The sequence below is a fragment of the Agarivorans sp. DSG3-1 genome (assembly GCF_046774965.1).
In the GTDB taxonomy this organism is placed as follows: Bacteria; Pseudomonadota; Gammaproteobacteria; order Enterobacterales; family Celerinatantimonadaceae; genus Agarivorans.
On sequence record NZ_CP177241.1, the window covers coordinates 918,701 to 1,034,043 of the forward strand.

108 protein-coding genes, 1 tRNA gene and 3 rRNA genes (1 of these 112 cut by a window edge) are annotated in these 115,343 nt (G+C 45.7%); 51 read left to right on the forward strand and 61 right to left on the reverse strand.

What is annotated here, in order from left to right:
• Positions 1-8: 8 nt before the first annotated feature.
• From ureE to menE, 5 genes are all read left to right on the forward strand, one after another.
• Positions 9-455, forward strand: coding sequence for an urease accessory protein UreE (gene ureE, locus ACLD71_RS04290; RefSeq protein ID WP_303554224.1), 447 nt, complete (start codon positions 9-11; stop codon positions 453-455).
• Positions 456-463: 8 nt separating this feature from the next.
• Positions 464-1,123: an urease accessory protein UreF gene (locus ACLD71_RS04295; RefSeq protein ID WP_411993185.1), complete on the forward strand. Its 660-nt coding sequence runs from the start codon at positions 464-466 to the stop codon at positions 1,121-1,123.
• Between the two features lie 27 nt (positions 1,124-1,150).
• Positions 1,151-1,786: an urease accessory protein UreG gene (gene ureG, locus ACLD71_RS04300; RefSeq protein ID WP_411993187.1), complete on the forward strand. Its 636-nt coding sequence runs from the start codon at positions 1,151-1,153 to the stop codon at positions 1,784-1,786.
• 23 nt (positions 1,787-1,809) lie between these two features.
• Positions 1,810-2,373, forward strand: coding sequence for a HupE/UreJ family protein (locus ACLD71_RS04305; RefSeq protein WP_411993189.1), 564 nt, complete (start codon positions 1,810-1,812; stop codon positions 2,371-2,373).
• Between the two features lie 75 nt (positions 2,374-2,448).
• Positions 2,449-3,855 (forward strand): o-succinylbenzoate--CoA ligase, encoded by a 1,407-nt coding sequence (menE, locus tag ACLD71_RS04310; RefSeq protein ID WP_411993191.1) that lies wholly within the window; start codon positions 2,449-2,451, stop codon positions 3,853-3,855.
• Here the strand turns inward: menE and ACLD71_RS04315 are convergent.
• Complete coding sequence (locus tag ACLD71_RS04315; RefSeq protein ID WP_137674154.1) at positions 3,825-4,034, reverse strand: hypothetical protein; 210 nt, start codon at positions 4,032-4,034, stop codon at positions 3,825-3,827. The two genes, menE and ACLD71_RS04315, sit on opposite strands and share 31 nt — an antisense overlap.
• Positions 4,035-4,276: 242 nt before the next feature.
• Between ACLD71_RS04315 and ACLD71_RS04320 the strand changes: the two genes are divergently transcribed.
• From ACLD71_RS04320 to ACLD71_RS04365, 10 genes are all read left to right on the forward strand, one after another.
• Positions 4,277-4,660, forward strand: a complete 384-nt coding sequence (locus ACLD71_RS04320; RefSeq protein WP_411993193.1) for a hypothetical protein — start codon at positions 4,277-4,279, stop codon at positions 4,658-4,660.
• A gap of 62 nt (positions 4,661-4,722) precedes the next feature.
• Positions 4,723-5,574 carry a LysR substrate-binding domain-containing protein gene (locus tag ACLD71_RS04325; RefSeq protein WP_411993195.1) on the forward strand — a complete coding sequence of 284 codons (852 nt, stop codon included), beginning with the start codon at positions 4,723-4,725 and terminating at the stop codon, positions 5,572-5,574.
• The gene (locus tag ACLD71_RS04330) at positions 5,564-6,355 is read left to right on the forward strand and encodes a LysR family transcriptional regulator (protein ID WP_411993196.1); all 792 of its coding nucleotides are present in this window, start codon (positions 5,564-5,566) and stop codon (positions 6,353-6,355) included. The genes ACLD71_RS04325 and ACLD71_RS04330 overlap by 11 nt, the downstream gene beginning before the upstream one ends.
• Before the next feature lie 54 nt (positions 6,356-6,409).
• Complete coding sequence (locus ACLD71_RS04335) at positions 6,410-7,033, forward strand: tRNA-uridine aminocarboxypropyltransferase (RefSeq protein WP_411993198.1); 624 nt, start codon at positions 6,410-6,412, stop codon at positions 7,031-7,033.
• 116 nt (positions 7,034-7,149) lie between these two features.
• Positions 7,150-7,320, forward strand: coding sequence for a trimethylamine N-oxide reductase system protein TorE (gene torE / locus ACLD71_RS04340; protein WP_137674159.1), 171 nt, complete (start codon positions 7,150-7,152; stop codon positions 7,318-7,320).
• Positions 7,321-7,378: 58 nt separating this feature from the next.
• On the forward strand, positions 7,379-8,560 hold the full coding sequence (gene torC, locus ACLD71_RS04345; RefSeq protein WP_137674160.1) for a pentaheme c-type cytochrome TorC: 1,182 nt from the start codon (positions 7,379-7,381) through the stop codon (positions 8,558-8,560).
• Between the two features lie 14 nt (positions 8,561-8,574).
• Positions 8,575-11,043: a trimethylamine-N-oxide reductase TorA gene (gene torA, locus ACLD71_RS04350; protein WP_411993201.1), complete on the forward strand. Its 2,469-nt coding sequence runs from the start codon at positions 8,575-8,577 to the stop codon at positions 11,041-11,043.
• Positions 11,044-11,664 (forward strand): molecular chaperone TorD, encoded by a 621-nt coding sequence (gene torD / locus ACLD71_RS04355; protein WP_137674162.1) that lies wholly within the window; start codon positions 11,044-11,046, stop codon positions 11,662-11,664. It begins immediately after the preceding gene.
• 398 nt (positions 11,665-12,062) lie between these two features.
• The gene (locus ACLD71_RS04360; protein WP_137674163.1) at positions 12,063-13,751 is read left to right on the forward strand and encodes an NAD-dependent malic enzyme; all 1,689 of its coding nucleotides are present in this window, start codon (positions 12,063-12,065) and stop codon (positions 13,749-13,751) included.
• 131 nt (positions 13,752-13,882) lie between these two features.
• A complete protein-coding gene (locus ACLD71_RS04365; protein ID WP_303511322.1) occupies positions 13,883-15,796 on the forward strand; it encodes a methyl-accepting chemotaxis protein in 1,914 nt (637 codons plus the stop codon).
• Positions 15,797-15,884: 88 nt separating this feature from the next.
• Here the strand turns inward: ACLD71_RS04365 and ACLD71_RS04370 are convergent, their stop codons facing one another.
• The 3 genes from ACLD71_RS04370 to ACLD71_RS04380 form a co-directional block, all read right to left on the reverse strand.
• Positions 15,885-17,177: a TRAP transporter large permease gene (locus ACLD71_RS04370; RefSeq protein WP_411993203.1), complete on the reverse strand. Its 1,293-nt coding sequence runs from the start codon at positions 17,175-17,177 to the stop codon at positions 15,885-15,887.
• Positions 17,178-17,203: 26 nt separating this feature from the next.
• Positions 17,204-17,704 (reverse strand): TRAP transporter small permease subunit, encoded by a 501-nt coding sequence (locus ACLD71_RS04375; RefSeq protein WP_303511320.1) that lies wholly within the window; start codon positions 17,702-17,704, stop codon positions 17,204-17,206.
• A gap of 79 nt (positions 17,705-17,783) precedes the next feature.
• A complete protein-coding gene (locus ACLD71_RS04380; protein WP_137674167.1) occupies positions 17,784-18,857 on the reverse strand; it encodes a TRAP transporter substrate-binding protein in 1,074 nt (357 codons plus the stop codon).
• Between the two features lie 247 nt (positions 18,858-19,104).
• Here ACLD71_RS04380 and ACLD71_RS04385 point away from each other — a divergent pair, with 247 nt between their 5' ends.
• The 3 genes from ACLD71_RS04385 to ACLD71_RS04395 are packed head-to-tail and all read left to right on the forward strand — an operon-like array spanning position 19,105 to position 21,349.
• The gene (locus tag ACLD71_RS04385) at positions 19,105-20,535 is read left to right on the forward strand and encodes a cache domain-containing protein (protein WP_303511317.1); all 1,431 of its coding nucleotides are present in this window, start codon (positions 19,105-19,107) and stop codon (positions 20,533-20,535) included.
• On the forward strand, positions 20,532-21,155 hold the full coding sequence (locus tag ACLD71_RS04390) for a response regulator (RefSeq protein WP_303554202.1): 624 nt from the start codon (positions 20,532-20,534) through the stop codon (positions 21,153-21,155). Before ACLD71_RS04385 ends, ACLD71_RS04390 begins: the two co-directional genes overlap by 4 nt.
• 20 nt (positions 21,156-21,175) lie before the next feature.
• Complete coding sequence (locus ACLD71_RS04395; RefSeq protein WP_411993206.1) at positions 21,176-21,349, forward strand: hypothetical protein; 174 nt, start codon at positions 21,176-21,178, stop codon at positions 21,347-21,349.
• A gap of 2 nt (positions 21,350-21,351) precedes the next feature.
• Here the strand turns inward: ACLD71_RS04395 and ACLD71_RS04400 are convergent, their stop codons facing one another.
• The 11 genes from ACLD71_RS04400 to ACLD71_RS04450 form a co-directional block, all read right to left on the reverse strand.
• Positions 21,352-21,570, reverse strand: a complete 219-nt coding sequence (locus ACLD71_RS04400; RefSeq protein ID WP_235836237.1) for a DUF2789 family protein — start codon at positions 21,568-21,570, stop codon at positions 21,352-21,354.
• Positions 21,571-21,647: 77 nt separating this feature from the next.
• Positions 21,648-22,625 carry a D-cysteine desulfhydrase family protein gene (locus tag ACLD71_RS04405; RefSeq protein ID WP_411993208.1) on the reverse strand — a complete coding sequence of 326 codons (978 nt, stop codon included), beginning with the start codon at positions 22,623-22,625 and terminating at the stop codon, positions 21,648-21,650.
• 47 nt (positions 22,626-22,672) lie between these two features.
• Positions 22,673-24,352, reverse strand: a complete 1,680-nt coding sequence (locus ACLD71_RS04410) for a DUF342 domain-containing protein (RefSeq protein ID WP_411993210.1) — start codon at positions 24,350-24,352, stop codon at positions 22,673-22,675.
• 297 nt (positions 24,353-24,649) lie between these two features.
• Complete coding sequence (locus ACLD71_RS04415) at positions 24,650-27,199, reverse strand: S8 family peptidase (RefSeq protein ID WP_411993212.1); 2,550 nt, start codon at positions 27,197-27,199, stop codon at positions 24,650-24,652.
• A gap of 182 nt (positions 27,200-27,381) precedes the next feature.
• Positions 27,382-28,038 carry a hypothetical protein gene (locus tag ACLD71_RS04420; protein ID WP_137674174.1) on the reverse strand — a complete coding sequence of 219 codons (657 nt, stop codon included), beginning with the start codon at positions 28,036-28,038 and terminating at the stop codon, positions 27,382-27,384.
• 19 nt (positions 28,039-28,057) lie between these two features.
• Complete coding sequence (locus ACLD71_RS04425) at positions 28,058-29,269, reverse strand: flagellar assembly protein T N-terminal domain-containing protein (RefSeq protein ID WP_235836238.1); 1,212 nt, start codon at positions 29,267-29,269, stop codon at positions 28,058-28,060.
• Between the two features lie 9 nt (positions 29,270-29,278).
• Positions 29,279-30,037 (reverse strand): flagellar basal body L-ring protein FlgH, encoded by a 759-nt coding sequence (locus tag ACLD71_RS04430; protein ID WP_137674175.1) that lies wholly within the window; start codon positions 30,035-30,037, stop codon positions 29,279-29,281.
• A 929-nt stretch (positions 30,038-30,966) separates the two neighbouring features.
• A 5S ribosomal RNA gene (gene rrf, locus ACLD71_RS04435) occupies positions 30,967-31,082 on the reverse strand.
• A gap of 117 nt (positions 31,083-31,199) precedes the next feature.
• A 23S ribosomal RNA gene (locus ACLD71_RS04440) occupies positions 31,200-34,090 on the reverse strand.
• 242 nt (positions 34,091-34,332) lie between these two features.
• Positions 34,333-34,408: transfer RNA gene (locus ACLD71_RS04445), tRNA-Glu, on the reverse strand.
• Between the two features lie 107 nt (positions 34,409-34,515).
• A 16S ribosomal RNA gene (locus ACLD71_RS04450) occupies positions 34,516-36,058 on the reverse strand.
• Together the 16S, 23S and 5S rRNA genes with 1 tRNA gene alongside form the textbook arrangement of a ribosomal RNA operon.
• Positions 36,059-36,688: 630 nt before the next feature.
• Here ACLD71_RS04450 and ACLD71_RS04455 point away from each other — a divergent pair.
• Complete coding sequence (locus ACLD71_RS04455) at positions 36,689-37,225, forward strand: gamma carbonic anhydrase family protein (protein ID WP_411993215.1); 537 nt, start codon at positions 36,689-36,691, stop codon at positions 37,223-37,225.
• On the opposite strand, the gene ACLD71_RS04460 is transcribed toward ACLD71_RS04455, so the two are convergent.
• Positions 37,222-37,482, reverse strand: coding sequence for a DUF1488 domain-containing protein (locus tag ACLD71_RS04460; protein WP_137674496.1), 261 nt, complete (start codon positions 37,480-37,482; stop codon positions 37,222-37,224). The genes ACLD71_RS04455 and ACLD71_RS04460 overlap by 4 nt on opposite strands.
• Positions 37,483-37,584: 102 nt before the next feature.
• On the opposite strand from ACLD71_RS04460, the gene ACLD71_RS04465 reads away from it, so the two are divergent.
• Positions 37,585-38,028: a GNAT family N-acetyltransferase gene (locus ACLD71_RS04465; protein WP_373681413.1), complete on the forward strand. Its 444-nt coding sequence runs from the start codon at positions 37,585-37,587 to the stop codon at positions 38,026-38,028.
• Here ACLD71_RS04465 and aroE read toward each other — a convergent pair.
• The 6 genes from aroE to znuC form a co-directional block, all read right to left on the reverse strand.
• Positions 38,018-38,836: a shikimate dehydrogenase gene (aroE, locus tag ACLD71_RS04470; RefSeq protein ID WP_411993217.1), complete on the reverse strand. Its 819-nt coding sequence runs from the start codon at positions 38,834-38,836 to the stop codon at positions 38,018-38,020. The genes ACLD71_RS04465 and aroE overlap by 11 nt on opposite strands.
• 99 nt (positions 38,837-38,935) lie before the next feature.
• Positions 38,936-39,316: a DUF413 domain-containing protein gene (maoP, locus tag ACLD71_RS04475; protein WP_411993219.1), complete on the reverse strand. Its 381-nt coding sequence runs from the start codon at positions 39,314-39,316 to the stop codon at positions 38,936-38,938.
• A 118-nt stretch (positions 39,317-39,434) separates the two neighbouring features.
• Entirely contained in the window at positions 39,435-40,373 is a 939-nt protein-coding gene (hemF, locus tag ACLD71_RS04480; protein WP_303513599.1) for an oxygen-dependent coproporphyrinogen oxidase, read from the reverse strand.
• A gap of 28 nt (positions 40,374-40,401) precedes the next feature.
• A complete protein-coding gene (locus tag ACLD71_RS04485; protein ID WP_411993221.1) occupies positions 40,402-40,977 on the reverse strand; it encodes a Sua5/YciO/YrdC/YwlC family protein in 576 nt (191 codons plus the stop codon).
• Entirely contained in the window at positions 40,977-41,765 is a 789-nt protein-coding gene (gene znuB, locus ACLD71_RS04490; RefSeq protein ID WP_137674490.1) for a zinc ABC transporter permease subunit ZnuB, read from the reverse strand. The genes ACLD71_RS04485 and znuB overlap by 1 nt, the downstream gene beginning before the upstream one ends.
• Positions 41,766-41,767: 2 nt before the next feature.
• Positions 41,768-42,526, reverse strand: coding sequence for a zinc ABC transporter ATP-binding protein ZnuC (gene znuC / locus ACLD71_RS04495; protein WP_137674489.1), 759 nt, complete (start codon positions 42,524-42,526; stop codon positions 41,768-41,770).
• Positions 42,527-42,647: 121 nt separating this feature from the next.
• Between znuC and znuA the strand changes: the two genes are divergently transcribed.
• Positions 42,648-43,529: a zinc ABC transporter substrate-binding protein ZnuA gene (gene znuA / locus ACLD71_RS04500; protein WP_411993223.1), complete on the forward strand. Its 882-nt coding sequence runs from the start codon at positions 42,648-42,650 to the stop codon at positions 43,527-43,529.
• A 27-nt stretch (positions 43,530-43,556) separates the two neighbouring features.
• Here the strand turns inward: znuA and hemN are convergent, their stop codons facing one another.
• The 5 genes from hemN to ACLD71_RS04525 form a co-directional block, all read right to left on the reverse strand.
• Entirely contained in the window at positions 43,557-44,930 is a 1,374-nt protein-coding gene (gene hemN, locus ACLD71_RS04505) for an oxygen-independent coproporphyrinogen III oxidase (protein ID WP_411993225.1), read from the reverse strand.
• A gap of 12 nt (positions 44,931-44,942) precedes the next feature.
• Positions 44,943-45,389 (reverse strand): DUF2489 domain-containing protein, encoded by a 447-nt coding sequence (locus ACLD71_RS04510; protein WP_137674486.1) that lies wholly within the window; start codon positions 45,387-45,389, stop codon positions 44,943-44,945.
• Positions 45,390-45,394: 5 nt separating this feature from the next.
• Positions 45,395-45,919: a Der GTPase-activating protein YihI gene (yihI, locus tag ACLD71_RS04515; RefSeq protein WP_137674485.1), complete on the reverse strand. Its 525-nt coding sequence runs from the start codon at positions 45,917-45,919 to the stop codon at positions 45,395-45,397.
• 10 nt (positions 45,920-45,929) lie between these two features.
• Positions 45,930-46,562 (reverse strand): methyltransferase domain-containing protein, encoded by a 633-nt coding sequence (locus tag ACLD71_RS04520; RefSeq protein ID WP_411993227.1) that lies wholly within the window; start codon positions 46,560-46,562, stop codon positions 45,930-45,932.
• A 108-nt stretch (positions 46,563-46,670) separates the two neighbouring features.
• A complete protein-coding gene (locus tag ACLD71_RS04525; protein ID WP_411993229.1) occupies positions 46,671-47,288 on the reverse strand; it encodes a c-type cytochrome in 618 nt (205 codons plus the stop codon).
• Between the two features lie 137 nt (positions 47,289-47,425).
• Here ACLD71_RS04525 and yihA point away from each other — a divergent pair, with 137 nt between their 5' ends.
• Together yihA and ACLD71_RS04535 are read left to right on the forward strand one after the other, a co-directional pair.
• The gene (yihA, locus tag ACLD71_RS04530) at positions 47,426-48,061 is read left to right on the forward strand and encodes a ribosome biogenesis GTP-binding protein YihA/YsxC (RefSeq protein ID WP_373681412.1); all 636 of its coding nucleotides are present in this window, start codon (positions 47,426-47,428) and stop codon (positions 48,059-48,061) included.
• A gap of 283 nt (positions 48,062-48,344) precedes the next feature.
• Positions 48,345-49,415, forward strand: a complete 1,071-nt coding sequence (locus tag ACLD71_RS04535; RefSeq protein WP_411993231.1) for a glycoside hydrolase family 43 protein — start codon at positions 48,345-48,347, stop codon at positions 49,413-49,415.
• A 744-nt stretch (positions 49,416-50,159) separates the two neighbouring features.
• Here ACLD71_RS04535 and polA read toward each other — a convergent pair.
• From polA to recQ, 4 genes are all read right to left on the reverse strand, one after another.
• Positions 50,160-52,916: a DNA polymerase I gene (gene polA, locus ACLD71_RS04540; protein ID WP_411993232.1), complete on the reverse strand. Its 2,757-nt coding sequence runs from the start codon at positions 52,914-52,916 to the stop codon at positions 50,160-50,162.
• A gap of 388 nt (positions 52,917-53,304) precedes the next feature.
• Entirely contained in the window at positions 53,305-53,613 is a 309-nt protein-coding gene (locus tag ACLD71_RS04545) for a hypothetical protein (RefSeq protein ID WP_411993234.1), read from the reverse strand.
• On the reverse strand, positions 53,601-55,022 hold the full coding sequence (locus tag ACLD71_RS04550; RefSeq protein WP_411993236.1) for a protein adenylyltransferase SelO: 1,422 nt from the start codon (positions 55,020-55,022) through the stop codon (positions 53,601-53,603). The genes ACLD71_RS04545 and ACLD71_RS04550 overlap by 13 nt, the downstream gene beginning before the upstream one ends.
• A gap of 32 nt (positions 55,023-55,054) precedes the next feature.
• Positions 55,055-56,842, reverse strand: a complete 1,788-nt coding sequence (gene recQ / locus ACLD71_RS04555) for a DNA helicase RecQ (protein ID WP_411993238.1) — start codon at positions 56,840-56,842, stop codon at positions 55,055-55,057.
• Positions 56,843-56,985: 143 nt separating this feature from the next.
• Between recQ and ACLD71_RS04560 the strand changes: the two genes are divergently transcribed.
• The 3 genes from ACLD71_RS04560 (at position 56,986) to rarD (ending at position 59,165) form a co-directional block, all read left to right on the forward strand.
• Positions 56,986-57,450, forward strand: coding sequence for a thioesterase family protein (locus tag ACLD71_RS04560; RefSeq protein ID WP_411993240.1), 465 nt, complete (start codon positions 56,986-56,988; stop codon positions 57,448-57,450).
• Between the two features lie 113 nt (positions 57,451-57,563).
• Positions 57,564-58,160, forward strand: a complete 597-nt coding sequence (locus ACLD71_RS04565) for a hypothetical protein (RefSeq protein ID WP_411993242.1) — start codon at positions 57,564-57,566, stop codon at positions 58,158-58,160.
• A gap of 96 nt (positions 58,161-58,256) precedes the next feature.
• Complete coding sequence (rarD, locus tag ACLD71_RS04570) at positions 58,257-59,165, forward strand: EamA family transporter RarD (RefSeq protein WP_411993244.1); 909 nt, start codon at positions 58,257-58,259, stop codon at positions 59,163-59,165.
• Positions 59,166-59,194: 29 nt separating this feature from the next.
• On the opposite strand, the gene uvrD is transcribed toward rarD, so the two are convergent.
• Genes uvrD through lptM form a run of 7 tightly spaced genes read right to left on the reverse strand, consistent with a single transcriptional unit; the run spans position 59,195 to position 65,972 of the window.
• On the reverse strand, positions 59,195-61,369 hold the full coding sequence (uvrD, locus tag ACLD71_RS04575; RefSeq protein WP_411993246.1) for a DNA helicase II: 2,175 nt from the start codon (positions 61,367-61,369) through the stop codon (positions 59,195-59,197).
• A gap of 33 nt (positions 61,370-61,402) precedes the next feature.
• Positions 61,403-62,110 carry an HAD-IA family hydrolase gene (locus ACLD71_RS04580; protein ID WP_411993247.1) on the reverse strand — a complete coding sequence of 236 codons (708 nt, stop codon included), beginning with the start codon at positions 62,108-62,110 and terminating at the stop codon, positions 61,403-61,405.
• Positions 62,111-62,122: 12 nt separating this feature from the next.
• Positions 62,123-63,016 carry a tyrosine recombinase XerC gene (xerC, locus tag ACLD71_RS04585; protein ID WP_411993249.1) on the reverse strand — a complete coding sequence of 298 codons (894 nt, stop codon included), beginning with the start codon at positions 63,014-63,016 and terminating at the stop codon, positions 62,123-62,125.
• 9 nt (positions 63,017-63,025) lie between these two features.
• Positions 63,026-63,730: a DUF484 family protein gene (locus ACLD71_RS04590; protein WP_137674471.1), complete on the reverse strand. Its 705-nt coding sequence runs from the start codon at positions 63,728-63,730 to the stop codon at positions 63,026-63,028.
• Positions 63,727-64,557, reverse strand: coding sequence for a diaminopimelate epimerase (gene dapF / locus ACLD71_RS04595; RefSeq protein WP_411993251.1), 831 nt, complete (start codon positions 64,555-64,557; stop codon positions 63,727-63,729). The genes ACLD71_RS04590 and dapF overlap by 4 nt, the downstream gene beginning before the upstream one ends.
• Positions 64,558-64,561: 4 nt before the next feature.
• The gene (gene lysA, locus ACLD71_RS04600) at positions 64,562-65,815 is read right to left on the reverse strand and encodes a diaminopimelate decarboxylase (RefSeq protein WP_411993253.1); all 1,254 of its coding nucleotides are present in this window, start codon (positions 65,813-65,815) and stop codon (positions 64,562-64,564) included.
• A 28-nt stretch (positions 65,816-65,843) separates the two neighbouring features.
• Positions 65,844-65,972 carry an LPS translocon maturation chaperone LptM gene (lptM, locus tag ACLD71_RS04605; RefSeq protein ID WP_411993255.1) on the reverse strand — a complete coding sequence of 43 codons (129 nt, stop codon included), beginning with the start codon at positions 65,970-65,972 and terminating at the stop codon, positions 65,844-65,846.
• Between the two features lie 80 nt (positions 65,973-66,052).
• Between lptM and cyaY the strand changes: the two genes are divergently transcribed.
• Positions 66,053-66,373: an iron donor protein CyaY gene (gene cyaY / locus ACLD71_RS04610; RefSeq protein WP_303552474.1), complete on the forward strand. Its 321-nt coding sequence runs from the start codon at positions 66,053-66,055 to the stop codon at positions 66,371-66,373.
• Positions 66,374-66,376: 3 nt separating this feature from the next.
• On the opposite strand, the gene ACLD71_RS04615 is transcribed toward cyaY, so the two are convergent.
• Complete coding sequence (locus tag ACLD71_RS04615) at positions 66,377-68,851, reverse strand: class I adenylate cyclase (protein WP_411993257.1); 2,475 nt, start codon at positions 68,849-68,851, stop codon at positions 66,377-66,379.
• 249 nt (positions 68,852-69,100) lie between these two features.
• On the opposite strand from ACLD71_RS04615, the gene hemC reads away from it, so the two are divergent.
• The 4 genes from hemC to ACLD71_RS04635 are packed head-to-tail and all read left to right on the forward strand — an operon-like array spanning position 69,101 to position 73,143.
• Positions 69,101-70,033, forward strand: a complete 933-nt coding sequence (gene hemC, locus ACLD71_RS04620) for a hydroxymethylbilane synthase (RefSeq protein ID WP_411993259.1) — start codon at positions 69,101-69,103, stop codon at positions 70,031-70,033.
• Between the two features lie 11 nt (positions 70,034-70,044).
• A complete protein-coding gene (locus ACLD71_RS04625; RefSeq protein WP_411993261.1) occupies positions 70,045-70,812 on the forward strand; it encodes a uroporphyrinogen-III synthase in 768 nt (255 codons plus the stop codon).
• Entirely contained in the window at positions 70,799-71,974 is a 1,176-nt protein-coding gene (locus ACLD71_RS04630) for a uroporphyrinogen-III C-methyltransferase (protein ID WP_411993263.1), read from the forward strand. Before ACLD71_RS04625 ends, ACLD71_RS04630 begins: the two co-directional genes overlap by 14 nt.
• On the forward strand, positions 71,974-73,143 hold the full coding sequence (locus ACLD71_RS04635; protein WP_411993265.1) for a heme biosynthesis HemY N-terminal domain-containing protein: 1,170 nt from the start codon (positions 71,974-71,976) through the stop codon (positions 73,141-73,143). The genes ACLD71_RS04630 and ACLD71_RS04635 overlap by 1 nt, the downstream gene beginning before the upstream one ends.
• Positions 73,144-73,216: 73 nt before the next feature.
• Here ACLD71_RS04635 and fre read toward each other — a convergent pair whose 3' ends face one another.
• The 6 genes from fre to trxA form a co-directional block, all read right to left on the reverse strand.
• Positions 73,217-73,912 (reverse strand): NAD(P)H-flavin reductase, encoded by a 696-nt coding sequence (gene fre / locus ACLD71_RS04640; RefSeq protein ID WP_137674461.1) that lies wholly within the window; start codon positions 73,910-73,912, stop codon positions 73,217-73,219.
• 4 nt (positions 73,913-73,916) lie between these two features.
• Positions 73,917-74,189 carry a 2Fe-2S iron-sulfur cluster-binding protein gene (locus ACLD71_RS04645; RefSeq protein ID WP_201798760.1) on the reverse strand — a complete coding sequence of 91 codons (273 nt, stop codon included), beginning with the start codon at positions 74,187-74,189 and terminating at the stop codon, positions 73,917-73,919.
• Entirely contained in the window at positions 74,189-75,655 is a 1,467-nt protein-coding gene (gene ubiD / locus ACLD71_RS04650) for a 4-hydroxy-3-polyprenylbenzoate decarboxylase (RefSeq protein WP_303513530.1), read from the reverse strand. The genes ACLD71_RS04645 and ubiD overlap by 1 nt, the downstream gene beginning before the upstream one ends.
• 30 nt (positions 75,656-75,685) lie before the next feature.
• A complete protein-coding gene (locus ACLD71_RS04655) occupies positions 75,686-76,588 on the reverse strand; it encodes a hypothetical protein (protein WP_303513528.1) in 903 nt (300 codons plus the stop codon).
• A gap of 39 nt (positions 76,589-76,627) precedes the next feature.
• Positions 76,628-77,893, reverse strand: a complete 1,266-nt coding sequence (gene rho / locus ACLD71_RS04660) for a transcription termination factor Rho (protein ID WP_137674458.1) — start codon at positions 77,891-77,893, stop codon at positions 76,628-76,630.
• A 203-nt stretch (positions 77,894-78,096) separates the two neighbouring features.
• A complete protein-coding gene (gene trxA, locus ACLD71_RS04665; protein ID WP_137674457.1) occupies positions 78,097-78,423 on the reverse strand; it encodes a thioredoxin TrxA in 327 nt (108 codons plus the stop codon).
• 194 nt (positions 78,424-78,617) lie between these two features.
• Between trxA and rhlB the strand changes: the two genes are divergently transcribed.
• Both rhlB and gppA read left to right on the forward strand, forming a co-directional pair.
• Complete coding sequence (gene rhlB / locus ACLD71_RS04670) at positions 78,618-79,907, forward strand: ATP-dependent RNA helicase RhlB (RefSeq protein ID WP_137674456.1); 1,290 nt, start codon at positions 78,618-78,620, stop codon at positions 79,905-79,907.
• Positions 79,908-79,928: 21 nt separating this feature from the next.
• On the forward strand, positions 79,929-81,416 hold the full coding sequence (gene gppA / locus ACLD71_RS04675) for a guanosine-5'-triphosphate,3'-diphosphate diphosphatase (RefSeq protein ID WP_411993268.1): 1,488 nt from the start codon (positions 79,929-79,931) through the stop codon (positions 81,414-81,416).
• 4 nt (positions 81,417-81,420) lie between these two features.
• Here gppA and ACLD71_RS04680 read toward each other — a convergent pair whose 3' ends face one another.
• On the reverse strand, positions 81,421-82,215 hold the full coding sequence (locus ACLD71_RS04680) for a hypothetical protein (RefSeq protein ID WP_137674454.1): 795 nt from the start codon (positions 82,213-82,215) through the stop codon (positions 81,421-81,423).
• A 308-nt stretch (positions 82,216-82,523) separates the two neighbouring features.
• Here ACLD71_RS04680 and purE point away from each other — a divergent pair, with 308 nt between their 5' ends.
• The 4 genes from purE to ACLD71_RS04700 all read left to right on the forward strand — a co-directional run bounded on the left by purE (position 82,524) and on the right by ACLD71_RS04700 (position 86,280).
• A complete protein-coding gene (purE, locus tag ACLD71_RS04685; RefSeq protein ID WP_137674453.1) occupies positions 82,524-83,021 on the forward strand; it encodes a 5-(carboxyamino)imidazole ribonucleotide mutase in 498 nt (165 codons plus the stop codon).
• 14 nt (positions 83,022-83,035) lie between these two features.
• Positions 83,036-84,112, forward strand: coding sequence for a 5-(carboxyamino)imidazole ribonucleotide synthase (gene purK, locus ACLD71_RS04690; protein WP_411993271.1), 1,077 nt, complete (start codon positions 83,036-83,038; stop codon positions 84,110-84,112).
• Between the two features lie 202 nt (positions 84,113-84,314).
• Complete coding sequence (locus ACLD71_RS04695) at positions 84,315-85,331, forward strand: GGDEF domain-containing protein (protein WP_411993273.1); 1,017 nt, start codon at positions 84,315-84,317, stop codon at positions 85,329-85,331.
• A gap of 49 nt (positions 85,332-85,380) precedes the next feature.
• Positions 85,381-86,280 carry a DMT family transporter gene (locus tag ACLD71_RS04700; RefSeq protein ID WP_137674450.1) on the forward strand — a complete coding sequence of 300 codons (900 nt, stop codon included), beginning with the start codon at positions 85,381-85,383 and terminating at the stop codon, positions 86,278-86,280.
• A gap of 36 nt (positions 86,281-86,316) precedes the next feature.
• On the opposite strand, the gene ACLD71_RS04705 is transcribed toward ACLD71_RS04700, so the two are convergent.
• Positions 86,317-87,609: a hypothetical protein gene (locus ACLD71_RS04705; protein WP_411993275.1), complete on the reverse strand. Its 1,293-nt coding sequence runs from the start codon at positions 87,607-87,609 to the stop codon at positions 86,317-86,319.
• A gap of 40 nt (positions 87,610-87,649) precedes the next feature.
• Entirely contained in the window at positions 87,650-88,657 is a 1,008-nt protein-coding gene (gene hemB, locus ACLD71_RS04710) for a porphobilinogen synthase (protein ID WP_411993277.1), read from the reverse strand.
• Positions 88,658-88,965: 308 nt separating this feature from the next.
• On the opposite strand from hemB, the gene ACLD71_RS04715 reads away from it, so the two are divergent.
• Positions 88,966-89,982 (forward strand): substrate-binding domain-containing protein, encoded by a 1,017-nt coding sequence (locus tag ACLD71_RS04715; RefSeq protein WP_137674448.1) that lies wholly within the window; start codon positions 88,966-88,968, stop codon positions 89,980-89,982.
• Positions 89,983-90,068: 86 nt separating this feature from the next.
• Here ACLD71_RS04715 and ACLD71_RS04720 read toward each other — a convergent pair whose 3' ends face one another.
• A complete protein-coding gene (locus ACLD71_RS04720; RefSeq protein WP_411993279.1) occupies positions 90,069-91,346 on the reverse strand; it encodes an NAD(P)/FAD-dependent oxidoreductase in 1,278 nt (425 codons plus the stop codon).
• 20 nt (positions 91,347-91,366) lie between these two features.
• Positions 91,367-92,110, reverse strand: a complete 744-nt coding sequence (locus tag ACLD71_RS04725) for a gamma-glutamyl-gamma-aminobutyrate hydrolase family protein (protein ID WP_411993281.1) — start codon at positions 92,108-92,110, stop codon at positions 91,367-91,369.
• A 329-nt stretch (positions 92,111-92,439) separates the two neighbouring features.
• On the opposite strand from ACLD71_RS04725, the gene ACLD71_RS04730 reads away from it, so the two are divergent.
• Both ACLD71_RS04730 and ACLD71_RS04735 read left to right on the forward strand, forming a co-directional pair.
• Positions 92,440-93,399, forward strand: a complete 960-nt coding sequence (locus ACLD71_RS04730; protein ID WP_411993283.1) for a DUF2914 domain-containing protein — start codon at positions 92,440-92,442, stop codon at positions 93,397-93,399.
• A gap of 71 nt (positions 93,400-93,470) precedes the next feature.
• Positions 93,471-93,716, forward strand: a complete 246-nt coding sequence (locus tag ACLD71_RS04735; protein ID WP_137674444.1) for a DUF6868 family protein — start codon at positions 93,471-93,473, stop codon at positions 93,714-93,716.
• Here the strand turns inward: ACLD71_RS04735 and ACLD71_RS04740 are convergent.
• The 9 genes from ACLD71_RS04740 to ACLD71_RS04780 all read right to left on the reverse strand — a co-directional run bounded on the left by ACLD71_RS04740 (position 93,713) and on the right by ACLD71_RS04780 (position 100,836).
• Positions 93,713-94,192, reverse strand: coding sequence for a DUF3299 domain-containing protein (locus ACLD71_RS04740; protein WP_137674443.1), 480 nt, complete (start codon positions 94,190-94,192; stop codon positions 93,713-93,715). The two genes, ACLD71_RS04735 and ACLD71_RS04740, sit on opposite strands and share 4 nt — an antisense overlap.
• Before the next feature lie 12 nt (positions 94,193-94,204).
• Positions 94,205-95,431, reverse strand: a complete 1,227-nt coding sequence (locus tag ACLD71_RS04745; protein ID WP_411993285.1) for an ABC transporter permease — start codon at positions 95,429-95,431, stop codon at positions 94,205-94,207.
• The gene (locus ACLD71_RS04750; protein ID WP_303513436.1) at positions 95,418-96,134 is read right to left on the reverse strand and encodes an ABC transporter ATP-binding protein; all 717 of its coding nucleotides are present in this window, start codon (positions 96,132-96,134) and stop codon (positions 95,418-95,420) included. The genes ACLD71_RS04745 and ACLD71_RS04750 overlap by 14 nt, the downstream gene beginning before the upstream one ends.
• 1 nt (position 96,135) lies before the next feature.
• Positions 96,136-96,927, reverse strand: a complete 792-nt coding sequence (locus tag ACLD71_RS04755; RefSeq protein ID WP_411993287.1) for a ZrgA family zinc uptake protein — start codon at positions 96,925-96,927, stop codon at positions 96,136-96,138.
• A gap of 45 nt (positions 96,928-96,972) precedes the next feature.
• Complete coding sequence (locus ACLD71_RS04760) at positions 96,973-97,257, reverse strand: hypothetical protein (protein ID WP_137674439.1); 285 nt, start codon at positions 97,255-97,257, stop codon at positions 96,973-96,975.
• 42 nt (positions 97,258-97,299) lie between these two features.
• The gene (locus tag ACLD71_RS04765) at positions 97,300-98,118 is read right to left on the reverse strand and encodes a DUF2797 domain-containing protein (protein ID WP_137674438.1); all 819 of its coding nucleotides are present in this window, start codon (positions 98,116-98,118) and stop codon (positions 97,300-97,302) included.
• 84 nt (positions 98,119-98,202) lie between these two features.
• Positions 98,203-98,919, reverse strand: coding sequence for a substrate-binding periplasmic protein (locus ACLD71_RS04770; RefSeq protein WP_411993290.1), 717 nt, complete (start codon positions 98,917-98,919; stop codon positions 98,203-98,205).
• 62 nt (positions 98,920-98,981) lie between these two features.
• Positions 98,982-99,926 carry a chemotaxis protein gene (locus tag ACLD71_RS04775; protein ID WP_137674436.1) on the reverse strand — a complete coding sequence of 315 codons (945 nt, stop codon included), beginning with the start codon at positions 99,924-99,926 and terminating at the stop codon, positions 98,982-98,984.
• 28 nt (positions 99,927-99,954) lie between these two features.
• On the reverse strand, positions 99,955-100,836 hold the full coding sequence (locus tag ACLD71_RS04780; RefSeq protein WP_411993292.1) for a LysR substrate-binding domain-containing protein: 882 nt from the start codon (positions 100,834-100,836) through the stop codon (positions 99,955-99,957).
• Between the two features lie 106 nt (positions 100,837-100,942).
• Between ACLD71_RS04780 and ACLD71_RS04785 the strand changes: the two genes are divergently transcribed.
• Positions 100,943-101,560: a glutathione S-transferase family protein gene (locus ACLD71_RS04785; protein ID WP_411993294.1), complete on the forward strand. Its 618-nt coding sequence runs from the start codon at positions 100,943-100,945 to the stop codon at positions 101,558-101,560.
• Positions 101,561-101,615: 55 nt separating this feature from the next.
• Here ACLD71_RS04785 and ACLD71_RS04790 read toward each other — a convergent pair whose 3' ends face one another.
• A complete protein-coding gene (locus ACLD71_RS04790) occupies positions 101,616-102,611 on the reverse strand; it encodes an NADP-dependent oxidoreductase (protein WP_411993296.1) in 996 nt (331 codons plus the stop codon).
• Positions 102,612-102,737: 126 nt separating this feature from the next.
• Between ACLD71_RS04790 and ACLD71_RS04795 the strand changes: the two genes are divergently transcribed.
• The 10 genes from ACLD71_RS04795 to ACLD71_RS04840 all read left to right on the forward strand — a co-directional run bounded on the left by ACLD71_RS04795 (position 102,738) and on the right by ACLD71_RS04840 (position 114,247).
• Complete coding sequence (locus tag ACLD71_RS04795; RefSeq protein ID WP_411993298.1) at positions 102,738-103,637, forward strand: LysR substrate-binding domain-containing protein; 900 nt, start codon at positions 102,738-102,740, stop codon at positions 103,635-103,637.
• A 207-nt stretch (positions 103,638-103,844) separates the two neighbouring features.
• Entirely contained in the window at positions 103,845-104,954 is a 1,110-nt protein-coding gene (locus ACLD71_RS04800; protein WP_137674431.1) for an ABC transporter ATP-binding protein, read from the forward strand.
• 18 nt (positions 104,955-104,972) lie between these two features.
• Positions 104,973-106,019, forward strand: coding sequence for an ABC transporter substrate-binding protein (locus ACLD71_RS04805; protein ID WP_137674430.1), 1,047 nt, complete (start codon positions 104,973-104,975; stop codon positions 106,017-106,019).
• A 49-nt stretch (positions 106,020-106,068) separates the two neighbouring features.
• Positions 106,069-107,310, forward strand: coding sequence for an ABC transporter permease (locus ACLD71_RS04810; RefSeq protein ID WP_411993301.1), 1,242 nt, complete (start codon positions 106,069-106,071; stop codon positions 107,308-107,310).
• A 2-nt stretch (positions 107,311-107,312) separates the two neighbouring features.
• Positions 107,313-108,170, forward strand: coding sequence for an ABC transporter permease (locus tag ACLD71_RS04815; protein WP_137674428.1), 858 nt, complete (start codon positions 107,313-107,315; stop codon positions 108,168-108,170).
• Between the two features lie 267 nt (positions 108,171-108,437).
• Positions 108,438-109,166 (forward strand): glutathione peroxidase, encoded by a 729-nt coding sequence (locus ACLD71_RS04820; protein ID WP_411993303.1) that lies wholly within the window; start codon positions 108,438-108,440, stop codon positions 109,164-109,166.
• A 74-nt stretch (positions 109,167-109,240) separates the two neighbouring features.
• A complete protein-coding gene (locus tag ACLD71_RS04825; protein ID WP_411993305.1) occupies positions 109,241-110,713 on the forward strand; it encodes a dihydrolipoyl dehydrogenase in 1,473 nt (490 codons plus the stop codon).
• Between the two features lie 188 nt (positions 110,714-110,901).
• Positions 110,902-112,545: a diguanylate cyclase domain-containing protein gene (locus ACLD71_RS04830; RefSeq protein WP_411993307.1), complete on the forward strand. Its 1,644-nt coding sequence runs from the start codon at positions 110,902-110,904 to the stop codon at positions 112,543-112,545.
• A 101-nt stretch (positions 112,546-112,646) separates the two neighbouring features.
• The gene (fabV, locus tag ACLD71_RS04835; protein ID WP_411993309.1) at positions 112,647-113,840 is read left to right on the forward strand and encodes an enoyl-ACP reductase FabV; all 1,194 of its coding nucleotides are present in this window, start codon (positions 112,647-112,649) and stop codon (positions 113,838-113,840) included.
• Complete coding sequence (locus ACLD71_RS04840; protein ID WP_137674423.1) at positions 113,837-114,247, forward strand: GNAT family N-acetyltransferase; 411 nt, start codon at positions 113,837-113,839, stop codon at positions 114,245-114,247. The genes fabV and ACLD71_RS04840 overlap by 4 nt, the downstream gene beginning before the upstream one ends.
• A gap of 672 nt (positions 114,248-114,919) precedes the next feature.
• Here ACLD71_RS04840 and ACLD71_RS04845 read toward each other — a convergent pair.
• Positions 114,920-115,343, reverse strand: the 3' portion of a protein-coding gene (locus tag ACLD71_RS04845; protein WP_411994827.1) for a class I SAM-dependent methyltransferase. 269 nt of this gene lie beyond the right edge of the window; 424 of the gene's 693 nt are visible here — the last part of the coding sequence; its start codon lies off the right edge, out of view; the stop codon is at positions 114,920-114,922.

Here is a 115,343-nt window from a genome sequence, read left to right on the forward strand (position 1 = left end):
GAGAATGAATGTTAAAGGTGTATCAAACCCTCCATCACTACCACGGCCCGGTGCATCATCAGGTGGTATTGAGTTACGAGCTGCGTAAAAAAGCCCGCATCAAGGCACAAACCGAGGATAAGCAAGACATAGGCTTTTTCTTGGAGCGTGGCCAAGTGCTACAAAATGGACAGTTTCTAGAAGCCGAAAATGGCGAAGTGGTGGAGATTAAAAGTGCCGACGAACTGGTGACTACCGCCTACAGCGACAACCCATTAATGTTTGCCAAGGTCTGTTACCACTTAGGCAACCGCCATACGCCGCTACAAGTAGGCGAAGGTTGGGTGCGCTTTCAACCCGATCACGTATTGCAAGACTTGGTTGAACTATATGGTTTGCGCGTGGAGCAGCATCAAGGCCCCTTTGACCCAGAAACGGGCGCTTACCATAGCCACTTGCCGGCGCACAGCCACTAATGTCTAGCATGGCGCAACTGCAACTCATGCGTTTGGTTAGCCCAAGCTTGCCAGTGGGGGGCTTTGCCTATTCGCAAGGTTTGGAATACGCCATAGAAAACGGCTGGGTGAATAACCCAGAGCAACTGGCAGCGTGGATAAGTGGTTGTTTAAACGCGGGCTTGGCTTGTTTAGACATCCCTATGTTAGCGGCGCTGTATAAAGCGTGCGCAGACAAAGATTTTGCCCAATTTGAAAGCGTAAACCTAGAGCTAATCGCCAGTCGCGAAACGCTTGAGCTGGAGCTAGAAGATGTGCAAATGGGCAACGCATTGCGCACCTTATTAAGCCAACTCGATGAGAGCATCACTGCGCATTTAAGCGATGAACCCATGAGCTGGACCAGTATGTTTGCCTTGGCCGGTGTTCATTGGCAAGTTGAGCTAGATGAACTGGCCGACGGCTATCTATGGACCTGGCTAGAAAACCAACTGGCCGTGGCAGGTAAAACGCTGCCCTTGGGACAAACCGCCTGCCAAAAGCTATTGAGCGAATTACTGCCCTTACTGCCACCAGCACGAGAAGCAGGGCTAGCCTTACCTTTTAACCAAATTAGCGGGTCGCTGCCAGCATTAAGCTTGGCCAGCGCCTTACACGAAACCCAGTATTGTCGGCTGTTCCGCTCTTAAGCGCTGCCACAAATAAGAGGAATAACAATGAGTATTAAACAAACCTTACGCGTAGGTGTTGGCGGCCCAGTAGGCTCTGGCAAAACAGCATTACTCACCGCTTTATGTCGTGAACTAAAAGATCGTTTCAACTTAGCGGTAGTGACTAACGATATCTACACCAAAGAAGACGCCCAGTTTTTGTTACGTAACGATGCCCTAGCAGAAGATCGTATTTTGGGTGTAGAAACTGGCGGCTGCCCACATACTGCTATTCGCGAAGACGCTTCAATGAACTTAGCAGCAATTGCCGAGCTTAACCGTCGCCACAAAGGCCTCGATTTGGTCTTAGTAGAAAGCGGCGGCGACAACCTAAGTGCCACTTTTAGTCCTGAGTTAAGTGACCTCACCCTATACGTGATTGATGTAAGCGCTGGTGACAAAATTCCCCGCAAAGGCGGCCCAGGCATCACTAAGTCAGACTTATTAATCATCAATAAAACTGACTTAGCACCGCATGTAGGTGCCTCGCTTGAAGTGATGGATCGCGATGCGAAAAAGATGCGCGGCGAGCGCCCGTTTGTATTCAGTAACCTAAAAACCAATAAAGGTTTACAAGACATCATCAACTTTATTATTGAGCAAGGCATGCTAGAAGAAACCAGCCCGGCCGCTGCTAACTAAACTATTTTATAAGGATATCAAACATGAAAAAGCTACTTACTTTAGCCGCAGGCTTACTCTTTTCGTTACCGAGTTTTGCTCACGAAGGTCACCACCACGGTTTGTCAGAAGGTTTATTACACCCCCTAACAGGCCTTGACCACCTTATCGCCTTAAGCCTAATTGGTTTACTGGCTAGCCAAACCGGTAAACTAAAACTTAGCCTTGCTCAAAGCGTATTTGCTTTAATATTAGCGGCAGTAGTGGCAAGCATGGGTTTTGTACCACCATTGCTAGAAACAGGCTTAGCCATTTCCTTGCTAGTAATGGCAGTGTTAGTGGCTAAAGTGCTACCACGCTCAACCGGTGTTGTAGGTTTAGTGGTATGTTTAGTGGCGGCTCTACACGGCGCAGCTCACGGTAACGAAGTACCCGCTGGCGCAGACATGAAATTGTTCTTCGCTGGTTTCATTGCCAGTTCAGTAGCGCTAATTTGTGCCGGATTCGCACTAGGTAAGGCAGCTCAACAATCTCAATATACGCAAAAAATCACTCGCACCATTGCAGGCCTAGCAGGTGCGTTTGGCATTAGTGCCTTAGTCGCTTAATTCTTACGTAATGATACGCCGCTGGCGCATAGCAACAGCGGCGACAAACTTCAAAGTTTGCGGCATAATGCCGCTATGAGCATCAATTCTTTGTCAACCCAGCCCCTGCAACAGCAAAGCCAGCTTAGGCCCAAGCACATTGCTCTAAGCATTGGTGAGCAGCATATTAGTTATCAGCAGCTTTATGCCATGGTAAGTGCTACCGCTGAGCAATTGCGCATGCAAGGAATCGGCAAAGGTTCGCGAGTATGTTGTTTTGGCGAAGACCCACTGCGCATGCTGTTATTACAACTCGCCAGTTTGCAGCTAGCTTATGTTTTTTGCCCGCTCAATCACCATCACCCGCTCAGCCAATTACAAGCCTTAAGCGAAACCGTAGATAGTCAGTTTTATTGGAGCGATTTAGATCTCTGTTTAACAACACCCAAGCGCGTAGAGTTTAACCCCCATCAAGCACAAAGCTTTAACGCCGAAGCAGAACTCGATAGCGAGTTACCGCAAAGCATGGTATTTACCTCTGGCAGCAGCGGCCCACCAAAAGCAGTGGTGCATTGTTGGCGTAATCACTTCTTTAGCGCACAAGGCTCACAAGCCGTTGTTCCATTAGATGAAAACGGCCAATGGTTGCTGTCTTTACCGCTGTATCATATTGGCGGCCAAGCCATTGTATGGCGCTGTATTTTAGCCGGTGCACGGATTGTAGTGGCACAAAACAAAGGTCGCGTTTTCCCCGACTTGCTAGCAAGCCAAACCACCCATGTATCGCTGGTGCCCACTCAACTGTACCGTTTGCTCACACAAGCCAAATTTTGGGCAAGCGCGCTTAGCCTAAAACACATTTTGATTGGCGGCGCAGCGTGTAACGATAGCTTATTAGAAGAAGCCATTAGTCGCGGTTTTCAGGTTTATAGTTCCTATGGCAGTAGCGAAATGAGCTCACAAATTGCTACTCGCCACCACCGCCTAGGGCAAGCAACTTACCAATTACTGCCGCACAGGCGCGCTAAGATTCATCAGGGTGAAATCTATTTACGCGGAAAAACCTTATTTTTAGGCTACTGGAAAAATGGCGACATAATACGCGCTTGCGACCCCGATGGTTGGTTTAACAGCGGTGATTTAGGCCGTATTGAAGGCGCGCAGCTGTTTACCTTAGGCCGCAGCAACAACATGTTTATTTGCGCAGGCGAAAACATTCAGCCAGAAGAAATTGAATTGGCCTTGTTACAGCACCCACAGATCAACCAAGCGATAGTTGTACCGCAGCAAAACAGCGAATATGGTCAACGACCGGTGGCGTTTATTAGTAGCGAACAGGACGTTAACCCACAGCAGTTAAATAAGTTTTTACGCCAGCAGCTAGCGGCAATCAAACTGCCGATTGCCTATTTTGATTTACCCGAGCAAAACTCACTAAAGCCATCGCGAAGTGAGCTAAGCACAGTAGCTAATCACAAATCGAGCTGTTGCGACCAATGTTGAAATTCAGAAATGTTAATCCAAGACTGTTGATAGGCGTGTTGTAAGGCACAATGTTGCTGCTCTTTTAAGTTTTGGTGGGAATCAGGAACAAAGCAGCATGCCCCTTTAAAGAATTGTTCTCTTTCTGCCAAGTAACGGCCTAGCAAACCGGTTTTTGCAAAATCTTGTTCTCTTCTCATAAGCACTCCTTACGACTATTAATAGCTAGCGCTCAAGGGTGGCAAGCCAAACAAAATGCCACCACTTACCTTACATTTAGCACGCATTTTCGCCCTCAACAAGTACTATTTATCTACAAATATCCAAACAAGCTAGGCTGTCACGATAAATGCGCAGTGGTGCCGATAAAAGCAGCAGCGGTTTTGTTTACCTTGTTGATAAGGCTCTTTAAAATGCCCAGCAAATAATAAATGAGGTGACTATGAAAATTGCAGTAATTGGCGTGAGCCTACTGAGTGTGTTGGCGTTATCTAGCCAAGCAAACCCTGAAGTGGGTGTAATGGTAGGTAGCGACAATGGCTTAAGTGCCCAATTTGATGACATTCGCGTAAATCTAGGGTTTAGCGAATTTTCGCTAAGTGGCGACAAAATCATTGGCTTTCCCGACCAAGAACACTTTTATTATGGTTTTGGCGGTAAGTGGAGTGACCACCATCATAACAAGCTGGGTGCTCGAGCAGTATTTGGCGCGCATACTGTGGTTGAGCAATTTCGCTTTTTTGCCGAAATTCAGCCGATTGTGTACGTGATTGACGACTTAGAAGTAAAACTTGAGGCTAGCGCAGGGGTTCGTTACCTGTTCTAAAACCGCTCGCTTCGCCATTATCTGCTAGCCTTATAGAAGAACAGCAATCATGGCGAAGGCGAATGCAAGAACCGGATATTGATTTGCTCAACCGGTTTGTTAATGCCTACGAGCAACGTCACCATTACCCAGAAACGAGTAGCCCCAGCAGCCGTAAAAAAGTGTTTGCCGCCCTTGAGCAATCGCTAAGCTGCAAACTATTTGATGGTGATTACTCAAACCTTAACTCACAAGGTCAGCTGCTCTACCAACGCACTAAACAACTGCAACTGCAGTTAGATAATTTCTTGCAAAGCCCATTAGAAAAACCTCAGCCACAGCAAATCATTATTGGTTTAGATGAGTTTGTACCAAGCCAAAGCTTACTGCATTACTACCCACGCTTTATTAGCGAACTGCCACTGCAACAACTCAAGTTAGTGCAACTCAGTAGCGCTCAATTACAGCAACAACTCTGTGCCGGTGAAATAGACATCGCCTTGCGTGTTGCTCAGCAACAAAAGCCGCCAAAAACCCACTCGCGCCGTTACTGTAACCTTAATCTGGCTTTGGCGTGTGCTGCGCGCCATAGCCTGAGTAAACATCAGCAACTCTGCGCCGAACAACTGCAGCGCCATCGTCAGCTTTGTTTAAATCACCTTCCTGTCGAGCTACAGCTTAATCGGGTAAATTGCTGGCAACTGGCCCACCGAGAAATGCTGCATGATTTATTAGTTTTGGGTATGGGATGGGCTTTTGCGCCACGCCATTGGCTGGAGTCCAGCTTTAGAAACGGGAGCTTGATAGAGCTGCACTTAAGCAATTACTTTTCCCCCACAAAATTAGAAATAGAAATACTGTGGCTAAATAGCCAGCACGATAGCCAAGTCGCCCAATGCTTAAATTTATTAGGTTTGAGTGCTTATGATGGATGAGAATACTAAGCAACAAGCACTTGCCGCTTTTGTATGCCTGGCCAAACATGCCGACTTAGCCAGATGCGCTGCGCAGCAACAATGCTCGCCTCAGCAAATACTGACACGGATAGATGCACTTCAGCAGCAGCTAAATTGCACACTGTTTAGCCAGCATAATCCGGCCTATCAACTGAGTAGTGCTGGCCTCGCGTTGGTGGAGCAGGCAGAGCTTATTGTAAGCCGCTATCAGGAACTACAACGGCACTGCCGTCATCTTCAACTCGGCAAAAGCTTAAGCTTAAGTATTAGCTTTCAAGCCTGGTTTCCTAGCCCATGGCTCACGTTGTTGGCCAACCAACTACAACGCTTTGATCCTTTGCTAGAGTTGCACTTTAGCTGTACTTCTCAGCAGCCGGTTCACTTTAGTTTCTCTGCCAGCTCGTCAAAGCAGCAGGTAGACACGCTTAAGTGGAAACCCGCGAGCTTAATCAAGGTGGCTCATCCTAAGTTGGTAAACCATCAGCAACGGTTCGACGGGCATCTCAAGCTATTTGACGTGCGTGAAGCCGAACAGAACAACCTGTTTAATGGTGAGACTTTACTGCTAGATGCCCTAGAAGCGGGCTTAGGCTGGGCAATCCTGCCACAAATTAGTGTTGAGTCTCGCCTAGCTGAAGGAATACTTAAAGCCTGGCCAGAGCCTAGTGGTGAGTTACCTACCTATTTACACCTCGCTCAGCGGTGCCCTGACGATATCAGCGCTTGGCTCAAGCAACAGCAGGCTGAGTTTTGTGACTAGGCTATTTAGGCAGGTTATACTCGGCGTTCATTATTGCCACTGACAAATCGTTAAATGAGTCGAGCCCGCTGTCAACGTTGTTTGCGCCCGCAAACTCACTGCTTATGTAAGCACATTAATCCATGTGAGCATCACCACTCGGTGATTATTTTGCAGCACCCTAGTGAGCAAAAACACGCCAAAGGCACCGCTCAACTGGCTTGTTTGGCACTGAATAAAGCGCAGATTATGGTGGGAGAAACGCCACTTGATTTTGCCATGCTTAAACAGCAAGTGTTAGCCCACCCAGAGCGATTTTATTTGATTTACCCCAGTTCACAAAGCCGAGCTATTGAAGAGGTGTTTTCCTCAATAAAAACTCAAGAGGCGCCCCTCAACGATCCACCATGCCCACCTAGCCTCATTTTTTTAGATGGCACTTGGCGAAAAGCTAAGCGGCTTTGGCACCTCAATCCATGGTTACACAATTTAGATCAATTTCACTTTACCAGCGCACCAAGTGGGCAATATAAAATACGGAAAACATCGGTAGATAAAGGACTTTCAACTATTGAAGCTATCGGATATTCACTTGAGCAGATAGAAATGTTTGACCCTACTCCCTTAGTGGGTATACTACGCGCCCTTGCTAACCAGCAACTTTCCGCAATGCCTGAAAAAGTGAAACATCGCTATTGATGTGTTGTTGATCCTTGCCACAGGTTAGCTCAAAGATCTAAGCACAAACTGGTCAAAATTAAGTAACAAGACTAAGTTAAATTGTATGCATAACATAAATGTAGGAGTGCATTTGCATGTCTAGTAACAATGTCGTGGATGACAAACCCAGTAAGTCTGACGAGTGGAAAGTATTCCTGTTTATCGCAGTTATTCTGTTTCCTATTTTGGCCGTAGCTTTTGTCGGTGGTTATGGCTTTATCGTTTGGATGCTGCAAATACTTACCGGTCCCCCAGGACACGGCTAATCGCCCTAAGAATACACTTTAGAAAACGAACTAATTCGCAGTAATGTGAGATACCACGATGAAAAATATGCTGAAGAAATTTTGGTTAATAGTGAGCAAACCAAGCGTCCATTTAAGCTTTGGTTTTTTGACTATTGGCGGCTTTGTTGCCGGTATTATTTTCTGGGGCGGTTTTAACACCGCTTTAGAGGCAACCAATACCGAAGAATTTTGCATTGGCTGTCATGAAATGGCCGACAATGTTTATGTAGAACTTCAAGACACCGTACACTGGAAAAACAACTCTGGGGTACGCGCCACCTGTCCAGATTGTCACGTACCACATAATTGGACTGACAAAATTGCCCGTAAAATGCAGGCTTCAAAAGAAGTGTACGGCAAGATTTTTGGCACCATTAGTACCCGTGAAAAATTCTTAGAAAAACGCGGCGAGCTGGCTCAACATGAGTGGGACAGGTTCACAGCTAATAACTCTTTAGAATGTAAGAATTGTCACGACTACAACAGCATGGACTTCGATTCAATGTCGGAACGTGCCCAAGTACAAATGAAAATGGCTGCCGAGCGCGACCAAAGCTGTATTGATTGCCATAAAGGCATTGCCCACCACCTGCCTGACAATATGAACTCTGGTGAGGGCACCTTAGCTAAACTAGAAGAAATGGCCACCTCAGGGTACAAAAAGGGCGAAAGCTACTTTAGCGTGCGCCAATTGCCCTTGTTCACTAATTCTGAGTTAAACGAAGAAGCCGGCCAGTTAAACGCTGCCACTGAAGTGAAGATTCTAGAAGTTAAAGGTGATGCAATTAAAGTTGAGATTGATGCTTGGCGTAAAACTAAAGGTTTTGGCCGGGTATTGTTTGAAGACTTTGCCATGAACATTAACGATGGTTACCTGACCAAAGAAGTCGCGCAAGCCGAAGGCAGCATGACAAAGGGGGAAACCAAAGAAGACGATTTAACCGGTTTACCTTGGCAAAAAGTGTCAGTGGAATTGTGGATGCGTAACGGCTCCTTAACCGATTCTCGCGATACCTTATGGACCTTCGCCAAAACCACTTACGATAGCGCCTGTAGTGTTTGTCATACTCAACCCGCCGAAAACCACTTCGACACCAATACCTGGCCAGGTATGTTCAACGGCATGTTGTCGTTTGTGAATTTAGACGGCGATACTCAAGCGCTGGTATTAAAATACCTTCAAAAACATTCTTCAGATTTTTCTGACGCTGGCCACTAATTAAGGAGATTAACATGGCAATTACTCGTCGCGGTTTTCTCAAAGGCATCTTAGCCACCAGCGCTAGTACTTTGATCGGCCCAAGTTTATTGGCAGTAGCTAACGATGCAGCCGCCGCTGAAACAGCTGGTACTTGGAAAGTATCAGGCTCTCACTGGGGCGCATTTAGAGCTCGAGTGTATGGCGGTAAAGTGCAAGAGATTAAAGCATTTGAAGCTGATAAATACCCTACCGATATGCTTAACGGCATTAAGGGAATCATCTATAGCCCATCACGTATTCGTTACCCAATGGTGCGCTACGACTGGTACCTAAAACGTAATAAAAGTGACACCTCTCAGCGTGGTGACAATCGCTTTATTCGAGTCACCTGGGATGAAGCATTAGATCTGTTTTATCAAGAACTCGAGCGTGTGCAAAAAGATTACGGGCCGTGGGCACTGCATGCTGGCCAAACCGGCTGGCGCCAAACGGGACAAGTACACTCCTGTGGTAACCACATGCAGCGCGCGGTATCCATGCACGGCTTCTCGGTAAACAAAGTGGGTGACTACTCGACCGGTGCAGGGCAAACCATTATGCCTTACGTACTAGGAACCACCGAAGTTTACGCACAGGGTACCTCATGGCCACTGATCCTCGATAACAGTAAAACCATCATATTGTGGGCCACCGATTTGGTGAAAAACCTACAAGTAGGTTGGGCATGCGAAACCCACGAGTCTTTCGAATACCTTGAACAGTTGAAAGACAAAGTCGCCAGCAAACAAATTAGAGTAATTAGTGTTGACCCAGTGCGCACTAAAACTCAAAAGTATTTAGACTGTGAGCAACAATATGTGAACCCGCAGGCCGACGTGCCGTTCATGCTGGCGATTGCGCATACCTTGTACAACGAAGAGCTTTACGACAAAAAATTCCTCAGTACCTATGCCTTAGGGTTTGAAGAGTTTATTCCTTATGTCACCGGTGAGAGCAAAGACAAGGTAGAGAAAACACCAGAATGGGCCGAAGCTATTTGTGGCGTACCTGCCGAAGACATTCGCGAGTTTGCTCGCTTGCTGGCTAGCGACCGCACTCAGCTAATTTTTGGCTGGTGTATTCAACGCCAACAACACGGCGAACAACCTTATTGGATGGGCGCGGTAATAGCGGCAATGTTAGGCCAAATTGGCTTACCGGGTGGCGGCGTGTCTTACGCTCACCATTACAGCTCAATTGGTGTACCCTCTACTGGTGCAGCCAGCCCAGGTGCCTTCCCGCGTAATCCAGACAAGCCTAATGAACGGGTTCATATGAACCAAGATTTCAAAGGTTATAGCAGCACCATTCCGGTAGCACGCTGGATTGATGCGATTCTGGAGCCGGGCAAAGTGATTAATGCTAACGGCGCTAAAATAACCTTACCCGATATAAAAATGATGGTGTTCTCAGGATGTAACCCTTGGCATCACCACCAAGATCGCAACCGTATGAAGAAGGCTTTCCATAAGCTAGAAACCGTGGTGTCGATAGACTTTACTTGGACAGCCAGCTGTCGCTTCTCAGACATCGTATTGCCTGCATGTACCCAATGGGAACGTAACGATATTGATTTATACGGCTCGTACAGTAACCGCGGCATTATTGCCATGCATAAGCTGGTAGACCCGCTGTACCAATCTAAAACTGACTTTGAAATTTTCACCTTACTGACTCAACGTTTTGGCAAAAGCAAAGAATATACCCAAGGTAAGAGTGAAATGGACTGGGTTAAACAACTCTATGATGAGTGTGCCGCAGCCAACAAAGGCAAGTTTGATATGCCAGATTTCATGACCTTCTGGAAAGAAGGCTGGGTAGACTTTGGCAAAGGACCTAACTGGACACGCCAAGCAGCATTCCGCGAAGACCCAGAGATTAATGCCTTAGGTACACCATCAGGCTTTATTGAAATATTCAGCCGTAAGATTGATCGTTACGGTTATGACGACTGCCAAGGCCACCCAATGTGGTTTGAAAAAGCCGAACGCTCTCATGGCGGCCCTGGCTCAGAAGAGTTTCCTATTTGGCTGCAGTCTTGTCACCCCGACAAACGCTTGCACTCACAAATGTGTGACTCTGAGGAATTCCGTGCAACTTATGCTGTTCAAGGCAGAGAGCCACTGTACATCAATCCAGAAGATGCCAAGAAACGTGGCATTAACGATGGCGACTTAGTGCGTGTATTTAACAAACGCGGTCAGCTATTAGCTGGAGCGGTGGTATCAGAGGATTACGCCAAAGGTGTAGCCCGCTTGCAAGAAGGTGCGTGGTACGGCCCAGTAGATGAGAGCATTGGTGCACTCGATACCTATGGCGATCCAAATACCTTAACCATGGACATCGGTAGCTCACAATTAGCTCAAGCCACCAGCGCCAATACCTGCTTAGTGCAATACGAGAAGTTTGAAGGTAAAGCGCCTGCTGTAAGCTCTTTTGGTGGCCCTAAGGAGATGGCGTAAATGATAGAAACGCCAAATATTAGCGAAGAAAACGAAACCCGTGCCAGCATCTACTGGTGGTTTGCTACGGTGTTCACTAAAGAGCTAGATAAGCAACAATTAGCTGCCTACACCACTGGTGAAGGCGCGCAGTTATTGAAACAATTAGCCGACACCGCTGAGCTAAGCCCTGCGGTGAAGTTGGTTAACAACAGTCTTGCTAAATGTATGGCGCTGCAACACCCAGAGCTGGAATTAGCGGCAGATTTTTGCCAGCAGTTTCTGAGTGACAGCAAAGTTGGTGCACCACCTTACGCGTCTATTTATTTATCTAGCAGTAAGTTGATGTATCAAGAGCCGCACGAGCAAATGCTCGCATTGCTGGTTGCACAAGGTCTGCGAGTAGATCCTGAATTTAACGAACCCGCAGATCATCTTGCCATTCAGTTAGATTATCTAGGTAATCTCATCATGCGCGAAGATGATAACCCGCAACAACAAGCCGAGTTTATTCAACAACACTTGTTATCGTGGCTACCACAATGGTTAGAGGTGCTAAGTAAAGTCAGTAAGGGTGGATTTTACCAAGGCTTTGCAGAGCTACTGGTTGCTTATCTTCGCTTAGAGCTGCAACATCTTTAACATTTAAGCTAATCGCCATTATGCTCTGCGTAATGGCGATTAGAGCCCACGATAGTGCATCAATCTCTCTAATACTCCGCTGAATTTAACATTTTTTCGCTGTAGCTTAATTCAATCACTTAGCCACAAAATAAACATTTAGTTAACATTATTTAAACATAACACTGGCGTTTTTCACCTGCTGTTTTATAGTTATATTAAGTCGGTTGTCGCTTCTAGATGCCCGGGCGGTAATACCTCATCTGTTAGGCGTTACGCCCCTCCTATCTGTTAGCGGTGCCGGCTGGCCTATTTCTGGGCCACCTAGATTCAACATTTCCCCAACATTTCAGCATGACCTAACACCAAATTTGTGAAAAAATACCTCTCTTGTTTGCCCTAGTTAAAGATCTAATCACATGGATGATAAAAAACGCCCGCTCTACATTCCTTATGCTGGTCCTGCTTTACTTGAAACTCCACTGTTAAATAAAGGCAGCGCCTTTAATCAAGAAGAGCGTATTTTCTTTAACTTAGAAGGGCTACTGCCAGAAAACATCGAAAGTATTGATGAGCAAACAGAGCGCGCTTATTTACAATATCAAAGCTTCACTAACGATTTAGATCGCCATATTTACCTTAGGAACATTCAAGACACTAACGAGACCTTGTTTTATCGCTTAGTTGAAGATCATATTAGCGAAATGATGCCGATTATTTATACCCCTACTGTGGGTGCAGCCTGTGAGCAATTCTCTAATATTTACCGCCGCTCACGGGGCTTATTTATTTCTTATCCAAACCGTCACCGTATCGATGAACTGCTAAACAACGCCACCCGTCATAATGTGAAGATCATTGTTGTTACCGATGGTGAACGTATTCTTGGTTTGGGCGACCAAGGCATTGGTGGTATGGGCATTCCCATTGGTAAGCTCTCTTTATATACAGCCTGTGGCGGTATTAGCCCAGCTTATACGCTACCAATAGTGCTAGATGTAGGCACCGACAACCAACAGTTGCTTAACGACCCAATGTACATGGGCTGGCGTCATGAGCGAATTAGTGGCACCGAATACGATGAGTTTGTAGAGCTATTTATGCAAGCGGTAAAAGTGCGCTGGCCTGATGCGCTTATTCAGTTTGAAGACTTTGCTCAGAAGAATGCTATGCCCTTGCTACAACGCTATAAAGATCAATTTTGTTGCTTTAACGATGATATCCAAGGCACGGCGGCAGTTACCGTGGGTTCACTATTAGCGGCTTGTAAAGCTGCTGGCTCTAGCCTTGCTGAACAACGTGTCACCTTTGTAGGTTCGGGATCAGCGGGCTGTGGTATTGCCGAAGCCATTATTAGAGCAATGGTCGAGGAAGGCATTAGCGAAGCTCAAGCTCGTAGCCAAATTTTCATGGTAGATCGCTGGGGCTTATTACAAAACAACATGCCCAATTTGCTAGATTTTCAGCAAGCCTTGGCACAACCAGCCCAACTTCAGCAGCAATGGGGCTTAAACTCAGACAGCTTGTCATTACTCGACGTCGTTGAAAATGGCAAACCCACGGTGCTTATTGGTGTGTCGGGTGCACCAGGAGTGTTTACCCAACAAGTTATTGAAAGCATGCATCAGCATTGTTCTAAACCTATAGTTATGCCGCTTTCTAACCCCACCAGCCGCGTGGAAGCGCTGCCTGAAGATATACTCCGCTGGACCAATGACCAAGCCTTAGTCGCCACTGGCAGTCCATTCCCACCGGTAAAACTGGGCGAGCAAACCTTTCCTATTGCCCAATGTAACAACAGTTATATCTTTCCAGGTATTGGCTTAGGTGTACTGGCTTGCCAAGCCACCCGCGTGAGCGATGAAATGCTGATAGCCAGTAGCCGAGCGTTGGCCGAATGCTCGCCACTAGCGAACGACGGCGAAGGAGCGTTATTGCCGCCATTAGAAGAAATTCAGCTTGTCAGTAAACACATTGCCTACGCTGTAGCTACCACTGCGATGCAACAACAACTAGCGGTAAAAACCAGCGATGAAGTGCTGATGCAAGCCATTGAAGCGAGCTTTTGGAAGCCTGAGTATCGTCACTACAAACGTACTTCTTTTTAACTACACTTATTAAGTTACTCATTGTAATAATTCGAATTTAGATGTTTAGCTGACCTAATAATTAGGCCAGCTTTTCATCGTTTCTCAATAGCTGTGCTAGCTGCTGCCTTTTGGCGATCCTAGGAGGGATAATGTTCTTTAACCAACTTACCATTCGTAAGAAACTCACCATCACCATCGTATTAGCCGTGCTTGCGTCTACCAGTATTATTGGCCTGGTTAGCCAGCGCCAAGCGCAAACCATTATCGAAAACAGAATGGTAAACAACGAGCTACCAGCCTTACTTAAACAAATCCGTAATAGAATCGACAAAGAAGTGACCGTGCTGCTGCAATCAGCCGAGCAACTAGCAAACAATGTTTTTGTTGAAGAGCGCACCCTAAAATCAACCAAGCCAAACTCAGAGACTCAGTTGATTGAAATGCTGGGGCGTTTAAAAGAACAATATGGCCTGGCTGATGCCTCGGTCTCTAACCGAAAAACCGCCAATTACTGGAATCAAAAAGGATTTTTACGCCAATTGAACCCTGATCGAGACAGCTGGTTTTTTGCCTTTCGTGACTCAGGCAAAGAAACCATGGTCAGCGTTTATTCCTCCACCACAGAAGAAACCAAATTGTTTTTAAACTACCAACAGGTGAATGGCCACACCATGTCTGGTGTATCTAAACCTATGGATGAAATGATCGCCTTTCTCGACAGTTTTAAAATCGAAGAAAGTGGCTTTGTTTTCCTTAGTGACGGCGAGGGTATGATTCGTTTACATCGTAATAAAGAGCTCGTAGGAAAGGTGTCACTCGCCCAAGAGTTTGGCGACGCCACCAGTTCGCTGTTTAATAAACAAGGCTTTAGTTTGGTTGAAGTGAACCACCAAGGTAAACAGCTATTTCTAGGCTCAAGTTATATTGAATCCATGGACTGGTACTTGATTGCACAGGTACCTAAAGACGAGGTATTTGAAGAGCTGTATCAATCTCGTTATTACATGATAGTGACCACTCTCATTGTTATTGGCATTTTCTTGCTGGTCGCAGTGTGGCTAGCAGGTACCATTACTCGCCCCATCGCTAAACTCGCCGACGTTTTTCAAGATTTAGGTGAAGGTGAAGGCGATTTACGCCAGCGTTTAGATGCCGACAACAAAGATGAAATGGCAAAACTGGCGATGGGCTTTAATAGCTTTATTGAGAAAATTCACCGTTCGGTAAGCTCTGTAGCTGAAACTGGCGACCACCTCGGTGAAGCTTCTCGCTCTGTGGCAAGCCAATCTCAGCGGACTTTAGAGAACACCCAGCACCAGCAAGATCGAGTAACCCAGGTGGCTACCGCCATCAATCAAATGGGCTCTACGGTAAATGAAATTGCCAACAACGCCTCGCAAGCGGCGGATGCAGCGCAAGATGCAGAGAAAGAATCAGATAAAGGCCAACAGGTAGTACTTAAAGCGCGTGACAACATCATGCACTTGGCCGAAGAGATGCAACAAGTAGCCACCGTTGTCGCGTCACTCGCCGAAAGTAGCCAATCTATTGGCAGTATCTTAGACGTTATTCGAGGTATTTCTGACCAAACTAACTTGTTAGCACTAAACGCCGCTATTGAAGCAGCCAGAGCTGGAGAGCAAGGGCGAGGATTTGCGGTTGTTGCCGATGAAGTGCGTAGCTTAGCAGGGCGAACTGCCGAGTCTACAGACGAGATTCAGCAGATGATTAACAACCTGCAAGAACAAGCGGCCCGAGCAGTAAACGCCATTGAACAGAGCAGTGGAATGAGTACCCAAGGCGCTGAAGAAGCCGGTCACGCTTATTCCGCCTTGCAAGAAATTTCTAATCGAGTCACCTTGATTTCGGATATGAATATTCAAGTGGCCACCGCCACCGAGGAGCAGTCATCGGTCGTTAGTGAGCTAAATGGTAACGTAGAAGAAATTAACCTTAGCACTCAGGAAGCTACCGACACTGCAGCTGAGTTGTCGGAAGCCAGTAAGTCACTCAAGCAACTGGCTGATAAGCTGGCTGAGTTAGTCGGCAGCTTCAAACTGTAAGGCTAGCCACTAGATACAAAAAAGAGGCCTATTTGGCCTCTTTTTTTATCACTCTACAAAGGTTTACCCAATGGTTTATTTTATGGCTCTACATACCAAAGCCATAAAACTCAGGGAATACCAATATCGACGCTAACACCATTATTTGTAAGATAATAAAGGGAACCACTCCCTTATAGATGTCGGTGGTTTGAACCTCGGGCGGCGCCACCCCTTTTAGGTAAAATAAGCTAAACCCAAAGGGCGGCGTAAGGAACGAGGTTTGTAAGTTCATCGCAATCAAAATAGCAAACCACGTTAAATCGATACCAAGTAACCCAGCCACTGGGTACAACATTGGTACCACAATAAATGAGATTTCTACGAAGTCGATAAAAAAGCCTAGAATCAAAATCACAATCATGGTTAAGATTAAGAAGCCCCATTTCTCACCCGGAAGGCTGGTCATCACTTCTTCAATCACTTCTTCGCCGCCGGTATAAGAAAACACCATCGAGAAGGCCGTTGCACCAATAAAGATAGCAAATACCATTGAGGTGACTTTTACTGTCTCAATTGATGCTTCGTAAACAATTTTCCAAGAAAACTGACGGTAAATAATCGATAGAATAATCGCGCCAATGCCACCAATTGCTGATGACTCCGTTGGCGTAGCTATACCGTAGAAAATAGACCCTAATACTGCAATCATTAGCGCTAATGGCGGAGCGATAGCTTTAAAGGCATTCCAACATGGTTGCACACCATGACCAGCAGCTTCGTCTTTAGGTAAGGCAGGGGCTGATTCTGGTTTAAAGTAAGAAACCCCTAGTACATAAAGTATGAACGCGCCCACCAGCACTGCGCCTGGCAATAGCGCAGCTTTAAACAAATCGCCAACCGGCACCCCCATTACATCACCCAAAATAATCAAGATGATAGAAGGAGGAATAATTTGTCCAAGCGTGCCCGAAGCACAAATGACCCCAGAGGCTAAACGCTTGTCATATTTATATTTAAGCATCACTGGCAACGAGATTACGCCCATGGCGACAACCGACGCACCCACCACCCCAGTAGAGGCAGCCAGCAAGGCGCCCACTAAAATGGTAGATACCGCCAAACCACCACGAACCCGGCCAAACAGTTGGCCCATCGCTTCTAGTAGTTGCTCAGCCAAACGGGTTTTCTGCAATACAATGCCCATGAAGATGAACAACGGTACCGCCATTAACACCGAGTTTTGCATAATGCTCATTATGCGGTAAGGCATAAAAGCAAACAGGTCTATGCCTTCTGCAAATACACCAAAAACCAGCGCGACACCACCAAAGATAAAGGCTACCGGAAAACCAGTAAGCAGCATTAGCAAGGCCACGAAAAACATGACTATCCCAATCATGACAACTTCCTTTTTGTTATTACGAGCTAGGCGGTATTTCGCAGCTGAATAAGATTTTTAAGCAACATGCCAAAGCCACTTACAGCTAAACATATCGCGGAGATGGGAATCATTGATTTGATGATCCAACGATAGGGCAAGCCACCTGGGTCACCACTGGTTTCACCCAAATTGTAAGATTCCAAGGCAAAGTCGTAGCCATACCAAGCAATTAATCCACAAAAGGGAAACAGAAAAAATACTACACCCAAGCTGTCTATCCAGGCGCGTTTGCGACTCGACAACTTGTCATAAATAATGTCTACACGAACATGCCCCTCGGCCTGCAAAGTAGAAGCAATACCTAATAAAAACATTGCTGCAAATAAATGCCACTCTAGCTCTTGCATACCAATTGAGCTGGAGCGAAAAAAGTAACGCATGATCACGTCATAAAAGATGTTTACCAACATTAACAGCATCAGTACCGCTGTTAGACCTGCTATGGCCTTGGAGAATCCATCTACTGCTCGTTGCAAACGCAACATCCCTAGCCTCCCAAGCAATCCACTTGCTTATTCTGGTTTAGCTGATGGAGCCGCAATACTCTGCGGCTCCAACTATGCTCTACAAACCTTCGGTACTGTTTAAGTAACCTTGTTCTGAAATCGCGGTATAAGCGCGAACTTGTTGCATGTACTGTTGTTGAGACTCAATGATTTTAGCGGCCATTGGGTCAGCTGCTGCTTTCTCTTTTAACAAATCATCGTTAGCCGTTTTAAGCGCTTTGATGACTTCTGGTGGGAAAGTTTTCACCTGAATATCAGGGAACTCTTGCAACATGGTTTGCCAGTTTTTAGCGCTTTCTGCATAAGAGTGTATGTACATGTCGTAGGCAGCTTTACGCATCGCTACAGCCAAAATAGCTTGTAAGTCTGCTGGCATTTTTTCTAACTTTTTCTTGTTAGCAATAAACATCAGCTCGGTGGCTGGCTCGTGCCACCCCATGTAGTAGTAAGGGGCAATTTTATGAAAGCCCATGCGCAAATCTAACGAAGGGCCTACCCATTCCAACGCATCAATGGTGTTGCGCTCAAGTGCGGTGTAGAGCTCACCCGGCGGAATATTCACTGGCGTAGCACCTAGCTTAGCCAATACTTCGCCGGCGAAACCCGGGATACGCATTTTCAGGTTTTCTAAATCACCCACCGAGTTGATTTCTTTACGGAACCAACCACCCATTTGCACCCCTGTGTTACCACCAGGGAACGGCACTAAGTTGTGGTCAGCATAAACTTGGTTCATCAAATCTTGACCACCACCATATTGCAACCAAGCGTGTTGCTCTGGTGCATTCATACCAAACGGCATGGTAGTGAAGTAAAGGGTATTAGGCACTTTACCTTTGTAGTAGTAAGACGCTGTATGGCCTAGGTCATACTGTCCGCTTTTTACTAGATCAAAAACACCGAATGGTGCTTTATGTTTGTTTGAAGAGTCAACACGGATCTTTAAACGACCATTCGACATTTCGTCGGCCATTTTCACCATGTTTTTCACCGCATCACCAAAAACGGGGAAGTTAGGGCCCCAAGTTTCAGCCAGTTTTAGTTTGTACACTTTATCGGCTGAAACAGCTGCCGAACTAAACGCGATAATAGCAGAAGCCAGCAGAGTTTTACTGCAGAGGGACTTAAGCATGTTGTTCTCCCTTTCGTTGTTATTTTCCATTGTTGGTTAAATGTTCTAGATGTAAACCAACTGCTTAATGGTCACCTTTAATGTTAGCGACTTGTTACAATAAAACCTATCCGCTAAAGCACGGTTTTTTTCTACGTAAGATCACGTACACGCTAGACTTTGGTAGGAGTGAGAGCTAGATCACTATTTTTAGGAAATAGCATAGATTAACATATAGTTAACATTCTCTTTGTTAGGCCGTCACGAGATGTGGTCCCTCAAGTTTAAAATTATCTTGCTATCAATTGTTCCTCTAGTTTGTGTTACTGCGCTAATTGCCACTCTGGTTTTTAAACAATCTTCGATTCTTACCGACCAACAGCTGGCGCTGATCAAAGAAAACATTATGCGTAGTAAAACCCTAGAGCTGCAAAACCATATCGACCAAGCTTTTGCCAGCATTCGAGATATATACGAACCTGCAGCCGCCGATGACGAGCACGCTAAACATCAAGTACGGGAACTACTAAATCGCCTGCGTTTTGCCGAAGACGGCTACTTTTTTGCCTACACCTTAAAAGGGGTGAATTTAGTTCATCCAATCCAACCCGAGTTAGTCGGTCAGAATCTCTGGGATTTTGAAGACTCTGAGGGCACTCATCTAATCCAAGACTTAATTGCCCAAGCCAAGGCTGGCGGCGGCTTTAGTAATTACTTATGGGAAAAACCCAGCACTGGAAAACGCGTTCAAAAGCTTGGTTACGTTGTGATGCTAGACAAATGGCAATGGATGTTTGGTACTGGCGTATATTTAGATGATGTGGATGTAGAGCTCGCCAAGCTGGAAATGCAAACTCAAGAGAACATTAATAGAACCTTTATCTGGTTATTTATAATTACCACCATTTCGGGGATTTTAATCGCTTTTTTAGGGGCATCTTTAAACATTTCGGAGCATAAGCTAGCAGACAAAAAGCTAAAGGAACTTACCCAGCGGATTATTGATTCGCAAGAACAAGAACGCCAGCGTGTATCACGCGAGCTTCACGATGGCATTAACCAACTACTGGTCTCTATTAAGTATCGCCTAGAAAGCGCCACCGAATGTAACAATACACCAGCTTCGGTAGCCGCCAGCCTTAATCAAGGCCTAGGTACCATTAATGAAGCCATTGGCGAAATTCGTCGTATCTCTAAAGATTTACGCCCCAGCGTGTTAGATGACCTGGGTTTAGCGGCCGCATTAGGCGGTTTTTGCCAAGAGTTTGAACACCGTACAGGAATAGATGTGTTTTTAGAGTGCGACATTGATAACCTAAATATACCGTCTACGGTTGAAACCACCTTTTATCGCATCACCCAAGAAGCACTGCAGAACGTGGAAAAGCATGCACAAGCCGACACCGTGGACATAGTGTTAAACCAACATGCAAAAACCTTAGTGATGAAGATCAGAGACAATGGTATTGGTTTTGAGATGGGTAAAAGAGTACGCCGCCATTCAATTAAAGAGCTCACTCGACGACCAGAACTGGCCAGCAGCGGCCTTGGCTTACGCAATATTTTTGAACGCATTGCCCATATCGACGGCCACGTAGACGTAGACAGTCAATTAGGAGAAGGGACTCTGATAACGATTAAAGTACCACTGCTAGAAGTTGAAACAGCTGTTAAGGCTATTCAAGAGCAAACTGCATGACCAGTATTCTATTGGTAGACGATCACCCCTTAGTTCAAGATGGACTAAAAATGCGACTAGAAGCCAACCCCGGCTTTAATGTTGTAGGCACTGCGGCAGATGGGGAGCAAGCCTTAAGTATGGCGCAGCAACTTTGCCCAGACATTGTGCTTACCGATATAAACATGCCTAAGTTAAATGGTATTCAGCTGCTAGAAGCGTTGGCAGAACAATGCCCAAACAGCAAAGTGGTGATGCTTAGCATGCACGACAATAAAGAGTATGTGCAAAACGCAATGCGTAATGGAGCCAAAGGATATTTACTGAAAGATATTGCCTCTAGCGAGCTGATCAGCGCGTTGGAAGCGATAGCCAATGGTGGCCGCTACATCAGTGCCGGTGTATCCAACATGCTGTTTGATAATGAGAGCAGCTCCAGCACAGTAAGTTTAACCAAACGTGAGCAGCAAGTACTGCGCCTGCTAGCCACTGGTTGCGGTAACAAAAAAATCGCTGATAGTTTATCGATTAGTATTAGAACCGTGGAAACTCACACTTTAAAAATCCGTCGTAAATTGGACTTAGACAGCAGCGTTGCAATGATTAAATACGCCATTGAACACTATGGCAGCGAAAAATAAGCAAACGCTAAGGATAGCCTTTGAATCAATCTGTAAAAATTAAGCCTCAGTGCTGCAAACAAACATCACAACAAGTCCGCTTTGTAAGTGGTGTTTGCCAAGCTAAAGACCATAATGCCCAGCAGTTTAACTTTAGCACGACCTTAGAACAGGCATTAAACGCGATTGAGAACGTGCGGCAACCAAAAAGCTAAGTCTAGCGCAGCATATTATCCAGCTGATCAACTAACTCAGCCCAATCGGCGTCTTGCTCAACTGCTTCAGCCAAAAAGCTCGCCTGGGTGGGAGTCCAAAAACTGGCTTTATGTAATACCACTCCGGCAGCAATTGGCCCCTTGTCGGTAACAAATTGAGCAATCCCATTAATTGAAGGATCTAAGCCTAGTTGTTCAAACAAATCACTCAGTGTGTGCATTCCTGATTCCATAATACGCCCTCAAAAATATGTTCTACTTACGAATACTATAAACCCACTACGCTTAATACGTCAGTTTAACTTAGTAACTGCTTAGCGTAGGCAAACAATGCGGGGGTTCCGCCAGTATGCCAAAACAGCACTTTTTGCTGTGAGGAGTATTTCCCTTGCCGTACTCGAGCAATTAGCCCCGCCATCGCTTTGGCGGTATAAACCGGATCTAACAGTACCCCTTCGGTTTCGGCCAGCAACATAATGGCCTCTCGCTCAGCATCGCCCAATACTGCATAGCCTTCTCCAAGGTATTCATCATCTAAACAAACGTCTCTGGCGCTAAATCGAGAATCAAGGCTAAATTGTTCACTCGCGGTATTAGCCAAATCAGCAATGGTTTGGCTGAAATGTTGAGTGCGATGATTGGCCTTATCGATATTAATCCCGCGCAACTGGATCGATGAGTTTAAGTAAGCTTTAGCTAACATTAAGCCAGCTTGGGTCGCGCCAGAACTTGAAGCAAATACAATCTCTTCAATGTCGCTTTGTTGTTTCAATAACTCTTCTAAAGCAGCAGCAAAACCTAAACAGCCAACAGCATCAGAGCCACCATAAGGCACCACATAAGGTCTTAAGCCTTTGCTTTTAAGCTGAGCCTCAAGTGCAGCTATACCTTCGCCCTTTCTTTGTTCACCAGTCCAAACAATAGTGGCACCAAACAATTTATCGAGCAATACATTACCTTGGGCATGCTCGGGGGCTTTGCCGCCTAATAGTAAATAACAGGGTAAATTGAGCTTAGCGGCTGCGGCAGCAGTTTGTCGGCAATGATTAGATTGAGCGGCGCCAGCACTGATGATGCAATCAGCTTTTTGTTGTAGCGCTTCACCTAGCAAAAACTCTAACTTGCGTACTTTATTACCACCTAGGGCTAATCCACTTAAGTCATCACGCTTAATATAGATTTGCGGACCGGCTAGGTGCGCCGACAAGCTCGGTAAGCTATGCATTGGGGTAGGGAAAAAGCCTAAAGGCTGTCGCGCGATAGATTGCCAGTTCATTATTAATCCCTCATTTATAACACACTATATGGAGGGAAGATTGATGGCTATTTTTTCCCTGGCATTAACGGAACAAAACTAATTTTTCCGTTTTCATATTGAGTTTCGGTGGGTCCATACTCTCGATTAGTAAACAGCTTTTGGCCAACAATGTCGAGACGCACATTGGGGTGCAGCTCTTTCTTAACGGTAAGTCGAGCGTTAGCAAAAAACTCGTCTTCCATTTGCTGATTGTAGTCCAAGGCAAAATCAATCTGTACAAGCTCTTGGCGAGTATGGTGCATAGTAGCAGACAGTTTTTCTGCCGTACCCTCTTCGCGGTCTTCTTGCTTGGTAGAACTTAGCCTCATTTGTGCATCAAGCACCTTGCTAAGCTTTTGGTGTAGATTATGTTTGATATTATTAAGGTTTCGACGCTCGTCTTGAATACCTTCAAACTCACCAGATATACGCAACTGCGTGGCGGTACCGGCTGTTGCTCCCAACACTACTGCGCTAATCTCTCCGCCAGCATCAATTGAGCCGCCAACTAGGGTTCCGCGCAAACCGCCGGCATCACTCACCGTAACTTTACCATCGGTTTCAATTTTACTATGGAGCATTTGGCTGGTAATGGTAACGTCCTTTACGGTTTCGATATGTGAATATTGCACAAAGGTAGCGTGCAGCTCGCCTTTTGCATTGACCTTACAAGAGAAGTTTTCGTCACCTTCCATTAGGCGATGACCAATAATACCTTTGCCCACCACCACATCACCGCCGGCGGTAATATTTGCCGACTCTACAAAGCCATTGATATGTACGTCACCAGTAGCTTTAACCTTCATGCCTTCACCAACATTGCCGGTGATTAAAACACTGCCAGCGAAATCTACATGACCATAACTTACGTCTACGCTTTTAATGGATAATACATCGTCAACCTTCATACCATTTTCAATTTCTAGTGGTAATCCGGTTCTATCAGCAAGCAATAAGTTAGCGTCATTAGGGGCAATTTTAGTACCTTCACCCACAGTGAACGGCTGCTCATGGCCTTGCTTAAATGGAAGCTCTTCACCGCAAACATTTTTACCCGCTTGACCAACGGTATGTGGATGACGGCGCATCAATTCAACGCCAGGTTCAACCGTTTCGAGATTGCCTAAGTCACGCATATCAACACGACCATCTTCGGTTTCTTTAGGTTTAAGTAGTCGCTCTTTTGGGGTGGCAACAAAGCGTTCGAAGCGGCTATCTTCTCCATCGACTGAAGGACGGCCTAAAGCCACCACTTTTTTAGTTTTTACGCCTGGGTCGGCTTGTTTAGCAGTAGCGAGTAAGTTTAACGCTCGTTGTTTTTGTAAACCAAATACCACACCCGCTTCTTGCATAGCACTTACCAACTCCCCTTGAGAAATTGGGTTTCCGGCATAGGCCGCAGTGATCATGGCACGTGCCACCATTTTGTCTTCAGACACATCAATGGTGATTTCTGCGTTTCTAATATTGGCTAACTTAACAAAGGTTTCACCCCATTGCTCAATCAGCTCAGGCGACTCACGTAGCTCGGCAAACTTGGCTACAGCATCGTCAATCGCTTCAGGATCGACAAAGTAATCACCAAAGTTTGAACGAAGAATTAATGCTTTAACATCGGTGACACTAACATGTGTCTCCTGTGGAGTTATTTCAATTAATGCCGCAAGTTTATCTTGAGATAAACGTAAACAACTTAATTCGAGCATCAAATCCCCTTTCTACTAATAACTCAGCCTGACTACATAGCTGTGTTTACCAACGCTTATTCAATGTAATTATGCCCTGTCGCATCTTGGGAACCAATACTCCCCGAAGCTTTACTTTTCAAGTAATTGAGCTGGATCTGACTTTGCACTAATTTGCCTGCTAATAGACATATTATTAAACAAAATTTCACAACTAGCTTATCAATTATCTAAATTGTATGACAAGAATCGCAGTTATACATGAATCGCTAATACCCTAATGATTTTAGGATATTAGCGGTGATAGGTGTAGAAAAGTTATTTTTTAGACATAATCAGCGGCAACGCAAGGTTGCTCACGTCTTCGGTAACGATAGGCTCCACACTTAAACTAAGCCCATTTAAATTCGAACTCACTTCAACTGGGGTGATGTTGTTACGTACCGGATAGGCACCACATAACTCGCCTTGATCGCAAATAACATAATCGTTATCGAGGTCAGTACTCACATACAAACGGTAACTTCCTTCTCGCACTTCAGCAAAGTTAAAGCTAAATACACCATTGTTCATGGAAGACAGCTGAGTGTATTTAGTTTCACTGGTTTCACTATCTAATAACAGTATGTAAACCAAACCGTTATCACTGGCCTGCTGGGTAGAAACAACCATAGACACTGCAACAATATGCTGCGAACTATCGGACCCAGTAATAGTAATATCGGCGCTGTAATTACCGTCACTTAAGCCGTCTCGGCTTGCTTCAATAACATAACTACCTAAACCACTACCATCAGTTGCACTAGAGTCTACGGTAAGCCAAGCGGCTTGCTCTTCAACACGAGTAACGGTAAGTGCGTTAGGGCCAATGGATTGAATATTGAAGCTCGCTTCGCTTTCTTGGGCACTTAGGCTAATTTGACTAATGCTTAAGCTCAAGTAGCTGCGGTCGGGGTCAAGCAAATCTAGCTGACTTTGTACCGCTTTCTCAGCGTTAAACAAACCGTAACCAAAGGAGGAATCCTTGCCGCTGGCGCCAATATCATCACTTAGCTTTCCGTTTGCTAATAGAGATAAGAAGCTCGATGTATTTAGCTGTGGATTTAATTGCTTCATCAACGCTACGCCGCCAGCTACATGGGGGGCGGCCATGCTAGTACCGTTTAAGTATTGGTAGCTAGCACTTAAGTTACTACCGCTTTCATTAACGTATGTACTGTAAACACCATCACCATAGCCATCACCATTAAGATCGACACTGCTGTTGCCACCTGGTGCTGCTATATCTATATAAGTGCCGTAGTTAGAGTAGCTGGTAAGTTGTTTGCGAGCATCGACAGCGCTAACACCAATCACATTGTCAAAAGCGGCTGGATAACTCAGTTGCGAGGTACTTTCGTTCCCGGCTGCCGCAACCACGATAACTCCTTGGGCAACAGCGTCTTGCACAGCTTTGTTAAATGCTGAATCAAAGCCACCTCCACCTAAACTCATATTGATAACGTCTGCGGCTTTATTCGGTAAACGACCCGACGAGTTACTTAAACCGGCGGCGTATAACACTGCTTGGCTGATATCAAAGGTAGTACCTCCGCCAAAACCAAGCACCCGTAGATTCATTATTTTAGCGTCTGGCGCAACACCGGCCACACCCACAGAGTTATTAGTACGCGCTGCAACGGTACCTGCTACATGAGTACCATGCCAAGAAGAGCTACCATTTGTTCCACTTTTATCACCTGGATCTTCAGGGTCAGTATCTACGCCATCTCCATCTAAAGATATTTGGGTATTAGAAATAAAATCCATGCCATCGGTAGTAAGTTGAGCATTTAAATCAGGATGATTTTCGAACATCCCGGTATCGAGTACGGCTACTACAACATCGCTTTGGGTTTGTCCCTGCATGGTTTGCCATGCAGCACTTAAACCAATTTGCTCATAATGCCATTGCCGCTCAACAAGAGGGTCATTTGATAAAGCGCTAGCTTGATAAAGGTAGTTTGGCGTAACCTCATCACCGCCCAAGCGATACTTCATTTCTTTAATCTTGAGTAATGTACGTTTTTTAGCGAGGTATTCTGCATTATTGCTTCGCTTTAAACCGCTTGGTGAATCAGCGCTAGTCGCTAATGCAACCGCTAGATTTTCTTCGGCACGATACAAGCTCATGCTTGGCCCTGAAGCAACAGAAGAAAGACCGTAATCTTCGTTATTCGCCGCTCTAAACTGTTGCTCACTACGTTGAATAATCATTTCATCAACCATGAACGCATGTTGAGTACTTAAGCTAGTACTTTCAGGGACATTTTGCTGGTTTTGATCGATAAGACGCAGAGTATAAGGGCCTTGTGATCTTAGTTGATTATCAAGATAAGCATCAACGACTACATAGTAGGCATCACTAACCGTCACTTGGATAAGCTCTGTTTTATTTGTGCCGATTGAACTAGCTACTTCAGTTTCGTCACTCACCCTATATAAGGAAAGATCAAAATCATTACTGCTTGTTTCCCAATCAGCAATTTCCAAAAACAAGGTTTGCCCAGCTTCTAAATCAACTCGGTAAATATCTATCGAATCGTTCATGTTAGCAAAGCGGTCACCGCTAACACCGGTAAAATGGCTAGCTAAATAGCCACTTACTACCGCAATAGGAGGGAGAACTTGAGCAGTACTAGCAGTATTATTGGAAGAGTACAGCGCATTAGGGTCATTCACATCGCTATCAACTACGGTGTTGGTAAGCACATTCGCGGTGCCACTTACTGAGTAGCTAGGTCTATTGTCTACCACTGTAGATTCACCACCACCGCCGCCACAAGCCAACAAACTAACGACGAATAACAGTGTAAAAATCGTTTTCATATAATCCCTTACATCAACAACTGAGCTGCGCCCATGATATGCAATTAACGCACAAAATAGTATTCAAGCCCTAAGCTTTTCATCAAGCAATTATAACAAACCCTATGAAATAGGGAGAAGAAGCACAAAGTATTGGAAGGATTACCGGCCTAAAAGAGAATTAGGCCGGGTATTTAATGCGGCTAAACCTTGGGTTTATTAGGCTCTAACAACTCATTGTCATTGATGTTAGCTTGTGCCTCTAACATTGCTTTTGGCACACTCCCCTTGGTAGGAACGCTTTTACCTTCTTGGCTAGTGCCAATAAGGCCGGCGGCAGACTGATTAGCAGCTGCCACTTGCAAACCACCTTCATTAACTATTTCAGCGCTGGCTAAAGCCGCTTGCTCAGCAAGTTCTTCAGCGGTAGGTAATACCTGAGTGGCACTTGGATCACCAGACAGCCCGGCCACCAAGGCCGCAGCAATTCCTTGCCCTAGTTCAGTGAACTGCTTTTCAATATCAGCCTTTAATACGGTTTGCATTAAATCTGCTCCAGCCAAGCCAGCCTGAATGGGATTTCCGGTGGCTAAACCAAGACCAATATCCATAGCAGCAGGGGCAATGTCAGTAATTCCCACACCATTTTCTGCCGCCGCAGCGGTTGTTTGGATACTGCTAGCAACTTGTTCCGTCACCGGTTCTTTTTGGCTATCAGGAGTGAGCGCCTGCTTTAGCTTTTGACTAAAACTGGTATCAGTTTTCACTTCACTAGGCTGCTGATTGCTGACATCAAGTAACTTAGGTTTGTAGGCTACGTCATTAGTAGCCAATGGCGTAGAACTATAAGATGTTGTCATGTTCCGTTCCTTTAGAATATCACTGTGAGCTGTCGGTAATCGCAAATGGATCGTTGTCCACCGCCACCAACACATCTCGTATTTGAATGTTTGCCATATCTGAAAAACGCTTGGTCGCTAACACTGCGCGGTCTGATTGCACCGACATCACCGTTAACTGAGTATCGTCTGCATTAAATATCGGACCACGCAAGCCGCCATCTAAGTGCATCAAGTATTGCTGCCTCACCAGTTCAAACTTGTCACCTTTGCGCACGCCATTGGTTTGCCCAATATTAATCACCACCTGTCCGTTGTATAAGCCAACCACAGTGGCTAAACTTTGGCGGCAATACAGCGCATCCTCTACGTCTACAACCGCTTGGTCGATGTAAGAATCAATCAAGTTGCCATAGTCAGAAGACCAAAAAGTTTGCCCTGTTACGTCAAGTTTCATGGTGACATCAAATGGCCATTCTCGATTAGAGCCATAGCTCTTGCGTAAGATTGTTTCGCCGTTTATCCCGTCTATCACATATAACTTCACTTGAAAGTTACGCTGCTTAACGGTGCTCTTCATTCCCAATAAATTGGTGCTTGTTTCGTTGTAGCTAGACATGTCGTTGATTTTGCCAAACAAGATATATTGCACGTCGTATTGCGAAGATAGACTCCTCGCAACCTTCAACATTTGCGGCTCAATATCATTAGCGTAACGACCGTCAAAAGCGATTTGTCGGGTCATTAAATGCCGTGCGTCTACTCGCTTGCTCTTTAACTTGAAGCGGTGAAACAAGCGCTGAGATACTTCCTCAGGGGTACGATAAATACCACCAAGTTGTGCATGTTCGCGTTTTTGTAGCTGGAAAGGCCCAACAAACAGCGTTTTTGCATAACTGTCTTTTTCACAGGTATTAAGAGGAAAGATGTCGGCGGCAACCGTGACTGTCATTTGGTCGTCTTCAATGGTCTCTACTAACAGCTTCATGTCATAAACTTCGCCATTAGTACGCACTGTTAGCTCATCAGTTTCTAATACTCCTGACTTCACTATCTGTAGCGACTTTACACTCGCTCCACCTCGATACATCAGAGTAAGCAAAGCATCTTGAATCGCTTGTTGGCGCGCTTTATCCACTTGGCCGTCTACAATCTTGGCTTGGCCTTCGCCTTCAAACCATACGGCATAGCTAGGGGCGTTAACGCCCGCTAACATTAACCAAAGGCAGAAAGCCCTAATAAATAAGGACATTGGCTTTTCCTATAGTGGCCACATACTTCCACCCAAGAATGACGACAGCCAGCCTTGAGTTTGTACGTCAGCATGATCCCCGGTACCGCTAAACTCGATTCGAGCATCGGCTACTTGATAAGAACCAATAGAGTTGTTTTCACCAACATCAAGTGGTCGCACAATGCCAGTAAAGCGCATGTACTCTTTGCCGTTGTTTATCACCAACCACTTTTCACCCCGAACCACTAAGTTTCCATTATTCAGTATGTCTACTACCGATACAGTAATGCGACCGGATAAGCGGTGGCGTTGGTTAGCATCAGAGGTTCCATCAAAGTCTTGTTTCTGGCTCATCTCGAGTTCAACAACTTTGCCGTTAATCGTTAGCGATCCGCCAGGCACAGTTACAGGGTCAAGTTTGTAGCTATTTTCTTTGGCAAGGTTTGAGCTAGCAGACTTAGTAGCCGTTGCCTCTTCTTCAAGCATCACTGTAATTGTATCGCCTAAGGCGAAAGGCGGCGTATAGCTATATAAACTGCGGGAGGTATTACTATTGAACATAGAGCCCGTAACAATCACTGGGTCGGCTGCTGGGCTAGGTTCAATTGGCGCATAAAAAGGGTCGTCAGGGATCGGAGAACGACTATCGGTACTCACCGTTACTTGGCGTTGGTTACGATCTTCTCTTTCTTGAACATCGTCAGCTACTTTTTCTACCCCGTCGACAATGGTTGAACATGCAGACAACAGTAATGTGCCGCATAACACTAAAAATCGGGAAATCATTGGTCTATTCCTACTTACGTTAGTTTCCGTTTACCACTTTCTTCCATTCGCTTTAACTTAGGCTCGAGCTTTTAGCTCAATTGTTATAATTAGTTACCTAAGTAAGCCTTAGGCTACAAATAGCAAAGCAAATGCCACTAACGTCAGTAGAAACATATCCTTACGATCATCTACATGACAAAAAATTTTGCTCAACCGACAACATTCCGTCGTTTTTGCCGCTTCTGGTTGGGCAGCCTAAAAAATGCAAATTAAATGCCACAAAATAACCAATCACTAGCATTTCATAATGTTTTTATAAAAACATATAAATTTTAATTCAGAACCGCCGATACAGGTTTAAGTGCCACAAATTCCTTATTGAACGACTAAACCACATAAAAAGTCGGCAACACCTACCCAATACCGGATATTATTTGCCCAGTAATTCTACTTTTCCGGCAATGCTTACCTCACGATAATCTAAAAAGTCAGCATTAGATCCACAATTAATCCAATGCCACTAGGCACCTACTTGCATCTAATGAAGCCACTTATTAACGGATAACGCCTTTTAGCGCTGCGCCCAAAATCCCCTCGACTTAAAGCATCCTTAGATGCTCCTACCAACAGAACCTTGTACTGAGCTAAGGACTTGAGAGGTACTAACGACGAAACACACTTTGTAAAACAGAGGAGGATAGGGGATGGATATTGATTGTGGTTGTTTGCCTCGAGCGATAAATCGCAGGTAATAAAAAAGCCTGCTCAATGAGCGGGCTTAGTATTTGGCACCTGGCGGTGGAACAGGTGCGCAGCATAGCTGCTTCCGCTTCGGCCTAAAAAAGCACGCTTTTTCCTAGCGGCCTTCGCCCTACTTGAAAGTAGCCCACTTTTTTTGTCCAATAAAAAACCCCACCGTCTTGCGACAATGGGGTCATCTAATGAGAGCCTGGCGGTGACCTACTTTCACATGGGGAAACCCCACACTATCATCGGCGCAGTTGCGTTTCACTTCTGAGTTCGGCATGGGTTCAGGTGGGTCCACAACGCTATTGCCACCAGGCAAAAACTTGTTGTCTTTAACATTCGAAAAAGCTGAAACATCCCACGAGTCTAACAAGCACTCTTGGTTTCTAAATAAGATAATCTTCATCAAACATACACACCACTTAGGTGTTGTATGGTTAAGCCTCACGGGTAATTAGTACAAGTTAGCTCAATGCCTCACAGCACTTACACACCTTGCCTATCAACGTTGTAGTCTCCAACGGCCCTTCAGGGGACTTAAAGTCCCAGTGAGAATTAATCTCAAGGCCTGCTTCCCGCTTAGATGCTTTCAGCGGTTATCAGTTCCGAACGTAGCTACTGGGCAATGCTATTGGCATAACAACCCAAACACCAGCGGTTCGTCCACTCCGGTCCTCTCGTACTAGGAGCAGCTCCCTTCAATTCTCAAACGCCCACGGCAGATAGGGACCGAACTGTCTCACGACGTTCTAAACCCAGCTCGCGTACCACTTTAAATGGCGAACAGCCATACCCTTGGGACCGACTTCAGCCCCAGGATGTGATGAGCCGACATCGAGGTGCCAAACACCGCCGTCGATATGAACTCTTGGGCGGTATCAGCCTGTTATCCCCGGAGTACCTTTTATCCGTTGAGCGATGGCCCTTCCATACAGAACCACCGGATCACTATGACCTACTTTCGTACCTGCTCGACGTGTCTGTCTCGCAGTTAAGCTGGCTTATGCCATTGCACTAACCGTACGATGTCCGACCGTACTTAGCCAACCTTCGTGCTCCTCCGTTACTCTTTGGGAGGAGACCGCCCCAGTCAAACTACCCACCAGACACTGTCCGCAATCCCGATAAGGGACCAACGTTAGAACATCAACACTACAAGGGTGGTATTTCAAGGTCGGCTCCACATCATCTAGCGACAACGCTTCAAAGCCTCCCACCTATCCTACACATGTAGGGTCAATGTTCAGTGTCAAGCTGTAGTAAAGGTTCACGGGGTCTTTCCGTCTAGCCGCGGGTACACCGCATCTTCACGGCAATTTCAATTTCACTGAGTCTCGGGTGGAGACAGCTTGGCCATCATTACGCCATTCGTGCAGGTCGGAACTTACCCGACAAGGAATTTCGCTACCTTAGGACCGTTATAGTTACGGCCGCCGTTTACCGGGGCTTCGATCAATAGCTTCGTCCAAAGACTAACCACATCAATTAACCTTCCGGCACCGGGCAGGCGTCACACCGTATACGTCATCTTTCGATTTAGCACAGTGCTGTGTTTTTAATAAACAGTTGCAGCCAACTGGTATCTGCGACTCTCAGCAGCTTAGGGAGTAAATCCCATCACCATCAAGAGCGTACCTTCTCCCGAAGTTACGGTACCATTTTGCCTAGTTCCTTCACCCGAGTTCTCTCAAGCGCCTTGGTATTCTCTACCCAACCACCTGTGTCGGTTTGGGGTACGGTTTCGTATAATCTGAAGCTTAGAGACTTTTCCTGGAAGCAGGGCATCAACCACTTCATGTCCGTAGACACTCGTCATCAATTCTCAGCCTTAGACACCCGGATTTTCCTAAGTGTCCAGCCTACAACCTTAAACATGGATAACCATCACCATGCTGGCCTAGCCTTCTCCGTCCTCCCATCGCAATTATACGAAGTACAGGAATATTAACCTGTTTCCCATCGACTACACTTTTCAGTCTCGCCTTAGGGGCCGACTCACCCTGCTCTGATTAACATTGAACAGGAAACCTTGGTCTTTCGGCGAGGGGGCTTTTCACCCCCTTTATCGTTACTCATGTCAACATTCGCACTTCTGATACCTCCAGCAAGCCTTACGACTCACCTTCAACGGCTTACAGAACGCTCCTCTACCATGCTTGAACAAGTCAAGCATCCGTAGCTTCGGTGCATAGCTTAGCCCCGTTACATCTTCCGCGCAGGCCGACTCGACCAGTGAGCTATTACGCTTTCTTTAAATGATGGCTGCTTCTAAGCCAACATCCTGGCTGTCTAAGCCTTCCCACATCGTTTCCCACTTAGCTATGACTTTGGGACCTTAGCTGACGGTCTGGGTTGTTTCCCTTTCCACGACGGACGTTAGCACCCGCCGTGTGTCTCCCGGATAGTACTTAGTGGTATTCGGAGTTTGCAAAGGGTTGGTAAGTCGGGATGACCCCCTAGCCTTAACAGTGCTCTACCCCCACTAGTATTCGTCCGAGGCGCTACCTAAATAGCTTTCGAGGAGAACCAGCTATCTCCCGGTTTGATTGGCCTTTCACCCCCAGCCACAAGTCATCCGCTAATTTTTCAACATTAGTCGGTTCGGTCCTCCAATTGGTGTTACCCAATCTTCAACCTGCCCATGGCTAGATCACCGGGTTTCGGGTCTAATCCCAGCAACTATGCGCGCAGTTAACACTCGGTTTCCCTACGGCTCCGCTATTCGCTTAACCTTGCTACTGAAATTAAGTCGTTGACCCATTATACAAAAGGTACGCAGTCACCCCACGAAGGGGCTCCCACTGCTTGTACGTATACGGTTTCAGGTTCTATTTCACTCCCCTCACAGGGGTTCTTTTCGCCTTTCCCTCACGGTACTGGTTCACTATCGGTCAGTCAGGAGTATTTAGCCTTGGAGGATGGTCCCCCCATATTCAGACAACATATCACGTGTGCCGTCCTACTCGATTTCACTTAAAGTAGATTTTCATGTACGGGGCTATCACCCTGTATCGCTGTCCTTTCCAGAACATTCCACTAATCACATAAAAGCTTAAGGGCTAATCCGGGTTCGCTCGCCGCTACTACCAGAATCTCGGTTGATTTCTTTTCCTCCGGGTACTTAGATGTTTCAGTTCCCCGGGTTCGCCTCGCAACGCTATGTATTCACGTTGCGATACTGCATAAAATGCAGTGGGTTTCCCCATTCGGAAATCCATGTCTATAACGTCTTTTATCGACTTAACATGGCTTATCGCAGATTAACACGTCCTTCATCGCCTCTGACTGCCAAGGCATCCACCGTATACGCTTAGTCACTTAACCATACAACACCTAAATGTTGTCGCTTAACTAACTTGAATGGTCAGGCTGTATAAGTCCTGCCATTCGAGTACGATCACCTTATTTTTTTGAATACCAAAAACACTTGTTATTTAACTCGTATTTTTGAGATATTTTTTATCAGCTTTTCCAAATTGTTAAAGAGCAATTGGTTTCTTAGAAACCAAAGCTAAGCACTGTATAAACAAATGCTTAGCTTTGTATTCTCAAACCAAAGAGAGAAATGGTATCCCGTACGAGATTTGAACTCGTGTTACCGCCGTGAAAGGGCGGTGTCCTAGGCCTCTAGACGAACGGGACACTGTAAAGCTGTTCTCGTTGGTCCTAAACCGCACTAGAACTTATCTCTCTTTATCTTTTCATCAAGCAATCTGTGTGAACACGTCACAGGAACATCAGCATCATAATAAGGAGGTGATCCAGCCCCAGGTTCCCCTAGGGCTACCTTGTTACGACTTCACCCCAGTCATGAACCACAAAGTGGTGAGCGTCCTCCCGAAGGTTAAACTACCCACTTCTTTTGCAGCCCACTCCCATGGTGTGACGGGCGGTGTGTACAAGGCCCGGGAACGTATTCACCGTAGCATTCTGATCTACGATTACTAGCGATTCCGACTTCACGGAGTCGAGTTGCAGACTCCGATCCGGACTACGACATGCTTTTTGGGGTCCGCTTACTCTCGCGAGTTCGCATCCCTCTGTACATGCCATTGTAGCACGTGTGTAGCCCTGCCCGTAAGGGCCATGATGACTTGACGTCGTCCCCACCTTCCTCCGGTTTATCACCGGCAGTCTCCCTAGAGTTCCCACCATTACGTGCTGGCAAATAAGGATAGGGGTTGCGCTCGTTGCGGGACTTAACCCAACATCTCACGACACGAGCTGACGACAGCCATGCAGCACCTGTATCTAAGTTCCCGAAGGCACCAAACTATCTCTAGTAAGTTCTTAGTATGTCAAGGGCAGGTAAGGTTCTTCGCGTTGCATCGAATTAAACCACATGCTCCACCGCTTGTGCGGGCCCCCGTCAATTCATTTGAGTTTTAACCTTGCGGCCGTACTCCCCAGGCGGTCTACTTAATGCGTTAGCTGCGTTACCCACGAGTTAAACTCACAGACAACTAGTAGACATCGTTTACGGCGTGGACTACCAGGGTATCTAATCCTGTTTGCTCCCCACGCTTTCGTACATGAGCGTCAGTTTTTGTCCAGGTGGCCGCCTTCGCCACTGGTATTCCTTCAGATCTCTACGCATTTCACCGCTACACCTGAAATTCTACCACCCTCTACAAAACTCTAGCTTCCCAGTTCCAAATGCCATTCCCAGGTTGAGCCCGGGGATTTCACATCTGGCTTAAAAAGCCGCCTGCGTACGCTTTACGCCCAGTAATTCCGATTAACGCTCGGACCCTCCGTATTACCGCGGCTGCTGGCACGGAGTTAGCCGGTCCTTCTTCTGTCGCTAACGTCAAAGATATAGCGTATTAAACTACACCTCTTCCTCACGACTGAAAGTGCTTTACAACCCGAAGGCCTTCTTCACACACGCGGCATGGCTGCATCAGGCTTTCGCCCATTGTGCAATATTCCCCACTGCTGCCTCCCGTAGGAGTCTGGGCCGTGTCTCAGTCCCAGTGTGGCTGATCATCCTCTCAAACCAGCTAGGGATCGTCGCCTTGGTAAGCCATTACCTTACCAACTAGCTAATCCCACTTGGGCTAATCTCTACGCGAAAGGTGCCGAAGCATCCCCTCCTTTGGTCCGAAGACATTATGCGGTATTAGCAGTCGTTTCCAACTGTTGTCCCCCACGTAAAGGCATATTCCCAAGCATTACTCACCCGTCCGCCGCTCGTCATCTTCTAGCAAGCTAGAAATGTTACCGCTCGACTTGCATGTGTTAAGCCTGCCGCCAGCGTTCAATCTGAGCCATGATCAAACTCTTCAATCAAAGTTTTTTCGCTCAAAGTAAAAACTGAAAATTATTACTGTTAAAACAGTGCAAGCATCCAGTTCACTTAAGCTAATTTTTTCGCTTAATGCCCTGTGAGTGCTCACACAGATTGCTTGATAAATTGTTAAAGAGCGTTGCTTCGTTGCCGAAGCGAGGTGCGCATTCTACGCTTTCCTCTGTGGCTGTCAACCGCTTTTTAATATTAATTAAGAAGAAGTTTTTGCGCCGTTAATAAAGCCTCAGGCCTTACCAACCCTGACATCGTTTCTACATCGCTTTGCAGCGCCGCTTGCCGTGTCAGTGGAGTCGCATTATAGGGATCCGATTCTGTAGCGCAAGCGTTTATTACAGAAAAATGAAAATAACTGCCTTTATGAACACTATTTGCACCAAGCGTTCATTAAACACACTTATCATGCCTATATTTGATTAGTTTTGACGTAGCAGCCTGTAGAAAGCTCGACTCACTAAACCGTGGTTCTTTACCTTTAGGCTGCCGACTATAGGGTAAAACAAGGAATTAACCATTAGTCTTAAATAGCAGTAAAGCGCTATTAGGCAGTTTTTATTCTACTAAGGATGACGTAAGCTGAAACTATAGCGAGCTAATCATAAGTGGAGTAAGTAATGAGCGTGAAGTCTTTTTCTGGTTTTAGCCCCATTTTAGGTAAAGAAGTATGGGTTGACCCAAGCGCGGTGCTGTACGGAGAAATCAAATTAGGTGACGACGTAAGCATTTGGCCCTTGGTCGCTGCACGTGGCGATGTAAACCACATACAGATCGGTGCTCGCTCTAATGTACAAGACAGCAGTGTGCTACATGTAACTCGCAAAACTGAAAATCCTCCGCATGGTTATCCCTTAATTATTGGTGAGGATGTCACCGTGGGTCATAAAGCGATGCTGCATGGTTGCACTATTGGTAACCGAGTATTGGTTGGCATGGGAGCAATCGTATTGGATGGCGTTATTGTAGAAGACGATGTAATGATTGGTGCGGGTAGTTTGGTACCACCCCATAAACGTTTGGAATCTGGATACTTATATATGGGTAGCCCAGTGAAAAAAGCTCGCCCATTAAATGACAAAGAAAAAGCCTTTTTAAGTGAATCAGCTGATAACTATGTCCGTTTAAAGCAGAAGTACTTAGAAGAACAACTTTAAACAATAATATTGCCATTTGATTCGAAATCTTCTTGCTGTAACTTTTGTTCTAGCAACTCTTCGATATCGAATTGAACACTATGGTAAGCCTCTAGCATTTTGTCGTCGTTAGTTAACGGTAAGCCGACTAAATGCTCGAGGGTACTCTTACGTACTGCACATTGTACTTTCGCCCCCATGACTTGAGCACTGAATTCGACCTGTTGGTTCACCGCTTGCCAGCGCTGGTCATCACTTATAATAATGCTTTGATTCATAATATAGCGGCTCCGCCTAGTAAGGCTTAGTTGTTGTTATTTATGCTAAGTCTTTTTAAAGTGTTGCTTCGGTATATGCAAACTGCAAGTGAAATATAGATGATAAATTGGCAATGGTTACGTTTTGAGGAGCTAAGTACTCAGCAGCTATACCAAATGATCGCCCTGCGTGAAGCCGTTTTTGTTGTGGAACAAGACTGCCCTTACCAAGATGTGGATGGACGTGACCCACAGGCCTTACATCTATTAGGCAGTGAAGATGGTCAATTGCTCGCTTACGCCAGAGTTTTTCCACCAGAGCCTCTTGATTCGAGTATTGGCAGAGTAGTGACGGCTAAAGCCGCTCGTGGCAGAGGACTCGGCCAACAATTAATGCGTCACGCTATAAACTATTGCCAACAACATTGGCCAGCCGCCACTATTCATATTTCTGCCCAGCGCTACCTAGAAGATTTCTATCAAAGCCTTGGTTTCGATATCTGCACTAAGCCCTATCTTGAAGACAATATTCCACACGTAGGCATGGAAATAAAAGCTAACGACTAAGGTTGCGGCGTAACTCGCGCAATACTTGACGAAAACCAGGGCGAATACCGCGCCATACCGTAAAGCTTTCGGCTGCCTGCCCCACTAACATTCCTAAGCCATCAACAACTTTAGCAGCGCCTTGTTCAATGGCCCAAGCATTGAAAGCGGTAAGTTCTGCCGAATAAGTCATGTCGTAACAACGGGTATGTTTGGTAATCACCTCGGCCTTAAGCGGAGGAAGCTCACCTTTTAATCCCGCTGAGGTTGAGTTGATAACAATATCAAACTCGCCAGCGACGGCTTCAAAAGAGCTCGCATTAATATTGCCAAAGTCACTAAAACGTACTGCTAAGGCTTCTGCTTTACTTACGGTACGATTGGCAATGAGAACTTCGCTGGGTTGCTGCTCTAATAGTGGGCGTAATACACCTCGCGCCGCACCACCAGCACCTAACAGCAAAATACGTAAACCTTTAAGCTCTCCAAAATTAGCAATTAGATCTGCCACAAGACCCGCACCGTCGGTATTGTCGCCCAATATCACACCATCGTCGGTGAGTTTTAAGGTATTCACGGCACCAGCCAATAAAGCCCGCTCGGTATGTTGCTGCGCAGCTTGATAAGCTTGCTCTTTAAATGGCGCGGTAATGTTGCAACCTTTTCCTCCATCTTGCCAAAACGCAGTTAGCGCTTGAGCGAAGCCGTCTTCTGCAGGCTCAATGGCGGTGTAAGTTAACTGTTGCTGGGTTTGGCGGGCAAACAAGGTATGAATAAAAGGAGATTTTGATTGGCTAATTGGGTTGCCAAATACTGCGTATAAATCCATTAGGCGCACTACATAAACAAATAATAAGTCACCTTAACAAGGCTTTAAGCAAAAGCCAAAGCGCAATCTTGAAAATATAGCGCACCTATTGGCTTGGTCTTAATCGTCTTCGTCTAACTCAGGGGCATCAACATCATCCACCTCATTGTTATCATCATTTACTGGCGCGTCGTTGGCACCAGTCTTGGGTGGATTACTGACCAAACCATGAAATGCCTTGCGGCCAGTAAGCTTTTTATATTTTAGCCACACTTTTTGTTCAGCGGTTTCTGGCTCTGACACACCACGACATACTGATATAAAAATCGACTCAATATCGTCAATAGGTTCGCGAGTAGATTCATCGAGTTCTTTAAAGGCACTACCGCAGCGTTCTAATAACTCTGCTTCTTTAATGGTGAAGGCGCCGCTGCGAGAAAAGCCACGGCGAAAGTGTTTGTCATCGAAAAACCGACGTTTTGCTGAAAACGATCCATTCATAGCTCAAGACTCAACTAATAAGACATTTTTAAGGCTTAGTTTGATAACACCAAGCCTTAAAATATTTAATCCATAGTGGTCATTCTGGCAAGAAAATAAGTCGCTTTTTTTACAGTGTTCAAACTGACAGGTTTAGCCAGTCTTGCGGCATCAAATAACGTTGATAAAGTTGTGCTTCTTCACTGCCAGCTTCTGGCTGCCAATTGTATCGCCACTTAACTAAAGGCGGTAAAGACATAAGAATAGACTCAGTTCGCCCACCCGACTGCAAACCAAATAAGGTGCCCCGGTCGTAGACCAAGTTAAACTCGACATAACGACCACGGCGGTATAATTGAAAGTCACGCTGTTGCTCATTAAACGGCGTATCTTTTCGTCGTTCAACAATGGGCAAGTAGGCCTTCAAAAAGCCTTCTCCCACCGCTTGAGTAAAAGCAAAGCTTTGGGCAAAGCCGGTTTCGTTAAGATCATCAAAGAATAAGCCACCAACGCCACGGGTTTCGTTACGGTGTTTTAAGTAAAAGTAGCGATCGCACCACGCTTTATATTTTGGATATACCTCTTCACCAAAAGGCTGGCACAAGTCTGCAGCAGTTTGATGCCAAGAAATACAGTCCTCATCAAAACCATAATAAGGGGTTAAATCAAAGCCGCCACCAAACCACCATATAGGTGCTTCGCCCTCTTTCTCTGCCACAAAAAACCGCACATTAGCATGTGAGGTTGGCACCATTGGATTGTTAGGATGAATCACCAAAGACACCCCCATGGCTTCAAAATGACGGCCGGCTAGTTCTGGGCGTTGTGCGGTGGCCGATGCTGGCATTTGTTTGCCACAAACGTGGGAGAAGTTAACCCCGGCTTGTTCAAACACCTTGCCATTGGTAAGTACGCGGGTACGTCCTTCACCGGTTAAACCATTGTGCTCGGCTGGGTCACGCTGCCAATCGTCGTGGAAGAAACTAGCTTCGCCGTCTTGTTGCTCAAGTTGCTGACAAATAGTTTGTTGCAACTGCAAAAAAAACTGTCGCACTGCTTCAATGTTAACGTCTTGCATGCCGGATCCTTCACCTAGTAATTAAGGGTTAAGCGCGAATCACTTCGCCAGTAAAAATATCTTTGATTTGGCTGGTTTGCTTAGCCTTACCCAAAGGGCCGTCAACCACTAAGTCTACGCCCGTTAACAAGGCAGCTTGCTCAGCATTTGCAGCTGGTATTTCTCCGCTGTAATTAGCCGAGGTAGACACTAAAGGCTTGCCCCAACGCTGACAGATATCAGCCACCAGTGGGTGTGAGGTTAAACGCACCGCAACACTGCTGAACTGACCAGAAATCCACTTGGGTGTAGCGGCTGAAACGGGCACTAACCAAGTAGTGGGCCGAGTTTGCTTGCTCACCAATAACTGCTGCTGCTCGGCACTTAGGGCTGAATAATCAATATAGGGTAATAAGTGCGCAAGCTCTGAGGCTAACAAGATCAGTCCCTTTTCCACTGGACGGCGCTTTATCTGCAAAATTTTTGATACTGCTTGTTTGTTATCTGGGTCACAGCCCAAACCAAACACCGCTTCGGTTGGGTAGGCTATCACTGCGCCTTGCTGTAGAACAGTGACGACTTCACTGGTGTTTGTGGTGATGGGGCGTTGAGTAGGCTGGGTCATTATTTTTGCACTTTTACCAAACTGTGAATTAACAAAAACTGTAGTGCGGCACATACCACCACCGAAGGCCCTGCTGGCGTATCTTGATACCAAGACAAACATAAACCTAAGACCACCGAGATAGCACCAAATACGATGGCAAATACCGCCATTTGCTCCGGCGAACGACTTAAACGACGGGCAGTCGCTGCAGGGATTAATAACAAGGAGCTAATAATTAATGCGCCAACAATTTTCATGGCAATCGCCACTACCACTGCTAATAACAGCAGTAATAAAGCGCGCATTAAACCAACATTCACCCCTTCCACTTCGGCAATTTGCTCATTAACCGTAGCCGATAACAACTTATTCCATTGGCTAAGTAAAATAGCCAATACCACGGCACCACCGCCCCAAATCCATAATAAGTCTTGCTGAGTAACGGCCAGTAAATCACCGAACAAATAAGCCATTAAATCAATACGCACGTTGTCCATTAGGGCCACAACCACTAAACCTAACGACAGGGCAGAGTGCGCCATAATACCTAACAAAGTATCGCTAGCCAGCTGCTTATAGCGTTGCAGTGACAACAAAATCACCGCCAACATTACGCCACTAAATACCACGGCTATCACTGGGTTAATTTGCAGCCATAAACCTAAAGCAACACCCAGTAATGAAGCATGTGCCAAGGTATCGCCAAAATAGGCTAAACGGCGCCACACCATAAAAGAACCCAAAGGCCCAGCGAGTACCGCAATGCCTAAACCCGCCAGTAAGGCATTAATTAAAAAGTCATCCATGCTTAGTTATTCTCTTCAGAGCTGGGCTGCGGGTGATGATGTTCATGGTCGTGTTCATCACAAACATGATGGTGGGTATACACGGCCAATTGTTGCCGTTCATTTTGGGCAAACAAACGCGCAAACTCAGGGTGCTGAGCAACACTTTCTGGTTCACCATGACAACAAACATGATGGTTCAAACAAATAACGTGGTCGGTACCCGCCATCACTAGATGTAAATCGTGAGAGACCAACAATACGCCACAACCAATTTGCTGGGCAATATCAGCTATCAATTGATATAACTCTATTTGCCCAGAGATATCTACCCCTTGCACCGGTTCGTCTAACACCAACAATTGCGGTTCACCAAGCAGCGCTCGCGCCAGCAATACTCGCTGCATTTCACCGCCAGACAAACGCACCATTTGTCGGTCGAGCAAGCGACTAATGCTTAACTGACTAATTACTTTGGTTAAACCCGCTTTCGATGAATGACGAGCCAGCTTAAGAAAGCGCTCTACGGTTAGCGGGAAGGACTCATCAAGGCTAATTTTTTGCGGTACATAGCCAATGCGTAGCTTAGAGGCGCGCGCGATGTTACCCGAATCAGCCGAGATTAAACCCAAAATCACTTTTATGAGGGTACTTTTACCTGCGCCATTAGGGCCAATTAAGGTAGTTATTTGGCCGCGATTAAGTTCCAACGAAACATGGTCGAGTACCATGCGGTCGTCAAAGCTAACACAGATGTTGTTCAGTGAGAGTAAGGTGGTCAATCCCTGCATCCTATAGAAAAATTAGCGTGTATGCCCCCAGCGAGTTTAGCGTGGGGCGCGCTATTCTACACTAGATGTTACACTATCGTATTATTTTACCAAATCACCTCAAAAAGCCTTTATGCGTAAACTGTTTTTTATCGTTATGTTAATTGCTGCGCCAAGTTGGGCTGCCAACCCAAACATACTGGTAAGTATTAAACCCCTGCAACTAATTGTAACCAGCCTTACTGAAGGCGAATTAGCCGTTGATTACTTGGTAAGCCCTAACGTATCGCCACACGATTATGCTTTGCGCCCTTCTGATGTAAGAGCGATTCGTGAAGCCGATTTATTAATTTGGGTCGGTGATGAACTAGAACCCTTTTTAAGTAAACCTCTTAGTCAAACCGATACTTCTCAGTTGGCATTGCTTGATTTACCGGGTTTGGATCACATTGATGGTGACAAAGGCCACGAGCATCATGATCATGAGGGCCACCATCATGATGTTGACCCGCACATTTGGTTGGGCCCAAGCGAAGCCCGAGTGATAGCTGCCGCCATCACCGAAAAATTAATAAGTAAAATGCCGGAGACTAGCGAACACTTTCAGCAACAGTTAACGCGCTTTAATCAACACCTCGATAAGCTTGAGCAAAGCATTGGTCAGCAATTAGCGCCGGTTCAACAACAAGGGTATTTTGTTTTTCACGATGGCTATAGTTATTTTGAGCGCCAGTTTGCTTTAAATCGCTTAGGCGAATTCACCATCAATCCTCAGCGTCGCCCTGGCGCAAAAAGCCTGCTGAACATTCGCCAGCAACTGGAGCAAGGTAAAGCCAAGTGTATTTTTGCTGAACCCCAATTTGACGGCGCTTTGCTAGAAAGCATTAGCCAACACAGCGGGGCTAAAATTAGCATGCTCGATCCATTGGGTATAAGCGTGAACAATAATAAAGACGGTTACTTTGAATTACTGCAGCAGTTAGCCGATGCTTACTCAGATTGCTTAAGCCACTAATAAAAAACGGAGCCTAGGCTCCGTTTTTTAAATCACTCGAGAAAACTGTTGCCGCCGCGCCTGGCTGCGAAAATAAACATCGAAGCACATACAAATATTTCGGATCAGTAAGCGCCCTTTATTGGTCACTATAATCTCTTCATTGCTCATGCTCACTAAACCGTCTTCAACAAAAGGTTTGAGTAACACGAGGTCTTCAGCAAAGTAAGCCTGAAAATCCAAATTAAATTGTTGTTCAATATCGCTAAACGATAATTGAAAATTACAGATCAAGGTTTTAATCAGTTCGCGACGAATCAAATCATCTTGATTAAGTGCTATGCCTTTCCACTGTGCGTGACCCTGTTGGTCGATTTGTGCGTAGTAGGTTTTTAAGTCTTTTTGATTTTGGCTGTAAGCATCGCCCAACATAGAAATAGACGAAACACCTAAACCCAATAAGTCGGCTTCACCCTGAGTGGTATAACCTTGGAAGTTACGATGTAACTCGCCCTTATTCTGGGCAATCGCCAATTCGTCGTCTGGCTTGGCAAAGTGGTCCATACCAATAAACTGATAACCGTGAGTGGTTAAAAACTCAATGCTGTCACGTAGTATACCTAAGCGTTCATCACTGCTTGGCATTGCAGCTTCATCTATTTTTCGCTGAGCAGCAAAACGGCTCGGCAAATGGGCATAGTTAAATACCGATAAACGGTCTGGGTCTAGGTCAATCACCCGCGCTAAGGTTCGCTTAAAGCTATCACGGGTTTGGTGCGGTAAACCGTATATGAGATCGATATTTACCGAGTTAAAGCCCACTGCTTTAGCGCGCTCTACCAAGGCAAAAATAAAATCTTCATCTTGGTCTCGATTAACAGCTTGCTGTACTTGTTTATCAAAGTCTTGCACACCTAGGCTTAAACGGTTGAAGCCTAATTCGGCCAGCAAATCGATAGTAGAAAGCTCAATCTCACGCGGGTCAACTTCAATACTAATTTCTGCACCTTCAGCAAAACTAAACTGACTAAACAGCTGGCTAGTGAGTCGTTTTAGTTGTTCGGGCTCAAGGTAAGTTGGTGTGCCACCGCCCCAATGCATTTGGCTCACTTTGCGTTGCTTAAATCGTGGCGCTTGTAGGGCTATTTCTTGCTCTAAGTAATCAAGGTAAATATCAGCTTTGTGTTGATGACGGGTAATCACCTTATTACAGCCGCAGTAGTAGCAAAGCTTATGGCAAAAAGGAATGTGCACATACAGTGATAAATCTCGCTCAGGAAACTTTTCACTGGCCACGGTAAACTGGGCTTGGCCAAACTCTTCATTAAACTCTAAGGCCGTAGGATAAGAGGTGTAGCGTGGTCCCGAGTAGTTGTACTTCTCGATTAGTTGCTGATCCCAATCCACCGTTGATACTGACATCTGAGTTATCTCCTAGAGCGCGTTTACACTGAGCTGTGTCAGTGCTTCGGCTTCTTGCAATATAAGTTTCTCTAAGGCTTTTTCTTCAGCTTCTCGCTCAAGATCTTGGCGCATACGCTGCTGCAACGGCAGGGTATTGCGCGCCTCATGAGTAGGCAATTCTTTTACCGCATTGTATAACTGAAACACCGACGGAAAGCGTTGCGCCCAATCAATAAGCTCTGGCGTTTGCAGAGCAAGCAACAAATTGCTGACTCTTATCACACCTTCCGATAAGCCGCAGCGGTCTTCTTGCATGGCTTTAGCAATATAACGAATGTCGTTTACTAGGTTTTCATTACGCTTGGCCACCGCGTGTTGAATGACTTTTCGTTGCCCCAACAAACGCCCCACCAATAACGCCGCATATACTGCCAACGCTACAACAATTACTGTTGCTGCCACCAGCCACCAGACCATCTGTATTAATCCTTATACTGATCCAAAGAAGAGCTATTTAGCGAGCGCCATAGCTGCTCGTCATCGTCTAAAGCTTCGGCTTCTTCGGCGTCTTCCGATAGGCCTAACTCAGCCAGCAACTCAGCATGGCGAGCTAATTGTAAATCGACCCATTGCTGTTCTTTTTTGCTAATTTCACCGCCTTCTTCTAATACATCAATCAGGCTTTCGAGGCGCGTATCGGCTTCTAACAGAGCTAACTCTTTTTCTGGCGTCAATGGCTGCTTAGCAGGTGCTGGCTTAGCCACTTTTTTCGCAGCTACAGGTTTAGCAACACCCAGTACAACCGGTGTTTTGCTGCCGTGGCGTGGATCAGTTTTTTGCTTGGCAATGGTGTCTTGCTTAACTTGCTCAGCTTCTTGCTGACGATTGCCCGAGGTTTTACCCTTACCTTTAGTTACCGTTTCAGGAACAGCAACTCGTTTAGACTTAAAATCAGGGTCCTTGCGTACCCCGATTAACCCACCTTTACGATTCTTTTTTCTGGCCATGTTATTTACCTTAAACTCTATGGAATAGCGCCACACTGGGGCTCACTATCTCCAACTTCATCTGATAATGCTCGGCTAACCACGCAAATGTTTTATCACTATAAAACGCCACATGAGTAGGATCATTTTTATAATACCACTGCGGAAAAACCTTAATTCCACTATGGCGTTTAGTCATTACGGCTAATAAACCCGGCTGCTGAACCAGCGATATCAAACGCTGCCAAGCGTGCTCTGGAAAATTAAAGTGCTCTGCCACTTCGCTGCACGTCACAAACCGATAAGTCTGAGTTAATAGCTGCTCATCGGGATAATATATTGGATCATAGTTCAGTAACTGATGCCCTGCTTGCTCTAGCAACAGTGCCAAAGCTGGGCCCGGCCCACAACCAAAATCTAAGCCAATTGCTTGGTGCGTTAGTGCTGCCACAACTGGTTCACTAACTTGCCGTAAAAAACCTAAATACGCTTGGTCTTGCGGATCATTATTATGGCAATCGTAATGCGCTTTTTCAGCGTCTGCACTTAGCAGGTCATTTGGGTCTAGAAAGATCAAATCACAGCTTGGGCAATGCCAATATTGACTACATTTATTGCGATAAAAATCGCTTGGTGATGCGGCACAACAAAGTGGACATTTCACCAATCAGCACCTTGCCGTATTTTTTAGGGGCGCAAGTGTAACACTAAGCGCTAAGATGGCGAATAATAAATCAATAGAGCTGGGCAGCGAGCGCTGCCCAGTTAACGCTTAGTGTAAACCACCAAGGTATTGCGATAACAACTCAATATCTTTATCGCTTAGTTTTGCAGCTACGTCTCGCATCATGCCGTTCATGTCGTTGGCGCGCTCTCCACTACGGAACAATTCTAACTGGCTCTTAATGTAACCTGCGTATTGTGAAGATATTCGTGGGAAGCCCGCTAAGCTTTGACCAACACCACGAGGGCCATGACAAGCAGTACATGCAGCAATGCCACGCTCTAAATCGCCACCCATATATAACTTCTGGCCCGCTTCTACAAACTCTGGTGCGGTAGTGTTTGGACTCATTGATTGGCCTGAGTAATAAGCCGCCAAATCTTGCATATCTTGCTCAGATAATGGCATTGCCATGCCACCCATTACGGCGTTGTTACGCCCTTCTGTACCGCCGCTGGTTGCGCCGGCTTTAAATTCTTTTAGCTGTTTCACCAAGTAACCGGCGTGTTGGCCTTCTAATTTAGGATAACCAGCTGCTTCGCCTTGTTCGTTATGACAAGCTTTACAAGTTGCTGATTTTTGCTCTCCGGCCACAGCATCTCCCTTCGCCCAAACCGGACTGGCTACACCCGCCATTAACATTAAAACTAAGGTAAGTTTTTTCATGACATTCCATTTATTAGTATTATTCCAAACCACACACTGGTGCCCGTGATACACTTAGCGAGTCCAGTAACGGCATTATTTTACACAATTTTGCCAAAAACGTAATGTATTACCCTAATTTCCTTGTGGAGCTCAACATCGCCATGGCGCAATATCATTTTCAAAACACCCACTTTATTACCAGCGCCCCCGATATTCACGCCATGCCCGAAGACAGCGGGATTGAAATCGCCTTTGCTGGCCGCTCAAATGCTGGAAAATCGAGTGCATTAAATACCTTAACCCGCCAAAAAAGTTTAGCACGAACCAGTAAAACACCGGGGCGTACTCAATTAATTAACGTTTTTGAAATAATGGACGGTTTTCGCTTAATCGACTTACCGGGCTATGGTTTTGCTCAGGTACCAGAAGAAGTGAAGAAAAAGTGGCAAAAATCCTTGTCGGAGTATTTACAAGATCGCCAAAGCTTAAAAGGCATAGTGGTACTTATGGATATTCGCCATCCATTTAAAGATACCGATGCCGGATTGATTCAATGGGCGGTAGATTGTGATTTGCCTGTACTTGCCTTGCTAACCAAATCAGACAAGCTAAAACAAGGCGCGCGTAAAGCGGCTATTTTAAAAGGCCGAGAAACCGCCAAAGAGTTTGGTGGTAACGTTCGTGTAGAAGGTTTTTCCTCGTTAAAGAAACAAGGCCTAGATTTACTGCAAAATGCCCTTGTAACTTGGTTTGACCAACATGTAGAAGAACAAGCTCAAAGCGCTGAGTAAATGCCGCTAGGCTTGCTCAACCGCAGCAAGCCTTAAATCTCCCCCCCTCTTTATTCTCGCTCACTGTTCCCACAAAAACAAAATGCTACACATCGCTTGTCGTGGTTTAACCCGCTTTTTGTTTCATGAAGTTTCATAGCCAAACCCACTAGCTGTGCACTCGCTCATAGTTTTATGAGAAATTGTCGTCGATGGGAAAATTTTGCAATTAGGCTACCGAAGAACGTAAAGGTTATGAGAATGCAGATCGCTATACTGGCGCAAAACTTAACGAGGAAACACCATGAGCGTGAATGATGCAACCGAGACTAGGATTGAAGAACCTAGCGAGATCAGCGACGCAGAAGCGGTAACCACAGCCGACAAGGCACGTGCCGAACAGTTAAAACCCATTAGCGGCGCGCTAGTAACCCATATGTATACGGCAGACCCTTCTGCCCATGTATTTAACGACAAGCTATACATCTACCCATCTCACGATGTAGATAACGGCCAGCCACTGAATGACAACGGTGATCACTTTGACATGCGTGACTACCACGTATTCTCTCTCGACCGTCCATTTGGCGTAGTGAGTGATCACGGTAATGCGCTAGATGTAAAAGATGTACCTTGGGCTGAAAAGCAAATGTGGGCACCCGATGCCGCCGAGAAAGATGGCAAGTACTACCTATACTTTCCAGCCCGTAACTACGATGGCATTTTCCAAATTGGGGTTGCTGTAGGCGACTGTCCAGAGGGGCCATTTGTTCCGCAAGCAAACGCTATTGAAGGCAGCTTTAGTATCGACCCTGCGGTATTTAAAGACGACGATGGTAGCCACTACATGTACTTTGGTGGTCTATGGGGTGGTCAATTACAAAACTGGCGTAACGGTGAGTTTGGTGAAGAGCAATTCCCAGCCGATAACGAAATCGCCTTAAAGCCTTTCGTTGCTAAAATGACCGACGACATGCTGGAGTTTTCTGAAACACCAAAAGAGATCGACATTGTTGATGAAAATGGCGACTTGCTGTTAGCCGGTGACAATGAACGTCGTTATTTTGAAGGCCCATGGCTGCATAAGCACAACGGACGCTACTACTTGTCTTACTCAACGGGTGATACTCACAAAATAGCTTACGCGAGCAGTGACTCTCCTTACGGGCCATTCCGCTATGAAGGCGTTATTCTTGAGCCAGTATTGGGTTGGACAACTCACCACTCTATCGTTAAATACCAAAGTAAATGGTATCTGTTCTACCACGACAGCACGCTATCTGCCGGACAAACCCATTTACGCAGTATTAAGATGGCGGAGTTAAATATTGACGACGCTGGCAAAATTGAAGTGATTAAGCCTTATTACGACTAGTAATACGCAGCTGAAAAAAACGCCGCACTCGTGGCGTTTTTTTATGTCTCCAAAACACCGCTTTTTCATGTCATTGGCTACAGCAGTTTATGCTGTAAAAGACAGGCAAAAAAAAGCCCCATCGTTTGATGAGGCATGTAAGAAAAGAATTCTTAAAAACTGAAAGCACTATTCCAATTGCACTAATTATGACCCGCTGAAAATGGATTAGTTCACAATACTTTCTAAAAAGTTGTATTTTTTGTTTCACCATGTAGCCATAAGCTGTGACTAAAGCAGTGTTTCTTGTAATAAATAAGGATGAATAGCGGAGAATTACGAGCTTATATTCCCAAATATCGTAATTAAACAACCAAATAAAAGAAAAAAAGAAACAATCGGCGGCGAGTAGGTTTGACTGAAACAGGGACACAATAAATTAAGGGCCCTAACCCCGCACGGTGACTGGAATTTAGATAAAAAAACGCCCCGACAGATGACTGTCGAGGCGGCAAAATAGCCTTTTTCAACTACGTGAAATAAAGGTCTGAAAGATAGAACATCTTACCTCTGTACCCTACAAGAGTTACTCTAGAGCATCATCGATGAAAAATAAAGCACTTTTTGTAAGGAAATTTCACTTTAGAGGTATATATGAGTTTTAAAATTACGCGAAAAGGTTTTCAAAATTACCAAGTAAATCTGAAATAAAAAAGGCACAAAAAAAGGAGGCCAAAGCCTCCTTTATTGATATAGGTTTATCGCCTAGTGGGCTTCATCCCAGTTCTCACCCACTCCAGATTCAGCCACCAAAGGTAAATCGAGCGTAACAGCCTGTTCCATTAATTGCGTTAATTTTGGAACAATTCGCTCTAGCTCTGATTCGAGTACTTCAAACACTAATTCATCGTGAACCTGCATCAGCATTTTGCAATGCTCTACTGGTTGAGTACTTAACCAATCGGCTACTGCGATCATCGCCTTTTTAATTATATCGGCGGCGGTACCTTGCATTGGCGCATTGACAGCTGCACGCTCAGCCGCTTTTTTACGCATTCCGTTACGCGAGTTAATCTCGGGTAGGTATAAACGACGACCAAAAAATGTTTCTACATATCCATGCTCTTGGCAGAAATCACGAGTACTATCCATGTAATCATGCACTGCTGGATAACGCTCAAAATAGCGATTCATGTAGTTTTGCGCATCAGCACGGGCAATGCCTAACTGCTTAGCTAAACCAAACGCGCTCATGCCATAAATTAAGCCAAAGTTAATCGCTTTTGCGCTACGGCGTTCGTCAGCACTCACCGCTTCTAGCTCCTTGCCAAATACTTCGGCGGCGGTGGCTTTATGCACATCTTCGCCAGCCGCAAACGCTTTTAACAAACCAGGATCTTGTGAAAGGTGGGCCATAATCCGTAACTCAATTTGTGAGTAATCGATCGCTACCAACTTATAGCCATCAGCGGGGATAAAGGCCTGACGCACTTTACGCCCTTCTTCATGGCGAATAGGGATATTTTGCAAGTTAGGATCGGTAGACGAGAAACGACCAGTAGCGGTAACGGCCTGATGATAAGAGGTATGTACACGGCCTGTACTAGGCTCTACCATTTTTGGTAGCTTGTCAGTATAAGTCGACTTAAGTTTAGACAGGCTGCGGTACTCTAAAATCACTTTAGGCAAGGCGTAATCTAAGGCTAACTCTTGCAATACTTCTTCGGCCGTTGAGGGTGCACCTTTTGGTGTTTTCTTAACAATTGGCAGTTCCATTTTCTCAAACAAAATGGTTTGCAATTGCTTAGGAGAGCCTAGGTTAAAAGGTTCACCCGCTAGCTCATGCGCCTGCTTCTCTAAACCGTCGATACGCTCGCCTAGCGACAAGCTATGCGCTGCCAATCGTTGGCTGTCGATACGCACTCCCTGACGCTCAGTCTTAGACAATACACTCACTAAAGGCAGTTCTACTTCTTCGAACAGACTTTTAAGTTTTGGCTCTTGCTCCAATTTTGCCCATAAGGTTTGGTGCAGACGCAGAGTGACATCGGCGTCTTCTGCGGCATAAGGTGCAGCCACTTCTAGCTCAATTTGATTGAAGGTAAGTTGTTTAGCGCCTTTACCTGCAATATCTTCAAACTTGATGGTTTTATGTTGCAAGTATTGTAGAGATAAGGAGTCCATATCATGACGAGTAATCGTGCTATTAAGCACGTATGACTCCAACATGGTGTCGTACTTAATGCCTTGTAAATCGATGTTATAACGTGCCAGTACACTCGCGTCGTACTTTAGATTTTGCCCTACTTTCGCTTTATTGGGATCTTCCAATAAAGGTTTCAGTTTTTCCAATACCCAATCGCGCTCTAGCTGCTCTGGCGCATTTAAGTAGTCATGAGCCACCGGTAAATAAGCGGCTTTGCCTGCTTCTACTGCAAACGACAAACCGACTAACTCGGCTTGCATGTAATTAAGCGAGGTAGTTTCGGTATCAATGGCAATCAAGTCTGCGCTATTTAGCTGCTTAAACCATTGCTCAAACTGCTGCTCAGTTAAAATGGTTTCGTATTCACCGGTTATTGCAGGCGCTGGCGTGGCATCTTCAGCCTGTGCATCAGCAACGTCACTTGTTACCGAACCCTTGCTTAATGCTTCACTCAGCCAACGTTTAAACTCTAACTCACCAAATAGTTTTACTAGGGCATCTTTATCTTCTGGCGTACGCTGCATGTCGTCCATGCTAAAGCCCACGTCCACATCACACTTAATGGTGGCTAAGAGATAAGATAAACGCGCATCTTCGCCGTGCTCGCGCAATTTCTTTGGCATGGTTTTAGAGCCACGGAAACCCAGCGGAGCAACGGCATCTGGGTCAGCTAATAGTTGTTCTACGCCGCCAATGCCTTGCAACATCGCCAGTGCAGTTTTTTCGCCAACTCCTGGTAAACCGGGAATATTATCGACCTTGTCGCCCATTAGGGCTAAATAATCAATAATTAGCTCAGGCGGTACGCCAAATTTCTCTATCACGCCTTCTCGATCCATTACCGTATCCGTCATGGTATTGATCAAAGTGATGTTGTCATCCACTAGCTGCGCCATGTCTTTATCACCGGTGCTAATCACTACGGCTTTGTTTTCGGCTGAAGCTTGTTTAGCCAAGGTGCCAATCACGTCATCGGCTTCTACGCCCGGCGTAGCAACCATTGGTAAACCCATCGCTTTAATGACCGCATGCAACGGCTCAATTTGGCTACGCAAATCATCAGGCATTGAGGGGCGATTTGCTTTGTACTCTTTATAGATGTCATCTCGGAAGGTTTTACCTTTGGCATCAAACACCACCACAATATGCTCAGGCTGAAACTGCTTAAGCAAACTGCGCAGCATATTAATAACACCGTAAACAGCGCCGGTGGCTTCGCCTTTTGAGTTGGTTAAATGAGGGGGAGCATAAAATGCGCGGTACAAGTAAGAAGAGCCATCAACTAATACCAAAGGCTGATCGGGGAGGGTTGCCATAACCGAGATCCAAAGTTCAGATTTTCATTGCGCTCGATGATGCCACAGCCACCCTAAATGCACCAGAGCTAAGCGTTGTAGCCTCGGATAAATTGTGGATAACTCTGTTGACAAACAGCAAGCATTCTCTCGCGAAAAAATCACAAGCTTAATGGAGAAATCGTAAAATCATTTATTTCAGTTACTTACGGAGATTGAAAGGCAAAAAATTGGAGCGGTGAACACTTTCCTTATTGTGGAAAACATCATTCCATGACATTGCTTTTCTTGCCTATACCGGTGAATTAATAATCAACTCAGCTCAAGCAGGTGGATTAATATAGAAGATTCCTCTGAGCGAAACCTTGTAATGGATCACATTTTAACCAGCCTGAAAATTTAATTTTGTTTATCCAAAACTGGCATGTTTTAACACAGCCAGTAAGGGCGTACAGCTGGCTTGAAAGTGCTCACTATTCGCGCATTCAAACCAAGCACTTTCGGTTAGGGCATCAAAACGCCACCACCACAATTGCTGCTCTAGGTAAAAGCCCAGTACCAACCAATCGGCCCCTTGTTCGGCAAACGAAATAGGCCAAGCTTGTTGTTCAATAAAGTCTTGCGCTTGAGCCAAAAACTGCTGTTCTTCAAATAAGTGATTAAGTTTAATCACTCCATGCTCTTCAAGCACTTCAAATAAGGTCGTTAACTGCTGCATGAGATCTCCAAACACTTCCCCCAATCTGGCGGCGGTGCCGCAAAACGCTGTGCGCCGTGCTGCTGGGTAAAAGGTTGAGACATAGCCTGATGCAGGGCGTGTAACTCTGCATAATCGCCTTGTTCTGCTTTTTCTATTACTTGTTGAGCCAAATAATTACGCAATACATATTCTGGTACGTGCTGTTTAATAGCCGCAATACGGTGTTGCTGACTGCGTTCATTTTGCTGACAACGCTCTGAATAACGGCCTAACCATGTGTGCCACGCTACCGAAAATGTCTCGGGTAGCTGTGCTAAAGGTGCAGCCAAAGCCCGCATACTTTGATGATAGTCAGCTTTCTGTTCGGCCAATAAGCTAAGCCATTGGCCCAACAACGCTTCGTCTTCATCTTGCCATTGCGTCAACCCTAGTTTGCTTAACATCAAGCCCTGATAGTGCTGGTTAATTGTTTGCTGATAGCGCATCCATAAAGGTTCAGCTTGGTTGCTAGGTACATAGTCTGACAAGGCTTGGGCTAAACGCTGTATATTCCATAAACCTACACCAGGCTGCTGGTTAAAGGCATAACGGCCATAGTGATCGCTGTGATTACAAATGTGGCTGGGATTATAATCATCTAAAAAGCCATAAGGACCATAATCAATGGTGAGCCCGAGTATCGACATATTGTCGGTATTCATCACTCCATGACAAAAGCCTTCGGCTTGCCATTTGGCAATCATTAACGCAGTGCTATCGACTACCTGCTGCAACATTGCCAACACAGGATTTTGGTGTGTTAGGCAATCACTAAAATAGTGCTCTAAACAAAAATCGATTAAACGCTTTAAGGGCTGAGTTTGTTGCTGATAATAAAGGTATTCAAAATGGCCAAAACGAATATGACTAGGCGCCATGCGCACTAACATCGCTTCTTTCTCAAAACGCTCTCGTTGAACTAAACCACTGCCCACCGACAAACTCAATGCGCGAGTTGTCGCAATGCCTAGTGCAGCCATCGCTTCGCTGGCCAAAAATTCTCTAATGGTGGAACGCAATACAGCTTTTCCGTCGCCTTGGCGAGAAAAAGGAGTGAGCCCAGAGCCCTTTAACTGCAGTTCCCAGTAGTCGCCTTGCGCTGTTTTAAGCTCGCCGAGTAGCAACGCTCGGCCATCGCCTAATTGCGGAGAATAGCCGCCAAACTGATGACCAGCATACACCGTAGATACCGGCTGCATGCCTTCAATTAATAGCTTGCCAGCAGTTAAACCTAAGGCTTCGGGACCAGCCATAAAGGTTTTGTCAAAGCCAAGCAATGCTGCGGCATCTTGGCTAACAATAGCCAACTCAGGATCTTGCAAAGGCGTGGGCTGCTGCTGATGGCAGAGCTCAGGCAATGCGGTGGAAAAACGATTCACAAACTCCATATGTGATCCTCTTTTTGGCAACTAACTCGCCATTAACTGGCTTGGTATTGGTCTATTAAACCCATGAATTGATAACCGTAACGCTCTAGTTTTTTCAAACCCACGCCACTTATGGCTAACATTTCATGCTGAGTTTGCGGCAATTGCTGGGCCATTTCAATTAATGTGGCGTCGTTAAACACCACAAAAGGCGGCACCGATTCATCGTCGGCGAGTCGCTTTCTTAAATTACGTAGCAAGGCAAACAAACGCTTATCATATACCCCATAGCTGGCAGTCTTTTTACTTTGCTTGGTGGTGTTTAAGCGCGGTACGGCTAACGACAGAGCTTGGTCACCTTTAAGGAAGGGCCGTGCAGCTTCGGTTAATTGTAGTACCGAGCTACGCGCAATATTCTGCTGCAGCAAACCTAAATGAATCAACTGCCTTAACACACTCATCCAGTGCTCGTGGCTAGCACTTTTACCAATACCGTGGGTAGAGAGTTTGTCATGACCCTGTTCCAAAATACGCTGGCTCATACTGCCACGCAATACTTCGATAACATAACCAATACCAAAGCGCTGACCTAAACGGTAAACACAAGACAGGGCTTTTTGCGCATCTTGCAGACCGTCATATTGTTTGGGGGGATCTAAACATACGTCGCAGTTACCGCAGGGTTTAGCCAAATACTCACCAAAGTAGTTGAGCAATACTTGGCGGCGGCAGGTTTGCGCTTCGGCAAATGCCACAATCGCGTTAAATTTATGGCTTTCAACGCGGCGCTGTTGTTCGTTTTCGTTCTCTTCAATAATTCTGCGCACCCAGTTAGCGTCGGCAGGATCATAAAGAAATACCGCTTCTGCTTCGGTGCCATCACGACCAGCACGACCGGTTTCCTGGTAGTAGGCTTCGATATTGCGCGGAATATCATAGTGAAATACATAGCGCACATTAGGTTTATCAATACCCATACCAAAAGCGACAGTGGCCACCACTACTTCAATTTCATCTCGCTGAAACTGCTCTTGCACTAATTGGCGTTGCGCAATAGGCAAGCCAGCATGGTAGGCGGCGCTGCGTAAACCTTCAGCACTTAACTTCAACGCCAGTTCTTCAACCCGTTTACGGCTACTGCAATACACAATGCCACTATCTTCGCGGCGTCGTTTTACGTACTCACTAAGCTGCTGCCATGGGCGATACTTTTCTTGCAAGGTATAACGAATGTTTGGTCGATCAAAGCTTGAAATATGGGTAAAGGCTTCACCTAAGTTAAGCCGCTGCAAGATATCTAAACGCGTGGTGTCGTCGGCGGTTGCGGTTAAAGCCACCAAAGGAACATTAGGGAAGTTTTGTTTCAAGCAGCCTAATGCATTGTATTCAGGCCGAAAATCATGGCCCCACTGAGAGATACAATGTGCTTCATCAATGGCAAACATCGCCAAAGGTAGCTCTTGCAGGCGCTGCAAGAAATCCCCATTAATTAAACGCTCCGGTGAAATATAGAGTAGTTTTAGCTCACCTTGTTGCAAGCTTTTATAAACTTGAAACTGCTGGTCACGCTCTAAGCTAGAGTTAAGGTAAGCCGCATTAACGCCATTGTGTTGCAAGCTGTCTACTTGGTCTTTCATCAATGAGATAAGCGGTGAAATAACGACGGTTAAACCCGGTTTAACCAAAGCCGGAATTTGAAAACACAGAGATTTACCACCACCTGTAGGCATAATCGCTAGGCAGTCTTGGTCTTCCAGCAAACGCTGGATAATGGCCGTTTGCCCGGTTCTAAATTCGGAAAAACCAAAGACATCTTGTAGAACTTGCTGGGCGCGTTGCATTACAGGTAAAACATCCAAAAACCGGGTTGTGACTTAATCGGTCGGCCATTGTAATCAAGCGCTGCGGTCTTGTCTTGGTTTGCCTTTATTCTTTTCTCACTATACAGTATTTAAACAAGCGTTTAATTTTGTAAGGAAGCAAGATGACCAGCTCACGACAGCAAAAGTGGCGACAAGCCATCGCCGATACTTTCATTAATCAAATGCCGTTTAATCAGTTACTTGGCATTGAGCTTGTTGAATACAGTGCGTCTGGTGTAAAGCTAAAATTGCCTATGGACCCTAAGTTAGTAGGCAATCCCATTCATGGCATCTTGCACGGTGGGGTTACTGCAACTATTTTGGATGTAGCAGGTGGAATGACGGCTGCAGCGGCTGCGATCAACCGCTTAGAAGATTTATCTAGCAAAGAATTATCCGCTCGAATCAGCAAAACCGGCACCATCGATTTACGCATTGACTACTTGCGCCCCGGTATTGGTGAGGTATTTTATGCCTCTGCAGAAGTAATACGTTCCGGTAACAAAGTCACGGTGACTCGTATGGAACTACATAATCAAGAGGGTACTCACATTGCCTTTGGTACCGGCACTTACTTGGTTGGCTAGCCACGCTTAGTTGCCATTTAAACTGTAATTTCTGCGTCAATTTTCAAGTATTTCACCCAGTTATAGCTATACTTGAACAAGCTAATCTACTGCAACATAGGGCTTGCAAAGTCATGAGTACAACTCTCAGTTCTCCCCAATTAATCAAAACCTTAGATGCACTATTGTTAGAAGCACAGCAACACGCAAGTAGCTTAAAACATGAGGATTTGGAACTATGGTTAGAACACGAGTTAAATGGATACGGTGACTTTGCTCACTTCCCTGATTACCGAATTGTTGAATGTAAGCAATTAGGTATATTTGTAAAACCCCAACAAGAGCTGCAACACTTTGAGCAAATTCATGATGATTGCTTAAACGAACGCGATCGCTGCCGACTGCGTTATTTACATATTCAAGAGCCACTTTTAGAGTGCTTAAACAAGCAAGATGAAATTCAGCGCCCTTGGCCTTTGCGCATACTCGCCAGTTACGCCAACGATATTATTCCTGGGTATAGTTGTGTTCGAGCTTGGCAAAGTTACCATGAGCCGCTAAACGATCGCTTTATTCATGGTGTGCTGGGACACCTACTGCACCTGCTACTTGAAGAGCCAGTGGCTAATACGCCCAAAATACTTAAACAACTCGGCACTCTTTGTCAGCAAGACTCAGCCCTTTTTGAGATTTGGCAAAAGCTATACTGCGAAACTTCGTCAGCAGTGTAATAAGCGGAAACTAGGCTGATTACAGCCTTTTATTATATGGCTGCTTAGCTATTCGCCTGCTACACTACTCTGACTTTTCTCCCTTTTTCCTTTTTTATGCCTAATCAAACCGCTAAACACGGCGTTATATTTGCTCTCGCCGCGTACATTATGTGGGGAATTGCTCCCGTCTATTTTAAAAGCCTGACCGAGGTGCCCGCTTACGAGATTTTGGCGCATCGAGTGGTGTGGTCCTGTTTATTTATCACTGTATTGCTGGGTGTGGGTAAACAATGGTCGGCGGTAAGTGCGGTGATTAAACGCCCTAAACAGTTAGCGACCTTGGCGTTAACCTCGGTACTTATTGGCATTAACTGGTTAATCTTTATTTGGGCAGTTAACAACGATCGGATGTTAGACGCCAGCTTGGGTTACTACATCAACCCTTTATTTAACGTGATATTAGGCATGCTGTTTTTGGGCGAGCGCTTTCGTCGTGCCCAATGGGCAGCCATTGGCTTAGCTTTAATCGGTGTATTAATTCAGGTTATTAGCTATGGTTCTTTACCTTGGATAGCCATGAGTTTGGCGGTAAGTTTTGGTATATACGGCTTGTTGCGGAAAAAGGTTAACCTGGGTGCGCTACCGGGTTTATTTGTAGAAACCCTGTGGTTGTTGCCGCTAGCTGCCGCTTATTTGTGGATATTTGCTGATTCGCCAACCAGTCACTTAACCAATAACAGTACAGGCCTTAATGTGTTGTTAGTGAGCGCAGGCATAGTTACCACCTTGCCGCTACTGTGCTTTGCTGCAGCAGCTACCCGCTTACGGTTATCCACCATTGGTTTTTTCCAGTACATCGGCCCATCATTGATGTTTATGTTAGCCACCAGCGTTTACGGTGAAGAGCTAGAACCGATGAAACTTCTCACCTTTGCCTTTATTTGGGTGGGTTTAGGGGTATTTACTTGGGATGCCTTACGTAACCAGCGCAAACAACGCCAACAAAAAAAAGCAGCCCAGTAGGCTGCTGTTACTTTGTTTCTCTTTAACGCTTAGATCTTTTCTAATCGCGCATAAGCCAATACCAACCACTTAGTGCCGGCTTCTTCAAATTGCACTTGTACGCGGCTTTGCTGTCCAGAGCCCTCGTAGTTAAGCACAATACCTGCGCCAAACTTAGGGTGAGAGACCCGCTGGCCAAGGTTAAAGCCACTATCATCAAAGGCAGCCTGCTGAATTTGATGAGAAAAACGCCCTTGTTGCACTGGCCTGCTTACTGCGGTGTTCAAACGAATCTCATCTAAACATTCGCTCGGTAACTCACGTAAAAAACGTGAAGGAGCATGAAAGACTTCTTTGCCCCACAAGCGACGGCTTTCGGCGTGGCATAAATACAACTTTTGCATGGCGCGGGTCATGCCCACATAACAAAGGCGACGTTCTTCTTCTAAACGACCCGACTCCTCGGCTGATTGCTGACTTGGGAACATGCCCTCTTCCACACCCACCAAAAAGACCACTGGAAACTCCAAACCTTTAGCGCTGTGCAAAGTCATCAGCTGCACTGCAGCTTCGTCGGCCTCCGCTTGGTTATCACCGGCCTCTAAAGCCGCATGAGAGAGAAACGCCACTAAAGGAGACAGATCTTGGTCTTCTTCCATTTGAGTAAACTGCTGAGTCGCTGTGACCAGTTCGTCTAAGTTTTCTACACGCGCTTGGGCTTTTTCGCCTTTTTCCGCTTGGTACATGGCTAATAGGCCAGAGCCTTTAATCACGTAGTCGGTTTGCTCACCTAATGCTAATTCTTGGGTTTGCTGCTTTAGCTGGCCTAACAATTCAATAAACTGTTTCACTGCGTTAGCCGCACGACCCGACAAGGCATTTTGCTGTAAACAATAATCAACCGCTTGCCATAGGCTTAACTGTTGCTCACGCGCGGCTTGGCGCAATAACTCAATGGTGCGCTGGCCAATGCCACGGGTCGGTGTATTTACCACCCGTTCAAAAGAGGCATCGTCATGGGGATTACTGATTAAGCGTAGGTAAGCCAGAGCATCTTTAATTTCTTGGCGCTCGAAGAAACGCAGGCCGCCGTAAATTCGGTAGGCTAAGCGTTCTTGCATCAAGGCTTCTTCCAAAACCCGCGACTGCGCATTGTTTCGGTACAAAATGGCACAATCAGCTAGGCTGGCACCTTGTTCTTCAACTCGCTGCTGAATACGCGCAACCACAAAGCGAGCTTCGTCAATATCGTTAAAGGCGGTATAGATAGAGATTAACTCGCCTTCTTTGTCGTCGGTCCACAGGCTTTTGCCCATGCGCCCTTGGTTGTTTTCGATTAACTGATTAGACGCCTTAAGAATATTGGCACTACTACGGTAATTTTGTTCCAGCAAGATGGTGTTTACTTTAGGTACATCTAATTCAAAGCTTTGAATATTTTCAATTTTTGCACCGCGCCAACCATAAATAGATTGGTCATCATCGCCCACGATAGTGATGTTATTCTGATCGGTAACCAACATGCGTAGCCAAGCGTATTGAATGGTGTTGGTATCTTGAAATTCGTCTACCAGAATATGTCGAAAACGCTGCTGATAGTGTTGCAGAATATGCGGTTGTTTTAGCCACAACTCATGAGCGCGTAATAACAGCTCGGCAAAATCGACCAAACCTGAGCGGTCACAAGCCTGCTGGTAGGCCTGATAAATTTCTAGCTGCTGACGCTCAATCGGATTATTACTGTAATCAACATGCTCGGCGCGTTGGCCTTCATCTTTGCGCGCATTGATATACCACTGAACTTGCTTGGCTGGCCACTGCTTCTCGTCTAAATTCATCGCTTTAATTAAACGGCGCAACAGCCGATATTGGTCGTCAGAGTCAATAATTTGAAAGTCGTCAGGCAGGCCAGCATCTCGACTATGAGCGCGTAATAAGCGATGCGCCAAGGAGTGAAACGTCCCCATCCACATGCCTTGGAAACGGTTGCCCACTAACTTTTCTACCCGCGAGCGCATTTCGGCTGCAGCTTTGTTGGTAAAAGTCACCGACAAAATAGATAGCGGTGAAACATTCTCTACCTGCATTAACCAGGCAATACGGTGCACCAATACACGCGTTTTACCACTACCGGCACCGGCCAGTAACAACATATTACTCGGGGGAGCAGCTACGGCTTCGCGCTGCTTATCATTAAGGCCGTCTAACAGCTCAGAAATATCCATGGTGCTCTCTTGAGGGGTAAAAACAACTGTATATTATAACAGGTGTTGCAGTTGTGCCAGCTGGCTGATTTCGATATCGGGCAAGGCTTGCAGTTTTCGTGCTTGTTGGCTGTGTTGATTGAGCCAGATAGAACGGTAGCCCGCTTTAGCTGCGCCAGCCACATCAGTCACACAATGGTCACCCACATGGGCTATCTGGTGCGGCGCCAACTCTAATACCTGGCTGGCATATAAATACATATCGGCGGCAGGTTTAGCCTTAAACGCCCCGCCGGCTTTGAGTTCTAATTCAAACACCCCTGCCAAACCAATCTTATCAATATCTACGTTACCGTTGGTAATCGCCACTAAACGATAACGCGTTTTGAGTTTTCGTAGCAATGCCAAGCTTGCCTCAGGAACAGTGAAGTCACTACGCACCGCTAAAAATTGCTGGAAAATTTGCTCGGCTAAACTTTGCGCCTCAGTATTCTGCATACCATGTTCTACAAACGCTAAACTTAACCAAGCAACCCGACAGGCGCTAACGTCACCCTTTAGTTCAGGATGCTTTTTAATGATACGGCGTTTGTAACTTTGCCACTGGCTAGCGGTTAAATGTGAAACCGCATGCACTTCAGTTTTTAAGTGATTGATTAACCATTGTTCGGCGCGATGAATATAAGGCCAGTTGTCGTATAAGGTATCGTCTAAATCAAAAGATAGCGCCTGAACAGGTGACCAACTTCGGTAAAAAATCATGCTTTAGCTCGCTTAAGATTTACGTTTTGCTCGCGGGTGCGCCGCGTCATAGGTGGTGGCTAGGTGAGCAAAATCAAGATGAGTATACACTTGAGTGGTAGACAAGTTTGCATGGCCTAGCAGCTCTTGCACAACACGTAAGTCACCACTGCTTTCAAGCAAGTGAGTAGCAAAAGAGTGGCGTAATTTGTGCGGATGAAGGGTTGCCGTAAGTTGCATTTGTTGCGCCCAATGTTGCAAGCGTTTCTGCACAGTACGGTGGCTAATACGCTGTTGGCGAACACTCACAAACAAGGCGGGTTCTTCTTCATCCATTACCAATAAACGACGCTGTTTAAGCCAGTGTTTTAAAGCTATTGCGGCCTTACTGCCAAAAGGCACCCAGCGCTGCTTGTTACCTTTACCAGTAACAATAATTTGCTGCTGTTCAAAATTAATGTCAGCAACATTTAAGTCCACTAACTCGGCTAAGCGAATGCCACTGGCATAGAGTAGCTCCATCATTGCCAAATCACGGCTACTTACCAAGTCGTCACCTTCCATCGATAACAATTGATTAAGCGAGTCTACATCTAGGTTCTTAGGTAAGGGTTTGCTTTGTTTCGGCGCAGCGACACCAGCAACGGGGTTAAAACTTACCTTTTGCTGCTGCAGTAAATAATTAAAGAAACTCCGTAAGGCTGAGAGCTTATTCGCCATAGAGCGAGCCGACAAACCGCTGGTTTTAAGTTTGAGTAAAACACTTCTGATATGCGCGGTTTCTACTTGCTGCCAAGCCTGGCAGCCAACTCCGTTTAGCAGTTTAAGGTGCTGTAATAAGCTACGTTGGTAGGAGCTAATAGTGGCAGGGCTATAGCGTCGCTCCACCTCTAAATAATGGAGAAACTGCTCTATATCATCCTGCATGTAAGGCCTTTATTGCTCAGCGTTCAGCGGAACAAGGCGCAATAGCAAACTGTTAATCACTTGGCATAACTGGGTTAACAGTAAGCTGTCCATACCAGCCACATAGTGGTCGGCGTCACGACTAGCGGCAATAAAAAAGCCGAGTTCAGCGTTAATACCCAGAGGCATCAATGCTACCGAAGCAATGTCGTCAGTATTATCAAATAATACCGCTAACTCACCCTTAGACATACGGCCAAAATAATGCGGTTGCTGGCTAAGACGAGTGACTCTGATTCGCTCGATTTGCTCATGCTCTAAACCGTATTCTTCTGGCAATTCTTCAAGATTGAACAACTTTTGGCTTAAGCGCATTGATACACACTCGACACCTAAGTCATCCACTAAAGCGCGACTTAAACGGTGTTGTAATTCGGCAAAAGAATCACAGGCCATTAAGTCAGGTAGCAGATCAACGTAGACGTGATAAATGCGCTCATTGAGACTAGCGACTGTCATAAGATCAGTAATTTCTTGTTCTAAACTGAGTACTTTATCGCGCAAGCGTTGTACTTGTAGTTCAACTAACGATACCGCACCTTTTTCTTTGTGCGGTAAACGTAGCTGTTTAATTAAACTGGGATGGCGGGCAAAAAAATCGGGGTTGTCGAGCAAGAACTCGACCACCAAGCTTTCATCTATTAACAGCGGTTGCGAAAGATCGAACTCACTCATATATGCACCTGACCATCAAAAACCATTGTAGCTGGGCCGGTCATTTTCACCGATTTTCCTTCGCCAGCCCATTGAATTTGTAAACGCCCACCTGGCAAATCTACATTCACTGTCTCGGCAAGCTTGCCTTGTTGGCGACCCACCACCATAGCGGCACATGCACCAGTGCCACAAGCAAGGGTTTCGCCTACACCGCGTTCAAATACCCGCAGCTTAATATTTTTATCATCGATTATTTGGCTAAAACCCACATTAACTTTTTGCGGGAAGCGATCATGTTTCTCTAAGCTTTTACCTAAGGTTTCTAATGGCGCTTGGCTAACATCATCAACTTCAAGTACGCAATGCGGGTTGCCCATAGACACCACACCCGCAAATACCGTTTGTTCATCATTACGAAGAATATAGGTTTTTTCGGCCTTTTTAGCACGAAACGGGACTTTACTCGGTTCAAACTCCGGCACGCCCATATTGACGGTCACCTGTCCGTCATTCTCTACGTGCAAAACGATGTTGCCAGACTTGGTGCTTACCCCAATATTGCGTTTATTGGTTAGCCCTTTGTTCACTACAAAGCGGGCAAAGCAACGTGCACCATTACCGCATTGTTCTACTTCACTGCCATCGGCATTAAAAATACGGTAATGAAAATCTAGATCAGGGTCGTAGGGCGGTTCCACCACCAAAAATTGATCGAAGCCAATACCAAAGTTGCGATCAGCCAAGCGACTAATCACTTCTTGGTTAAAAAACACATTTTGGGTGACATTGTCGATAACCACAAAGTCGTTCCCCAAGCCGTGCATTTTAGTAAAGTTTACTAACATTGGCTTATCCTTCAGGCAGCAGCGTTTCGCCGGCCCAAAGAGACACTAAAGGTTCACGTTCGCGTACCAAGTGAGCTATTTCGCCATCTACCATAATCTCGGCAGCACGACAGCGAGAGTTGTAGTTGGAGCTCATAGTAAAGCCATATGCTCCTGCTGAACGTACCGCGATATAATCGCCTTGCTCAATCGCCAACTCGCGGTCTTTACCTAAAAAGTCACCGGTTTCACACACGGGGCCAACAACATCATAATTGGCACTGCTTAGTTCTGGTCGCTTTATCACTGGCACAATACGCTGCCACGCACTGTATAAGGCTGGACGTAATAGATCGTTCATTGCGGCATCAACAATGGCGAAGTTTTTACTTTCCGACATTTTCAAAAACTCAACTTTTGATACCAAAATGCCGGCATTAGCCATAATCGCGCGGCCCGGTTCGAACAATAACTTCAGTTTACGCTCGCCTAATCGCTCAGCTAATGCACTAGCGTATTCGGCAGGTTCTGGCGGTGTTTCATCATCGTAGTTCACACCCAAGCCGCCGCCCACATCGAGGTGCTCGATTACAATGCCTTGTTCGGCAAGTTGATCGATTAAAGCCAGTAACTTATCAATCGCCTCTACAAAAGGGGCTATTTCGGTAAGTTGTGAGCCAATATGACAATCTAAGCCCACTACATTTAAGCCTTTAAGGCTAGTGGCATAAGCATAAGCTTGTGGAGCGCGCTCAATCGCGATCCCAAATTTGTTTTCTTTAAGGCCTGTAGAAATATAAGGATGCGTACCCGCGTCAATATCAGGGTTAATGCGCAGAGAAATGGGCGCTACTTTACCTAGCCGTTGAGCAACAGTGCTAATGCGGTCGAGCTCAGGCTCAGACTCAACATTAAAACAGTAAATACCGTGATTAAGCGCATCGGCTATTTCAGCTTCGGTTTTTGCTACGCCAGAAAAAACCACTTTAGCCGGATCACCGCCTGCTTCTATCACCCTTGCTAGTTCACCACCCGAGACAATATCAAAGCCCGAGCCCATACGCGCCATAACATTTAACACAGCCAAATTAGAGTTGGCTTTAACGGCATAACAGATCAAATGCGGACGCTCACCAGCGGCATTGTCAAAGGCTTTCCAATGACGTTCGATGGTGGCACGAGAATATACGTACAGTGGCGTACCGTGGGTATGTGCTAAATCAGCTACCGAGCATTGTTCTGCGTTTAACTGCTCGTTTTGATAACTAAAAAAATCCAATGATCTGTCCTTTATTGTGTTGCGTTGCTTACTCGCTTGAAGTTACTTGCTCGGGGGCGCTCTCTGGCGCGGCTTGCGGGTGAGTAAGCGGTCCTTTTTGACCGCAGGCACTAAGCCCGATGCTAAGCAAAATAACGGCGATTGCTTGTTTGTTCATGATTAAGCCATGATTCTTTTTTGAATGCCCTCTATAATCCGCATTCGAAGCAAGAAAAGCAATAGGATAGGATGATTGTGATGAATGATAGCCAATATCACCAATTGGTAGACCAAGCCTTTGAACGTATCGAACAAACCATGGACAGTGACGACTTCGATATTGAGTGTGATGTTAACGGCGGGGTACTTAATTTAGAGTTCGAAAACCGCAGTAAAATGGTGATAAACAAACAAGAGCCTTTGCATCAGCTTTGGTTAGCCACTAAATTTGGTGGTTTCCATTTCGAATGGCATGAAACTGAACAGCAGTGGATTTGTAATCGAAGTGGCGTGGAGTTTTGGTCGTTCTTGGTGGAATCAATCACCAAGCAAAGTGGCGAACAGTTAAGCTTTGATTAAACGCTAGCTACTGCGGTAAGACTCAACTTGCCATTGGCCTTCGATAGCAACAATGTCGTAGAACTGTGGCAAGTTAAAGTTTATCACTTCATGGCGAGTTCCATATTGCTCACGTGAAGAGGTGTAGAAGCGATTAATGCCCTGCACCAGCTCTTCTTTACTGCCTTCAAAGTCTTGATACATTTCAATGCGGTTGTGTTCATCTACAATATAGATGTTAAAACCGTTCTCTAGGTTCTCGAAGAAGTACTGCACTAAGCCTTCACTGGCATGCGCTTCTACAACGTTAGGTACTTTTTTGGTATTGCCGGCATTTAACTGCAAGGGCAAGCGCTGTAACTTATTATTAGAAAGCTGGCGGTAAAACTCTACGCCGTTCTCCAGTTTCTTAACCGATACTCCACGATCTTCAATAAACAAACCGTATTTGTCGCTGCCCAATACAATGGTTTTAACAATGCGTTTATCTAAAGGTTGTAAGCGGCTTTTTATACTCTCTACCAATAACTGCTTAAAGTTAGCGCCAATTTGCTCGCGCAGGTTTTCGGCATAGCAAAATACATCGATATGCTCAGGGATATTAGCGTCACGGTGCATTTTGCCCAAAATAGTGGTCAATGCATCTACCACGGCGCTATCACCGGAAAAGTGCAGAGTCCGAATTTCATTCCAAGTATTGCGATACACTAAATCTACCGAGCCAACTAAACAATCTGAGTCGCGGCCAAAGCTAAATACATCGGTAGAGATTGCATCAAACTCAATCACCTTACCGCCCCAGTTGGAGGTAGGATCTTTCTCTAAATTGATGAAGACACCCAAGTGACGAATTTCGCAGGGGCGAGTGAGGGCTAAGTTACTGGCGGCATCTACGTTCACCGGAAAGGCACGGCGTAAATCTTCGGCAAATTGGTTTAAGGTTTCGAGATGTAAGTCGCCATTATGTCGATGCAAACTTAGTTGAGTTTGGTCGGTTTTAAGCTGATTGAAATAGCTCCACGCCACCAATTTAGACACATAAGTAGCATGTTCTAAGGGCGGTTGACCAACAATGGCTAAACCCGTTAACGGCTGCTTATAGATATACCAACCTTCGGCGGTGCTACGGCCTTTTTCTACGTGAATAAAGCTTAAGTTTGGTTCAGATAAATCGGGTGATATCTGCGGGTTAATCAGCGTGACTTTGCCCGGCAAGCTTTCAAATGCCGCATATAACTTACGCGACAATATACCAATGTCTTCCGGGTTGATGGATTCACTAATGTCGTTACGACGCGCAAAACGAATCAAGTTTCGATAGCTCAACATTAAGGCGTCGAGTAATTCACTGTGCGCTTGGCGTACGTCTTGTACCTTCCAGGCTCTACGTAAATTAAGGTGCTCAATTTTTTGTTGAGACCATTTCCACTGTTTTACAAGCTTCGCCATAAAACGCTGTTGCCAAGTCAACGAGCGAACATCTAACAAGTCACTCGGCAGCGGGCTACATTCGCAATTTTTAAGATAAAAACAGCGACGCACCAAATCAAGTCGCGCGTGATCTTCTATCGACTCAAGATACTGGGTCACTTTGCTCAGCATTAAGTAATATGCATCTTGCTCTAAGCCAAACTCTTGGCCCTGTTGCATTAAGCGCTTGGCTTCTACCGCCAGTAAACTCGGTTTTGGATAATCGGCCGAGTAGGCTTCCATTAACATGGTTTTAAGCACCGCTTTGTACGGGGAATCAATACCCTTGTACAACTGCCACAAACCCGAGCCAAAATACTCTTCCGCAGGAATGGTGTCTAAGCCACCTAAATCTAACCATTGCTCATGATTAAATACGCCTAAATCAAACTGCTGTTGTACAAAGCTATCGTAGCTTTGCTCTAACTCACTAGGCACTGCAAACCACACCAGCTGCTTACCTGCAAGCGGCAAAGCGGTACGGTAAAACTCGTCGAGCAATAATAAATGTTGGGCACTGCCGCAATTATCTTTAGATAACTCGCTAATTGAGCCCGTTTTAAACTGATTTTCTTCTACCATGAAGAAATTCAGCTCTACCCCTTGGTGGGCAGCCCAAGAGCTAATTTGCTCACACTTTTCGGTGAGTAAGGCCACTCGCTCGCAGGCGAGATCGGTATCGTGACATACCCAAACATCTAAATCAGAAGATTCGGTTTGTCCTACCGTGGCCGTGCTACCCATAGAGTAAAGGCCCAAAATCTCACATTGTTTAGGCTGCTCAGGACTACACAAAAAGTGTTGTTGCAAATAGATAGCATGACGAGCACTAGGCTCAAACTGGCATACGCCGCTAGGTACGTCACCTTCAATAAATCCAGGTATGCAAGGGTGCGAATAATGCAACATCGATGGCAGCAGTTCAAAAACCTGCTGCACAGCGGCAGGCATGGTTTGTAATGCCAACTGCTTACGATGTTGATTAGTTCGAGTAGCCTTCTCCAGTAGAGAGGCAATAGTATCTTGCAAAGTTTGGGTTACCTGGCGCTCTAAGCGTTATTATTGAATGTAATTTAGATATCACTAAAGTGTGATCATCTTAACAGTTAGTATAATAGTGGTAAACAGATACGCACACTTTTAGTGCGTATATTTTATACAAACTAGAAACACTAAGACCTAAGCTAAAACAAAGTTTTACTTAATAGCTGGCTGGTAATGCTTACTTGGGCAAAAAACTAACTGGTGATACTATCCGATGACCAAATAAAGAGGTAAGTGTCTGTGAAGAAAGTGAGAATTGCGACTCGCAAGAGTCCATTAGCTATGTGGCAAGCCCATTTTGTAAAGGCCGAATTAGAACGCCATCATCCAGATCTCATTGTAGAACTGCTTCCTATGAGTACCCGCGGTGACAAAATCCTCGACACGCCGTTAGCAAAAATTGGCGGCAAAGGGCTATTCATTAAAGAACTCGAAGTGGCAATGTTGGAAGATCTTGCCGATATCGCGGTGCATTCGATGAAAGATGTACCGATGGAATTCCCCGAAGGTTTAGGTTTGCACTGCATTTGTGAACGCGAAGATCCTCGCGATGCCTTTGTAAGTAATCGATACTCAAATATTGATGCCTTGCCACAAGGCGCAGTAGTGGGAACCTCAAGCCTACGTCGCCAATGCCAACTAAAAGCCCAGCGCCCAGACATAACCATTAAAGATTTACGTGGTAACGTGAATACTCGCCTAGCCAAATTAGATGCTGGCGAATTCGATGCCATTATTCTCGCCAGTGCAGGCTTGCTGCGTTTAGAAATGGCTGAACGCATTCGCACTCATATAGCACCCGAGCAAATACTGCCTGCAGGCGGCCAAGGTGCAGTGGGAATTGAATGTAGAAGCAACGATCAAGCCTTACTGGAATTGCTTAAACCTTTAAACCATAACGCGACCGCAGCACGAGTAGCAGCAGAGCGCGCCATGAACCGTCGCCTAGAAGGTGGATGCCAAGTTCCCATTGGCTGTTACGCCGAACTAGAAGGGGAGCAACTGTTTGTTCGTGGTCTAGTCGGGGCTGTTGATGGCTCTAAAGTAATAGAAAAGGAAATTCGCGGTGCCAGTAGTGATGCTGAACAGCTAGGCTTGAACTTGGCTGAGCAATTATTGGATGCCGGCGCTGCGCCTATTTTACAGGCGGTTTATCAACAGCAGTAAGAGGATTATTGGTGCAGATACTTGTTACGCGGCCTCAGCCGCATAATCAACGTTGTGTAACAGCGCTAGAGGCGAAAGGCTTTAGCGTGAGTGCTGCGCCAATGCTTGAAATTAAACCAAGCGATGAACTGACTTCACTGATACCGAGATTAGAACAAGCTACGCCTTCCACGCTTATTATTGCGGTGAGCCAATACGCTGTAGAATCATGCCAGCACCACCTCCAACAGCAAGGCCGTACTTGGCCAAGCCATTGCCAGTATTTAGCAGTAGGTAAAGCGACAGCTGAATGCTGGCAACAATATGGGGTAAACGCCTTAGTCCCCAGCCGCCAAGATAGCGAAGGCATGCTGCAGCTCATCGAATCTCAACTGAGTGGCATTCAACATGCGCATATTTTGCGTGGCCAACACGGCCGAGAGTGGCTCGCTGAACAGCTGCAAAGGCAACAAATTACCGTTAATTATCTCACCTGTTATCAACGCCATTTGCTCAATTATTCTTGGCAACAACTTGAACAATGGCGGTCACAGATCAACACTATTGTGGCTACTAGTGGTGAAATATTGAAACACCTAACTACCCTTATGAGTAAGTCACAGCAGTTGACTTGGCTTAAACAGACCACATTGTTGGTGCCGAGTGAGCGTTTGCTTGAGTATGCTAAAAGTTTGGGTTTTATGCACATAGTGTTGTGCGACGGCGCATCAGATAAGGCTTGTATCGACGCTTTGGCGCGAATACAGTCATCTGCAAGGAATGAAAATGACCAAAAATAAACAATCAGATAGTCAAACAAAGGCTACCAATCCTAGCGATTCTAAGAGTGCTACAGAAACAACCACTGCCAACGAGCCAGCTGCCAGTGCCCCTGTCCAAAATAAACAACCAACCGCTAAAACCGATAAAACGGCAAAGATTTTAGCCATTGTGGCGATTATTCTCAGTGTCAGTATCGCCATTGGTTTGTACTGGCATGGCCACCAATTTAGAGAGCATGCTGATACTCAACTACAACTCTTGAAAACTAGCCTGCAAGCCAAAGAACAAAACTTACTGAGTGCGCAAACCAACAACAAAAACCAACTCACTAACATTGAACAACAAGTGAGTGGCCAAAATCAGGCCATGGCGGCCTTAAAAGCCCAGTTAGAACTTACCGAACAGAATCGCAAAACCATCGAGCGTCAATTGGCGCTATTGAATATTAAAGACGCCAACCACTGGCGACTGAAGGAAGCCAGCTACCTACTGCAATTAGCAGCCAATAAACTGTGGCTAGAACAAGATCCCGCCACCGCCATCGCTTTGTTGCTAGAAGCCGATAACAGTATTAATAATGCAGACGACCCACATTTACTGCCGTTACGACGAGCAATAAACAATGATGTGCAATTACTAAAAGGGGTGCCTTTAGTCGACAAAGAAGGTATCGCGTTTAGACTAGAAAGCATTTTGCAACAAGCTGAAAGCCTACAGTTGGCCGAGATTGAATTACCCGAGGCGGTAGAGCAACAAGACAATGACTTAAGTGCAGATAGTGCAGACTGGCAAGAGAACCTAAGTAAAAGCTGGCGTAAGTTTAGTGAAAACTTTCTCACAGTACGCCGCCGTGATGGCCAAGTTGAAGCCTTAATTGAGCCTCAACATGCTTGGTATTTAAAAGAGAACCTTAAGCTACAACTACAGCAAGCCGAGCAAGCTTTATTCCGCTCACAGGGCGAACTGTTTAAAGCCAAGTTGCAACGTGCCGAGCAATGGGTGAGTGAGTTCTTTATTCAAAATACCCAGGCCCAAGCGATGGTTGAAGATTTAAAACAGCTCCAACAATTAGATATTGTAGATAAGCTACCCGAACAATTAGGCAGCTTAGGCGCTGCCGAACAAGCGATTAAAGAACGCCAACAACGGTTAATACCTTCACTTGAAGGAGCCGAATAATGTTTAAAATTCTGATTCTTCTAGTCTGTATTGCCATAGGCCTAGCCCTTGGCCCACAGCTAGCGGGTAACAAAGGCTACGTATTGATAGCCTTTGATAACTACACCATAGAAATGTCGGTCACGAGCGCGCTATTCCTAAGCTTTATTTGCTTTTGTGTATTGCTACTGAGTTTATGGCTAGCCCGCTGGTTATGGCTAAGCTTTTCACGCAGTGGCGCGTGGTGGGGACATCGCCGCAAGCAAAAAGCGATTAATCATACGCAGCAAGGCATGTTAGCGATGATGCGCGGTGATTATCAGCACGCTGAAAAGCTGGTAAGTAAAGCCGCTACGTATAGTGATGCGCCAGCGCTAAACTACTTAACGGCTGCAGAAGCGGCCCAAGAACAAGGGCAAGATAAAAAGCGTGATAAGTATTTAGAGCAAGCTACTCGACTTACCAATAACGATTCTGCAGTGTTAATCACTCAAGCACGCTTACAACTTAAACAACAAAATTACAGTGCTGCGCTATCCAGTATTGAGCAGCTACCGCACGACAATTTGAAACAAGCAGCAATCAAGCGCATGCAAATGAGCATATTCCCCGCCTTGGGTTTATGGCAGCGTTATATCGATTTGTTACCGCTAGCAAATAAGGCAGGGTTAATCGATAACCAGCACTACCAAAGTGAGTTATCTGAAGCTTATAAAAATTTGTTTTTAGAGTTGGCCAATAGCCAAGGCTCTGATGCGGTAGCGACTCACTGGAATGGTATGCCACGTAAGCAAAAGAAACAAATGACTATTGCTGCCGCCGCTTGCCGCGCCTTAATTACCTCGGGAGACAATGCAGCCGCTTACCAACTGCTGGGTGATTTGTTAAATCGACATGCTGATATTGAATTGCTTGAAGTGGCAGCTGAGTTGAAGTTAAGCGATCCTCACCCACTGTTGCAGCAGTTAACGGGCTTAATCCGCAAACACCCGAATAATGCCGACTTGCTGTGTTTGATTGGTCAATTGCATAGCCAGCAGCAACAGTGGAGCGAAGCTAAGGAGCGCTTTGAACAAAGCATAAAGCTAGCACCAAACAGCCAGTGTTACCAAGGCTTAGCGGAAGTACACAGACAGTTAGACGAGCCAGAGCAGGCAATTCATTACTACCGCCAAGCTCTAAGCAACTAACCCTAAGTGCTGAACCAAGATCAAAAATGGCGAGCTAAGCTCGCCATTTTTATGTCAATTAACGCAGCGTTGCTTAAATAAATTCGTAAGCATCGCCATGCAGCTGAGCCAGTGGTAGACCTTGCTTGGTAAAGGCTGTGCGCGCTACATCAGCCATTTCAAAACGACCAGCAATATAGACTTCCAAACCACTCATATCAGCAAAATCTTCTAACACCGCTTCGTGCACTAAACCTTTTTTACCGGTCCACTGTGGCATAGCTTGCTCAAGTACCGGCACAAACTTAACTTGGTCTAGCTCTTCCCACTGATAAGCTAACTCGTGCAAATACAGCCCGCCTAAGTTACGGCCGCCCCAGTATAGGTAGATCTCTCGGTCTTGCTCTGAATCGATAATATGTTCAATGATGGATTTGGCGTAAGAGAAGCCCGTTCCACCCACCATAATTAAAATCGGACGCTGACTCTCTTCATCAAAACCAGCATGGCCAAATGGCATTTCAACTTCAATTTCGCCACTAGCTTGTAGCTTATCAATAACTTGACGAGCATAAGGGTTGCCTTCTGGCGCACCAATATGCAGCTCAAAAACATCACCTTGCTCAGGTGAACTAGCAAGCGAGAACGGACGTTTATCGTCTTCCGCCATAACAATTTGCAGGTATTGACCCGCCACAAAGCTTTCGCTTTCTTGTGGCTGTAACTCAACATTAAAAATGTCATCTAAAATCGGCGAGACCGATGCAACCTTACAACTAATGCGCTTCATACTTTCACCCTTCTAAACTTACACTCAAATCTGATTTTGCACTGGCTAAGCAAGCAACAAACCATCCTTCGGCTTGTTCTCTTTCACTTAACATTGGCGCCATTCCTTGGTAATCAATTTCGCCTGAAGTACGTCGTGCTAAGCAACTGCAACATCCGCCCTGCTGACAACGATAAGGCCAGCTAATACCGTGAGACAAAGCCGCTTGTAAAATAGTTTGTTGCGGCTCTACAGTAAAAACTTTACCTGCAATACTAACCCGATAACAATTGGCCACTAGTCTATGCCCAATTGCGCCCAAATACTATCTACTCGCTGTTTCACTTCTGGCGCCATTTCAATTACTTCGCCCCATTCACGGTTAGTTTCACCCGGCCATTTATTAGTTGCATCCATTCCCATTTTTGAGCCCAAGCCTGATACAGGAGAGGCAAAATCTAGGTAATCAATGGGTGTATGGTCGATCAATGTAGTATCGCGCGATGGGTCCATACGAGTGGTGATAGCCCATATTACATCCTGCCAAGAGCGCGCGTTGATATCATCATCACAAACAATCACAAACTTGGTATACATAAACTGTCTAAGGAAAGACCATACACCTAACATCACCCGTTTGGCATGCCCTGGATATTGCTTTTTAATGGTGACAACGGCCATCCGGTATGAGCAACCTTCTGGCGGCAAGTAAAAATCAACAATCTCTGGAAACTGCTTTTGCAAAATAGGCACAAACACTTCGTTTAACGCTACCCCAAGCACAGCGGGCTCATCTGGCGGACGACCGGTATAAGTACTGTGGTAAATAGGGTCTTTTCGCATGGTAATGTGAGTAATGGTAAATACCGGAAACTCATCCACTTCGTTGTAATAACCGGTGTGGTCACCATAGGGGCCTTCCGGCGCTGTTTCATTAGGCTCTAAATAGCCTTCGAGTACAATCTCGGCACTAGCCGGAACTTCTAAATCATTACTAATACATTGCACGGTTTCGGTTCTGCCGCCACGTAACAAACCTGCGAAAGCATATTCAGATAGCGTATCAGGCACTGGTGTTACCGCGCCTAATATAGTGGCAGGATCAGCGCCTAAAGCCACTGAAACCGGATACGGCTTACCCGGATTTAACTCCTGAAACTCACGAAAATCGATGGCCCCGCCACGATGCGATAGCCAGCGCATAATGAGTTTATTCTTAGCTAACTTCTGCTGGCGATAAATCCCTAAGTTTTGGCGTTTTTTATAAGGGCCACGAGTAATGGTTAAACCCCAAGTCACCAAAGGCGCCACATCGCCAGGCCAACAGTGTTGAATCGGCAGCTTATCTAAATCAACCTCGTCACCGGTCCAAACAATTTCTTGGCAAGGCGCAGAACGCAGTTTTTTGGTGGGCATATTGAGAACTTGCTTAAAGATAGGCAGCTTTTCCCACAGCTCTTTCAAACCCTTTGGTGGCTCGGGCTCTTTTAAGTAAGACAGCCATGTGCCAACTTCGCGCAGCGCTGCAACTGATTCTTGCCCCATCCCTAGTGCAACCCGCTCTGGCGTGCCAAATAGGTTTCCTAACACCGGCATGCTGTGGCCTTTCACATTTTCAAACAGCAGCGCCGGGCCGCCTGCTTTAAGGGTGCGGTCACATATCTCTGTCATCTCTAACTCGGTAGAGACTTCAAGGCTAATTCGCTTAAGCTCACCACGCTGCTCTAGCAAATCAATAAAATCTCTTAAGTCTTTATATTTCATTCTAATAACCTAATGATAGAACCGTAATGACTATTGAGACTGCATCTCAATCATTACCATGGCAGCCAACTCTTGATGTTCTGACTCTCTAAACTGCGCCAATATAAACTGTGCCGCTGGCGGATAATGCCGCCCTAAACGGGCGATAGCGCTATAAGAAAAATACAATAATTCTGGATTGTTTGCTGCGCCTTGCAACAAGCTAAATGCGCGCTCTGGCGGTAATTGTTGAACCAACCACTCCAACAAAGACACGCTGTACTGATCCATGGGTAAACTTAAGACTTCAGCAATCGCCTCATCGCTTCCAATACCCACCGCCAAAGACACCCTGACGTTGTTATCGGGAAAATACAAACGGTTTGGCATATGCTGTTTAACGTATTGCAGCTGCTCAACATTAAGTTGCGAAAACGCCCGCATGACATCTAACTGTTGAGCCAATAGTAAGGGATTATTTTTGCGGAAAATGAGCGACCATGAAAAATCGTCTCGCAGCAACTCACTGAGATAAGTCTGCGAACGTTCGGCTGAAGTTTTATTTAAAATAAGACTGCGTGCTAAAGCTGGATAATCAAACGTGGGCCTAATCACCTCGTAACCATCAATCACCGCTGCTTGTCTAATTTTAGGGCGCTCAGAAGCTAACTCTAATAACCAGTTTTTTAGGGTTTGATCGGGAATATGATTGTTTTGGTGTAGATATAGCAAACTTTCAAACAACAGTGCTTCGCGGTCTTCGGGGCGTAAGTATGGCAGTAAATCAATAATCCAAGCGGGTTGATTCTGCATTAGCGTATCAACACTGCGTTGCAGGATCATCAATGGAACATCTTGGTAAAGCGGTTGGGAAAGAGGATTAGGACCTTGCTGCTCAGCATGAACAGATAATTGAAAAAATAGCCCTAGTACTAGCAGTAAACGTTTCATCATCCAAAATGACACTGGCCGAATTAACGGCCAGTTTTTTGTTTATTTCTTCTGTGCTTTCATCGCATTAAAGAATTCGTCATTGGTTTTGGTCATAGCCAATTTATCAATTAAGAATTCCATTGCGCCAGTTTCGTCCATTGGGTGAACAATCTTGCGTAAGATCCACATTTTCTGTAGTTCTTCGGCACTGGTAAGCAACTCTTCACGACGAGTACCTGAACGGTTAATGTCGATGGCAGGGTAAACACGTTTTTCTGCAATTTTACGGCTTAAGTGCAGCTCCATGTTACCGGTACCTTTAAACTCTTCGTAAATCACTTCGTCCATTTTAGAACCAGTATCTACAAGAGCAGTAGCAATAATAGTTAAACTGCCACCTTCTTCAACATTTCGAGCGGCACCAAAGAATCGCTTCGGACGGTGCAATGCGTTCGCGTCTACACCACCGGTTAGAACCTTGCCTGAAGAAGGAATAACGGTGTTATAAGCACGCGCTAATCGAGTGATTGAATCAAGCAAGATGATCACATCTTTTTTGTGCTCAACTAGGCGCTTAGCTTTTTCAATAACCATTTCGGCTACTTGAACGTGGCGACTCGCTGGCTCATCAAAGGTAGAAGCGATAACTTCACCGCGAACCAAACGTTGCATCTCGGTCACTTCTTCTGGGCGCTCATCGATTAGCAATACAATCAATTCACACTCTGGGTGATTAAATGCCACGTTTTGTGCAATGTTTTGCAGCAACATGGTTTTACCCGCTTTAGGCGGAGCAACAATCAAACCACGCTGGCCTCTGCCAATAGGAGAAGCTAAATCCAATACACGGGCAGTGATATCTTCCGTAGAACCATTACCACGCTCCATACGCAAACGGTCGTTAGCGTGTAGCGGCGTTAAGTTTTCAAATAAGATTTTATTGCGCGAGTTTTCTGGTTTGTCGTGGTTAACAATGCCGATTTTCAGTAAGGCAAAATAACGTTCACCTTCTTTTGGCGGACGAATCTTACCTTCTACCGTGTCTCCGGTACGCAGGTTGAAACGACGTATTTGACTTGGGGAAACGTAAATATCGTCGGGGCCCGCTAAGTAAGAGCTGTCAGCGCTACGCAAAAAGCCGAAGCCATCTTGTAAGATTTCCAGCACACCATGACCAAAAATGGCTTCGCCGCTTTTCGCGTGAGCCTTTAAGATCGAGAAGATAATATCTTGCTTACGTAATCGGGCCAGATTTTCTAAGCCCATTGATTCGCCTAGCGTAATCAGATCATGGACCGGGGTATTTTTTAGCTCAGTTAAATTCATAATGGTGAGTATTCAATTTTTATCGAAAGTAGGCTGACAGCAGCGTGAGTTAGGTAAAGTGGAGATGCTTACTCGACTGTTTAGTCGGCCAAGGGATAGCCTTAAATAACGGGCGTAGGAAAAATTCGAAAATAAAATTAGCACTAATGTGGAGAAAGATCCAGCAAAAGCAGGCAACGAATGTCGACCTGCTCACAATGTTACTATAGGTTCTCGTCCAAAAACGCAGTTAACTGTGCTTTTGATAAGGCGCCAACCTTAGTTGCGGCTACCTTGCCGTCTTTAAATAACAACAAAGTAGGAATACCGCGAATACCAAACTTAGGTGGTGTGCCTGCGTTTTGGTCGATGTTTAGTTTACCAACGACAACTTTACCGTCATATTCGTTAGCCACTTCATCTAGGATAGGTGCGATCATTTTGCACGGTCCACACCATTCAGCCCAGAAATCAACTAGTACTGGTGTGCTTGAATTAAGTACGTCTGCGTCGAAACTGTCGTCGCTTAGCTGAACTAACTTGTCGCTCATTTATTACTCCAAATATTCTATGCTATCTATATAGATAATTTACCTGACTATTTGAAAACATCCGACCAATGAATGCAAGCCCAAGCTCATTCCAAGGGAATCTAAGCTACTACCAATTAACATAAGTGACTTACGCGCGCATTTAACAAAGAATGCGTGCTGGTAGTGCCACTTAGCTGTGATATGCTTACGCAATGAGCAAAACACATTTAACTGAACTACGATTTGCCGAGTTAGGACTGCAAGATAAGGTATTAGAAGCCTTAGAGCAGCACGGCTATCACAATTGCACCCCGATCCAAGCCCAAAGCCTACCTATTTTAACCAAAGGTAAAGATATTGCAGGCCAAGCTCAAACCGGTACGGGGAAAACCTTAGCTTTTTTAGTTGCCACGTTTAATCACCTGCTAATTACAGCAGCTCCTGAAACGCGCCAACAAAATCAACCTCGAGCATTAATACTTGCTCCGACTCGCGAGCTGGCGATTCAAATTCATAATGATGCCCGCCTACTAGCGAAAGCAACAGATTTAAAACTGGGTTTAGTTTATGGTGGTGAAGGTTATGCTAGCCAACGTGCCACGTTAGATGAAGGCGTAGATATTCTGATCGGTACTACCGGTAGAATGATTGATTACTTCAAACAAGGTGCGTTTAGCCTTAATAGTGTACAAGCTTTAGTGCTTGATGAAGCCGATCGCATGTTCGATTTAGGCTTTATTAAAGATATTCGCTATTTAATGCGCCGCATGCCAGAACCTAAACTTCGCTTAAACATGCTGTTCTCTGCCACCTTATCTTTCAAAGTGAAAGAGCTTGCGTTCGAACACATGAACGAGCCGGAGCACGTGATTGTTGAACCGGAACAAATGACCGGAGCGCGCATTCAAGAAGAGCTATTTTACCCCTCTAACGATGACAAAATGGCGCTGTTGCAAACGCTTATTGAAGAAGAATGGCCAGAGCGCGCGATTATTTTCGCCAATACCAAACACCGTTGTGAAGATATTTGGGGGCATTTAAGTGCCGACAAACACCGCGTTGGTTTATTAACCGGTGATATACCGCAGCGCAAACGTGTGCAAATTTTAGAACAATTTACTGATGGTAAGATAGACGTACTAGTGGCCACCGATGTTGCCGCTCGTGGTTTACATATTCCTTCGGTGACTCACGTATTTAACTACGATCTACCTGATGATGCAGAAGACTATGTTCACCGTATTGGCCGTACTGGTCGTGCTGGTGCTAGCGGTCACGCCATTAGCCTAGCCTGTGAAGAATATGTATTTAACTTGCCCGCGATTGAAGAGTACATTAAACATCCGGTGCCTGTTAGCCAATACGATAGCGAAGCATTGATGCGTGATTTGCCAAAAGCACAACGTATTCATCGCGCTAAAAACACCAATAGCCGTAGTGGTAACCGTAGCAATAGTCGCGGTAACAGTGGTCATTCTAATCAGCGTCGCCACCGCCATTAAACACTAAGCACAAGGAATACAGTGTCTAAAGTTTCACCCCTTTATGCAGCCATTGATTTAGGTTCCAACAGCTTTCACATGTTAATCGTGCGGGAGTTGAGTGGTAGCGTGCAAACCATTGCTAAAGTGAAACGTAAAGTGCGTTTAGCAGCAGGTTTAGATGCCGACGACAAACTCGACCATGCTGCCATGGTAAGAGGTTGGCAATGTTTAAGCCTGTTTGCTGAGCAACTACAAGATATTCCGGAAGCACAAATAAAAATAGTGGCCACCGCAACCTTACGCCGCGCCACTAATGCCGATTCTTTTCTAGTTCAAGCCGAAAAAATCCTCAATCACAAAATTCACATCATTAGCGGCGAAACCGAAGCTAAAATTATCTATCGTGGTGTAGCCCATACTAGTAGCGGCAGCGGTAAGCGTTTAGTGATTGATATTGGTGGAGCCAGCACCGAGTTAGTTGTGGGTGAGCAAAGCGAAACCTTATTGCTGAACAGCTTAGATATGGGTTGTGTAACCTGGCTAAAGCGTTTTTTCCAGACAGGACTAAACGATGCGAACTTTGAAGTAGCGATCGATGCAGCCAAACAAGTCATTGATCCGGTACTCAGTGACTACCGCCGCCTAGGTTGGCAGTCTAGCTTAGGGGCATCGGGCACTATTCAAGCCCTACTAGAGATTATAACTGCCCAAGGTTTAGACGAGCGAATCACCTACTCAAAGCTGAAAACCATACAGCAGCAAGTTGTCGCTTGCGGCAGCTTAGATAAACTTGATATTCAGGGCTTAGCCGAAGAACGTAAACCGGTATTTGCTTCGGGTTTAGCAATCATTATTGCGCTATTCGAAAGTTTACAAATTGAAGGCTTAATTCTCGCTGGCGGAGCATTACGCGAGGGTTTGGTGTACGGCTTATTAAGCCAGAAAGAAACCAGCAGCGTAAGGGCACGTACCGCCGAGAGCTTTGTAAAACGCCATCGCATTGATAAGCAACATGCAGAGCGAGTTGCTCAATGTGCGCTAGGCATGGCCCAGCAAATTAGCCCCGGTTTAAGCAATCGCGCCTTAAGTTTGTTGAAGTGGGCATCAATGTTTCACGAAGTAGGTTTGAACATTGAATTCAAAAAAGCCCCGCAACACGCTGCCTATATTATTGATCACTCTGACCTACCCGGCTTTACCAGCGCTCAAAAACACTTTGTCTCTAGTTTGTTGCTAAATCAGCGAGGAGATTGGCAAGCTGAATTGCTCGCCCAGCAACATGCTTTGAAAAAGCCCGAAGCCTTAGTGCTCGCGCGCCTATTGCGCATTGCCATTATCGTATGCATGCGCCGCACTCAAGGTAGCGTGCCTAAAATTACTGTGCTGCAGGCTGAAAATGACTGGCAACTATGCTTCCCGCCAACATGGAACGAACAGCATCCATTGCGGGCGGCCGAGTTGGAACATGAAGCGAAAGTACAAAGCCAAGCAGGCTTTCCGCTAGCGATTATCGAGGCGCTTTGTTAAACGCCTATTTTGGGGTGGTTAATTCAATCACTACCCGTTTGCGATAGTTAAGTAAATCGAAGTCTTCTCGCCAATACTCCTCAATGAGCTTATCTAACAATCCGCTGTCTTCTGCTTTTTTTAAGGCTTCTTCGATGATTGGCGCAAGCTCTGGCTCTGAGCTACTCACGTAAAACTGAAAATCACGTTGATACTGCAAAACTAAATAGGGCTCTATGGCTAAGTAAGGGTGCTGCAGAGAGTCGTTAACAATCTCGGTAAATCCCCTAGAGAAGTAATCAATTCCTCGTTTATGATTTGCCACCATTTTGTATAAACGGCGCCACTCTCCGTCTACTTCCACAGTTTTTAGTTGGTTAGCTTGCCATACCTTTACATCAAACCAGTTTTTACCAAAACCACCGGTTTTATTAAGATCTCTAAATTCCTCTAAACTTCGTACAAAACGATAAGCATCAACCTCAGAACGAGGAACCAATAACAAGCGGTGGCCAATTAAACCGTTGGTTAAGCCCATATTAATAGCAACCAGGCTTGGATCTTGATTACGCTCTTCAGACGCCAACAACCAGACAAGGCTTAGTTGGCCATTACGCAACATTGACTCTGCGCGCTTTTGCGGCAAATTAGATGAAGGCACATCAATCACCGGTGTATGACCCGCTTCAATAAGCGCTTGCTCAAGTAACTCATGGTAATAAATGTGTGAATCGTCTGAATATGCAGGTAGGCGTAATTCAACAGTAGCAGCGTATGCCTGAGCAGAGACCAAACATAAACCTGCCAAAAATTTCCACATAGCGTCTCTCCCTAGAGGCCGATGGCTTAATCACTAACATTGGCTTAAAGCACTATTCTAACAGTAGCTCAAAATCACTATTTCTTGCTCAGCGAGTGAACAAAAAATAATTAATACCTCAAAGGTTTAGTGATTTAGTTCAGTTCGACAGCAATCAACCTAGTTAAAGTATGCTTTTATTCGCTAGCACTGCGCTAATATTGACCTTAGCGGACTAGGCTGGCAAACTGCGCCCGCGAGCAGTCAACATTTCGCTGGCTGCCATAAAAACGTGTTACCACTGTGCTATTTAAGTCGAGGAGAATACAATGCCACAACCGCAAGTTGCCATCATCATGGGTTCAAAAAGTGATTGGCCAACCATGGAAAACGCCGCCCAAGTTCTAGAACAATTAGGCGTTGAATTTGAGGTTGAAGTGGTTAGCGCTCACCGTACTCCCGACAAGCTTATGGAATTCTCAGCTAACGCAGCTGACCGCGGCATTAAAGTTATTATTGGCGGCGCAGGCGGCGCAGCACATTTACCCGGTATGGTCGCCTCAAAAACGCGCTTACCAGTGTTAGGTGTTCCCGTTCAAAGCAAAGCTTTAAACGGCATGGACAGTTTGTTATCAATTGCCCAAATGCCTAAAGGTGTAGCCGTTGGTACCTTGGCTATTGGCACCGCAGGTGCTTACAACGCAGGTTTGTTTGCCGCTCAAATTTTAGCGACGACCAATGCTGAGTTAGCCGAGCGTATTGAACACTTTCGTACCACGCAAACTGAAACCGTGTTAGCCCACCCAGATCCACGAGTAGCCGAGTAAGTTAGGTGAGTACAATGAACAAAATTTGGATCTTAGGCGCTGGCCAACTTGGTGCCATGTTGAAGCATGCTGCCCAGCCGCTCAACATAGAAGTTTGCCCAATTGAAACCGATGAGACAGGCACTTTTGCTATCGCCGACAACGACATTATCACCGTTGAGCGCGAGCACTGGCCGGTAACATCGGCGACTGAGCAACTAACTCAACACCCGCGCTTTCTAAATGGCCCAGCCTTAGCCCAATTGGCCGACCGCGCAAGCCAGAAAAAACTGCTCGACTCCCTAGGCCTTGCCACAGCGCCTTGGGTAGATGTAAAACAAAAGCACAGTGCCGAGCACTTATTTGCCGAGCTTGGCGAACGAGTGTTGTTAAAGCAGCGCTCTGGTGGTTACGATGGTAAAGGCCAGCACTGGCTAAAACAGCAAGGTAACGCAGAGCAACGTGCTATTCCTCAAGACTGGCTCGACCATTGTATTGCTGAGCAAGCCATCAATTTTGATGAAGAAGTATCACTAATTGGAATTCGCCACGCTAACGGCGACACAGCGTTTTACCCACTGGCCATTAACCAGCACCACGAGGGTATTCTGCTAGCCACGGTTTCTCCAGTAGCCAGCAAAGCGCGGCTTCAGAGCCAAGCCGAAGCCATGCTTGGTAAACTAATGGATGGACTCGATTATGTGGGTGTAATGACCATGGAGTGTTTCCAGGTTGGCGATCAACTGCTGATTAATGAAATTGCTCCACGGGTTCACAATAGTGGCCATTGGACCCAAGCGGGTTCAAGCTTAAGCCAATTTGAAGCACATATTCGCGCAGTGGCCGATTTACCTTTAGTACAACCACTAGTGAAAACCCAAAGCGTTATGCTTAACCTTATTGGGGTAGATTTTAACAAGCAATGGTTAAGTGTGCCTGGCATAGAAGTGTTTTGGTACGGCAAAGACGTACGCCCAGGACGTAAAGTAGGGCATATCAACATTAGCATTGCCAACAGAAGCCAGCTGCTTGCAAGCTTAGCGCAGCTAGAACCTTTAATGACACCGGTTTATGCCGACGCCATTGAATGGTTGATCAAGCACCTAGACTAGCAATACAGCAGCGGTGTAGCTAGCTTTACACCGCTGCCTATTTTGTTGGTGATAAAACGGCGACGATTTAAGCTGTTTCACATTAGTTTCATTTGAAGTCTTTTAAAATAAGCGTTCATTAGAGTAGAAGCTGTAAGGATCACGGTTGCTCAATAAAATTCTCAACATTGGCACGCGCAAAGGAAAGCGCCACGCAGTGCGAATGACCAATTTATTTATTGTTATTGGTCTACCATTGTTGATGCTCAACGTGGCTGTTCAAGCCTCTGAGTACCAGATAAATGTTGCTGAATTTTGGCTAGTAAACGCGATGGTTATTGTCGGTTATTTCATTACGCTGTTACTCAATTGGCTAAATCAGAATGACCTTGCTCGAGCTTGGATGCTAACGGTATTTGTATTAGACGTCACCCTCGCGTCTACACGCTGGTTTGGCATTGAATCGCTAATCTTCTTCCACCTCATTGTGCTATACCCAGTGGCTTTTTTACTCTGGCAAGACAAACCATCGATTCGCAATGCTATTTTGGTGCTTATTTCGGTAGCCTTTTTAGCCATATTTTATTGGCCAAACGCCCCAATGTTTCCAAGCGATCTAGAACAGCAACAAAGCTCAATGGCGTTGGTATTTATCAACTGCGCCATATTGCTGAGTCTAGTGGCCAAATTGTTTTCTATTGATACCCAGCGTGCCCACCAGCACTTAGCTAAACAAGCTCGTATCGACTCTCTGACCAACGTATTAAATCGTCGCGAGTTAGAGCGCCAACTAAAATTGGAAAATGAGTCGGTTTTCAGCATGGCAGTCATGCTTTTTGATATTGATAAGTTTAAAGCCATTAACGACCACTTTGGCCACCACGCCGGCGACCAAGCCTTAAAACATGTTGTGGCCTGCGTGCGACAAGTGTTGCCAGAAGAAGCAAAGTTTGCTCGATTTGGTGGCGATGAATTTTGTATATTGTGGCCCAATTGCAAACGCCAGCAAGCGCAAACCCTCGCCAGAAAAATCGTCCGTCACGTGGCCAATAACGCCTGGTTACACCAGCAACATAACACCCCCATCAGCATTAGCATGGGTATTGCCTTTGAAACCCAAAGAAAAGACCTTTCCAGACTATTGATTGACGCAGACAATGCCATGTATGCTGCCAAACGGAACGGGCGCAATACCTTTGTGGCATTTTGGACCGACCAAACACAAGCAATGCACGCTTAAACGCAATCAACGCCTCTGTTTTTGCAAACGCCAACTTTAGGATTCATCTGTGAACTACGAATGGTTAGCCCTTTTGGCGGCTGCTTTATGGGCATGCACTAGCTTAATATCGGTCACTCCTAGCCGCCAGCTTGGCGCCTTTGCTTATAGCCGTTGGCGCATGGGTTTAGTCAGCGTAATGCTACTTAGTGCAGCCTTGTTCAACAACCAATGGCAAGTGATAACCCTAGAGCAAGCGAGTCTGTTTGCCTTGTCTGGTTTTATTGGCGTGTTTGTTGGAGATACCGCCTTATTTGCCTGCATGAATCGGCTTGGCCCCAGGCGAGCGAGTTTGCTATTTGCTTGCCATGCGGCATTTTCGGCGTTTTTGGGAGTATGGCTTTTTAATGAAGCGCTATTTGGCTGGTCGTTACTAGGCGCAGGCTGCTTATTTTTGGGTGTAGCCTTAGCGGTAGCCTTTGGCCGCAAACCCGACCAACATAGTTGGGAGAAGATTTCCGGTCCGGTAGGTATTGCTGTGGCCTTGGGTTTAACTGCTGCACTATGTCAAAGCTTGGGTACGGTAATGCTCAAGCCTTTAATGAGTGCACCAGAGTTTTCTCAAATAGACCCGGTGGCAGGCTCCGCTTTGCGCATGTTTAGTGCTTTTTCTGCTCATTGGCTGTTGTGGTTAAGTGGCAATAAACTAGCCCGAGCCCAAAATCCTCTTAACTCAAGACTCTTTATGATGATTGCCACCAATGGCTTTTTAGCCATGGCTGTAGGCATGACTCTTATGTTATTTGCTTTACGCTATGGCGACGTATCCGTCGTCGCACTATTGTCTTCGACCTCACCAGTATTGGTATTACCTTTGTTATGGATTGTCACCAAACAAGCACCCACTCGCTCGGCGTGGTGCAGCGCTGCCTTATGTGTTTTGGGTAGCGCTTTATTGATTTTCGCCTAAACCTTGATGGTAAATAACAACAGCCTCGTGATTACCCTAGTCCTTAAATGCCGGAAGATTAGCAATCCGCTGATCGATAAAAAATACTTTCTGCTGATACAACTCAGAATCAGTTGAACCGTAGATGTGAGCAAAATCAGGCTCGCTAATACCTTCAGTAAGATCATCAATTCGCGGAAAAAATGCCTCTTCGGAACGCGCATTGCGCATCACAGTTAAAAACTGTTTTGCTTTGCTTTTTTGTTTCGCCGTTTCGGCAAATACAATACCTGCCTTATCGGCGGCCAAATCAGCAAAGCTAAAGCCGCTCCCACCCTCGAGCGAATCAAACAGCTCTTTAAATTCACCAATAGACGCACTAAATCCTTGTTCACCAGCCATGCTCAACCCAGCCGAATAAACAAAGTGCAAGAGTAGGTCTCTACGCCCTGCTAACGTCACATTAGTAGGGGCGGCTTGTAAACTTATCTGTTGCTCAAAACGCTGGGCCATTACCTGTTGAAAAGGTCCTTGGCTGAAAAACATCGCCATAGCCCATACTAGCGCCTGCTGCTCGGTTAACAGCTCCCCCTGTTCGCCACGCATTGCCACGTCAAAACTTAAGGGGTAAAGATAATCGTAAAGTGAAATAGTCTGCTGTTGACCATATTGTTGACTAAGTGTCAGCAGTTTTTGGTAATACACATCTACGGGCAGCTTGCTCACGCTAGGGTTTTGCCACTGACTAACATTTTTATACACGCTAGCCACACGCACACCTAAGTCGGCCACTGGTTTCACCTTGACGCTGACTTGCTGAGCGTCAATGTCTACCTGACTAAGCCCAGCTAACAACTCTTCAAATTGAAGCTCGGGAAACAGCGCCTCCAAACCACGGATTAATAATGTTTTAGCAATGCTTCCGGGTAGCCGTAGTCCACCAATTTGCCAATCACCAAACCGCAAACCTTCGGCAGAAGATAACAGCGTAATATGGCTGTTAATATACCCATGGTAGATCCCCTTAGGGAGAGCAACGCTTGCCTGAAGCTGTAAATACTCTGGCGCAAAATGCGCTTCAGCATTTAAGCCACTAAAAGCTTTAGACGCCAAGGCTAACAGCCCCTGCATTTGCTGCTGGCTTAGCTGAATATCTATAGCTTGCTGGGCCTTGCTAAACTGGACGACATTACTTTGCAGCCATTGTTTAGCATCCGCCACTTGTTGCGGGCTTACCGATCTAGGAGCAGAAATAGAGGCTTGTTTAGATACACTTAAAACAACTACGCTGGCAATTGCCAGCGAAAGTATAAGCACCAAAGCGAAGAGTGAAACTAACAGCTTTTTCATTAGAAATTACGCACATTCAGGCCATTCATGAGAGACATAATTACTGGTCTTCGGCTAACCATTGTGCCACGTCTTTGGCAAAATAAGTCAAAATCCCATCAGCGCCAGCACGTTTAAAGGCGAGCAATGATTCTAATACCACGGGGCGCTCGGCTAACCAGCCATTGTCTATTGCCGCTTTATGCATCGCGTACTCACCACTTACCTGGTAAGCAAAAGTAGGCACAGCAAAAGTGTCTTTAACTTGGCGAACTACGTCTAAATAAGGCATGCCAGGCTTCACCATCACCATATCGGCACCTTCTTCGATGTCTAAAGCCACTTCATGTAAGGCTTCTTGGCCATTAGCGGGATCCATTTGATAGGTCTTTTTGTTGCCGCCCTTCAAGTTGCCAGAACTGCCTACGGCGTCGCGAAACGGGCCATAATAGCTAGAGGCGTATTTAGCCGAATACGCCATAATCATGGTGTTATGGTAACCAGCATCTTCTAACGCTTCGCGAATAGCGGCGATCCGCCCGTCCATCATGTCTGATGGAGCCACCATATCGGCACCAGCAGCCGCATGTGATAAGGCCTGTTTGACCAAAATCTCAGTGGTGATGTCGTTCTGCACATAACCTTGCTCGTCAATAATGCCGTCTTGCCCATGGGTTGTGAACGGGTCTAAGGCAACATCGGTCATTATTCCTAGTTCAGGGAAGGCTTGTTTCAGCGCTTTCACTGCACGTTGCGCTAACGCATCGTCAGCGTAAGCTTGCTCGGCCAACAATGACTTTTGGTCTAAAGGTGTTACCGGGAATAAAGCGATCATTGGCACACCTAAGGCAACCAATTGCTCTGCTTCTTTTAATAATAAATCGATACTAAAACGCTGAATACCCGGCATCGATGCAATGCTCTCGGTCTTATTTTCGCCCTCAATAACAAACATCGGGTAAATCAGATCATCAACGCGAAGCTGATTTTCACAGGCCAAGCGACGAGAAAAATCATGGCGACGAATACGACGCATACGGGTTGCAGGGAAAACTCTTGATACGCTCACTCAGCGCTCCTTAAAATTTAGCATTGTACATCTAGCGCTACTTTAAGCGGCTATGGCTTGCTCGGCAAGCGTAGCCAACAACTTTCTTAACACTTATCAAACAGCTGCAAGTTGCTCATGGAATGTAGGCTAAAACGTCCAATATCAAGGATAAGCGCCAACTGCCAAGGAAAACGTTTCCACATTTAGCTGACATTTGTTAAATTAGTGATACAACATGGCGTAATGTCACAGTGAGTGACGCAGGTGCAATACCTTACTTTAGGTAAGCGAACCAAGTCATGAATCGATTAGTTTTTGGAGAATAAATGGCCACAATTAAAGACGTAGCAGCTGCCGCCGGTGTTTCTGTCGCCACCGTATCACGCGTGGTAAACAATGGTCCTAAGGTTAGCGCCAAAAACCGTGATTTAGTTAAAAAGGTGATGCTAGAACTGGGTTATCGCCCCAACGCCAATGCGCGAGCCTTAGTCACTCAAACCAATCCTACTCTTGGTTTAGTATTTAGCGAATTGACCGACCCGTTTTTTGCTACTCTGGCTGGCGGCGTTGAAAAGGTCACTCGCAATAACAACATTCAGTTGCTCATTAGCAACGGCTTAGTGAGTGCCGAGAGCGAAAAACGCGCTATTGAAACCTTGTTGGAACAGCGCTGCCAAGCTCTCGTTGTACATTCTAAGGCCTTGAGTAATCAAGCCTTAATTGACTACGCAGAAGCTGTACCGGCAATGGTACTGATTAACCGTTATATTCCAGAGATCGCTCATCGCTGCGTATGGTTAGACAACCAAGCTGGTGGCGAAGCAGCCGCTAGGCACTTGCTAGCACAAGGCCACGAAAACATTGCCTGCATTACCAGCAACTACGACATAGAAGATCCACGTTTACGCTTACAAGGCGCAAAGGCCGCTTTAAGTGAGCATGGTATGCCGTTATCGGAACACGCTATTGCATCATCAGATCCCAATGAAATTGGCGGCGAAATTGCCGCACAAAATTTATTGGCACGTGGTTTAGACTTTTCAGCTCTGATTGTTTACAACGATTCAATGGCGTCTGGGGCTATCACTGTATTGTGCGATAACGGTTATCGAGTCCCTGAAGATGTATCGGTCATTGGTTTTGATGACGTGCTGCTATCACGCTATTTACGGCCAAAACTCACCACCATGCGCTACCCCATTGAGATGATGGCGATGGAGGCTGCTGAAATGTCTTTAGCCTTAGCCGCTGGAGAGCCCGTAGCGCCCATTCATAAATACGTACCAACCCTGGTAAAACGCGACTCTGTAGCGGTACACAAGCAACTCCAAAACGCCACTTAGCGCTTACAGCACGCAAGTGCAATACCATGTCGTATCGAGTCTTTGGCTCGGTGCTACATCGCCGTAAAAATAAAATCGGTGACATCCTATATTCCCAACTTATCGCGCAGGTTGTAATACACCGCACCTAAGGCGGTAAAAGGCACTTGCAGGTGTCGCCCTCCTGGAAAGCGGTAATGATTAAGCGAGGCAAATACATCAAAACGTTGCGATTGCTCACTTAATACCTCAGCCAGCAATTTTCCGGCTAAATGGGTACAAGTTAAGCCGTGACCACTATAACCCTGCAGATAATAAATATTGCTATCTAGGCGGCCAAACTGCGGCATTCGTGAATAGGTAAGCAAAAAGTTACCGGTCCATGCATAATCAATATTTACGCCCGTTAACTGCGGAAATAAAGCCTCAAATTTGGGTCTAATTTGTTTTTCAATTGAGGCCAAAGGCTTCGCCCCGTAGACCACTCCACCACCAAACAATAAGCGCTTATCGCCACTAATTCGATAATAATCCAACAAGTAATTACAATCTTCTACGCAATAGTTTTGAGGTAGCAACTGCTCACACAAATCATCACTTAGCGGCTCTGTAGCCACCACTTGAGTACCACAACGAATGGCTTTGTCACTTAGCTTAGGTTCTAACTCGCCCAAATACGCATTTCCTGCAAACAGCAAATAGTTAGCCCTTACGCTGCCATGCTCGGTGGTCACTTTGGCAGGTTCACCAGCTTGGTAATCAAGCACTGCAGACTGCTCGTAAATTTCTCCACCTAAGGACAAAATCGCTTCTGCCTCTCCTAAGGCTAAGTTAAGCGAATGAATATGCCCGCCTTTCATGTCTAACAAGCCACCTTGGTATGCTTGGGTGCCAACAACTTTCGCTAACTGCGCTTTGTCTAATAACTCAAGTTGATGATTACCAAAGCGCTCCCAGTTCGCTTTTTGTTCAGCTAAGCCTTTCAGTTGCTTGGCATTATATGCCGCAAATACCCCACCTTGCTGGTAGTCACACTCAATATGGTAATCGGCAATTCGTGAGCGAATAATCTCGCCGCCCTCAAAGATCATTTCATTAAGCGCTTGCGCTGTATTTTTATCGTAACGCTGCTCAATGACATCAACGTCTCGACTGTAACTATTGACGATTTGTCCGCCATTTCGCCCAGTTGCTCCAAAGCCTACTTTGACACTTTCCAGTATTACTACATGAAAGCCTTTTTCGGCTAAATGCAGCGCCGATGATAAGCCACTAAAGCCGGCACCAATAATACAAACATCGCAACGGATATGCCGCTGTAGCTGAGGAAACTGGCGCGTATTGTTGGCACTGGCGGCATAATACGAAGCGGTATGGTTAAGCATGTTGACTCCTTAACGACACTCTATTGCTGGTGTAAGTTAGCCGCTTTAACAAACTGGGTAAAAATGGCCTGCGAAATCGGGTTGCGAGTGGCTTGCCATTCAGGGTGCCACTGCACGGCATAAAAGAAAGGATGCTGAGCCAGCCGATAAGCTTCCACCAAGCCGTCTTCCGCCTGCGCCTCTACAATCAATGAATCCGCTAAGCGATTTACACCTTGGTTATGCAAAGAGTTCACCTCAATGCTCTGGCAATCAAGCCAACCAGCCAACCAACTGTCTTCGGCAAGCTTAAGTGAGTGCTGGTCAGCGTATTTTATTGAAAAGTTTTCGCTCTTGGGCTCTCTATGCTCAATCGCTCCCGCTAATTGATAAACCTTGTGGTGCAAACTGCCGCCAAGCGCTACGTTCATCTCTTGAAAGCCCCGGCAAATACCCAATACTGGAAGAGCATACTGTTTAGAATATTCGACAATAGCAAAAGCTAATCTATCTCTACCGCCGTCTAAACGCGGTTCTTGATGAGTCGCACCATACAACTGTGGATGCACATTAGAATGGCTGCCGGTGAGCAATACACCATCCAGTTGCGCTAATAGCGAATGCAGCGCTTCACCTGTTAATTGATGCGGTAAAATTACTGGGCTCGCGCCATATTCAGCCAAAGCGTTCAGATAAAACTCATTAACACTTTGTACCTGATAAAGCCCTAGTGGTTTATGGCAGGTGATGATACCTATCAATGGTTGCTTGTGGCTTTTTGTCATCAATATACTCCCTCAAACATAGCCTATTCAGCTTAGGGCTAAAGTGGCATACAATCTAGCCAATGTAAATTATATTTAACACCTTGAGTTTTGAGTAATCAAACAAACCAGACAAAATTCGAGTAAGGCTAATACGTTGCGTCTTTAAACAGCATTTGATCATGCCGCCAGCTAGAAAAAGACTGCGCTTATACTGAACAACTTATTCATTAGTGTATTTGCTATTTCACTGCTGCTTAGCAGGAATCGAGTAAATCAATGGCAGCCTAGTAGCTTAATAGGTAAAATTGCTCGGCAACAATTAAGGAGTATGGGGCTCACCCTCAATCATGGCCGAACACGTAAGTATTAAAATCCAACTCAATTCGGCGCCCATTGCCGCGCCGAACACACAACAAAACAGCATTGATAAGGTTTTAGCACCTAAACCTCCTTTCGACATTCGCAAGATTGTCGCTGCCGTACTTTTTTTATTACTGCTTGTCGGTGGCTTAATCGCGCAATTTTGGCCTGCGCCTTCTAATGCTCTTGCTGCCCAAACTGCCAGCAGCGAGCAAGTACATTTAGCCGAAACAGTAAGCACCGAGAACCTAGATAGTGAAGCAACACTGCCTAAACAAAAGTCCGAAACGAACACTGAAATTCAGATAAATACTCAGGCTAAACAGACAGTACAGACAAATGAAATAAAGCAGGTTGCAGAAAAACAAGCATTAGTGCAGCAGCCAAATGACACGCTCAGCACGAACAATATTGAGCAGCCCGCGATACAAGCAATAGTCGAATTAGAGCCGGCAACTTCCACTAGCGCTGAAACAGAAAAAGAGTTGAATCTTCGAACTGACGAAGCCTCAGCAAACGAAGCGATAGCGGACGAGCCTCAACACCCAGTAACGGCATCAGCAGAGCCTGCAACTCCAGCATTAAGCGAACAGCCGGTCACCACTGCAGAGCAAGCCAACTGGTTTACTGAACAGCTACCCCGCGCGCAATTAACTAGCGCAATAAAGCAACGCGAACCTGTAGATTCCGTCACGGTGGTGAAGCTAGACCAACAAAGCAAAATCTACTTATTTAGCGAGCTACGCAACATGCAAGACCAACAGATTCAAGTGCATTGGTACCAAGATGAACGCTTGCGTGCCAGCGTAGATTTGGCCATTGGTGGGCAACGTTGGCGCACAAATTCCAGTAAGCAATTTGATAAGCATAGCCGTGGCCATTGGCGAGTGGCCATTTTCAATCAGCAACAACAGCTAATTTTTGAACAGAACTTTGTTGTGGAGTAAGCCTAGTCACTTGCAGCGCCGCGCAGTCGTGGTAAATTGAACATTCGTGTTGAAGCACAATAGGGTGAGCCATGGAACTTGAATTGATTCGCAGTGCGCTAGGTTGGGGCGCATTGATTAATGTAGCGGTATTGCTCTATTGGTTCGCCTTTTTAACTCTTGCCCACGACTGGACGTACAAGCTGCATTCCAAATGGTTTAATCTTAGCGTAGAAAAGTTTGACCGTTTTCACTACCTGGGCTTGGCACTCTATAAAACGGCCATTATTGCCTTTTACATTGTGCCTTATATCGCCCTAGGTATAGTGTTAGATTAGTCGGTATACAGCACTATCGATTGCGGCTCAGTAATTGAATAGCCCACCGTAGCCACACCTTCTACATCTTGAATTTGGGTATTAATGGTACCCTCTACCCATACCGGTTCCCAAAGATCTTCTAACTGCAAACCTTGTTTATAGGTAACGTAAACGATCTGATTAGGCGGCGGTGGCGGGTAATGCAAACATGCGCCAAAGTAAGGCACTAGCAAAAATTCAGTCACTAGCTCCCCTTCGCTATCCAAAGGCACAATAAAGCCAGGAATTCGAATAGGTTTGCCGTCCAGCTCTTTATTCACACTCACATTTAAGTTTTGCTGACCCGCTTGATCCATTGGCGCATTGTGGTCCACCTCTGGCAGTGCCATTTGTCGTTCGCTTTCCGGTAATAGCTGATCCCACACGTCAATGCCATCAGCCTGAACAGGTAGGCTGAGCATCAATAAACCAACTAAGTAATAAGCAAGTTTCATTATTTTTCCTTATTAAATCTTAATGCTCATGCCGTCACTCAGGGAGTAACGATAAGCACGCCATGCAGGCAATACACCAGCAATAAAGCCAACAACCACTACCGCCAACAGCAAATACCATTGTTCTAACGTTGGCCAAGCAAGTGTTAAGTAAAAGCCAAATTGATTGAGCAGAAGAGGCTTAGCCGCTCCCAAAATGAGGTACATACTGGCAAGGCCAAATATTGCCCCCAGCCCACTCAATAGCAAGGCCTCAATCAACAGCAAACCAAAGATATGCCGAGGTTTAGCCCCCACAGAGCGTAATATTGCCATCTCGCGGCGACGCTCTTTTAGGCTCACCATAAGAGTGGTTAACATGCTCATTAAACCAGTGATCACAACACAAATCGACACCGCCAATAGCGCGCTTTCGGCAATGCTTAAGATTCCCCATAACTCTTGTAGGGCAACACCAGGCAAAATCGCTAATAGAGCTTCGCCTTTATATTGATTTATTTGTCGCTGCAGATTAAATATCTGAAGCTTAGATTGAGTGCCTAACATCATCGCTGTAATGCTAGAGGGAGTAAGTTGTTGCTCGCTATATGGCGTGGCCTGCGGCGCTAAGTGAATCGCCTCAATACCGGCCAGCGAGGTTATCACGGTGCGATCTACTGGTGTACCGCTAGGTTTGAGTATGCCACTCACCACAAAAGGATATTGATCGTGATTAACAAAGCTAACGGCGGCAATGCCATGCGCAACTACAATTTTGTCGCCCAAGCTATAACCGAGTTTTCGAGCCACCTCTGCACCCAGCACCACTTCAAACGTTTCGTTCAAGGCTTCGCCTTGAGCAAAGCTTAGCGGCTGCTTATTGGCATATTGATAGTGCTCAAAAAAGCTATTGGTGGTGCCCATGACTCGGTAACCTCGGTGTGAATCCCCCAAGGAAATAGGAATAGACCACTTAACCGATTTTTGACCGGCAATCTCTTGATAGCTATCCCATGAAATATTGTTCGTCGCGTTACCAATACGAAATACCGAATACAGCAATAATTGGGTTGGCCCACTGCGAGCGCCTACAATAAGATCGGTCCCCGAAATGGTAGAGGCAAAGCTCGATTTAGCTTGAGTACGCAGGTTTTCAACACCGAGTAACAAAGCCACACTCAAGGCAATGGTAAATAAACTGAGTAAGGCAGTACCGCGCCTTGCCCACAAACTGTGCCCGGCTAATTTAAGCAAGCTCATTTTGGCCTCCTAAATTTAACTCAGGTAAATCCACCACTTGCTCAAAACGTTCGGCCAGCTCATGGTCGTGACTTACTAACAATAAGCTGCTGTCGCAGTGGCTTAATTCTGCCATGAGTAAGTTCATGAAATGTTCTCGGTTGGTTTTATCCAAAGCAGAAGTGGGTTCATCAGCAATAATCAGTGCTGGTGAGCCAATCATTGCACGCGCAGCCGCCACCCTTTGTTGCTGGCCAATACTTAGCTGACCGACCGGTTGCTCTAGCTGTTTATCGGGCAGCTGTAAATGCGCCAATAAACGACGCGCTTCTTCTAATACCGTGGCTGAACGGCTCAACGCTCGCTGTTTGCGCACTTTGGAGAACTGACAAGCTAGCGCCACATTCTCTACCACAGACAAATAAGGCAACAAGTTAAACTGCTGAAAAACATAGCCAATATTATCTGCTCTCAACTGGTCTCGCTGAGCAGCACGCAGGCTTGCGCAGTCTTTTCCCATAAACGTTAAGCAACCCTGCTGTGGACTAATCACTCCCGCGATTAAACTGAGCAAAGTTGATTTACCACAACCACTTGGCCCATGAATAAAAGTGTGACTAGCTGCCGATATGTTTAAATGAGGAATGTGAATAGCCGGGTGTTGTTCACCCGGCCACGCAAACACCACTTCATCTAAACGTAAAAGAGAAGCAGAGTGGCTCATACTATAGTTTTACCTTGTTTTGCGTTGGTGTGGCTTCTATTGCTACTTGCCCGCGATCACTCGCTCCCTGCACCTGAATTTTCTGCATACGAGGGAAGTAGTTAAACAACTGTAAATCGAAGCTGCTTAACTCAGCTAACTCGTGACAATGGAAGTGATAGGTAAGACGCACGTCTGAATGACCAGCATGCTCGCCATGCGCTTCATGGTCATGGTCATCATGATTTTTGTGCCCATCATGGCTTTCATGAGCATGGTCGTCATGATCTTTGTGTTCATCATGCTTGTCGTGAGCATGGTCATCATGATTTTTGTGCTCATCATGCTTGTCGTGAGCATGGTCGTCATGGTCTTTGTGCTCATCATGCTTGTCGTGAGCATGGTCGTCATGGTCTTTATGCTCATCATGCTTGCCGTGAGCATGATCGTCATGGTCTTTGTGATCATCGTGCTTGTCATGAGCATGCTCATCATGATGTTCGTCTTCTTGGTCTAAATCACCCCAATGTTGGCCAACTTTTTCCAACTCACATTGGCCGCCATTAAATACAAACAACTGCATGGCTTGAGCAGCCTGCTTTTTTGCATCATCCAATATCTGGTGTTGTTGCTCGTTGGCAGGCGCATGTTCAAAGCCTAAAAAGTTGTCGGCAGGTGAGAGAATTTCAATTTCCAACTCCTCACCAGCGGCGGCAAAAAATAACTCGGCCACGCCGTGTTGGTGAGCGGATTGTGCAAATGCTGCACTACTAAGCAGGCCAAAGCTGGCCGCAATTAAAGGCTTAAAGGTCATTATAGGTATCCATTGTTAGCTAAAAATAAAAGAATATAGATTTAGTTAAATGGCAGGGGGCGAGCGCGCGCTAGCCGCTAGACTATGGGCATTTTTAAAAGCGTAATTAACGGCAATAAAAGACCGCGCAATCATTAACGACGCAATCACTAAGGCGCTACTAACCAAGGCAGTAGCGAGTTTTTCTAAGTTAAAACACAGCTGACAATGGAGCTCTGAATGATCTGGGTCTAAACGCTCAGCCTGATGCTCGCCCCACGCCAAGGCAAAGGCAAATACTGAAAAAATCAGTATCCAAGTTATGCCTTGTTGCCTGCGGGGATTTAACATTGTCAGCTACCTTGTGTGTACTTCTTAAACAACTAACCCTAACTAGGATTCAAGCAGTTTTACTTCATAAGATCCAAATTTACGTATGTTTATCACACCATTGTTAAAAATTAAGTATTGGCCTTTAATACCTTGTAACTCACCTTCTACTAAAGGATTTTTATCTAAGTTAAAGCTACTAATTTTGCTTGGGTATTGTTCAACTGGAAAGTGTAAGTCTACCACCGCCTCGTCGGGCAATGCGGTAATTGAATCTAAACCAAAACGTTCTGCGAGTTCCGCTAAGGCATCACCAATTTGTGGCAACAATCGTTCTCGCTCAGCCACTAAATCTAATTCAATCGCGTCGCCTTTTAGCATAGCCCGCCAGTTAGTTTTATCAGCCACCAATTTAGCTAATTCAATCTCCACTAAACCAGACAATTGGCGTGTTGCCACTTTAAAGATAGGTAACGCTTGAGTAGCACCTTGGTCAATCCAACGGGTAGGAATTTGAGTATGGCGAGTAATGCCCACCTTTAAACCGGAAGTATTCGCTAAATAAACATAGTGCGGAATCATACAGTGGGTTTCGCCCCACTCTGGCTCACGGCATGTTCCTTCGCTATAGTGGCAAGTTTCGGGTTTCATAATGCACATATCGCAGCTCGCTAGTTTGCGCATACAAACAAAACAATGGCCTTGCGAATAACTCTTTTTGGTGGCTTTACCGCAGTTTCGGCAATGAATGTTACCGGTAAATTCAAAGGCGAAAGATTGTCCGATCAGGGGGTTAAGGTGCAGCTCTTGTTCACCTACCGGCAAATAATATTGTACTTGCTCGGCCAGTTCGGCGCGCATTTTAGATAAATGACCCTGCATCTTACTCTACTCTTTGAATAACTATTTGGCAGAGCAGTGTAAAGCAAAGCTCAGCGGCGTCCAAGCCTCAAAACATGTATAAGGTTAGTAGGGGTAATCTACATCACTATCGGTTGTATCCATCATTATTTGATGAAGTTCACCGCTTTCAATAAGCAAGGGCATGGCTTGTTCAAACTGATTTAATAACATTGCGCCTTTTTCAGTGGTAGAAAAACAAAAAGTAGTGCCATAACCAAACACACTATCGATAAATGCAAAGTCCCCTTTCAGTGACGGAGAGCTATCTAGCAATGCCTCAACATCATCTCGATAATCCAAGATCGCATCTACACGGCCAACTTTAAGTAATTTAATCATTTGGCTTAAGTCTGAGTACTCATCGTAGCTTGTCCCTTCTGGCAAAGAGTCAGCCCAATCGTAACCAAGGTGAGACACTACAAGCTTCCCCACTAAATCGTCTAATGATTGATAGCTATTAGCAAATGTGGCTGAAACCAGCATATCGGTGACATCACGTTCAATTAAGTATTGTGAACAATTGGCCTTATCGAACTCATCGGCTGAAGCGCCAAACACAAGATCAACCTGCTGTTTTTCTAGCATTGCTACGCTGCGTGGGTAGGGCATAAAGTGGGCGGTATAGCTGTAGTCGGGGAAAATACGTTCGACTAATGAAAAATAATAGCCGGTGCCATTTCGATTACTGAAATCTTCCCAAAAGTCGGTGGCGATGTTGATATTGCTAGCTGCGACAAAGGGCGTATTAAACAACAATAAAAAAATGGATAATCGCGGCATAAGCCGTCCATGCTTATCAGTAAGTATTAATAAGCATAGCCCAGTTAACGCGGTATAAAGCCTTAAAAGATCCCCTCAAGGATTCCGTTCTTTTTTGCTAAGGAGCTCCTTGTTTCACTGTCTGAAACACGTTCCGCGCCGCGTAACATGGCATCGATCAGTTCAGCCGCGTCAAATTTAGTTAAGGCTTCATCAGCACCTACTTGGCTCGCGCGGTCTACGCTAATTTCACTTGATAGTGAGGTATGCAAGATAATGTAAGCGTCTGCTACACCGGGGTCGCTACGCACTTCAAACGTCAGTTCGTAACCATCTAAGCCTGGCATCTCAATATCACTTACTAATACATCTACCGGTTGCCCTGCGGCTGCCGATTGCTGCATCATTTTAAAAGCAGTAGCGCCATCGCTGGCCATTTGATAGTCAATTTCAATGCTATCCAGGGCGCTAGATAACTGCTTACGCGCCGTGGCAGAATCATCCACCAGCAAAATTTTAAGTTGGCTAAGAATAGCTTGATCAGGCAGGCTGACCGATACGCGAATTCGGTCTTCATCGTCTGGAAATACGCTAGCAATTAGCTTTTCAATATCCAACAGCTGAATCAGCTTATCGTCTACCCGCGTAACGCCGGTTACGTAAGCATCTTTACCTAAGGTGCTTGGTGGTGGATCGATATCGCGCCAGCGACACTCGGTAATACGGTCAATACCACGCACCAAAAAACCTACCGTTTGGCGGCTTACGTCGGTAATAATGATTGAACAGGCATCGCGCTCGTCTTCGGCAATCGGCCGATAACCTACAGCTGCAGCCATATCAATAACCGAAATAGTTTGCCCACGTAAGGAAGCAGAACCTAATACATGCTCATGAGAATGAGGCAGGGCGGTAAGCCGAGTATAAGGAACAATCTCTCGTACCTTTAAGGTGCCAATTGCAAATAATTGGTTTAGCGACAACCTAAAATGCAATAATCCTTGTGTCTGACTCGTGGCGCTACTCATGAAGCATCCTTACTTTTTCGGATAACGATCAACTAACGGCAGCCGCACTCGAACGCTCTATACCAAGCGGGTCAAGTTGACGAAACTGCTCACAAATTTGTTTTATAACTGCGCTGCCGCAAGCCGATTGAGGCTGGGTAGCACTGACAACTACAATATCAATTGCTGGCAAGGGCGGCATTGTTTTAGCGCACAATTCTTGCAATTCACCTTTGCTAGATCGCGCCATTGCTGCTATTGCAAGTCCTTGCGAAACCATACCATATAATCCGCTATGATTTGCACTGGTAGCCAGTAAGCGATAAGGCAGCTCAGCCTTATCTAAACCATCTATGGCGCTGCTATGAAACTTACAGTCTGCTTCATATAACGCGATAGGAATCGGCCGTTGCTGGCTGAGGTCTTGATGTTTTGAGCTTACCCAAACGCCTTGATCGTGCCTTAGCAAGTAACCCTCGTCGCTATCTGGACTGCGAGTGAGAATGGCTAAATCCAGCTCACCACTATCTAAGCGCTCTCGCAACTGGTAGCTAGGCCCAGCTTGCAAACGCAAACATAAGTGAGGAATGTGCTGTTGCAATAGCTCACTCAACACCGGCAATACCGACACACTGTAATCATCAGGGCAGCCAATTCGTAACTCTACATTAGCGTGATTGTGTTTAAGCTCGGTGACAGCTTGGTCGTGCAAACTCACAATGCGTCGCGCATAACTGGCTAAGGCTTGGCCTGCGGGGGTAAGCACTAAACTTCTGCCTTCTTTTTCAAACAAGGGGCTTTGGCTCTCTTGCTGCAACTTTTTCATTTGTGCACTGATCGCCGATTGAGTGCGAAAGGTTTGGCTAGCGGCTCGAGTAAAGCTACCACTTTCAACAAAAGCCACTAAGCTGCGTAAGGCATCAATATCCATTTATTACCCATCACTCTTGTTAATAGTTGCTATCAAAAATAATCGTTATTCAAACTACAAGCAACTTGCCACACTAAAGCCATCAACCACTTAGCAAGGAGCCGCTATGATTCTGCATGATTACCTTCCCTCAGGAAATGGCTACAAAATTCGTTTATTACTCAACCTATTGGCTCAGCCTTTTCAGCTAAAACACTATGATATTGTTGCTGGAGAAAGCCATACACCTGAATTTTTGGCGCTCAATGCCAATGGCAAAATTCCGGTATTGCAGCTAGACGACGGACGCTGCTTAGCAGAATCTAATGCGGTATTGTTTTATCTGGCACAAGGCAGCCAATATTGGCCTACCGACCCTTGGCAGCAAGCGCAAGTTTTAAAATGGATGAGCTTTGAGCAATACAGTCACGAACCCAATATTGCTTCAGTGCGGTTTTGGCTAGGCCATGCTGGCTTGAATGAAACTCGACGCGCCCAACTGGCGGATAAAAAACGTCAAGGCTATGCCGCCTTAGACGTAATGGAAAAGCATTTAAGCCAACACCGTTATTTAGTGGGTGAGCGCTTAAGCATTGCCGATATTGCCTTGTATGCCTATACCCACGTGGCTGAAGAGGGCGCGTTTAGTTTGGCTAGCTACCCCGCAATTCAAGCGTGGTGTAAGGGCATTTTTCAGTTAGACAATTATGTCTCGATAGACGATGAATCAGCTTTATTAGCGTGATGTAAATAAGCTTAAAAAAGGACCAAGCCACTAATATCGGCTTGGTCAAACGCGCTTACAATTTAACGATTAATTTTCCTTGGTTTTGGCCACTAAACAGCAGGTTAATACCCTCTATAGCAGACTCTAAACCGTCTAATACATGCACTCGATATTGCAACTTACCCGCTTGCAAGTAAGCACCTACTTGCTGCATAAGCTGCGGCGCTTTGTCGAAGTGATCTGGCATGGTAAAGCCTTGTATGCTTAGGCGCTTCTTCACAATAGCGATCCAGTTTGGTCCCGCTGAAGGTGTGTCAGTGTTGTAATCAGCAATCATGCCGCACACCACAATACGACCGTGTGCATTCATGTTATCAACTGCAACTTGTTGAATCGCACCGCCGGTATTCTCGAAATAAATATCTACACCATTGGGTGTCAACTCAGCCACTTTGGCAGCAATGTTGTCGGTTTTATAGTTAACTGCGCCATCAAAGCCCAGTTCATCCACCAGCCATGTACATTTTTCATCGCTGCCAGCAACACCAATCACCCGCAAACCTTCCGCTTTAGCAATTTGTCCCACTAAAGAACCAACCGAACCCGCAGCGCCACTCACCAATAAGGTCTCACCCGCTTTAGGCTTACCGATCTCTAACAAACCTTGTGCAGCCGTCATGCCTGGTAGTGCAAGCACTGCCAATACGGCTTCAGCAGGCAAACCTGGCGGCACAATGTTTACGCCAGCACCATTACTAATGGCTTGCTCGGTCCAACCAAACATGCCCATTACACTAGAACCAACCGGGAAACTAGGGTTTAACGACTCAACCACCTCAGCGATACCGCTGGCACGCATTACCTCACCCAACTCTACAGGTGGAATGTAGCTATCTCGGTCGTCACTCATCCAGCCGCGCATGGCAGGGTCTAAAGACATATGGGTTTGTTTAACCCTAAATTGACCTTCTTGCAAAGCCTGTACAGCGTGCTGCTGGCTTTCGAAACAACTGGCTTCAATGCTGGTAACCGGGCGTTTCACTAAGTGAATTGATTGATAACTAGACATTACGCATCCTTTTTGAGTGGCCTTAGCCGTTCATTATTAGTGGAAATAGTATAAATAGATGCATAACTTGGAATAAATAGCCCTTACAGCTAAACTTTATTGCCTTTTAGACAAAAATAAAACCTTATGGATAAGTTACGCGCGCTACAATACTTCGCCCATTTAGCCGAATCTGGCAGCTTTACCCAAACTGCAGCAGCCTTTAATGTTCCACCCTCATCGGTATCACGACGGATTACAGATCTAGAATCCATGCTAAAACAGCAACTATTGCAGCGTAGTACCCGCCAAGTGAAACTGACCGAGTTAGGAGCCCTGTATTACCAGCAAATTTTGCCCGCTTTACATGGCCTTAATGATGCAGAAGATTTATTAAAGCAGCAGCAACAACACCCTAGCGGCATGTTATCGATAAGTGCCATGCCTAGTTACGGAGAACTTTGTTTAGCCCCCATCCTTAGCGAGTTTTCTCAGTTGTATCCAGATATCGTTCTCGATCTACACTTCAGTGACCAACTCAGTAATTTACGTCGCGACCAGATCGATATTGCCGTTCGCGCGGGTAATGCCCCTGATGAGCGGATTATTGCTAAAAAGCTATCCAATAATCATTTTGTGTTGTGCGCTGCACCAAAGTATTTGGCCAAACATGGTTTACCTCATACACCTGCAGACTTAAACGCTCACCCTAGTCTTCGCTATCGCAGCCCTGAAAAAGTATTACCTTGGTACTACAAACACCAGCAGCAATGGCAAGAATTAAGCGCTCCCATTCGCTTAATTTCTAATCATGGTACAAGCTTAGTGAATGCCGCCATCAACGCAGAAGGCATTGCCTTACTCCCCGAATGGGGAATTAGCCAACAGCTCGCCGAAGGCAGTTTAGTAACGATTGATGTAGGCCAAGACATTCGAGTATCTACAGCAGAATCCTCAGGGATTTTTCTTTTATACCAAGGACTTAAATATCAGATCCCAAAAGTAAAAGTTGCCGTAGATTTTTTAGTTTCTCGTTTAACCCTGTAACTAGGCAGATATTCAGCCTATTGTTAAATGACACAAATGTTTCAACCAAACGACCAATGTAAGCCAGTAGATTATTTCGCGGCGATTGCTAAGTTGCTCAAACTTTGCACTTTTCTCTGCAAGGTTATTTGTTACGCTAGTGTTAATAGAAATTCTTAATAACTTGGTCTACTTTTAGCAACAAGCTCTTAGCAAAAGGAACTGTGTATGAGCGAGCCGGTCTCTGACCAACAATATGTGCGCTTTGTTGATGTTAAAAAAAGTTATGACCAGCGCAGCCTAGTAGTAAAAAACTTCAATTTAGACATTCGTAAAGGCGAGTTTGTTACCTTACTAGGCCCCTCCGGCTCCGGTAAAACCACCTGTTTGATGATGTTAGCTGGCTTTGAGGATGTCACCAGCGGGCACATCCTCGTGAACGGCCAAGCCATTACCAACGTGGCTCCTTACAACCGCAATATTGGCATGGTGTTCCAACATTATGCGTTGTTCCCACACATGACCGTGGCTGAAAACCTGGCTTACCCCTTAGTGGTTCGCAAGCTACCTAAAGAAGAAATTAAACGCCGCGTGGCGGAATCCTTAGCCCTAGTAGAACTAGATAGCTTTGGTAAACGCTATCCGGGTCATCTCTCTGGCGGACAAAAACAACGGGTGGCCTTGGCTCGCTCGCTTATCTTTGAGCCTTCAATTGTATTAATGGATGAACCCTTAGGCGCTCTAGACAAAAACTTGCGTGAGCAAATGCAGCTAGAGATTAAGCGCCTGCACGAATCCATTGGGTTCACCGCTATTTATGTGACTCACGACCAAACCGAAGCGCTCACCATGTCGGATCGCATCGCAGTATTTAACGATGGCGTGGTGCAGCAATGTGCCGCCCCAGATGTATTGTACGAACGCCCAGAAAATGCCTTTGTAGCCGATTTTATTGGTGAAAATAATCACCTGTCGGGCAAGGTACTCAATCGCGCTCAAGGCTTAGCGAAAGTAGAGCTCAGTGACGGTAGTGTAGTAACTGGCCAGGCGATGGACTGCCCCGAAACAGGCGAAGCCTGTGTACTGGCAGTCCGCCCAGAAAACCTCTTCATCCAAAGTGACAAACATAGCTTTGAAAATAGTATTGAAGCTGAATTTATTACCCGCCTTTATGTAGGCGACTTTATTCGTTACTTCTTCAAACTTCGTGACAAAACTGAGCTGATGGTAAAAGTGCTCAACGATCACGATGCGCCCAGCATTACTGCTGGTGCGCCAACTAAACTAACGTGGTCCGTTAATGACGGGTTAGCTTTTAATCCACCCCCGAGCTCTTAATGGTAAAGGAAGGTACCTATGAAACGTTTACTCCCCGTTATTGCCCTTGCAACTGCATGTAATGTTGCCAGCGCAGACCAACTCACTGCGGTTTCTTTTGGTGGTGCCTATGGTGCAGCCCAGCAAAAACACATGCTAGATCCGTTTATGGAAGAAACTGGCCACAAAATTCTGTTTGAAAACTACTCCGGCGGAATTGCCGAAATTAAAGCCCAAGTAGAAAGTGGCAACATTCTTTGGGATGTGATTGATGTAGAGGTAATTGACTTAGAGCGCGCCTGTTCTGAGGGCTTGCTGGAAGTGATTGACCACGACAGTTTACCCCCCGGTGACGATGGCACTCCGGCAGCCAAAGACTTTAGCGAAGCGGCATTAGCCAACGAATGTGGTGTAGGTAATATTGTATGGACGGTATTGTATGCCTTTAATAACGACACCATTAAGGGTGGCCAACCTAGCTCTATTGCCGATTTGTTTGATACCAAGAAATACCCAGGTAAACGCGCCCTACGTAAGCGCCCTCAAGTAAACCTTGAGTGGGCTTTAATCGCTGATGGCGTGCCAAAAGAGCAGGTTTATGAAGTATTAGAAACCGACGAAGGCCAAGCACGTGCCTTTGCCAAACTGGCCACCATTGCCGATGACATTGTCTGGTTCGATAGCTGGTCACAAGCGCCACAATTGCTCAATGATGGTGGCGCGGTAATGGTGCAATCGGCTAATGGCCGAATCTTTGATGCCATTCAAAGCGAAGGTAAGCCTTTTGAAATGGTGTGGGACGCTCACCTATACGACTTGGACGTATGGGCAATTGTAAAAGGCACCAAGAAAAAAGATTTGGCGATGGAGTTTATTCGCTTCGCTACTGGCTCTAAGCCTTTAAGTGGCATGCCTGAAGTAGCATACGGCCCAACCCGTAATTCATCTTATGCTTATGTAGATAAAGCGGTCATTCCCAAGCTACCGTCTTCGCATTTAGATGAGGGCCTAAAGGCATCAGGTGATTTCTGGGCCGACTATGGCGAGTCACTGGGTGAGAAGTTTAACGAATGGTTACTTAAGTAAGCGCAAGCTACCCCAGTAACCCTAGTTGAAATTGAAATTGAAGGTGAAGATGAATAACAACAGCCTAAGCGTTGAAGAAATACTCGAGAGTAAGCGGCTGCTTAATCGTAAAAAGCGCTTATTGTTGTTGTTTACCCTGCCGCTGTTGGTGTTTATCTTCATCACCTTTATTTCACCGATTGCCACCATGTTGTACCGCAGCGTTTACCACCCTACGGTTAGCCAACTGATACCACTGAGTTTAGCGGAGCTAAAAAACTGGGATGAAGCGGGCGATGCTCTTCCGCCATCAGCAGCTTTGCAGCAATTTGCGATTGAGTTACAAGATTTATCCAAACAGCGGCTCTCTGGTAAATTAGCCGAAGAGGTAAACCGACTTAAACCCGGCAGCTCTAGCTTGATTAAATCAAGCGCGCGAAAGCTAAAGAAAAAAACCTTAGAAGAGTTACAAGAAAATGGCGATAGCGTATTACTGAGTTACTCAAAAAAATGGCATAACATTGACCTATGGCGCGCAGTTAAACGGGCTGGTCAGCCATTCACCGATAGCTATTACCTCACTACTTTCGATTTAAAACGTAATCCCGCAGGAGAGATTGAGCAACGCGATACCCAAATTTACTTAAAGCTTTATTGGAAAAGCTTAAAGATAGCCATTTACATCACCTTGTTAACCGCGCTACTAGCCTATCCATTGGCTTATTACCTGGCCACTGCCCCCAGCAAAATAGCTAACCGGCTGATGGTACTGGTACTGCTGCCATTTTGGACCTCGCTGTTGGTGCGAACCACCTCATGGATTGCCATTTTACAAACTAATGGCGTGCTCAACTCAAGCTTACAGTCGCTGGGCTTGATTGATGAGCCCTTTGAGCTGCTATATACCCAAGCGGCCACCATTATAGCTATGACCCATATTTTGCTGCCCTTCATGATTTTGCCGCTATATAGCGTGATGAAAAATATTGACCCCAGCTACTTACGTGCAGCCTTGTCGTTAGGCGCGAGACCCATACCAGCCTTTATAAAAATTTACCTGCCAATGACCGTACCGGGAGTTAGCGCAGGCGCCTTGCTGGTATTTATTATTTCCATTGGTTATTACATTACCCCAGCCATTGTAGGGGGTACCGATGGGCAGATGATTTCTAACATTATTGCCTTCCACATGCAGTCGTCGAACAACTGGGAGTTAGCCGCAGCCTTGGGCTCCTTATTGCTGGCACTGATTATTGCCTTGTATTGGATCTACGACCGCCTAGTGGGCGTGAATAACATTAAGTTGGGCTAAGCATGAAAAGCTATCCGAAGTACTTCACCTTTTGGCACATTCTGGCTCACTACGGCTTACGTTTTTGTTCTTTACTGGTACTGGCATTTTTGATGCTGCCTATCTTAGTGATTATTCCTCTGTCGTTTAATGTAGAACCCTTTTTCAGCTTTACCGAAGGCATGCTGGCCCTAGAGCCCGAAGCTTATTCGCTCAAGTGGTACGCCGAAATCTGGCATGATGACAAGTGGTTATTAGCGATTAAGAACAGCTTCATCATCGGTATTTTTGCCACCCTTATTGCCACTGTATTAGGCACCTTAGCCGCGATTGGTTTAAGCAACCCCGCCATGCCTTGGCAAAAGTTGTGGATGGCGATTTTGCTCTCGCCAATGATTGTGCCGCTGATTATTACCGCAGCAGGTATGTATTTCTTTTATAGCCAACTCAATTTGGCGGGCTCTTATCTGGGGGTGATTCTTGCTCACGCAGCACTCGGTACACCTTTTGTGTTAATCACCGTAAATGCCGCGTTGTCGGGCTTTGACTATTCTTTGGTGAATGCTTCGTTAGGCTTGGGAGCACGCCCTACCATGACATTTTTCAAGGTGATCATGCCGCTCATTCGTCCAGGTGTTATCTCTGGTGCTTTATTTGCCTTTATTACTTCTTTTGATGAAGTGGTGGTGGTGCTCTTTTTAGCCGGCCCGGAACAGAGAACAATTCCTCGACAAATGTTCTCTGGCTTACGTGAGCAAATTAATCCCACCATACTCGCGGTAGCGACCTTACTCATTATCATTTCCGCTATGTTGCTATTTACCATTGAGTATCTACGCGCCCGTAGCGAGCGAATTCAAAGTGGCGAGCTCGATAGCTGATTACCACTGTAATTCAACCGCTTACCATCACTAACTAAAAGCACTTAGCTAAATTGATCAATAACAAAAATATCATCAGTATTTTCTAAACTCACTCCTCAAAATCCTTATTTCAGCACTATGCTTGGCAAGCAAATGCTTGGATACCCACTTTGATAGCTAAAAACTATCATAAAAATAGATTCAATCGCTTTTACTTATTGCACGTAAAAATCGATACTAGCTACATCAAACGGAAACAACTTATTAAAACTTTTGGAGAACATTATGTTAGAGAATCGCGAAGGCCAAACCATTCCAAGTGTCACTTTCCATACTCGTCAAAACGATGCATGGGTAGACATTACTACCGAGCAACTATTTAAAGACAAAACCGTTGTAGTACTTGCCTTACCAGGTGCATTTACTCCAACCTGTTCATCAACTCACTTACCACGCTACAACGAGCTAGCCGGTGTATTAAAAGAAAATGGCGTTGATGAGATTGTTTGTTTAAGCGTAAACGATACCTTTGTAATGAATGCTTGGTTAGCCGACCAAGAAGCTGAAAACATCACTGTAGTGCCAGACGGCAATGGTGAATTCAGCGAAGGCATGGGCATGTTAGTAGACAAAGCTGACCTAGGCTTTGGCAAGCGCAGCTGGCGCTACTCAATGTTGGTGAAAAATGGTGTTATCGAAAAAATGTTCATTGAAGCTGACGTAGCGGGCGACCCGTTTGAAGTATCAGACGCAGATACCATGCTCAACTACATTAATGCCGATGCCAAGAAACCTGCAGCCATTAGCATTATTACTAAACCAGGCTGCCCATTCTGTGCAAAAGCCAAAGACTTACTTAAAGCCAAAGGTTTATCTTTTGAAGAAGTAGTATTAGGCACCGACGCCACCAGCGTAAGCCTAAAAGCACTAAGCGGTCGCAGCACTGTTCCACAAATATTTGTAGACGGTAAGCACATTGGCGGCAGTGACGACTTAGAAGCTTACTTAGCGTAAGCAATAAAAACTCAGGCGAGTCGGTCTACTCGCCTGTACTTTCCCATTCGCTGGTATTTTTAAAGGTAGTAACCATGTCTAATATACGCGCTAAAAAAACTGTAGATGTTGCTGTGATCGGTGGCGGAACTGCTGGCCTTGCAGCTTATCGAGCCGCTAAAGAGCATACTGATTCAGTATTAATGATTGAGGCTGGTCCTTACGGCACTACCTGTGCGCGAGTGGGCTGTATGCCGAGTAAACTACTGATCGCCGCGGCTGAAAATGCGCATCAATATGAAAAGTCAGCCCAATTTGGGGTAAACCTTGGTAAACCGCAAATTGATGGACATGCGGTAATGCAACGCGTAAAAGCCGAACGCGATCGCTTTGTAGGATTTGTATTAGAGTCGGTGGAAGGCATTGACCCTGAGCACAAACTAGATGGTTATGCCGACTTTATAGACCAGCACCACCTAAATGTGAGTCACTCAGATGGCGGCTCCACGATTGTAGAAGCTAAACGCATCGTTATCGCCAGTGGTTCTCGCCCATCATTCCCCGCACCCTGGGCTGAATTAGGTGATCGTTTGTTAGTTAACGACGACATTTTTGAGTGGGACAGCCTACCAGAATCAGTAGCAGTATTTGGCCCAGGTGTTATTGGACTAGAACTTGGCCAAGCCTTACATCGCTTGGGAGTAAAAGTGCTAATGTTTGGCGTTGGCGGTGCGGTAGGCCCACTAACAGATCCAACCTTAACCGACTACGCCAATACCACTTATAGCGAAGAGTTTTACTTAGATTCTGATGCCAAGGTAGAGCTCATTGAACGCAGCGAACAGGGCGCAAAGCTTCGCTATATTGATAAGCAAGGCGACACTGTTGAAACCGAAGTAGATTACTTAGTTGCTGCAACTGGTCGCAAACCTAATACCGATAAGCTTGGTTTAGACAAACTCGATATTCAACTGGATCAACGAGGTGTACCGGTAGCCGACCACTACACCTTGCAAACCTCACTCAGCAATATTTTTATTGCCGGTGATGCCAGCAACCAAATTCCTTTGTTACACGAAGCCGCAGACCAAGGCAAAATTGCTGGCGATAATGCCGGCAGAGGCAACGACATACGAGCAGGCCTGCGCCGTAGCTCTATTGCTGCGGTATTTAGTGACCCTCAAATTGCGATGGTTGGCGAGAGCTACCGCGATATTGAAAAGCGCCTAGGTAACTGTGGCTGTTTTGAAGTAGGCGCTGTGAGCTTTGAAAACCAAGGGCGTAGCCGCGTGATGTTAGTTAATAAAGGTATCGCTCACCTTTATGGCGAACAAGGTACCGGACGCTTCTTAGGTGCCGAAATCATTGGCCCTAACGCTGAACACTTAGCTCACTTATTAGCTTGGGCGCATCAGGCAAAAATGACCGTATCACAAATGTTAGATATGCCATTTTATCACCCGGTGATTGAAGAAGGAGTGCGCACCGCACTACGTGACTTAAACGCTAAGCTGCACCTTGGCCCAGAAATGATTGATGCTTGTATGGAGTGTGGAGTAGGTAGCTAATCCAATTCATCTAACAAGTACATTGCCCCTTTTACTTAAGCAACAGGGGCTTTTTTATATCTAGTGATACAAAAATCAATAAAAATGGTAGCATCAGCAACTATTGATAACAGCACTTATCATTAGCGGCGCTTTCCTCTATGCTAATGACAGTTTTGTGGGTACAAGGATGGTCGATACAAACGCTTATGTCTTTTCCTAGATGTTTACTTACGCTAGTTATAGCGGCACTTGTGGCCTTTGCGCCATCGCTATCTGCTGCTCCTTTCAGTGCTAGTTCGCAACAGATCTATTATGCAGAAGACCAGCAAGTATTGCCGCATCGTTACAGCGATATTCCGCTTTGGTTAAACAAACTAAACAAAGCAGAGCGGGTAAGCCTCACCGGTGGGAGCTACTGGTTAGTTAAAAAATTGAATATTACAGAGCCCAATCAATGGATCACCAATGTAGAGGGACCAGTAATAGAAAACATCGACTATTACTTGTATTCAGAAGGTAATCAAATTCGCCACCTGAGCAGTGGTTATTTGCATTCCTACGACTACCTATTCAGCTATGCGCGACACATAGATACGCCCACTTTAGGCGGTTATTGGCTGATTACTCGTATCTCCAGCCAGTACTATACCGACCAGCCGCAACTGAGTTTTGGCCTAAAATCTGAAATGACCCAGCTTTATCATTGGCGAGCCAGTGTTATTACTCTCTGTTTAGGGGCCCTGCTCATTCTAGCTATTTACAATGGGGCGGTAGGTTTAGTGCAACAAGATAGGGTGTTTGCTTATTTCAGCACTTATTTGTTTTCAATTACCTTATCGTTGGGGTTTATCTTTCATGTTGGGGTACACCTCTTTCACATCAAACTACTCAGCATCCACCTGTTACCCATTTTAGCGATTCCGGTATTTAGCGTGTTGTTCTATAGCCGATTTCTCAACTTAGAAAAGTACGCTCCACGACTATGGCATGCCAGCCGCTATATTGTGGGGCTGAGTATTATTGCCGTCCCCATTGCTGCCATTTGGGTTAATTATGCGGTGGTGCTGATTTATAGCGTAGTTGTGTTATGGATCTCGTTAGCCTTAGCCAGCGCGCTGCAGTGCTGGCGCCAGGGTTCAAAACAAGCTCAAATGTTTATTCTATCGACGTTATTGCTGCTGATTCCAGCCATGCTACTCACTATGTCTATGGTGCCAAAAAATAGCACAACCCTATTGGCTGCTGATCTCTCGGTAATTATTAGCTGCGTACTTAGCACCCTGTTTATGTCTTTAGCTTTACACTACAAGTTTAAACGGCTCACTTTAGAATCGTTGCTGGTCACTCAACAGCTCAATCAAGAACGTGATGCCGCGCGCCTCGATGCACTCACCAATCTAAAAAACCGCTACGCATTTAATGAGTACGTAAACAATATTGAATTTACCGACAGCCAATCTACATGCTTAGCCTTAGTCGATATCGATTACTTAAAAAGTATTAATGATCAATCTGGCCACCAAGAAGGTGACAAGCTGATTAAACTGGTGGCGGAAGCGCTGAGCATGGTGCTAACAGAAAAAGTGCAGTTATTCCGTATCGGCGGAGACGAATTTGCCGCCTTTTCTATACATTTAAACCGCAGCGACATGGACGAAAAACTCGCCATTGCCGATAAAATAGTCCAGCTCAATGGCTCAGCGCATAGTGGGATCAGCTTTGGTTGTGCCACAACTGACGAATGCCAAGACCCTGAGCAACTGTTTTATCGCGCCGACATGACCATGTATCAGCAGAAAGCGCAACGCAAACGAAAGACCAAACCGCTAGCCATTCAAGAGTCGCTGTAAACTCGCAACGTACTGAGCAAACTTAGCTTGATATTGATTGCGATTTCCGCCGATAAAGTACGCTACACTGGATCTTCTACGACCCTATTCTTGGAGCCATCATGCTAATTTCTCCGCAGCTAAGCGGTAACGTAGCGCGTAATTGCCATCCCCCTGGATGTAAAGCCTATCTTCAGCAGCAAGCCGATTATATTCAGCAACAAGCGCCTTTTAATGGCGCCAAAAAAGTACTGATATTGGGTGCGTCTTCTGGCTTTGGTTTAGCCTCAAGACTTGCCCTCGCTGTTGGCGGAGGTGCTGACACCATTGGGGTATCTTTTGAACGCGGCCCTAGTGAAAAAGGCGTGGGTAGCGCCGGTTGGTACAACAATATCTACTGCAGAGAATTAGCCGAGCAACGAGGTTTAATAGCCAAAAACTTTGTAGGCGATGCGTTTAACCCAGCCATGCGTGAGCAAGTCATTGCCTACATCAAAAATCAGTTTGGTGGCAAAGTGGACTTAGTGATTTATAGCCTTGCCACCGGCAAGCGAAAAACGGCGTCAGGAGTGTGGCAATCGGTACTCAAAACAACCGACAAAGCGATGCATGGTTACAGCATCAATTTGGAAACAGAACAACTAGAAGCGCAATCCGTTGAGGTAGCCAATACCGAAGAAGTAGAAGCCACTACCAAAGTCATGGGTGGCGATGAATGGCGAAACTGGATAGATGCCTTACAGCAAGCAGACGTGCTAGCCGAAGCGTGCAATACCATAGCCTACTCCTACGTTGGGCCAGAGCGCACTGCAGCAATATATCGTGACGGTACCATCGGCCGCGCAAAACAGCACCTGCACGCCACCGCACAAGAGTTAGACACTCAACTCAACAAGCAGCTCAATGGCCATGCCTACGCTTGTGTTTGTAAAGCCTTAGTCACCAAAGCCAGTGTATATATCCCGGTGATGTCACCTTACATCGCCTTGCTCTACCAAGTGATGAAAGAGCTCGGTATTCATGAAGAATGTATTGAGCAAGCTTACCGCTTGTTTAGCCAACACCTATACCCTGAAGATGGCCAAGTACGCCTTGATAGCCTTAAGCAAATCCGCATCGATGATCTAGAGCTCAGCACTCAAGTTCAGCAACAAATCGATCAACGTTATAACGCGATAAGCCCAGCTAATTTTAAACAACTCACTGATTTTAGTGGGTACAAAGCTGCCTTTATGCGCCTGAATGGCTTTGCTGTAGAGGGTATTAACTACCAACAAAGTGTTGATATGAGTGAATTAGAAAAACTACAGCCATGATAACTATTACTCGCATAGACGCAGAGCAAACCTTAGACATTCGTCAGCAGGTACTTTGGCCAGATCATGACCAAGCATTTTGCCGTGTGGCCGAAGATGCCACTGGCCAACATTACGGTGGCTGGCTGGACGGAAAACTCATCATGGTGGCATCTTTATTTGTAGAAAATAAGCATATTCGCTTGCGTAAATTTGCGTGTTTAGCTGAACATCAAAGCAAGGGCTTTGGCAGCCATATGTTGCTACATTTAGTTGCACTACAGCAATCCACCATGCTGGAACTATTTTGGTTTGACGCTCGCTGCAGCGCGATTAGCTTTTATCAAGGTTTGGGTTTCAGCGTGACCAGTGAGGTATTTGATAAACACGGTGTAGACTACGTGAAAATGTCGAAACCACTGCGCTAAGTAATTTTTCACAAAAAAAAGGAGAAGCAATCGCTTCTCCAGTTTTTCTGTCGGTCAACAAAGGTCAGATCTTATTTCTTTCGATACCGCTCCAATCCTTGGCGCGATAAAAATAGAGTAATGATAGCGTTTTCTTGATGCAAGTATTTTCCTTTTCAATCACAAGAAACTAGATCGAGCTCACTTAAAGTCAACCGATACGTGATCCAGATCAAGGAATTGAGCTGTAAGCTCATAGCTTGAACTTAAGCTGCTGTTTTTGCTCATTTATATCAACCAACCATCTGTAAGGGCGATATCGCTATAAGCGCAGGTTAGCGAAAAAATATTGAGAGATATCAATAGATAATGGATTTATTGTGCAACCAAGAGCCGCCAAATACAGTTTTTAAATGATTTTAGCTAACACTAGGGTCTGTTGATCTTTGGTGTTGAAATTTTGTTCGAGATAAGCGGGCTTTAATCGCGGCGAGCACTTAGAAGCCTAGTGGGCTAAGCAAGAAGTGCTTAACAAAGAGTAAAGTTCGCTTATCCGAACCCTTCGGGCAGCATTTCTTAGCCATTTATTCTGCGTTAGCGAGTGATTATTAAGCCCACTTAACTGCACACTCACTGCCTTGCCTAAATGGCTAAGAAATTGCTGCAAAAACCATCAGCAAAGATCAACAGCCCCTAGTTGATTGAATAAATATCAAAGCGGTGAGTTTTGGTTTCAAGATGATTCTGTGCCGCTTTACCGGCTAAAGGCTCGGCGTAATTAGGCCGTTTTACGATTACACGTTTAGTAGCTGCAGCAAAGGCTTGCTCAAGTAATAGATCTGCATCAACATCGGCACCCACCAAGTGTTGAAAGATACGCATTTCTTTTTTCACTTGCGCCGATTTTTTGCGGTGTGGATACATGGGATCTAAATACACTACATCAGCCTGTAACTGATGCTGGGGTAAATCGCTAATACTACTAGCGTGAATTAGGCTCATTCGTTCACTCACCCATTCACCAATCGTCGAGTCAGCTTCTGCACGGCGCAAACCGTCGGCTAACAAAGCAGCTACCCACGGAGAACGCTCAAGCATGGTGACTTGGCAGCCTAGG

What these genes read in the sequence shown, in the direction of transcription:
- ACLD71_RS04775 (WP_137674436.1), bottom strand. Translation starts at nt 99,926, where the DNA reads ATGAGTAGCGCCACGAGTCAGACACAAGGATTATTGCATTTTAGGTTG.
- ACLD71_RS04815 (WP_137674428.1), top strand. Translation starts at nt 107,313, where the DNA reads ATGAAAAGCTATCCGAAGTACTTCACCTTTTGGCACATTCTGGCTCAC.
- ACLD71_RS04805 (WP_137674430.1), top strand. Translation starts at nt 104,973, where the DNA reads ATGAAACGTTTACTCCCCGTTATTGCCCTTGCAACTGCATGTAATGTT.
- ACLD71_RS04590 (WP_137674471.1), bottom strand. Translation starts at nt 63,730, where the DNA reads ATGAGTGAGTTCGATCTTTCGCAACCGCTGTTAATAGATGAAAGCTTG.
- ACLD71_RS04785 (WP_411993294.1), top strand. Translation starts at nt 100,943, where the DNA reads ATGATTCTGCATGATTACCTTCCCTCAGGAAATGGCTACAAAATTCGT.
- ACLD71_RS04720 (WP_411993279.1), bottom strand. Translation starts at nt 91,346, where the DNA reads ATGCTTAACCATACCGCTTCGTATTATGCCGCCAGTGCCAACAATACG.
- ACLD71_RS04420 (WP_137674174.1), bottom strand. Translation starts at nt 28,038, where the DNA reads ATGACAACATCTTATAGTTCTACGCCATTGGCTACTAATGACGTAGCC.
- ACLD71_RS04410 (WP_411993210.1), bottom strand. Translation starts at nt 24,352, where the DNA reads ATGCTCGAATTAAGTTGTTTACGTTTATCTCAAGATAAACTTGCGGCA.
- ACLD71_RS04820 (WP_411993303.1), top strand. Translation starts at nt 108,438, where the DNA reads ATGTTAGAGAATCGCGAAGGCCAAACCATTCCAAGTGTCACTTTCCAT.
- ACLD71_RS04315 (WP_137674154.1), bottom strand. Translation starts at nt 4,034, where the DNA reads ATGAGAAGAGAACAAGATTTTGCAAAAACCGGTTTGCTAGGCCGTTAC.
- ureG (WP_411993187.1), top strand. Translation starts at nt 1,151, where the DNA reads ATGAGTATTAAACAAACCTTACGCGTAGGTGTTGGCGGCCCAGTAGGC.
- ubiD (WP_303513530.1), bottom strand. Translation starts at nt 75,655, where the DNA reads ATGAAATATAAAGACTTAAGAGATTTTATTGATTTGCTAGAGCAGCGT.
- fre (WP_137674461.1), bottom strand. Translation starts at nt 73,912, where the DNA reads ATGAAGCGCATTAGTTGTAAGGTTGCATCGGTCTCGCCGATTTTAGAT.
- menE (WP_411993191.1), top strand. Translation starts at nt 2,449, where the DNA reads ATGAGCATCAATTCTTTGTCAACCCAGCCCCTGCAACAGCAAAGCCAG.
- ACLD71_RS04380 (WP_137674167.1), bottom strand. Translation starts at nt 18,857, where the DNA reads ATGCTTAAGTCCCTCTGCAGTAAAACTCTGCTGGCTTCTGCTATTATC.
- ACLD71_RS04385 (WP_303511317.1), top strand. Translation starts at nt 19,105, where the DNA reads ATGTGGTCCCTCAAGTTTAAAATTATCTTGCTATCAATTGTTCCTCTA.
- yihI (WP_137674485.1), bottom strand. Translation starts at nt 45,919, where the DNA reads ATGGCCAGAAAAAAGAATCGTAAAGGTGGGTTAATCGGGGTACGCAAG.
- cyaY (WP_303552474.1), top strand. Translation starts at nt 66,053, where the DNA reads ATGAATGATAGCCAATATCACCAATTGGTAGACCAAGCCTTTGAACGT.
- ACLD71_RS04370 (WP_411993203.1), bottom strand. Translation starts at nt 17,177, where the DNA reads ATGATTGGGATAGTCATGTTTTTCGTGGCCTTGCTAATGCTGCTTACT.
- ACLD71_RS04330 (WP_411993196.1), top strand. Translation starts at nt 5,564, where the DNA reads ATGATGGATGAGAATACTAAGCAACAAGCACTTGCCGCTTTTGTATGC.
- dapF (WP_411993251.1), bottom strand. Translation starts at nt 64,557, where the DNA reads ATGTTAGTAAACTTTACTAAAATGCACGGCTTGGGGAACGACTTTGTG.
- ACLD71_RS04680 (WP_137674454.1), bottom strand. Translation starts at nt 82,215, where the DNA reads ATGTGGAAATTTTTGGCAGGTTTATGTTTGGTCTCTGCTCAGGCATAC.
- ACLD71_RS04425 (WP_235836238.1), bottom strand. Translation starts at nt 29,269, where the DNA reads ATGTCCTTATTTATTAGGGCTTTCTGCCTTTGGTTAATGTTAGCGGGC.
- znuB (WP_137674490.1), bottom strand. Translation starts at nt 41,765, where the DNA reads ATGGATGACTTTTTAATTAATGCCTTACTGGCGGGTTTAGGCATTGCG.
- ACLD71_RS04325 (WP_411993195.1), top strand. Translation starts at nt 4,723, where the DNA reads ATGCAAGAACCGGATATTGATTTGCTCAACCGGTTTGTTAATGCCTAC.
- ACLD71_RS04695 (WP_411993273.1), top strand. Translation starts at nt 84,315, where the DNA reads ATGACCAATTTATTTATTGTTATTGGTCTACCATTGTTGATGCTCAAC.
- ACLD71_RS04415 (WP_411993212.1), bottom strand. Translation starts at nt 27,199, where the DNA reads ATGAAAACGATTTTTACACTGTTATTCGTCGTTAGTTTGTTGGCTTGT.
- ACLD71_RS04560 (WP_411993240.1), top strand. Translation starts at nt 56,986, where the DNA reads ATGACCAGCTCACGACAGCAAAAGTGGCGACAAGCCATCGCCGATACT.
- hemF (WP_303513599.1), bottom strand. Translation starts at nt 40,373, where the DNA reads ATGCAAGACGTTAACATTGAAGCAGTGCGACAGTTTTTTTTGCAGTTG.
- ACLD71_RS04525 (WP_411993229.1), bottom strand. Translation starts at nt 47,288, where the DNA reads ATGAAAAAACTTACCTTAGTTTTAATGTTAATGGCGGGTGTAGCCAGT.
- torA (WP_411993201.1), top strand. Translation starts at nt 8,575, where the DNA reads ATGGCAATTACTCGTCGCGGTTTTCTCAAAGGCATCTTAGCCACCAGC.
- torD (WP_137674162.1), top strand. Translation starts at nt 11,044, where the DNA reads ATGATAGAAACGCCAAATATTAGCGAAGAAAACGAAACCCGTGCCAGC.
- aroE (WP_411993217.1), bottom strand. Translation starts at nt 38,836, where the DNA reads ATGGATTTATACGCAGTATTTGGCAACCCAATTAGCCAATCAAAATCT.
- ACLD71_RS04335 (WP_411993198.1), top strand. Translation starts at nt 6,410, where the DNA reads ATGAGTCGAGCCCGCTGTCAACGTTGTTTGCGCCCGCAAACTCACTGC.
- ACLD71_RS04630 (WP_411993263.1), top strand. Translation starts at nt 70,799, where the DNA reads ATGACCAAAAATAAACAATCAGATAGTCAAACAAAGGCTACCAATCCT.
- ACLD71_RS04840 (WP_137674423.1), top strand. Translation starts at nt 113,837, where the DNA reads ATGATAACTATTACTCGCATAGACGCAGAGCAAACCTTAGACATTCGT.
- ACLD71_RS04745 (WP_411993285.1), bottom strand. Translation starts at nt 95,431, where the DNA reads ATGAGCTTGCTTAAATTAGCCGGGCACAGTTTGTGGGCAAGGCGCGGT.
- ACLD71_RS04770 (WP_411993290.1), bottom strand. Translation starts at nt 98,919, where the DNA reads ATGCCGCGATTATCCATTTTTTTATTGTTGTTTAATACGCCCTTTGTC.
- ACLD71_RS04735 (WP_137674444.1), top strand. Translation starts at nt 93,471, where the DNA reads ATGGAACTTGAATTGATTCGCAGTGCGCTAGGTTGGGGCGCATTGATT.
- ACLD71_RS04295 (WP_411993185.1), top strand. Translation starts at nt 464, where the DNA reads ATGGCGCAACTGCAACTCATGCGTTTGGTTAGCCCAAGCTTGCCAGTG.
- ACLD71_RS04390 (WP_303554202.1), top strand. Translation starts at nt 20,532, where the DNA reads ATGACCAGTATTCTATTGGTAGACGATCACCCCTTAGTTCAAGATGGA.
- ACLD71_RS04535 (WP_411993231.1), top strand. Translation starts at nt 48,345, where the DNA reads ATGAGCGTGAATGATGCAACCGAGACTAGGATTGAAGAACCTAGCGAG.
- ACLD71_RS04375 (WP_303511320.1), bottom strand. Translation starts at nt 17,704, where the DNA reads ATGTTGCGTTTGCAACGAGCAGTAGATGGATTCTCCAAGGCCATAGCA.
- purK (WP_411993271.1), top strand. Translation starts at nt 83,036, where the DNA reads ATGAACAAAATTTGGATCTTAGGCGCTGGCCAACTTGGTGCCATGTTG.
- ACLD71_RS04305 (WP_411993189.1), top strand. Translation starts at nt 1,810, where the DNA reads ATGAAAAAGCTACTTACTTTAGCCGCAGGCTTACTCTTTTCGTTACCG.
- ACLD71_RS04320 (WP_411993193.1), top strand. Translation starts at nt 4,277, where the DNA reads ATGAAAATTGCAGTAATTGGCGTGAGCCTACTGAGTGTGTTGGCGTTA.
- rhlB (WP_137674456.1), top strand. Translation starts at nt 78,618, where the DNA reads ATGAGCAAAACACATTTAACTGAACTACGATTTGCCGAGTTAGGACTG.
- ACLD71_RS04760 (WP_137674439.1), bottom strand. Translation starts at nt 97,257, where the DNA reads ATGTTAAATCCCCGCAGGCAACAAGGCATAACTTGGATACTGATTTTT.
- ACLD71_RS04780 (WP_411993292.1), bottom strand. Translation starts at nt 100,836, where the DNA reads ATGGATATTGATGCCTTACGCAGCTTAGTGGCTTTTGTTGAAAGTGGT.
- ACLD71_RS04810 (WP_411993301.1), top strand. Translation starts at nt 106,069, where the DNA reads ATGAATAACAACAGCCTAAGCGTTGAAGAAATACTCGAGAGTAAGCGG.
- ACLD71_RS04430 (WP_137674175.1), bottom strand. Translation starts at nt 30,037, where the DNA reads ATGATTTCCCGATTTTTAGTGTTATGCGGCACATTACTGTTGTCTGCA.
- maoP (WP_411993219.1), bottom strand. Translation starts at nt 39,316, where the DNA reads ATGAATGGATCGTTTTCAGCAAAACGTCGGTTTTTCGATGACAAACAC.
- ACLD71_RS04455 (WP_411993215.1), top strand. Translation starts at nt 36,689, where the DNA reads ATGAGCGTGAAGTCTTTTTCTGGTTTTAGCCCCATTTTAGGTAAAGAA.
- ACLD71_RS04715 (WP_137674448.1), top strand. Translation starts at nt 88,966, where the DNA reads ATGGCCACAATTAAAGACGTAGCAGCTGCCGCCGGTGTTTCTGTCGCC.
- ACLD71_RS04790 (WP_411993296.1), bottom strand. Translation starts at nt 102,611, where the DNA reads ATGTCTAGTTATCAATCAATTCACTTAGTGAAACGCCCGGTTACCAGC.
- ureE (WP_303554224.1), top strand. Translation starts at nt 9, where the DNA reads ATGTTAAAGGTGTATCAAACCCTCCATCACTACCACGGCCCGGTGCAT.
- ACLD71_RS04765 (WP_137674438.1), bottom strand. Translation starts at nt 98,118, where the DNA reads ATGCAGGGTCATTTATCTAAAATGCGCGCCGAACTGGCCGAGCAAGTA.
- torC (WP_137674160.1), top strand. Translation starts at nt 7,379, where the DNA reads ATGAAAAATATGCTGAAGAAATTTTGGTTAATAGTGAGCAAACCAAGC.
- ACLD71_RS04655 (WP_303513528.1), bottom strand. Translation starts at nt 76,588, where the DNA reads ATGATGAAACGTTTACTGCTAGTACTAGGGCTATTTTTTCAATTATCT.
- rarD (WP_411993244.1), top strand. Translation starts at nt 58,257, where the DNA reads ATGCCTAATCAAACCGCTAAACACGGCGTTATATTTGCTCTCGCCGCG.
- ACLD71_RS04485 (WP_411993221.1), bottom strand. Translation starts at nt 40,977, where the DNA reads ATGACCCAGCCTACTCAACGCCCCATCACCACAAACACCAGTGAAGTC.
- rho (WP_137674458.1), bottom strand. Translation starts at nt 77,893, where the DNA reads ATGAATTTAACTGAGCTAAAAAATACCCCGGTCCATGATCTGATTACG.
- ACLD71_RS04755 (WP_411993287.1), bottom strand. Translation starts at nt 96,927, where the DNA reads ATGACCTTTAAGCCTTTAATTGCGGCCAGCTTTGGCCTGCTTAGTAGT.
- ACLD71_RS04510 (WP_137674486.1), bottom strand. Translation starts at nt 45,389, where the DNA reads ATGGTCTGGTGGCTGGTGGCAGCAACAGTAATTGTTGTAGCGTTGGCA.
- ACLD71_RS04580 (WP_411993247.1), bottom strand. Translation starts at nt 62,110, where the DNA reads ATGATTTTTTACCGAAGTTGGTCACCTGTTCAGGCGCTATCTTTTGAT.
- recQ (WP_411993238.1), bottom strand. Translation starts at nt 56,842, where the DNA reads ATGCAACGCGCCCAGCAAGTTCTACAAGATGTCTTTGGTTTTTCCGAA.
- ACLD71_RS04550 (WP_411993236.1), bottom strand. Translation starts at nt 55,022, where the DNA reads ATGGAGTTTGTGAATCGTTTTTCCACCGCATTGCCTGAGCTCTGCCAT.
- ACLD71_RS04795 (WP_411993298.1), top strand. Translation starts at nt 102,738, where the DNA reads ATGGATAAGTTACGCGCGCTACAATACTTCGCCCATTTAGCCGAATCT.
- fabV (WP_411993309.1), top strand. Translation starts at nt 112,647, where the DNA reads ATGCTAATTTCTCCGCAGCTAAGCGGTAACGTAGCGCGTAATTGCCAT.
- ACLD71_RS04705 (WP_411993275.1), bottom strand. Translation starts at nt 87,609, where the DNA reads ATGAAAAAGCTGTTAGTTTCACTCTTCGCTTTGGTGCTTATACTTTCG.
- ACLD71_RS04360 (WP_137674163.1), top strand. Translation starts at nt 12,063, where the DNA reads ATGGATGATAAAAAACGCCCGCTCTACATTCCTTATGCTGGTCCTGCT.
- znuA (WP_411993223.1), top strand. Translation starts at nt 42,648, where the DNA reads ATGCGTAAACTGTTTTTTATCGTTATGTTAATTGCTGCGCCAAGTTGG.
- ACLD71_RS04725 (WP_411993281.1), bottom strand. Translation starts at nt 92,110, where the DNA reads ATGACAAAAAGCCACAAGCAACCATTGATAGGTATCATCACCTGCCAT.
- ACLD71_RS04545 (WP_411993234.1), bottom strand. Translation starts at nt 53,613, where the DNA reads ATGCAGCAGTTAACGACCTTATTTGAAGTGCTTGAAGAGCATGGAGTG.
- ACLD71_RS04830 (WP_411993307.1), top strand. Translation starts at nt 110,902, where the DNA reads ATGTCTTTTCCTAGATGTTTACTTACGCTAGTTATAGCGGCACTTGTG.
- ACLD71_RS04635 (WP_411993265.1), top strand. Translation starts at nt 71,974, where the DNA reads ATGTTTAAAATTCTGATTCTTCTAGTCTGTATTGCCATAGGCCTAGCC.
- ACLD71_RS04800 (WP_137674431.1), top strand. Translation starts at nt 103,845, where the DNA reads ATGAGCGAGCCGGTCTCTGACCAACAATATGTGCGCTTTGTTGATGTT.
- polA (WP_411993232.1), bottom strand. Translation starts at nt 52,916, where the DNA reads ATGGCAACCCTCCCCGATCAGCCTTTGGTATTAGTTGATGGCTCTTCT.
- trxA (WP_137674457.1), bottom strand. Translation starts at nt 78,423, where the DNA reads ATGAGCGACAAGTTAGTTCAGCTAAGCGACGACAGTTTCGACGCAGAC.
- xerC (WP_411993249.1), bottom strand. Translation starts at nt 63,016, where the DNA reads ATGCAGGATGATATAGAGCAGTTTCTCCATTATTTAGAGGTGGAGCGA.
- purE (WP_137674453.1), top strand. Translation starts at nt 82,524, where the DNA reads ATGCCACAACCGCAAGTTGCCATCATCATGGGTTCAAAAAGTGATTGG.
- torE (WP_137674159.1), top strand. Translation starts at nt 7,150, where the DNA reads ATGTCTAGTAACAATGTCGTGGATGACAAACCCAGTAAGTCTGACGAG.
- ACLD71_RS04405 (WP_411993208.1), bottom strand. Translation starts at nt 22,625, where the DNA reads ATGAACTGGCAATCTATCGCGCGACAGCCTTTAGGCTTTTTCCCTACC.
- ACLD71_RS04825 (WP_411993305.1), top strand. Translation starts at nt 109,241, where the DNA reads ATGTCTAATATACGCGCTAAAAAAACTGTAGATGTTGCTGTGATCGGT.
- ACLD71_RS04460 (WP_137674496.1), bottom strand. Translation starts at nt 37,482, where the DNA reads ATGAATCAAAGCATTATTATAAGTGATGACCAGCGCTGGCAAGCGGTG.
- ACLD71_RS04750 (WP_303513436.1), bottom strand. Translation starts at nt 96,134, where the DNA reads ATGAGCCACTCTGCTTCTCTTTTACGTTTAGATGAAGTGGTGTTTGCG.
- ACLD71_RS04365 (WP_303511322.1), top strand. Translation starts at nt 13,883, where the DNA reads ATGTTCTTTAACCAACTTACCATTCGTAAGAAACTCACCATCACCATC.
- lptM (WP_411993255.1), bottom strand. Translation starts at nt 65,972, where the DNA reads ATGAACAAACAAGCAATCGCCGTTATTTTGCTTAGCATCGGGCTTAGT.
- uvrD (WP_411993246.1), bottom strand. Translation starts at nt 61,369, where the DNA reads ATGGATATTTCTGAGCTGTTAGACGGCCTTAATGATAAGCAGCGCGAA.
- ACLD71_RS04730 (WP_411993283.1), top strand. Translation starts at nt 92,440, where the DNA reads ATGGCCGAACACGTAAGTATTAAAATCCAACTCAATTCGGCGCCCATT.
- ACLD71_RS04565 (WP_411993242.1), top strand. Translation starts at nt 57,564, where the DNA reads ATGAGTACAACTCTCAGTTCTCCCCAATTAATCAAAACCTTAGATGCA.
- ACLD71_RS04740 (WP_137674443.1), bottom strand. Translation starts at nt 94,192, where the DNA reads ATGAAACTTGCTTATTACTTAGTTGGTTTATTGATGCTCAGCCTACCT.
- hemN (WP_411993225.1), bottom strand. Translation starts at nt 44,930, where the DNA reads ATGTCAGTATCAACGGTGGATTGGGATCAGCAACTAATCGAGAAGTAC.
- ACLD71_RS04400 (WP_235836237.1), bottom strand. Translation starts at nt 21,570, where the DNA reads ATGCACACACTGAGTGATTTGTTTGAACAACTAGGCTTAGATCCTTCA.